At 50.8% G+C, this 115,343-nt stretch carries 88 protein-coding genes (2 of these 88 cut by a window edge); 79 read left to right on the forward strand and 9 right to left on the reverse strand.

Features of this window, described 5'->3' with window-relative positions:
- The 16 genes from DVH26_RS17130 to DVH26_RS17205 form a co-directional block, all read left to right on the forward strand.
- Positions 1-189: the 3' portion of an acetamidase/formamidase family protein gene (locus tag DVH26_RS17130; protein WP_239634979.1), read on the forward strand. It extends 717 nt beyond the left edge of the window; the window shows 189 of its 906 coding nt (coding positions 718-906); its start codon lies off the left edge, out of view; it ends in the stop codon at positions 187-189.
- Positions 190-423: 234 nt separating this feature from the next.
- Positions 424-2,682 (forward strand): helix-turn-helix transcriptional regulator, encoded by a 2,259-nt coding sequence (locus tag DVH26_RS17135; RefSeq protein WP_239634980.1) that lies wholly within the window; start codon positions 424-426, stop codon positions 2,680-2,682.
- A 155-nt stretch (positions 2,683-2,837) separates the two neighbouring features.
- On the forward strand, positions 2,838-3,809 hold the full coding sequence (locus tag DVH26_RS17140) for an ABC transporter permease (protein WP_481857595.1): 972 nt from the start codon (positions 2,838-2,840) through the stop codon (positions 3,807-3,809).
- Positions 3,810-3,837: 28 nt separating this feature from the next.
- Complete coding sequence (locus DVH26_RS17145; protein WP_239634981.1) at positions 3,838-4,716, forward strand: carbohydrate ABC transporter permease; 879 nt, start codon at positions 3,838-3,840, stop codon at positions 4,714-4,716.
- A gap of 58 nt (positions 4,717-4,774) precedes the next feature.
- Positions 4,775-6,280, forward strand: a complete 1,506-nt coding sequence (locus DVH26_RS17150) for an extracellular solute-binding protein (RefSeq protein WP_239634982.1) — start codon at positions 4,775-4,777, stop codon at positions 6,278-6,280.
- 100 nt (positions 6,281-6,380) lie between these two features.
- The gene (locus DVH26_RS17155) at positions 6,381-8,912 is read left to right on the forward strand and encodes a glycosyl hydrolase family 95 catalytic domain-containing protein (protein ID WP_239634983.1); all 2,532 of its coding nucleotides are present in this window, start codon (positions 6,381-6,383) and stop codon (positions 8,910-8,912) included.
- A 630-nt stretch (positions 8,913-9,542) separates the two neighbouring features.
- Complete coding sequence (locus DVH26_RS17160; protein ID WP_239634984.1) at positions 9,543-9,989, forward strand: DUF6843 domain-containing protein; 447 nt, start codon at positions 9,543-9,545, stop codon at positions 9,987-9,989.
- Between the two features lie 258 nt (positions 9,990-10,247).
- A complete protein-coding gene (locus DVH26_RS17165) occupies positions 10,248-10,409 on the forward strand; it encodes a hypothetical protein (protein ID WP_239634985.1) in 162 nt (53 codons plus the stop codon).
- Positions 10,410-10,526: 117 nt separating this feature from the next.
- On the forward strand, positions 10,527-11,792 hold the full coding sequence (locus tag DVH26_RS17170; RefSeq protein ID WP_239634986.1) for a glycoside hydrolase family 28 protein: 1,266 nt from the start codon (positions 10,527-10,529) through the stop codon (positions 11,790-11,792).
- Between the two features lie 80 nt (positions 11,793-11,872).
- Complete coding sequence (locus DVH26_RS17175; protein ID WP_239634987.1) at positions 11,873-12,034, forward strand: hypothetical protein; 162 nt, start codon at positions 11,873-11,875, stop codon at positions 12,032-12,034.
- Between the two features lie 268 nt (positions 12,035-12,302).
- On the forward strand, positions 12,303-13,043 hold the full coding sequence (locus DVH26_RS17180; protein WP_239634988.1) for a lamin tail domain-containing protein: 741 nt from the start codon (positions 12,303-12,305) through the stop codon (positions 13,041-13,043).
- A complete protein-coding gene (locus tag DVH26_RS17185) occupies positions 12,967-17,856 on the forward strand; it encodes a 5'-nucleotidase C-terminal domain-containing protein (protein ID WP_481857608.1) in 4,890 nt (1,629 codons plus the stop codon). Before DVH26_RS17180 ends, DVH26_RS17185 begins: the two co-directional genes overlap by 77 nt.
- A complete protein-coding gene (locus tag DVH26_RS17190) occupies positions 17,843-18,574 on the forward strand; it encodes an S-layer homology domain-containing protein (RefSeq protein ID WP_239634990.1) in 732 nt (243 codons plus the stop codon). The genes DVH26_RS17185 and DVH26_RS17190 overlap by 14 nt, the downstream gene beginning before the upstream one ends.
- A 322-nt stretch (positions 18,575-18,896) precedes the next feature.
- Positions 18,897-19,511 carry a ribonuclease FAU-1 family protein gene (locus DVH26_RS17195; RefSeq protein WP_239634991.1) on the forward strand — a complete coding sequence of 205 codons (615 nt, stop codon included), beginning with the start codon at positions 18,897-18,899 and terminating at the stop codon, positions 19,509-19,511.
- 92 nt (positions 19,512-19,603) lie between these two features.
- Entirely contained in the window at positions 19,604-20,707 is a 1,104-nt protein-coding gene (locus DVH26_RS17200) for an MBL fold metallo-hydrolase (protein ID WP_239634992.1), read from the forward strand.
- A gap of 233 nt (positions 20,708-20,940) precedes the next feature.
- Positions 20,941-22,725: a glycoside hydrolase family 36 protein gene (locus DVH26_RS17205; RefSeq protein WP_239634993.1), complete on the forward strand. Its 1,785-nt coding sequence runs from the start codon at positions 20,941-20,943 to the stop codon at positions 22,723-22,725.
- Positions 22,726-22,781: 56 nt separating this feature from the next.
- Here DVH26_RS17205 and DVH26_RS17210 read toward each other — a convergent pair whose 3' ends face one another.
- Positions 22,782-23,387: a TetR/AcrR family transcriptional regulator gene (locus DVH26_RS17210; RefSeq protein ID WP_239634994.1), complete on the reverse strand. Its 606-nt coding sequence runs from the start codon at positions 23,385-23,387 to the stop codon at positions 22,782-22,784.
- Positions 23,388-23,615: 228 nt separating this feature from the next.
- Between DVH26_RS17210 and DVH26_RS17215 the strand changes: the two genes are divergently transcribed.
- The 12 genes from DVH26_RS17215 to DVH26_RS17270 all read left to right on the forward strand — a co-directional run bounded on the left by DVH26_RS17215 (position 23,616) and on the right by DVH26_RS17270 (position 41,359).
- Entirely contained in the window at positions 23,616-24,374 is a 759-nt protein-coding gene (locus DVH26_RS17215; RefSeq protein ID WP_239634995.1) for an SDR family oxidoreductase, read from the forward strand.
- A gap of 276 nt (positions 24,375-24,650) precedes the next feature.
- Positions 24,651-25,610, forward strand: a complete 960-nt coding sequence (locus tag DVH26_RS17220) for an ABC transporter permease (protein ID WP_239634996.1) — start codon at positions 24,651-24,653, stop codon at positions 25,608-25,610.
- A 28-nt stretch (positions 25,611-25,638) separates the two neighbouring features.
- Positions 25,639-26,520 (forward strand): carbohydrate ABC transporter permease, encoded by an 882-nt coding sequence (locus DVH26_RS17225; RefSeq protein ID WP_239634997.1) that lies wholly within the window; start codon positions 25,639-25,641, stop codon positions 26,518-26,520.
- A gap of 59 nt (positions 26,521-26,579) precedes the next feature.
- Positions 26,580-28,100, forward strand: coding sequence for an extracellular solute-binding protein (locus DVH26_RS17230; RefSeq protein WP_239634998.1), 1,521 nt, complete (start codon positions 26,580-26,582; stop codon positions 28,098-28,100).
- Between the two features lie 162 nt (positions 28,101-28,262).
- Positions 28,263-30,536: a helix-turn-helix domain-containing protein gene (locus tag DVH26_RS17235; RefSeq protein ID WP_239634999.1), complete on the forward strand. Its 2,274-nt coding sequence runs from the start codon at positions 28,263-28,265 to the stop codon at positions 30,534-30,536.
- A 48-nt stretch (positions 30,537-30,584) separates the two neighbouring features.
- Positions 30,585-31,724 (forward strand): glycoside hydrolase family 88/105 protein, encoded by a 1,140-nt coding sequence (locus DVH26_RS17240; protein WP_239635000.1) that lies wholly within the window; start codon positions 30,585-30,587, stop codon positions 31,722-31,724.
- A gap of 99 nt (positions 31,725-31,823) precedes the next feature.
- The gene (garD, locus tag DVH26_RS17245) at positions 31,824-33,362 is read left to right on the forward strand and encodes a galactarate dehydratase (protein WP_239635001.1); all 1,539 of its coding nucleotides are present in this window, start codon (positions 31,824-31,826) and stop codon (positions 33,360-33,362) included.
- Positions 33,363-34,133: 771 nt separating this feature from the next.
- The gene (locus DVH26_RS17250) at positions 34,134-35,405 is read left to right on the forward strand and encodes an FAD-binding protein (RefSeq protein WP_239635002.1); all 1,272 of its coding nucleotides are present in this window, start codon (positions 34,134-34,136) and stop codon (positions 35,403-35,405) included.
- 202 nt (positions 35,406-35,607) lie between these two features.
- Complete coding sequence (locus tag DVH26_RS17255) at positions 35,608-37,392, forward strand: glycoside hydrolase family 36 protein (protein WP_239635003.1); 1,785 nt, start codon at positions 35,608-35,610, stop codon at positions 37,390-37,392.
- A gap of 510 nt (positions 37,393-37,902) precedes the next feature.
- Positions 37,903-39,477 (forward strand): type 2 periplasmic-binding domain-containing protein, encoded by a 1,575-nt coding sequence (locus DVH26_RS17260; protein ID WP_239635004.1) that lies wholly within the window; start codon positions 37,903-37,905, stop codon positions 39,475-39,477.
- 80 nt (positions 39,478-39,557) lie between these two features.
- Complete coding sequence (locus tag DVH26_RS17265) at positions 39,558-40,451, forward strand: ABC transporter permease (protein ID WP_239635403.1); 894 nt, start codon at positions 39,558-39,560, stop codon at positions 40,449-40,451.
- 17 nt (positions 40,452-40,468) lie between these two features.
- Positions 40,469-41,359, forward strand: coding sequence for a carbohydrate ABC transporter permease (locus DVH26_RS17270; RefSeq protein ID WP_239635005.1), 891 nt, complete (start codon positions 40,469-40,471; stop codon positions 41,357-41,359).
- Positions 41,360-41,429: 70 nt separating this feature from the next.
- Here DVH26_RS17270 and DVH26_RS17275 read toward each other — a convergent pair whose 3' ends face one another.
- Positions 41,430-42,818 carry an extracellular solute-binding protein gene (locus DVH26_RS17275; protein WP_239635006.1) on the reverse strand — a complete coding sequence of 463 codons (1,389 nt, stop codon included), beginning with the start codon at positions 42,816-42,818 and terminating at the stop codon, positions 41,430-41,432.
- Between the two features lie 131 nt (positions 42,819-42,949).
- Between DVH26_RS17275 and DVH26_RS17280 the strand changes: the two genes are divergently transcribed.
- The 15 genes from DVH26_RS17280 (at position 42,950) to DVH26_RS17350 (ending at position 65,547) form a co-directional block, all read left to right on the forward strand.
- Positions 42,950-44,683 (forward strand): polysaccharide deacetylase family protein, encoded by a 1,734-nt coding sequence (locus tag DVH26_RS17280; RefSeq protein WP_239635007.1) that lies wholly within the window; start codon positions 42,950-42,952, stop codon positions 44,681-44,683.
- A gap of 5 nt (positions 44,684-44,688) precedes the next feature.
- Complete coding sequence (locus tag DVH26_RS17285; RefSeq protein ID WP_239635008.1) at positions 44,689-45,882, forward strand: DegT/DnrJ/EryC1/StrS family aminotransferase; 1,194 nt, start codon at positions 44,689-44,691, stop codon at positions 45,880-45,882.
- Between the two features lie 71 nt (positions 45,883-45,953).
- Positions 45,954-47,189 carry a DegT/DnrJ/EryC1/StrS family aminotransferase gene (locus DVH26_RS17290; protein ID WP_239635009.1) on the forward strand — a complete coding sequence of 412 codons (1,236 nt, stop codon included), beginning with the start codon at positions 45,954-45,956 and terminating at the stop codon, positions 47,187-47,189.
- A 177-nt stretch (positions 47,190-47,366) separates the two neighbouring features.
- The gene (locus DVH26_RS17295) at positions 47,367-47,879 is read left to right on the forward strand and encodes a nucleoside deaminase (RefSeq protein ID WP_275590476.1); all 513 of its coding nucleotides are present in this window, start codon (positions 47,367-47,369) and stop codon (positions 47,877-47,879) included.
- 49 nt (positions 47,880-47,928) lie between these two features.
- Positions 47,929-48,261 carry a hypothetical protein gene (locus DVH26_RS17300; RefSeq protein ID WP_239635010.1) on the forward strand — a complete coding sequence of 111 codons (333 nt, stop codon included), beginning with the start codon at positions 47,929-47,931 and terminating at the stop codon, positions 48,259-48,261.
- A gap of 99 nt (positions 48,262-48,360) precedes the next feature.
- Entirely contained in the window at positions 48,361-49,836 is a 1,476-nt protein-coding gene (locus DVH26_RS17305; protein WP_239635011.1) for a protein adenylyltransferase SelO, read from the forward strand.
- A gap of 228 nt (positions 49,837-50,064) precedes the next feature.
- Complete coding sequence (gene metE, locus DVH26_RS17310) at positions 50,065-52,353, forward strand: 5-methyltetrahydropteroyltriglutamate--homocysteine S-methyltransferase (protein WP_275590484.1); 2,289 nt, start codon at positions 50,065-50,067, stop codon at positions 52,351-52,353.
- 613 nt (positions 52,354-52,966) lie between these two features.
- Complete coding sequence (locus DVH26_RS17315) at positions 52,967-54,715, forward strand: protein kinase domain-containing protein (RefSeq protein WP_239635013.1); 1,749 nt, start codon at positions 52,967-52,969, stop codon at positions 54,713-54,715.
- A gap of 230 nt (positions 54,716-54,945) precedes the next feature.
- Positions 54,946-57,813, forward strand: a complete 2,868-nt coding sequence (locus tag DVH26_RS17320) for a cyclic nucleotide-binding domain-containing protein (protein ID WP_239635014.1) — start codon at positions 54,946-54,948, stop codon at positions 57,811-57,813.
- The gene (locus DVH26_RS17325) at positions 57,810-58,667 is read left to right on the forward strand and encodes an HlyD family efflux transporter periplasmic adaptor subunit (protein WP_239635015.1); all 858 of its coding nucleotides are present in this window, start codon (positions 57,810-57,812) and stop codon (positions 58,665-58,667) included. The genes DVH26_RS17320 and DVH26_RS17325 overlap by 4 nt, the downstream gene beginning before the upstream one ends.
- Positions 58,668-58,689: 22 nt before the next feature.
- Complete coding sequence (locus DVH26_RS17330) at positions 58,690-60,900, forward strand: NHLP family bacteriocin export ABC transporter peptidase/permease/ATPase subunit (protein WP_239635016.1); 2,211 nt, start codon at positions 58,690-58,692, stop codon at positions 60,898-60,900.
- Positions 60,897-63,803: an NHLP bacteriocin export ABC transporter permease/ATPase subunit gene (locus DVH26_RS17335; RefSeq protein ID WP_239635017.1), complete on the forward strand. Its 2,907-nt coding sequence runs from the start codon at positions 60,897-60,899 to the stop codon at positions 63,801-63,803. Before DVH26_RS17330 ends, DVH26_RS17335 begins: the two co-directional genes overlap by 4 nt.
- Before the next feature lie 99 nt (positions 63,804-63,902).
- Positions 63,903-64,238 carry a nitrile hydratase subunit alpha gene (locus tag DVH26_RS17340; RefSeq protein ID WP_239635018.1) on the forward strand — a complete coding sequence of 112 codons (336 nt, stop codon included), beginning with the start codon at positions 63,903-63,905 and terminating at the stop codon, positions 64,236-64,238.
- Between the two features lie 32 nt (positions 64,239-64,270).
- Positions 64,271-64,600, forward strand: coding sequence for a hypothetical protein (locus tag DVH26_RS17345; protein WP_239635019.1), 330 nt, complete (start codon positions 64,271-64,273; stop codon positions 64,598-64,600).
- A gap of 65 nt (positions 64,601-64,665) precedes the next feature.
- Positions 64,666-65,547: a GNAT family N-acetyltransferase gene (locus tag DVH26_RS17350; protein ID WP_239635405.1), complete on the forward strand. Its 882-nt coding sequence runs from the start codon at positions 64,666-64,668 to the stop codon at positions 65,545-65,547.
- 209 nt (positions 65,548-65,756) lie between these two features.
- Here DVH26_RS17350 and DVH26_RS17355 read toward each other — a convergent pair whose 3' ends face one another.
- On the reverse strand, positions 65,757-66,968 hold the full coding sequence (locus tag DVH26_RS17355; protein ID WP_239635020.1) for an MFS transporter: 1,212 nt from the start codon (positions 66,966-66,968) through the stop codon (positions 65,757-65,759).
- Positions 66,969-67,067: 99 nt separating this feature from the next.
- On the opposite strand from DVH26_RS17355, the gene DVH26_RS17360 reads away from it, so the two are divergent.
- Positions 67,068-68,018, forward strand: coding sequence for a helix-turn-helix transcriptional regulator (locus tag DVH26_RS17360; protein WP_239635021.1), 951 nt, complete (start codon positions 67,068-67,070; stop codon positions 68,016-68,018).
- Positions 68,019-68,067: 49 nt separating this feature from the next.
- On the forward strand, positions 68,068-68,790 hold the full coding sequence (gene aac(2')-IIb / locus DVH26_RS17365; protein ID WP_239635022.1) for a kasugamycin N-acetyltransferase AAC(2')-IIb: 723 nt from the start codon (positions 68,068-68,070) through the stop codon (positions 68,788-68,790).
- A gap of 209 nt (positions 68,791-68,999) precedes the next feature.
- Here the strand turns inward: aac(2')-IIb and DVH26_RS17370 are convergent, their stop codons facing one another.
- Positions 69,000-70,103, reverse strand: coding sequence for a LacI family DNA-binding transcriptional regulator (locus tag DVH26_RS17370; protein ID WP_239635023.1), 1,104 nt, complete (start codon positions 70,101-70,103; stop codon positions 69,000-69,002).
- Positions 70,104-70,356: 253 nt separating this feature from the next.
- Between DVH26_RS17370 and DVH26_RS17375 the strand changes: the two genes are divergently transcribed.
- The 6 genes from DVH26_RS17375 (at position 70,357) to DVH26_RS17400 (ending at position 76,517) form a co-directional block, all read left to right on the forward strand.
- Positions 70,357-72,186 carry a 2-oxoacid:acceptor oxidoreductase subunit alpha gene (locus DVH26_RS17375; protein ID WP_239635024.1) on the forward strand — a complete coding sequence of 610 codons (1,830 nt, stop codon included), beginning with the start codon at positions 70,357-70,359 and terminating at the stop codon, positions 72,184-72,186.
- A 130-nt stretch (positions 72,187-72,316) separates the two neighbouring features.
- Positions 72,317-72,799 carry a DinB family protein gene (locus tag DVH26_RS17380; RefSeq protein ID WP_239635025.1) on the forward strand — a complete coding sequence of 161 codons (483 nt, stop codon included), beginning with the start codon at positions 72,317-72,319 and terminating at the stop codon, positions 72,797-72,799.
- Positions 72,800-72,833: 34 nt separating this feature from the next.
- On the forward strand, positions 72,834-73,529 hold the full coding sequence (locus tag DVH26_RS17385) for a hypothetical protein (RefSeq protein ID WP_239635026.1): 696 nt from the start codon (positions 72,834-72,836) through the stop codon (positions 73,527-73,529).
- 190 nt (positions 73,530-73,719) lie between these two features.
- A complete protein-coding gene (locus DVH26_RS17390) occupies positions 73,720-74,766 on the forward strand; it encodes an ABC transporter substrate-binding protein (RefSeq protein WP_239635027.1) in 1,047 nt (348 codons plus the stop codon).
- 72 nt (positions 74,767-74,838) lie between these two features.
- Positions 74,839-75,717, forward strand: coding sequence for an ABC transporter permease (locus tag DVH26_RS17395; protein WP_239635028.1), 879 nt, complete (start codon positions 74,839-74,841; stop codon positions 75,715-75,717).
- Between the two features lie 5 nt (positions 75,718-75,722).
- Positions 75,723-76,517 carry an ABC transporter ATP-binding protein gene (locus tag DVH26_RS17400; protein WP_239635029.1) on the forward strand — a complete coding sequence of 265 codons (795 nt, stop codon included), beginning with the start codon at positions 75,723-75,725 and terminating at the stop codon, positions 76,515-76,517.
- Between the two features lie 102 nt (positions 76,518-76,619).
- On the opposite strand, the gene DVH26_RS17405 is transcribed toward DVH26_RS17400, so the two are convergent.
- Entirely contained in the window at positions 76,620-77,483 is an 864-nt protein-coding gene (locus DVH26_RS17405; RefSeq protein ID WP_239635030.1) for a helix-turn-helix domain-containing protein, read from the reverse strand.
- A gap of 234 nt (positions 77,484-77,717) precedes the next feature.
- Between DVH26_RS17405 and DVH26_RS17410 the strand changes: the two genes are divergently transcribed.
- The 5 genes from DVH26_RS17410 to DVH26_RS17430 all read left to right on the forward strand — a co-directional run bounded on the left by DVH26_RS17410 (position 77,718) and on the right by DVH26_RS17430 (position 84,705).
- Positions 77,718-78,752 (forward strand): glycoside hydrolase family protein, encoded by a 1,035-nt coding sequence (locus DVH26_RS17410; RefSeq protein ID WP_239635031.1) that lies wholly within the window; start codon positions 77,718-77,720, stop codon positions 78,750-78,752.
- A 177-nt stretch (positions 78,753-78,929) separates the two neighbouring features.
- Positions 78,930-80,012 carry a VanZ family protein gene (locus tag DVH26_RS17415; RefSeq protein WP_239635032.1) on the forward strand — a complete coding sequence of 361 codons (1,083 nt, stop codon included), beginning with the start codon at positions 78,930-78,932 and terminating at the stop codon, positions 80,010-80,012.
- A gap of 432 nt (positions 80,013-80,444) precedes the next feature.
- Positions 80,445-82,007, forward strand: a complete 1,563-nt coding sequence (locus DVH26_RS17420; RefSeq protein WP_239635033.1) for a glycoside hydrolase family 43 protein — start codon at positions 80,445-80,447, stop codon at positions 82,005-82,007.
- Between the two features lie 23 nt (positions 82,008-82,030).
- A complete protein-coding gene (locus DVH26_RS17425; protein ID WP_239635034.1) occupies positions 82,031-83,164 on the forward strand; it encodes a hypothetical protein in 1,134 nt (377 codons plus the stop codon).
- 14 nt (positions 83,165-83,178) lie between these two features.
- The gene (locus tag DVH26_RS17430; RefSeq protein ID WP_239635035.1) at positions 83,179-84,705 is read left to right on the forward strand and encodes a glycoside hydrolase family 43 protein; all 1,527 of its coding nucleotides are present in this window, start codon (positions 83,179-83,181) and stop codon (positions 84,703-84,705) included.
- Positions 84,706-84,810: 105 nt separating this feature from the next.
- Here the strand turns inward: DVH26_RS17430 and DVH26_RS17435 are convergent, their stop codons facing one another.
- The gene (locus tag DVH26_RS17435) at positions 84,811-85,677 is read right to left on the reverse strand and encodes an AraC family transcriptional regulator (RefSeq protein ID WP_379451923.1); all 867 of its coding nucleotides are present in this window, start codon (positions 85,675-85,677) and stop codon (positions 84,811-84,813) included.
- Positions 85,678-85,846: 169 nt separating this feature from the next.
- On the opposite strand from DVH26_RS17435, the gene DVH26_RS17440 reads away from it, so the two are divergent.
- The 10 genes from DVH26_RS17440 (at position 85,847) to DVH26_RS17485 (ending at position 96,662) form a co-directional block, all read left to right on the forward strand.
- A complete protein-coding gene (locus DVH26_RS17440) occupies positions 85,847-86,617 on the forward strand; it encodes an NUDIX domain-containing protein (RefSeq protein WP_239635036.1) in 771 nt (256 codons plus the stop codon).
- 38 nt (positions 86,618-86,655) lie between these two features.
- Entirely contained in the window at positions 86,656-87,189 is a 534-nt protein-coding gene (locus tag DVH26_RS17445; protein WP_239635037.1) for a cysteine hydrolase family protein, read from the forward strand.
- Positions 87,190-87,259: 70 nt separating this feature from the next.
- Entirely contained in the window at positions 87,260-88,702 is a 1,443-nt protein-coding gene (locus tag DVH26_RS17450; protein ID WP_239635038.1) for a nicotinate phosphoribosyltransferase, read from the forward strand.
- A gap of 188 nt (positions 88,703-88,890) precedes the next feature.
- Positions 88,891-89,148 carry an HPr family phosphocarrier protein gene (locus tag DVH26_RS17455; RefSeq protein ID WP_239635039.1) on the forward strand — a complete coding sequence of 86 codons (258 nt, stop codon included), beginning with the start codon at positions 88,891-88,893 and terminating at the stop codon, positions 89,146-89,148.
- Between the two features lie 239 nt (positions 89,149-89,387).
- Positions 89,388-90,242, forward strand: coding sequence for an alpha/beta hydrolase (locus DVH26_RS17460; protein WP_239635040.1), 855 nt, complete (start codon positions 89,388-89,390; stop codon positions 90,240-90,242).
- 139 nt (positions 90,243-90,381) lie between these two features.
- Positions 90,382-90,975, forward strand: a complete 594-nt coding sequence (locus DVH26_RS17465) for a TetR/AcrR family transcriptional regulator (protein WP_239635041.1) — start codon at positions 90,382-90,384, stop codon at positions 90,973-90,975.
- Positions 90,976-91,008: 33 nt separating this feature from the next.
- Positions 91,009-91,455 (forward strand): DoxX family protein, encoded by a 447-nt coding sequence (locus DVH26_RS17470; RefSeq protein WP_239635042.1) that lies wholly within the window; start codon positions 91,009-91,011, stop codon positions 91,453-91,455.
- A gap of 192 nt (positions 91,456-91,647) precedes the next feature.
- Positions 91,648-92,874, forward strand: coding sequence for an MFS transporter (locus tag DVH26_RS17475; RefSeq protein WP_239635043.1), 1,227 nt, complete (start codon positions 91,648-91,650; stop codon positions 92,872-92,874).
- Between the two features lie 154 nt (positions 92,875-93,028).
- Entirely contained in the window at positions 93,029-94,246 is a 1,218-nt protein-coding gene (locus tag DVH26_RS17480; protein ID WP_239635044.1) for a metallophosphoesterase family protein, read from the forward strand.
- Between the two features lie 133 nt (positions 94,247-94,379).
- On the forward strand, positions 94,380-96,662 hold the full coding sequence (locus DVH26_RS17485) for an S-layer homology domain-containing protein (RefSeq protein WP_239635045.1): 2,283 nt from the start codon (positions 94,380-94,382) through the stop codon (positions 96,660-96,662).
- A gap of 349 nt (positions 96,663-97,011) precedes the next feature.
- Here DVH26_RS17485 and DVH26_RS17490 read toward each other — a convergent pair whose 3' ends face one another.
- Complete coding sequence (locus DVH26_RS17490; RefSeq protein WP_239635046.1) at positions 97,012-97,908, reverse strand: TetR/AcrR family transcriptional regulator; 897 nt, start codon at positions 97,906-97,908, stop codon at positions 97,012-97,014.
- A gap of 249 nt (positions 97,909-98,157) precedes the next feature.
- Here DVH26_RS17490 and DVH26_RS17495 point away from each other — a divergent pair, with 249 nt between their 5' ends.
- The 4 genes from DVH26_RS17495 (at position 98,158) to DVH26_RS17510 (ending at position 104,912) form a co-directional block, all read left to right on the forward strand.
- The gene (locus DVH26_RS17495; RefSeq protein WP_239635047.1) at positions 98,158-98,673 is read left to right on the forward strand and encodes a GbsR/MarR family transcriptional regulator; all 516 of its coding nucleotides are present in this window, start codon (positions 98,158-98,160) and stop codon (positions 98,671-98,673) included.
- Positions 98,674-98,763: 90 nt separating this feature from the next.
- Positions 98,764-101,877 (forward strand): efflux RND transporter permease subunit, encoded by a 3,114-nt coding sequence (locus DVH26_RS17500; RefSeq protein ID WP_239635048.1) that lies wholly within the window; start codon positions 98,764-98,766, stop codon positions 101,875-101,877.
- A gap of 29 nt (positions 101,878-101,906) precedes the next feature.
- Complete coding sequence (locus DVH26_RS17505) at positions 101,907-103,154, forward strand: efflux RND transporter periplasmic adaptor subunit (protein ID WP_239635049.1); 1,248 nt, start codon at positions 101,907-101,909, stop codon at positions 103,152-103,154.
- Positions 103,155-103,178: 24 nt separating this feature from the next.
- Entirely contained in the window at positions 103,179-104,912 is a 1,734-nt protein-coding gene (locus DVH26_RS17510; protein ID WP_239635050.1) for a hypothetical protein, read from the forward strand.
- Positions 104,913-105,006: 94 nt separating this feature from the next.
- Here the strand turns inward: DVH26_RS17510 and DVH26_RS17515 are convergent, their stop codons facing one another.
- Positions 105,007-105,174: a hypothetical protein gene (locus DVH26_RS17515; protein ID WP_239635051.1), complete on the reverse strand. Its 168-nt coding sequence runs from the start codon at positions 105,172-105,174 to the stop codon at positions 105,007-105,009.
- Positions 105,175-105,372: 198 nt separating this feature from the next.
- Between DVH26_RS17515 and DVH26_RS17520 the strand changes: the two genes are divergently transcribed.
- The 6 genes from DVH26_RS17520 (at position 105,373) to DVH26_RS17545 (ending at position 110,905) form a co-directional block, all read left to right on the forward strand.
- Entirely contained in the window at positions 105,373-106,146 is a 774-nt protein-coding gene (locus tag DVH26_RS17520; protein ID WP_239635052.1) for a glycosyltransferase family 2 protein, read from the forward strand.
- A complete protein-coding gene (locus DVH26_RS17525) occupies positions 106,143-106,505 on the forward strand; it encodes an EamA family transporter (RefSeq protein ID WP_239635053.1) in 363 nt (120 codons plus the stop codon). Before DVH26_RS17520 ends, DVH26_RS17525 begins: the two co-directional genes overlap by 4 nt.
- A gap of 20 nt (positions 106,506-106,525) precedes the next feature.
- Entirely contained in the window at positions 106,526-107,950 is a 1,425-nt protein-coding gene (locus DVH26_RS17530; protein WP_239635054.1) for an ArnT family glycosyltransferase, read from the forward strand.
- A gap of 155 nt (positions 107,951-108,105) precedes the next feature.
- Positions 108,106-108,750, forward strand: a complete 645-nt coding sequence (locus DVH26_RS17535; protein ID WP_239635055.1) for a GntR family transcriptional regulator — start codon at positions 108,106-108,108, stop codon at positions 108,748-108,750.
- A 272-nt stretch (positions 108,751-109,022) separates the two neighbouring features.
- Complete coding sequence (locus tag DVH26_RS17540) at positions 109,023-109,667, forward strand: GntR family transcriptional regulator (RefSeq protein WP_239635056.1); 645 nt, start codon at positions 109,023-109,025, stop codon at positions 109,665-109,667.
- Between the two features lie 65 nt (positions 109,668-109,732).
- Positions 109,733-110,905 carry a helix-turn-helix domain-containing protein gene (locus DVH26_RS17545; RefSeq protein WP_239635057.1) on the forward strand — a complete coding sequence of 391 codons (1,173 nt, stop codon included), beginning with the start codon at positions 109,733-109,735 and terminating at the stop codon, positions 110,903-110,905.
- A 136-nt stretch (positions 110,906-111,041) separates the two neighbouring features.
- Here DVH26_RS17545 and DVH26_RS17550 read toward each other — a convergent pair whose 3' ends face one another.
- The gene (locus tag DVH26_RS17550) at positions 111,042-111,944 is read right to left on the reverse strand and encodes an RraA family protein (RefSeq protein ID WP_239635058.1); all 903 of its coding nucleotides are present in this window, start codon (positions 111,942-111,944) and stop codon (positions 111,042-111,044) included.
- Between the two features lie 298 nt (positions 111,945-112,242).
- Here DVH26_RS17550 and DVH26_RS17555 point away from each other — a divergent pair, with 298 nt between their 5' ends.
- The 3 genes in view from DVH26_RS17555 to DVH26_RS17565 are tightly spaced (at most 33 nt apart) and all read left to right on the forward strand, a layout consistent with a single transcriptional unit that may run on beyond the window.
- Positions 112,243-113,211 carry a carbohydrate ABC transporter permease gene (locus DVH26_RS17555; RefSeq protein ID WP_239635059.1) on the forward strand — a complete coding sequence of 323 codons (969 nt, stop codon included), beginning with the start codon at positions 112,243-112,245 and terminating at the stop codon, positions 113,209-113,211.
- Positions 113,208-114,047 carry a carbohydrate ABC transporter permease gene (locus DVH26_RS17560; protein WP_239635060.1) on the forward strand — a complete coding sequence of 280 codons (840 nt, stop codon included), beginning with the start codon at positions 113,208-113,210 and terminating at the stop codon, positions 114,045-114,047. The genes DVH26_RS17555 and DVH26_RS17560 overlap by 4 nt, the downstream gene beginning before the upstream one ends.
- Positions 114,048-114,080: 33 nt before the next feature.
- Positions 114,081-115,343 carry the 5' portion of an ABC transporter substrate-binding protein gene (locus DVH26_RS17565; RefSeq protein ID WP_239635061.1) on the forward strand. It continues 48 nt past the right edge of the window, so 1,263 of the gene's 1,311 nt are visible here — the first part of the coding sequence; it begins with the start codon at positions 114,081-114,083; its stop codon lies beyond the right edge, outside the window.

The following is a 115,343-nucleotide window of genomic DNA, read 5'->3' on the forward strand; positions in this document are numbered from 1 at the left end:
CCGTTGGACCAGGCGCTTCAGCATGCAACGACAGAGATGCTCTCGCTGCTTCGCGACAATTACGGCTTAAGCGATACGGAAGCGAGTCTTCTCTTGGGCCAAGCGGTCGAGTATGAAGTGGCCAATGTGTTCAATCCGGCATACAGTGTCGTCTGTAAAATGCCGAAAGCAGTCTTGTCTATGCTGTAGTTCCGGGGCTGCAGCTCCAAGGCCGTATCCAGAAGCAGGATGCTTCGGACATTGGAGCTGGGGCAGTCTGGTTGCCGTCATTGATTGGGTTAAGATACACCATTGTCGATGACGGATATTCCCCAAACCGCTCTGCCTTAATAGTTAGGCAGCCTAACTTTTCCCGAATCTATAATTGGATGCGCTTACAATACGGTTCCGGATTCATCATTTTCACCAGACAGGAGAATGATCATGACGAAGAAGAGCTACTTCGTAAAATTATTGGCCTTCAACATTGCATTGGTCATCATTTCCGTATCCTTCCTCGGGTATATCGCTTATTGGAAAACATCCGGAGCGCTGAACGAGAAGATCCAAACCGTTAACACACAGCTGTTGACCCAAACGCAGCTCCAATTGGAAAATTCACTGCAGTCCATTGAAGCGGCTATCGTTCAATTATCTTTATCGCCGAGCTTCACCGCTATTTTGGAGGACGATTTAACCGGAATTAGCTACGATAATTATTTGAAGGTCAGGAGCATGGTGCTCGAGATCAGCTCCCTATACCTGCACGATTCCATTATTAATAACATCGAAGTCATTAACTTGGACAAGGGCTGGGTGCTTCGCAACGGCGGGGTTGTCGCACTGACCGAGGCGTATAACGGTGAAGAAATAGAGAGGCTGAGGCAATCCGTCACCGGCTCGACATGGACGAAGCTGAATGCCGATTATTTTCAATACATATTGAAGGTTCCTTTTCCGACATTTCAGCAATTCACAGGCATGATTCGAACGAAGGTGTCGAGCCACGATATCAATCAAGAGCTGATGGCCAGTAAAGAATTGGGGGAAATGACGCTGATCGACGCGAACGGCCAGATGATCCGCGGCTTGACTCAGTATAAGCTGGTACAAGCGGATGTCGACGCGTTGATTGACCAGATTCATTCAAGAATACAGCAATCCCCGCAGGGCACGTTCCTCACCAAGCTGGGGAAAACCGATTATTCGATCATTTACATGCAATCCGCCAAATACAAGTGGACCTATGTATCCATCGTATCCACTTTGGAGGCAAGGCGAGATTCCCGGTTTATCGGTATGTTTATTTTTGTTACCGGGTTTCTTGTGATTAGCGTGTTTTTTGTGTTTTCTTTATTCGGATCGAAAAGGCTGTATTCGCCGATTAAGCGGCTGTATCAGCTTGTGGCCTTGCATTCCAACGAGAAAACGGTGCAGCAAAGCAATGAGCTAGACTTCATGAACAGCAGGCTGCAGCTGTTTTTTCAAGATAGCCGCAAGCTGCAAGGGCAGCTCAGCATTCAGTCGCAGCAGCTGAACGATTTTTTTGCCTTCAAGCTGTTCCAAGGGGAGGTCAAGCAGCACGAGATCGATAAGAAATGGGGCCATCCCGCTCCATGGAGCCAGTTCGGCGTCCTGGTCATCCAAATCGATACGCTGGAAGGAACGGTGTATAAAGAGGCCGATAAAGATCTGCTGCTGTTTGCCGTGAAAAACATGGGGGCAGAGGTTGCCGACGAAGACTTGGTGCAGGAACCTGTTATTATTCATAATATGGCCGTCATTCTAATAGGAGTGAACCATCGCAGCGAAGAGGCGCTGCGCGAAGACATTTACTTGCTGTCGCGCTCCATTCAACAGGCGATCAAGCAATATTTGCGTCTGCAAATCAGCATCGGCATCAGTCTGCCCTTCACCAAATCGGTACATGCCGGGGATGCATTCCATGAAGCGGCGGATGCGCTCAAGTCGCGGATAACCTATGGGCGGGAGGCGATACTCTTCGCTGCTGAAGCCGATGCGGCCGAAACGGCGAAGGCGAAATACCCGACGCACCTCGTGAAGGAATTAACCGAAGCTGCCAAATTCGGCGACATGAACCAGTCCAGGCAATGCCTCCATGCTTTTATCATGGAAATTTTCTCGGGCCAGCACGATTACCGGAATGGCACGATGTTTATTTTTCTGCTGATTATCGATTTGATCAAAATCTCCCATCACTCCGAGGAAAGGTTCCTCAAGCTGCTGAAAGACAAGCCGATCTTTAACCAGCTGGATCAATTGCTGCAGACGTCCGCTCAAGAGACGGAAGAGTGGTTATACCGTCAGATTGTAGAGCCGATCATCGAAGAAATGATGACGCGCAGCGAGACACAGCAAAGAAATATTACGAAAATGCTCATTCAAATGATCCACGACGAGTACGATTCGGATCTGACACTGGAAGGCTGCGCATCCCGCCTGCATTACAACCCGAACTATTTGGGCCAAATGTTCAAGAGGGAGACGGGCAGCAGCTTCAGCGATTATTTATCCCACCACCGACTGACCATTTCCAAGAAGCTCCTCGTCGAAACCGATGACCTTGTGCAGGATATCGCGGAGAAGCTCCGGTTCAGCAACTCGCAAAATTTTATTCGTTCCTTTCGTAAGCTGGAAGGGATGACGCCCAAGCAATATAGGGAGCTTGCGGCCAAACGCTGATGGAGAGCCGATAATCCCTGCACGACTGTACTAAGGATTATCGATAGTTCAGCCGAAAATGGTGATCTTTAGAGTAGTGCGGAACGGATTATTTACTATCGGGGACCGGTCTTGGTATGTTACGGAAGGAGACCGGACAGAAGGGGGATACGAAAATGAATACGCTTGCAAAAGAGGCCCGGGAAAAGCCTGTTTCAGCGAGTGTAAGGACCAACGGGAAAATGGACCGATTCGTAAAAGAGCTGATCAGAGACCGCTGGCTTTACCTTATGCTGCTTCCGGGCGTGCTGTATTTTCTTGTTTTCCGCTATTTACCTATGTGGGGGCTAGTCATTGCGTTTCAAAATTACATGCCGTTCCTCGGGATTATGAAAAGCGAGTGGGTCGGCTTTTACCACTTCAAGTATTTATTTACTGGCCCAGATTTCTGGATGCTGCTTCGCAATACGGTTGTTTTGGCCGTGTACAACATTTTCTTCTTTTTCCCGCTGCCGATCATCGTGGCGCTTATGCTTAACGAGCTAAGACACGAGTGGTTTAAAAAAGTCGTCGTTTCGCTCATCTACGTTCCGCACTTTTTATCGTGGGTTATCGTCGTCTCTTTCTTTTATATTTTCTTCACGATTAAAGACGGCATTGTAAATGAGCTGATTCAAACGTTCGGCTTTGACAAAATCCATTTTCTTGACAGTGCGGCCTGGTTCCGGACGATGGTGACATTGGAAGTGATCTGGAAGGAAACCGGCTGGGGAACGATCATCTTTATGGCGGCGCTGGCCGGCGTCAATCCGCAATTGTACGAGGCGGCCAGGATGGACGGGGCGAACCGTCTGCAGCAGCTGTATCATATTACGCTGCCTTCGATTCGAAGCACCATCGTCATCCTGCTGATTTTGCGTTTGGGATCGTTCCTGGATACCGGGTTCGAGCAAATCTTCCTTATGCTGAATGCGCTGAACCGCGAGGTCGGCGAAGTATTCGACACGTATGTATACACCGTTGGGATTCAAGGCGGCCAGTTCAGCTTCAGTGCGGCGGTAGGCATGTTCAAATCGGTCGTCGGGCTGCTGCTCGTATTAATTACGAACCGGTTGGCGAAGAGGTTCGGCGAGGAAGGGATTTACTAACCGGAAACAGGGGAAAGGAGAGAAGGCAATGCATGCTCAACGTTCCTGGGGCGGACTGTTATTCGACGTCCTCAATTATGTCCTATTGTTCCTTATGGCTTTCGTTACGGTTATTCCGTTCCTGCTTAACGTGACCGGTTCGTTCGCGTCGCCGGCGGAGGCGCTGCAAAAAAACTTCATTCTCATTCCGGAGCAATTCTCGCTAGAAGCGTATCGCTATATATTCAGCACGAACATCATCCCGCGCTCGCTGCTAGTGACGATCTTTATTACGATCGCAGGTACGGCCCTCAATATCGTGCTCACTTCCTTGATGGCTTTCCCGCTGGCTGCGAAGCGCCTTCGCTTCCGACGTCCGGTTATGCTGATGGTCATCTTCTCCATGCTGTTCAGCGGCGGGATGATTCCGACCTACCTGGTGATCAAGAGTCTCGGGCTCTTGAATTCGTATGGTGCACTGTTATTTCCAAGTGCGATCAGCGCATTTTACTTGATTATATTGAAAAACTTTTTCATGCAGCTGCCGGATGAGCTGGAGGATTCGGCCCGGATCGACGGGTGCAACGACCTGCAAACGTTGTTTCGTATCGTCATTCCGTTATCGATGCCGGCTCTGGCGACGCTGACGCTCTTTTATGCTGTCGGCCATTGGAATACGTTCTTCAATGCGCTGCTGTATATTAACGACTCCGCCAAATTTCCTATTCAGGTGTGGCTGCGCACCATCGTCATTTTGTCGCAAACGGGGATCGGCGATTCGGCCAATTCCTTCGAAGGCGCGATCCCTCCGGGCAAGACGATTCAGATGAGCGTGATCGTCGTATCTACGCTTCCGATTCTGATTGTGTATCCTTTTCTGCAAAAGCATTTTGCCAAAGGCGTGCTGCTCGGGTCGGTTAAAGAATAGGTGTCAGCTCGTTAGAGAGCTCATCATACAGCTACAAATAAAATGGAGGGTTGATTTTATGAAAAGAGGCAGGTTGAACAAGTCGGCAGCATCGCTAGCATTGTTCACGGTTTTCATCTCAGCCTTGACGGCTTGCAGCAGTAATTCGCCGGCGCCAACAGCTACGAATCCAGCGGATTCCGGCCCGACGACCATTAAAATGATGAGCCAGTACGAGAGCGCGGAGCCGCCGACGGCGGATAATCCCGTGGTCAAGCATATCGAGCAGGTAACCAACACCAAATTGGACATTACGTGGGTCTTGAACTCCAACTACACGGATAAATTAAATGTGACGATGGCCTCGGGAGATTTGCCTCAAGCGATGCTTGTTGTCAATCCGCAGGATACGGTTATTGTCAGCGCCGCACAAAACGGATTTTTCTGGGACGTGGAGCCTTTCCTGAAAGACTATCCCAATCTGAGCAAGCTGGATAAGAATACGCTGAACAATACCCGGATCAACGGAAAAATATACGGGCTCTACCGCGGACGGTACCCGGAAAGAATCGTACTGTATTTCCGTAAGGACTGGCTCGATAATGTGGGCATCAAGGAGCCGCCAAAAACTGTGGACGAATACTATCAGGTGCTTAAGGCGTTTACGTATAACGATCCGGATAAGGACGGGAAGCAAAACACGTGGGGCATTACCGAGAACAAGGATCTTGGCACGTACACGTTCCCGCTTCTGTTCGGCGCTCCAAACGGCTGGGGCTATGCGAACAACCAGATGGTTCCCGATTTCATGACCAAAGAATATATGGATTATTTGAAATTTATGAAAAAGCTGTACGACGAGAAAATATTGAATCAGGATTTCGCCACAGTGCCTAGCGCGAATGTGTCGGACGACTGGAGCAAGGGGAAAATCGGCATTCGGGGCAATATTGCCGAGAATTACCGTGGCGACTCCTTCTCCTATCTGGGCAAAACGCTGCCTGGAGCCGATGTCCACATCATCCCGGCATTGGTCTCGACGACCGGACAGAAGCGCGTCCATACTAGCAGCGGCTACAACGGCATGTATATGTTCCCGAAATCCAGCGTGAAAACCGAAGCCGACCTGAGGAAGATTCTCAGCTTCTTTGACAAAATGGCGGACGACAAATTAATCAAAACCGTCATGCTCGGCGTCGATGGGGTTCATTACAAAGAGGAGAACGGCGTGACCAAAATTTTGGATGATACGAAATACAACAAAGAAGTGGTGCCCGTAGTCCATTTGGCTATGCGTCTGGATCTCATAAACAACGGCACGACGCTCGCGAAGGAAGCCGAGTCCGCATTGAAGGAAATCAAGCAGTATGGGGTTGCGGACGCCACCTTCGGACTCATCTTGAGCGATGACGGCAAGAAAAAGCTGTCGACCAACAAAAAAATAATCGATGACGCCAAAATCAAATTCATCATGGGCGTGATCGATGAAGCCGGCTACAACAAGGAGATCGACCGTTGGAAGCAGCTTGGCGGCAATGATGTCATTAAGGAATATACCGAGCTGTATAGCAAAAATAAAAAATAATCTTCTACATGCAGCATAGAAGTAGGGGCGGATCAGGACGAAGGTTCTGGTCCGCTCTTATGGAAAGCGATGGATAATATATATGGGAGCGTGATTCAGGATGGACTACAAAGAGCTTGTATCGCACGGAGATTTGCATTACAGCCACAATGTCAAACGAAGCGAAGGCGGCTTGCCAATCGGCAATGGCGTCATGGGAAGTCTGCTGTGGACATCGCCTTCCGCCGTCAAATTTCAGGTCAATCGGGTGGACGTATATGCTAACGACCGCTCCACGAACAGCTTCAATCAAAGACACATGGATTACGGCTACGCATGCGGCTTTGTGGATATCGATTTCGTCGATTATGGCGAGGATGTGTTCCAGGACGGCACGATCCGCCAGCACTTGAGCTTATATGATGCGCTTGCCACGATTCAGGGGAACGGTGTGAGGCTGGAGGCGTTTGCGTACGATTACAGCGATGTGTTCGCCATTAAGGTGGCGGATGAGAGAGACAAGCCGCAAGGAATTAACATTAAGCTGAAAATGCTTCGCCCGGCCGAGGTTCAGACGAAGAGCCATTTGGCCGTTTCCACACTTAGCATGAGGAACGGCATCATGCTGCTGAAGCAGGAATTCACAGAAGGCGATTATTACTGCTCGTCCGTTGTAGCGGTGGGCATCTCCGGACGTGATGGCGTCATCCGGATGAACGACGAGGCAGGCGGCCGCGAGCCGGTATGCGATTTCCGGGCAAGCAGGGTGCTGGGACAGCCGAATGAAACGGAAATGCGCTTGTGCGTCAGTCCGGCATCGGGAAGCTTTGAGATCCTGGTCGCCAGCGCAGCGACTTTTGATAGGAACGAGGACATTTCGGCTGCAGCGGTGAAACAGCTGGAAGCCGCACGTGCTGCAGGCTACGAGCAGATGCTGCAGGAACACAGGTCCTGGTGGAACGAGTTCTGGACCAAGTCTTACATTCGGTTAAGCAGCGAAGACGGCAGCGCCGAATTGGTGGAGAAGCATTATACCTATTATGTGTATCTGATGGCGTCGAACTCCCGCAGAGGAAACTATGCGCCGAATTTCGGCGGCATGCTGCTAAGTCCGCGCGGCGATCTCCGCCATTGGGGCGCTATGCAGTGGTGGAGCAACCTGAGGCTGTACTACAACGCGATTCTCGCGACGGGTCATTATGAGCTCATGCAGCCTTATTTCAGCATGTACTCGGGGATGTACGATTCCTGTGCCCGAGCAGCGGAGCAGCAGTGGGGGAGTAAGGGGATCTACATCCCGGAGACGGTATGGTTTAACGGAGTAGACGAGCTGCCTGAGGATATTGCAGCGGAGATGAGAGAGCTGTACCTGCTGCAAAAGCCTTGGGAGGAACGCTCGGAGAAGTTCAAACGATACGCCCACAAGAAGCACCCGCACGAAAGCCGCTGGAATTGGAAGGGGCATGAGCAGTGGATCGACGGTGAGCTGGTGTACACGGACAAGAGCTGGGGGCCCTTTGGTTCTACATCCCATATGTTCGGCAATATTGCGGGCATCGCTTATCATTATTGGAATTATTATGAATTCACTCGGGACGTGGAATGGCTGAGAGACCGGGCTTACCCGATGATCAAAGGGGCGGCGGAGTTTTTGCGCAATTATCCCTCAATGCGGAAGGACGACGACGGCAAGTACCATATGTACAACACCATCAGCGGGGAAAAATATATCGGCGGCAAAGATACGATCCAGGTGATGTCTTCGCTGTACGGGATTATGCCTGTGCTGCTCAAGGCAGCGGACCTTCTTGGCGAGGACGCCGATATGATCCCGGTATGGGAGGAGTTTTACCGCAATTTGGCTCCCATTCCGAAAAGCGATCATCCCGAAGCCGTATTCAAGACCGGGGAGAATGAGCCTGCGATCTGGGTTGGAGCTATCGGTAAGGTGCTGGACGAGAGAAGAGATTTTGCGACGGAGCCGATGCGGTATTTTCATCTGTGTTCCTTGGAGACGGCCTATGATCAACCGGACTGGTTTGAGACCGGGGCCGCAACCCTTGCTTTTCAGGAAACCCAGCTGGGAGGAGATTGGGGCAGGGCGGCGACGGAGATGTCGTCCGTTGCGTCCATGCTGGCGGGCATGGGCCATGCCGAAGGCTTTAAGCAAGCGGTGCTGGCACAGCTGGAGTGCATTAACGCAGACCGGGAATATTGCTATTATCAGGACACCGGGCGAATCAAGTTTTACGATAACCGGTTGACCGTCCGGGAAGGAGTCAATGCGATCAGCGCGCAGCGGTTGGGCAACGTAGCGAGCGGATTACAGTATGCCGTCTGTCAGAGCCAGCCTGGCGGTCCGGGCAAAGAGTCCGTCATCCACGTGTTCCCTGCGTGTCCGAAGGATTGGGACGCGGAATTCTCTCTCTGGTGCCAGGGCGGCTTCAGGGTGACATCGGCGATTCGTCAAGGGGTGATCGATTCGATCCGCATCGTGTCCACGCTTGGCGGCACTTGCAGATTCCGTAATCCATGGGGCGATACGGGAATCTCCGTAGTGCAAGAGGAGCGGGAGGCAATCACGCTTCAAGGCTCTATGCTTGCTTTTGAAACTAGTCCGGGTACCGTCTATACGATTACGAGAACACAATAGGGAATGCAATAATATCAGGTGATAACAAGATAATTTGACTAATGCCGCTGAAATTAGCGGCTTTTTGTTTTGGATAACGGAACATCTGGCTGGCGCCATGCGTCTAATGAAATGACAGAAATTTGCAAAAAAGTCGGGAGGTCTCATGATTTGCTCTACACATAAACAAACGGACTCCGTACGTCGATGTCCTAATTGTCGCCGATACTTATGCAGAAGCTGTATAGAAGTAGGGCATTGTAAAGAGTGCGGTTGGAATTTATCTGTTCCTACCAAGTCATCCTTGATGAAATATACATTGTTTTGGATGTCCTTAGTTACCGTATGGGTTGCATTAATAGGGTTCGGTTACGAATATCTGACACAGTATTGGTATAACGGACCGATTTATTTCTTAGCACTAACGGCTTCCATTCTGCCGGTTTATATTGTTCTCTATCGTTCATTCAAGCACTACATGGAAGCAGGCTGGTTAAACAAAATCCACATGATTTGGTTCTTTATTATGATTGCTTTTACAGTGGTGCTATTCAAGTGGGTTGTAATCCCGCTAAGTGATATCGATATTGATTGATACTCTACTAAACTCAATATTTACGATAAAAATGATTTGAAAAGGTGATACCTATTTTGTCAAAATATCTAAAGCTACTCCTATGGAGCTTCCTTGCGGTTTTCGTAATCATTACAGTTGGACTGATCGTTGTTGGGATCATGTCCGTCAATACGTCGGCCACTAATGATATTTATTTGATTCCCGAGGGATTCGAGGGAAAGATCCAGGTGACCTACAATGTGCAGGGAGCTCCTTTGCTTGCCAAAGAAGGAAAATATGATGTCATTCCTATTCGCAGCGATGGAACCTATGACACCTCCAAGCCGGATATGGAATATGGAACGGTTACCGATCAGTATTACTATGTTACCGCCGACGGGAGGAGAACGGCCATCGATACAAGCTGTGTTTATGTTGGGGGAAATGGTGCTACGGAATCAGGGGGAGTGACCATTAGGTATAATTACTTGAAAATAACGCGCACGAAGTGCGGGGAACATTTTCGTGCATGGGGAGAGTAGGCAGGATTGAATCTAACACGGACTATGAAAGGTAAGCATCTCCTGTTTCTTCTTATCCTTATACTAGCGGCTTCCGGGTGTTCCAGACAAAGTGAGGATACGGATATTACGAAGGTTATCGATTCGTTGTTCACGGCAATGCAAACAGAGAGTAAGCTGCCATTATTAGGATTGGCTGAAACCAATTCCCCTGCTTTTAAAGTGTTTTCGGAGGAAAATCTCTACATTGGCACATTAATTAATAGAGAAGTCAAGTCGATGCAAGTGAATCGGAATCATGCGGTAGTGAAGGTAAGCTTTCAATATAATGACGGGTTTCATTCTTTGGATAACGGCAATCGTGATCAGAACGAAGATATCATTGTCACATTGGATATGAAAAATAAGGAATGGAAGATTTCGAATATCCAAAAAGAATAGACGGGAAAAAGTTAAGACATGATGCCATAAACAATCGATATTAACACCTATATATTACGTGCAGGAATGATATAATTCGGGCAATTACAAGTTTCTAAGAGCGGGGGGTCATTCAAGTTGAACACGTTTAACGTAACAAGCTTTGGTGCGGCAGCAGACGGGCAAACGAACGATACGCTCGCGATTCAGGCGGCTATTGATGAAGCTGGACGGTCCGGAGGGGCCGTTCTTGTTCCTGCGGGAATTTATCGGATCGGAACGATTGTATTGCGAAGCGGGATACGGCTTCATCTGGATGCGGGTGCTGTGCTGGTTGGAAGCATCGATATTGCCGATTATCGTGACGATATCGGCTGCTTTATTGACGGCGTAGGACAAAAGAGAGGGATCAGCCTGATTTATGCAGAGGAAGCGGAACGGATTTCCATTACGGGGGAAGGGACTATAGACGGGCAAGGAGAGTACTTCCGCAAGGATCGCGGCTACACGGGAGTGAGGCCTTTTCTTGTTCGATTTGTCCGCTGTCAGGGGATCGAAATGCAAGGTGTCACGTTAAAAGATTCCGCTGCATGGGTTTCTCATTATCACGAATGCAGCGAGGTGGACATTACAGGTGTAACTATCCGCAGCCGGGTCAATTCCAATAATGACGGCATCGACATCGACAGCTGCTCCCATGTCCGTATTCACGATTGTGACATCGATACCGGGGACGATGCGATTGTGCTCAAAAGCACAACAGTGGCTTCCTGTGAATATATCGCCATTCGCCACTGTAAGCTCAGAAGCAACTGGGCAGGCATCAAGTTCGGAACGGAGTCGTTGGGCGGATTCCGCCATGTTACCGTTGCTGACTGCTACATTTATGATACTAACGGATGCGGTATCAAGCTGTTGACCGTGGATGGCGCCCATCTGGAGCATGTCGAGCTCAGCGATATAACCATGGAGCAGGTGAGCGGACCTATCTTTCTTCGTCTCGGGAGCCGACTGAGAACCTATATGGAAGGTCAGCAGAGTAAATCGGCGGGGGTGCTGCGCAATATCGTATTCCGGAACATCAAAGCCAACGTAAAGGAGCTGCCTGATCGAAAAAGCTCCGTGTGCATATCCGGTATCCCGGGCTACCCGGTAGAGAACATCGTCTTCGACAATGTCGACATTACCTTTCCCGGAGGGACGACGGAGGAGAACGATTATCACGCCATTCCGGAGCTGGAGACGGCTTATCCGGAATATTACATGTTCGGTACTGCTCCGGCGTACGGGATGTTTTTGCGGCATGTAAAGGGTATTACTCTTAAGCAGGTAACGCTTAAGACCATGCAGCCGGATCTTCGGCCGGAGATGGTCCTCGTAGATGTCACGGGAATGCAGCAATAGCTGCTGAATCCGCTTGATTCGCAGCACCATGAAGGAATATGATACAATCGGATCTAAAGAACGCTGTGGGGGATTGTAGCATGAGATCAGTCGATCAAATTAAACGAATGATAATACAACTGGAGCAAATGGCGCAAAGATTGGATTCCACCCGCGATGAACAGGAAATAAAAGAAATCAGGGGTAAAATTGAAATGCTGGAGTGGGTACTGGATGCACCGGCAGGTAAGTACCATGCCTGATGAATAAATCTATGAGGATTGTAAAGGAGCTAAGCAGGCGCAAGCCGCTTGGCTCCTTTTTTCGCGCTCCTCAAGGAGGGTTCATTATTTCATTCCCAATATATTCCTGTTAAACACAAATTTACAATTCTTTTATTTCTATCTTACATACCAGTTTACATTTGGATGCTAGTCTTTAAGAGGCTGTCCGTTACTTTTACTATAAGGGGGATTAGAAGGCTTTATCCGTACATACGACAGCAGAAAAAACGTGGGGAGGATTTCCAAAGTGCTATCAGGGAAATGGAACAAACTGAAGCGGTTGACTAATGTCTGTCTTGCTTCTGCGCTGGCTTTTGGCGGAATGCTTCCGCTAATTCCGGGTCCGACGGCTTATGCGGCGAATGCAAGCGATTTGTTCTTCTCGGAATATGTCGAGGGCTCGAGCAACAATAAGGCGGTTGAAATTTTTAACGGTACCGACCATGAGATTGACTTATCCAATTATACGGTTGAGCTGTATTCCAATGGTGCCTCAACGGCGACCAACACGTTTAACTTTACTGCCGGAACGGCGATAGCCAGTGGAGATGTATTCGTCATAGTTAACAGCTCCTCAGGCGCAGCGCTGAAAGCCAAGAAGAATGCAGAGAGCAGTGTAACGAATTTCAACGGCGACGACACACTCCTTCTCAAGAAGAACGGCGTCGTTATTGATACCATTGGCCAATTAGGCTTTGACCCTGGGACCAAGTGGGCGGATTCAGGGGTTGAGACTGTAGATAAGACATTGGTTCGGAAAAGCTCTGTCGTTACCGGAGATAACCAACCTGAAGATAGTTTTAATCCTTCTTTGGAATGGGTCGCGTTCCCGATAGATACCTTTAGTAACCTTGGCACTCATACTATGGATGGCTTTACAGCTCCAGCGGTAGCCGGCGTAACGGCGAACCCTGCGGCAGGAGCGGGTTCCGGCGGGCACAGAGGTCTCACTTCAGACGGCAACCGTTGGCGCCAGCGTTTATTATAGCATCTATGACGGGAACGGGACCGCGCTTATCCAAAATGTTAAATATTCGACGCCAATCCCCATTACGGTGAGTACAACCATTAAAGCATATGCGCAGAAAAATTCTTTGATCAGTGCGATCAGCGAATTTGCTTATACGATTGCAGCCAAAACGGATATTGCTGCCGTTCGTTCGATGACTGTCGGCTCTAATGCATTATTTGACTGGATCGTCACGTACAAAGAGCTGAGCGGCGGCAAATACAATCTGTATGTCCAGGATTCCGGTGCCGGAATTGTCGTCCGCGTCACTACCACTTCAGCGAACATCGGCGACAAAATCAGCGTATCCGGTAGTCTGGCGGATTACTTCGGTCTTGCCCAAGTGGAAGCTGCCGACAGCGGTGTGCAAGTGGTGCAAATGAATGCCGGTGCGCCTGCTCCGCTCACGATCGACTCCAGAGGCTTCGCCGAGGCAAATGAAGGAAAGCTTGTAAAAGTTCAAAACATTACGTTGGGCACAAGCGCCGGTTTTAGCGAATATGTAGTGGATGATGCTTTCGGCTCCTTAATGATCAAGTCCGATTGGGTTGAACCCGGCAAGCACTATGATCAAATCGTCGGAGTATTAACCTACTCCTTCAACAGCTTCAAGCTGGTTACCCGTTCGTACTCAGATATCGTCGAGTCCAGCTTCTCAGTTACACCAAGCGTACAGCCGGGTATTGTAGCGGCGGGAACTGCCGTATATTTGTCTACCCCTACCACGGGGGCGAAAGTCTATTACACGATCGACGGTACGACGCCGACCGCTTCCAGTACCGAGTTCCAGCAAAGTACACCTATTCTCATCAATGCGGATACCATGGTGAAAGCGATCGTTGTTAACGGCTCGGAAGTGAGCCCTGTACAGACGTTTGATTACGTTATACAAAAAACGTACAGCGGCAAAAAAATCAATGAGATCCAGGGTGCCGCCCATCAATCTCCATGGAAGGGCCACTTGGTAACAGGCGTTCGAGGTGTTGTAACTCATACTGAATCCGTGAACGGCACGAAACGGTTCTATATGCAAGCGACGGAGTCCGATCAAGATCAAGACGCCAGTACATCTGAAGCTATTGTAGTTATTTCTTCTACTAGCGTTGCCGTAGGCGATGATGTATCGGTGGACGGCATGGTATCCGAAATCAAGGAAGATGGTTATGCCGATGCAAAGGATTTGACGACAACGGCGCTCATGAATGCAACGGTGACGAAAGTCGGTACGCAAACCGTTCCGGTGCCGATTGTAATCGGTGTGGACCGGATTCAGCCGTTGAGCATTATTGATAACGATGGCATGCAACTGTTTGATCCGGCGGAAGACGCTCTTGATTTCTATGAGAGCTTGGAGTCGATGCGAGTCCAATTGAATCAACCGACTGTGGTCGGACCGTATGACTACGAAATTCCTGTTGTGGTCGGGGAGCCTTCGAGTGATATGACTCCTAACGGCGGTGTCATTTTGACGGGACAGGATTTGAATCCGGAGCGCATCTTGATCAAGAAGAAGTTGATTGTAAAAACCGGAGACAAATTTAACGGAAATGTTATTGGGGTACTCGGCTATGATTTCAGCAACTATAAAGTGCTGCCGACCGGAACCCTGCCAGAGATTACTAAGAGCAGTATTGCTCAAGAAACGTCTTTTATCGATTTTAAAGAGAACGAGCTGACGATCGCCGGCTTTAACATCGAGAATTTTTGGAATAACCCGGCTCAAACAGCCAAGAAAAACAACATTGCCGAAGCCATTGTCTCGAAGCTGAAAACACCGGATATTATCGGTCTGATTGAAGTTCAAGATAACAACGGCGATGAAGAAACGAACAGCAGCAGCGGCAACAATGGCGTTACCGATGCGAACGAATCGTACGAAGCGTTGATTCAGGCTATCGCTGCCAAAGGCGGACCTGCCTATGCATTCACGGATATCGCTCCGGAAAACAATAAAGACGGAGGCTCTCCGGGAGGCAATATTCGCGTAGGGTACTTGTACAACCCGGCCCGCGTCTCGCTTGTACCGAAAGCAAGCGGGAAAGGCGATGCGACAACGGCTGTCAGTTATGGAGCGGACGGACTATCCTACAATCAAGGCCGTATCGATCCGACCAACTCGGCGTTCGTGAGCTCCCGCAAGCCGTTGGCTGCTGAGTTCGATTTCCAAGGCGAACGTGTCGTTGTCATTAACAACCATTTTAACTCCAAGGGTGGAGACCTGGCTCCTTATGGAGCCGTACAGCCATTGCCCGCCACGCTGGGCAGCGAGGTGCAGCGTCACCAGATTGCAACCGTGGTGAACGGCTTTGTAAAAAGCGTCATGCAGCAAAACCCTAATGCTAACGTGGTCATGCTTGGCGACTTAAACGACTTTCAGTTCTCTAAGACACTCGAGATAGTAAAAGGCAGCGAATTGACCAATATGGTAGACAGCTTGCCGGTAAATGAAAGATACTCGTACGTGTACCAGGGCAACTCGCAAACGCTTGACCACATCCTTGTGAATAAAAGGCTCACAGATTATGCCAAGCTCGATATCGTTCACATGAATGCGGATTTCGATACGGCTCAGGGACGAGTAAGCGACCACGATCCGCTGCTTCTCCAGGTACATCTTGCAAGCAAGCCGGAGCCTACAGAAAACATCAAATTGCAATTGCTTAGCGTTAACGACTTGCACGGCAAAATTAACGACAAGTATTCAGAGAAATCGCTGAACGAAGATTTGGATGGAGACGGCATCATATCGGCAACCACCTTCGTAGGCGGTATGGATTACATGGCGGGAGCCATGAAGCAGCGCGAAGCTGCCAATCCGAACACATTCGTCATTCATGGCGGTGATATGGTTGGAGGAAGCCCGCCGATCTCTGCCTTGTTCCAAGACGAGCCGACCGTAGAAATTATGGAAGCGATGGGCTTCGACGTTGGCGTACCTGGGAACCACGAGTTCGACGAGGGTACCCGGGAAATGCTCCGACTCCTAAACGGTAGAACCCACCCGAAAGGAACGGCGGGGTACGACGGGCAAAACTTCCCGCTGACAGTGGCTAATGTGGTTTACAAAAGCAACGGACAGCATGTGCTGCCGCCTTATATTATTAAGGAAGTCGAAGGCGTAAAAGTCGGTTTTGTCGGCGTTATTACGGAAGAAACACCTTCTATCGTTATTCCTGCCGGCATTCAGGATATCGAGTTTACGAATGCGGCTGACGCGGTTAACGATGCAGTTACAGAACTGAAGCAGCAAGGCGTGAAGTCGATTATCGTGCTGGCTCACGTTCCTGCTGTGGATGCCGGAGACAGTGCAACGGGAGATGCAGCTGAGCTGGCCAAGGCGGTTGACGACGAAGTGGACGTTATTTTCGCAGGTCACAATCATCTGCGCGTTAATGGCGAAGTAGACGGTAAGCTGATCGTTCAAGCTTGGGAGTACAGCAAAGCGTTCGCTGATGTTGATCTGGAGATCAACCGTACAACCGGGGATATCGTATCGAAGAAAGCTGAAGTTGTAAATAATTTACAGTTAAAAGCAGATCCGACTGTAAAAGGCATCATCGAGAAGTACAATACGCTTGCCGCTCCATTTCTGAATCGTGTTATTGGAAATTCCCAGGTTACGATGAGTAAAGACTACCCGGGCATGGGTATTGGGGTCAATGGTGACAAAGCTCTCGGCAACATGATCGCGGATGGAATGAAGGCCGAGATGAATGCTGATTTTGCCCTTATGAACGGAGGCGGTGTCCGTGAGAATCTGGATGCCGGCGAGATCACTTGGGGCGAGCTGTTCAGCATCCAGCCGTTTAACAACGTGCTTGTGAAAGTGGAAGTAACAGGCGCCGACTTGGAGGCGATCCTTAACGCTCAATTGGGCTCGGGCTCGAACTACGGACCTGATTTCCATGTTTCCGGGTTCAAGTACACTTGGTACAGAGATGCTAACAACAACCGTAAGGTGGTAGATATGCTGTTGCCGGACGGATCGAAAGTCGACAAAGCGAAGACGTATACGGTTGTAGTCAACAACTACATGCAGACGTCGACGAACCCGAAAAACATTGAAATCAGCAAGCGCGGCAAAAATCCGGTTACGGGTCCGGAGGATCTTGAAGCAACCGTGAACTTTGTACGCAGCTTTACAACGCCGTTGAACTATGTAGAGGAAGGACGTATTAAAGAAGTAGCGGAGCCGGTTGTTGTTGAATATCGCAACGACAGGGGGGGCAGCTCGGGGGCAGTAGTAACACCGCCGCTTCCGGAGAATCCAGCTGGCTTTACCATAGACCCTGCCGACCTGAAAACCGAAACTACGGAAGATGGAAGAGTCATCACTAAGCTGGCTATCAAAGCGGAGTCTTTGGTTCAGGCACTTAAAGAAGCCGCCGGCAGTGAAGCGGGCAAGAAGCTCGTCATTTCCCTTCTTGACGTTAAGGACGGAGCACAGGTCGACTTCCCTGCCAATGCCATCATCGAGGGAGTGGCAGCATCCCAAGATTTGATCATCGAAATCAAGACGAATGAGCACTCTTACGAATTGCCGATTCGCGTAATTCAAGCCGAAGCGTTGGCTGCTGAGCTTGGAGTCGGAGCCGCCGATGTTACCATCAGCGTTACGATTGAGAAATTGGCGGAAGCAGAAGCGCAAAAAGTGAAGGAAGCCGCTTCGAAGTCTGGCCTGACGCTGCTGGCGGATGCCGTCAGCTTCAAGATTACTGCGGCATCGAACGGAAAAACGATCGAAGTGAATAACTTTGGGACAACTTACGTAACCAACCGTGACAGTCCATGATTCGGCAGGCGGCCAAGCAACAGCTGTCGTATACGACCCGGCGACCGGCCTACTGACCTTCGTTCCTGCTTTGTTTGAACAAGCTGACGGAAAGACGATCGCTGCAATTAAACGCAGCTCGAACAGTATTTATACGGTTGTAAAGCTTGAAAAAGCGTTCGCAGACTTGAAGGGCCACTGGTCCCAAAAGGATGTTGAGCTGCTGGCCTCCAAGCTGGTGGTGAACGGGCAGACTGAAACGCAGTTTGCTCCGGACAGCGATATTACCCGTGCGGAATTTGCAGCGCTTCTCGTGCGCGCACTCGGCTTGAAGGAAGACCGTTCGGCCGCAGCGGCCGTACGTGATTCGGACGGCACAGAATGGTTCTCCGGCGTCTTGGGCGCAGCCGTAAAAGCGGGCTTAATGGCGGGCTTTGAGGACGGCACCTTCCGTCCGAATGCCAAAATTACACGCGAGCAAATGGCTCTGATGATTAGCAGAGCGATGACGGCAGCAGGCAAAGGCGGAGGCATCGAGAAGCTGAATGCGGCCGCCAAATTCGCTGACGGCAGTCAGATCAGCGATTGGGCGATGGACGCTGTCGCAAGAAACGCGGCTGTGGGCATCATCGAGGGCAACTCGATGAACAAGTTCGAGCCTGCGTCATTTGCTACAAGAGCGGAATCGGCTGTAATGCTGAAGCGATTGCTGCAGTATGTGGAGTTCATTAATAAGTAATGGTTGAAGGTTGCCGGTAACAGGGAATGCTCTCTTAGGTTGAAAGGTTCATTATGAACCTTCAGGGAGAGCGGTTCCTGGCCGGCGGCCTTTTTTTACCACAATAGAATTTATAAGATTCCGAGATCATCGGATGTAAAAATTCTATTTGGCGATAAAAACAACCTCTTAACGCGGTCGCTCCTCTGTGAAAGGACGTTGATAGACGTTTTTCTCATTGTAAGGATGAATATAACAAATAGACACCAGAAATAACAAAAATAGACTATTAAGTGAAATCATTGTTCGATATGATGGTCGTATCAAGATGGGAGGGATAACCATGGAGCAATCTCGTTTTCATCCTGGCGATCACACTATACTGCGGCGTGTATGGAAGGACCAAATTTATCGAGTGACTACTACTACGGTCGTAGAGGATACACCTGAGTTAATTGCGCTTTATTGGGGAATAGACTATCCTATCAAATCAACCAGAAATCCTCTCAAAGTATCGTCGGAGCCATTACCGGAGCTTCGGGATGGCACATGGGGGAATTCAGAAGTGCTGATGCTGATCCCTGCGAACGCTGCTTATGCCATTTATGCTTTTAGGGATAGCGCCGCCCATTTCAGCTGGTACATTAATCTTCAAGAGCCCTTGCGCAGAACCAAGGTTGGATTCGATACGACGGACTATTTGCTGGACATCACCCTGGATAAGGAACGATCGGAGTGGAAGTGGAAGGATGAAGCCGATTTTAATAACTCGGTTGCTGCCGGAATCATTTCTCCTGATAAAGCACAGGCCATTCGTTCTGAAGGAGTTCGGGCCCTCCAATGGGTGCAAGAAGGGCCGGCAGCTTTTTTTGATGCTTGGGAGAACTGGCGGCCTACAGCAGATTGGAAGATTCCTAGTATTCCTGCGGGCTGGGACCAATTGCACCAAACCTTGTAAGGAGGTCAAATTACGATCCTCTTCATTTTTTGTGATAGAATAAGACAGAGCAATCATTTACTACCTACAAGAAATGAGGATTTGAAATCATCATGGGCTATTTATTTCTACTAGCAGCAGTCGTTGTATTGGTAATCCTCGTTCTGAAGTATTATCCTCCGTTAGGTGCACAGGCAAAAGGGGACGCTCGGAGTGCGATTGACGGATCCGACAATTATGTGGGAGGCAAGTTCATCTATCCGCTGCCCACTCCGATGGAGATGAGCTTCAAAGAGATGTCGAAGATCATGACTGAAATGATCAAGGGCGGCTCGAACCGGAAACCGTTGAATGGAATACCAATGGACCGTTGGGAGCCTCAGCAGCTTCTGGAATCCAGCAGTCAAGCGCGGCTCGTATGGTTCGGACATTCGGCGTTATTCCTCCAAGTGAATGGCTTGAACCTGCTGCTGGACCCGATGCTGGGCCCGTCTCCGTCACCTGTTCCCATGGTCGGAGGCAAGCGGTATGGCGGGGAGCTTCCGATAAGCATCGACGATTTGCCGCCCATCGACGCGGTAATCTTGTCGCATGATCATTATGATCATCTGGACTATGGGACCATCAAGAAGCTGAAGAATAAAGTACGCAGGTTTTTTGTCCCGCTGGGTGTTGAAGCACATCTCGAGCGGTGGGGAGTAGACAGGGAGCGCATTACTTCTGCCGATTGGTGGGATGAATTTGACTTCGAGGGCTTGAAGCTGGCTTGTACACCGGCACGGCATTTCTCCGGACGCAGTATGACCGATCGATATCAGACACTATGGTGTTCTTGGGTTATCGACAGCGGCGGTACGAAACTGTATTTTAGCGGAGACAGCGGTTATGGTGACCATTTCAAGCAAATCGGGAACAAGTACGGACCGTTCGATGTGACGCTGATGGAGTGCGGGCAGTATGATAAGCGATGGCCATTGATTCATATGATGCCGGAGGAGACGGTTCAAGCGCATAGGGAAATTGGCGGAAAGGTGATGATTCCTATTCATTGGGGAGCGTTCACGCTAGCCCTTCACGACTGGACCGATCCTGTAGAACGAGTGCTTCGTGCAGCCGAACAGCATAATGTGGTTGTAGCAACTCCGCGCATCGGACAAGCGGTCATGCTTGGAACGTCTGAAATTCCTGCTGCGGCGTGGTGGAGACACCATGTTTAGTGATGCGGATAACGCATGGTGAAAAACAGGATTATCGCTTGAAAATCGCAATATTCCATATGAATCGCAAAAACCTGCTCTTTTTTTGAGACAGGTTTTTGTTTTTTTGAACAGCGGCTTAAAAAGAGAAGACATGATGCCATATTTTATAGATCTCAGCACCTGTATATTTTGGGGGTGAATGCTATAATTCGGTCAGCTACATATAGCCGCTATAGTATAGGAGGACTTGTATGCTGACATTGGACGCACTAAAGAAACTCGATCATGCAGTGAGACTTGCCGATTGTACGACCGCCTCTGAGCAAGAGGTGTTCGTTGAGAAAGCATGGGACGACAATGTGGTAAAATCGACGGTAACCAACCGCTCCGGACGGCCGCTCAGAATCAAAGAGGTCGTGCTGTTCTCCGGGGAAACCTCGTATTCTCCGGACACTCCATTCTACGGAGAAGGCTATCAAATGCTGACGCAGTATAGCGGGACGCTCTCTGAGCCATATCATATCGGTGCCTACGGGACGGATTGGGATTTCTTCCGGCTGCCGAGAACAAAGTTTCACGAGAACGTCTGGTCCGTGTACAACCTTCTCTTGCTGTCGCCTGAAAATCAGGGTCACCAGCTGCTGGCATTTACTTCCTGCCACCGGTTTTCCGGTGAAATTCGCTTCCGCGGCTCTTACATCGAAGTTATCATGGACACCGAGGATTTGACGCTGGAGCCCGGTGCATCGTGGGATTTGGAATCATTCGTGTTCTCCTCCGGCCCGGATCATAACGAGCTGCTTCTGGACCTGGCGGGCCACTTGAACCGTAACCATCCACGGAAGCTGTATCCGGAAATTCCGACGGGCTGGTGCTCCTATTATTGTCTGCGGCCGATGACGGCGGAAGGCTTTTATGAAAATGCCCGTGCAATGAAAGAGCGGATTCCCGAGCTGAAGCGGATTCAGATCGACGGCGGCTATGCGGCCTATAACGGAGACTTCTTAATCCCGAGACCGGGTCTCGGAGCGGATGTGAAAACGATCAGCGACGGCATTCGTGCGAACGGGATGGAAGCTGCCGGTTATTTGTCTCCCTTTATCGTTCAGCCTGAATCGAACCTGCGGAAGGAGCATCCGGAGTGGCTGGTGAAGGATGAAGAGGGAAATCCGTATAACGGGATCGGCCAGAAAAAGAAAACCCCGGACAAGCAGTGGTATATGCTCGATACGACGCATCCGGGAGCGGTGAATTATTTGCGGACCGTGGTCCGAACGATGCATGACGAATGGGGCTGGCGCTACTTCAAAATGGACTTCCTGCAATACGGAGCGCTGCCGGGAATCCGTTACGATAAGAACGCTACTCGTATCGAAGCGTTCCGCCGCGGAATCCAGGCCATCGCCGACGAGGTCGGGCACGACAGCTTCTTGCTTGGCTGCAACGCGCCGTTCTGGCCTTTGCTTGGACTTGTCCACGGCAATCGGATTACGAACGATATCGCACGGGACTGGAAACACGTCGGTGGTAACGCAAGGGAGCAGTTCCCGCGTAACTGGCAGAACGATACGTTATGGTACAACGATCCTGATGTTGTCGTGCTTGAGAGAGTGACCTTCAAAACCCGGAATATCAGCGGCGAGCTGGTTGACAAGCCGTCTATCATTACCGACCAGGAGTTTGAATTCCATAAAGCGGTCATTCTGGCTTCCGGCGGCATGATCATCAGCGGCGACTTGATCCCCAAGATGTCGGAGAAGAACATCAACGTCTTGAAAAAGCTGCTGCCTCCGACCGGGAAAGCGGCGTCCTTCGACGACACCGGCTATACGATCGGGAGGATTGATCTGGGAGATAAGCAGGTCGTCTGCGTATTCAACTTTGACGAGGAGCCGAAGGATTTCGAATTTGCGATTCCGGGAAGCCACCGTCTTTACGATTTCTGGACGGACGAGGAGTTCGGAGAGGTGACAGATAAGGTCCATGTGCCGAACCTTGACGGCCATTGCGCGAAGGTGCTGTACTATTTTGTTTAGAGTGAGAAAAGCCACATTGCGTGGCTTTTTTTATTTGCAGCACCGGTTACAGCGCATCAGCCGTCGGAGCCTTTCATAACCGTTTTTGCAACGGTCGGACGCCAATTGATGATTTTGACCAGCTGCTCCTGCATATAGGACGTGGAGTGCTGAAAGCCGCTTTCAACCCAGTAAAAGACTAGCCCGAGCAGGGCATGGATCGAATAGATGGCATGAAGCTCCCGGTCAATCTCATGCTCCGGGTATACGAGCTCTTCTTGCGTAATGTGCTTCAAAGCAATAAACATTTTTTCTCTCAGCTGGGGAAGCACCTCGCTTTTGGCCAATACGGTATAGATGGAAGCATGCTGGTAAAAGTGCTCAAAGATCATGACGGAGCTGGCAGGCAAATCTTGAATGCTAAACATCTCGACCTGCTGATATGGAGCGCGAAACGACTGAAGAAGCTGGTCGATCAGCTCCGCAAAAATATCGTCCAGTAGTGCTTCCTTATTGTCATAGTTGGAATAAAACGTACCGCGATTGTAATCCGCAAGCTCGACAATTTCCGTAATGGAAATAGCGGCTAGAGGCTTTTGTGACATCAGTGTCAGCATGGCTTCTCTCAGAGCTTTTCTGCTGCGTATGATACGTCGGTCGAGTTTATTGTTTGTTTCAGACATTATCATTCATTCCTTTAACAAGTTTAAAAGATTATCGAACAAACGGCGTCGTTTTGTACGGTAACATACAATGGACAATTTTTTGCTGATTGAAACCCCGCTGCTTCTTTTATTATACTTGATGTAACAGATGTTCTTTATTCAACATTTGTTGAATTTTATAAAATAATTTTGTTGTATGCAATCCAGAATGGTATCCCATAATAAGAAAAAATGGAGGAACTTCGCATGAGATTATCAGGAAAAGTTGCTGTCATTACGGGTGCTGCTTCAGGTATGGGGAAAGCAATTGCAGAGCTTTTTGCAGCAGAGGGAGCCCATGTGGTGGTTTCGGATTTGCGGATGGAGACCGCACAACCGGTCGTATCCGGCATTGAAGCTAATGGTGGTAAAGCCATCGCGGTTGCGGCGAACGTAGCTAAAGAAGAAGATGTCCAGCAATTAATCGATAAGACGGTCGAAGCTTTCGGAACCGTAGATATATTGGTCAATAACGCCGGAATTATGGACAACTTTGTTCCTGCGGCAGATTTGACGGACGAGCTGTGGGATAGAGTCATTGCCATTAATACTACCGGTCCTATGAGAACGACACGGAAAGTGCTGCCGATTTTCATCGATAAGAAAAGCGGCGTAATCGTAAACATCGCTTCCGCGGGAGGATTGAACGGTTCGCGTGCAGGCGCTGCGTATACGGCTTCTAAGCATGCGGTAGTTGGTTTTACCAAAAACGTCGGATTCCAATATGCAAACCTGGGTATCCGCTGTAATGCCATCGCGCCGGGAGGCGTCAATACGAATATTAGCACGTCGATCAATGCGCCCAATTCTTTTGGCATGGAAAGAGCGATGGCGGGGATGCAATTGAATCCTCGTGCCGGGGATCCGGAGGAAATAGCCAAGGTTGCGCTGTTCCTGGCTTCGGACGAGGCAAGCTTTGTTAACGGAACCGTAGTAACGGCCGATGCAGGCTGGACAGCATATTAAAATAAATACAGATAGAATGAAACGTCAGTCTAATGGGACTGGCGTTTTTTTGCGTGCACAATGTCTGAGATCACCCAAGTTGTATCAGTACGATGCAGCTGCAAAAGATGATAATTCCAGCGTGGCTGCGCTTGAAATCCCGCGCCGTTGCAGGCTTTTCACCTGGAAAACAAATGGTTTGATCGATACTATTGCCTGTCGCAACGGCGGCGTCTAAGATGTGAGTGTGAAGGCCGCACAAGCACAAGCAAAACCACTTTGTCAGGAGGAAAGCGGATGAAGGAGCAATATGAGGCCCGGCTGCACGTGACGGATAGATTCAGCTTGAAACGATCCTTGGTTTTCCGGGATCTGATCAGAGACCGATGGTTGTATCTCATCTTATTTCCGGGAATCCTCTATTTTATCATTTTTAAGTATGTCCCTATGTGGGGACTGGTAATGGCTTTCCAGGATTACAAGCCGCATTTGGGCTTTGCCGGGAGTCCTTGGGTAGGATTAAAGCATTTCGAGCGTTTTTTCTCCGAGCCGCAATTTTGGATGCTGTTTCGGAACACGATCATTCTTGCGGTTTACAATTTAGTCTTTTTCTTTCCGCTTCCGATCGTGCTCGCATTAATGCTCAATGAAGTACGTAAGGAAGCGTTCAAACGGTTTGCCCAAACGTTGCTATATTTGCCCCATTTCGTTTCCTGGGTGGTGGCGGTTGGGATCTTTTATATTTTATTTACAACCGAAGGCGGGATTGTGAATGAAATGATCGCGAGGCTGGGCATGGAAAAAATTCCGTTCCTGCTGAGCGAGGATTGGTTCCGGACGATGATCATAAGCCAATCGATCTGGAAAGAAGCCGGCTGGGGAACGATCATATTTTTGGCAGCGCTTTCCGGAGTGGATCTCCAGCTCTATGAAGCGTCACGGATGGACGGTGCGGGAAGATGGCGCCAGCTGTGGCATATTACTCTTCCGGCTATACGAAGCACCATTGTCATCTTGTTTATTTTGCGCCTCGGAAGCTTCCTCGACACGGGCTTCGAGCATATATTCCTCATGCTGAACTCGATGAACCGCGAGGTAGGGGAAGTGTTCGACACCTATGTCTACCTGAAGGGCTTGACGCAAGCACAGTACAGCTACAGCGCTGCGGTAGGCATGTTTAAGTCGCTGGTAGGACTGGTGCTAGTACTCGGGGCCAACTGGCTGGCCAAAAAATTCGGTGAAGAAGGCGTATATTAACCAAATTAACCACGGGAGGCGGGACGTTATGCCACAGGAAGACCGCAGCTGGGGCAACCGGCTGTTCCATACCATCAATTATTCGCTGCTGACGCTCATCTCAGTGATCACAATCATTCCATTTATTTACATCGTCATGGTCTCCTTCGCCACACCCGAGGAGGTGGTGAAAGGCGGACTGCTCTTGTTCCCGTCCCAGTTTACGTTGGGTGCATACAAGTATATTTTTTCTACCGATACGATGCTGCGGAGCATACTCATCTCGATCTACGTTACTGCGCTCGGCACGTTCGTTAACCTGATCATGACTTCATTCACGGCTTATCCGTTAGCGCGAACGAATTTACGCGGACGCCGTACCCTCATGCTGATGATTTTGATAACGATGCTGTTCAGCGGCGGCCTGATTCCGACTTATTTCGTCGTCAAAGCGTTCGGCCTGATCAACACGTACTGGTCGTTAATGATTCCGACGGCAATCAGTGCTTTTAACCTGATCGTCCTGAAAAATTTCTTTCAGCAAATTCCAGACGGCTTGGAGGATTCCGCGAAAATCGACGGCTGCAACGATCTGGGGATTTTGTTCCGCATTATCCTGCCTCTCTCGATGCCGGCGATGGCGACATTCGGACTTTTTTACGCCGTAAGCCATTGGAACACCTTTTTCAACGCGGTCATGTACATTAACGACGCCGAGAAATTTCCTGTACAGGTCGTGCTCAGGCAAATCGTCCTGCTGTCTCAGGACCAAATCGGCGATACGACGACACAACAGGATCCGACGGATTACTTGCCGCAAACGATTCGCATGGCATCTATTGTAGTCGCGACGATCCCGATTGTGATGGTGTATCCGTTTTTGCAAAAGCATTTCGCCAAAGGCGTACTGTTAGGTTCGGTAAAAGGATGAGCTAACATGTCCATCTTTTTATATAATGATTATGACAAGCTATCCAGGAGGGGTTTAAGATGACAAAGAGACGCTTTATCGCTATGGCTTGTTCACTCGCAATGACGGCAGGCGCGCTGGCGGGCTGTGCCGAGGACAAAGCACCACAGCAGGGAGAAGCCGGCAAAGCGGATTCGACGCCGCTCAAGGTGACCATTGCTACGCCGCAGATCGGCGAAGCGCCCAAGAAGGACAATGAGATTGAGCTTGCGATCGAGAAATATACGAATGCCCAAATCGATATTCAATGGATTCCGGCGGCCGCTTTTGAGGATAAGAAGAACATCATGATCGCTTCCAGCGAAATGCCCAAAGCATTCAAGCTGACCTATAATGCCACTACGCTTAACGCGATTCAATCCGGATTGTTCTGGGAGATCGGACCGTTATTGAAGGATTACAAAAATTTATCCGCGGTCAACGCTCTTCACTATGATAATATCAAGGTAGACGGCAAGCTGTACGGACTGCCGCTGTATCGGGATATCGGCCGTGCCGGCATCGTTTACCGGAAAGACTGGTTCGATGAGCTGGGACTCAAGCCGCCGGTAACGCTCGACGATTGGTACAACGTTTTGAAAGCGGTCGCAGAAAAGGACCCGGATAAAAACGGCCAGGCCGATACCTACGGCATGTTTTTGGAGAAATCCTACAATGATGCGGCGGCCAGCAGCTCCTTCTTGACACGGCTTGCCGTGTCGCAGGGAGCGCCGAATAAGTGGGGAATCGAGAATGGAAAGCTTATTCCCGAGTTTATGTCCAAGCCTTATTTCGATAGCATGAAGCTGCTTAGGAGGCTGTATCAGGAGAAGCTGATCAATCAGGATTTCTCGGTTGTTCAGGCGGCGGACGCCGACAATAAGTGGAATGCGGGGAAGGTGGGCATCCGGATCAATACCGTTGCTTCCGCAGCCGCCACTTCGTTCGAGAACGTATCCAAGTCCGCGCCGAATGCGGTAGTCGACGTTGTGCAGTATATGGGGGCTTCGGGCAATCGCGTGCCGGCTGAGCCCGGCAATAACGGCTTCTTCGTTTTCCCGAAATCGAGCGTCAAGAACGAAGCGGAATTAAAGCAGCTCCTTGCTTTCTTCGATAAGCTGCTGGAGCCCGAAATGTCGACGCTGTTGACGAGAGGCGTGGAAGGAAAGCATTTTACGAAAACGGACGACGGCAAAGCCCAGTTCAAGGACCTGTCCTTGTTTAACCTCGAAGTGAAGCCTTATCGCGACAGCTTGCCTTCCTTTGAGGTAACAGGAACCGGGCTTCCGCTTAAACTAAACGAGCTGCAGGATAAGGGCTGGAAGGTCGTTGCCGACAATTTGAAAAACACCGTGCCGAATATTGCGTTAACGCTTACCTCCAAGACCTACTCAGAAAAAGGCGGAGAGCTTGACACATTAATCCGCGACGCTCAAACGAAGTATATCATGGGCAAAATCGACGATGCCGGCTGGCAGGCGGAAGTGGATAAGTGGAAGAAGGCCGGCGGCGACAAGGTGATTGAAGAGCTTACGGCAGAGCACGCGAAGCAGAAGAAATAACGCTTTCCTGCAAGACTTGGAGACGAGCGTCGGAGTCGCGCGCAGAGGGGATCAGGCTGCTGAGGTGTATACCCGGCGGCTTTTCCTTACGATGACATAGAAAGTTTTCTGGTATAATGGTTATCGTCGAAGCCTTGCATGTACAGAGAGGAGAGGTTTCCGGTGCCGAAATATTTAGTTCGCTTGTCTTTGTTCACCCTGCTGCTCGGCGCGCTGCCGGTTGCATCCATCGGAGTCATCTCCTACTATATCGCCTCCAAGGATATCGAGAAAAAGGTGAACGAAGGAAATGGGCAAATTTTGCTGCAAAATCAGATGCGCATGGAGCAGGCGCTGAAGAACGTCGAGATGGGAGCCGTACAGTACGTCAACTCCTCGCTTGTAAGCGATTACTTGGACGATGCCCTGACCAATGACGATTTTCAAACGATCGCCAATCTGTCCAAAGGCTTGTACAACCTTCATTCCATCTGGGGGGTGGCGGATGCGCATCTCATCAATATGGAGCATGGATGGATGATCAGCAATCTGGGCTTCACTTCTATGGAGGACTTCACCGATCAGAATGCGCTTAAAGATTATGCACGTCAATCGAAAAATTTATTTTGGCTGGCCGAAGGCTCGGATAGCCGGCCTGACGATACAACGGAGCCAACGGCGAGCCGCGGCATGATCAGGCTTGTCGTCAAGCTGCCGATGGTTGCTTCGACAAGTATTCCCAAAGCGCTGCTTATCATCGATATGTCGCATAATGCGCTGGAAAGCGATTTGGCGCCGAACAATCAATGGGGAAGCCTCTTCGTACTAAACCGTGACGGGGAGCCGTTCCTGACAAGTCCCGGAACAGGGCGGCAGCACGAACGCATTTTGCAGCATATGCCTAAGGGGGATAACGCTGAGGGCTATTTTGAGGAAGAGCAGAAGGCTGTCAATTATCTTGTATCCGCCAACTACGGCTGGTCCTTTGTGTCCGTCGTATCGATCGGTGAAATCACGAAGGAATCGAAAAAAATTGCCATCATTACGGCCAATGTGTGCCTTATTATCATCGTTATTATTGCCGGTACCGCTTTCTACGGTACACGAAGGATGTATAAGCCGATACGCCGGCTGTTCAGCATTATGGAGCAGTTCGGGGGCGAGACGCCAAGCCTGAAGAAGAAGGATGAGTTCGCCTTCATCGAGGATCGCTTTCAAGCCTTGTTCAGCACGCGCAAGCAGATGCAGCAGCAGCTGATAGCTCAGAGAGTGCAGGTAAAGGAGCACTTGCTGCTTAAGCTCTTTATGGGGCAGGTTAGCGAGAGCGAATTTAGATTCAAAATGGAAACATACGGCTTTGCGGAGCGGGGCAAATCTCTGGGAGTGCTTGCTTTGCAGATCGATTCGCTGGAGGGGACCCGCTACTCGGAAAGCGATAAGGAGCTGCTGCTGTTCGCCATCAACAACATCGTCGCAGAGCTGCTTCCCGACGGGTGCATCATTGGCACGTTACTGCTCGACCAGTCGCAGGTATCTCTGCTGACAGCGGATGCGGATGAACCTGCGGAGATGAGCGCTTACTTTTACGAGATGGCGGAGCGGATCAAGCATAAGCTTCACGAGCTACTGCAGCTCAAGGTGAGCATCGGGATCAGCCGCCCGTTCCACCGTTATACGGATGCGATGGATGCCTATTCGGAAGCGCTGGAAGCATTGAAACGCCGCATCAGCCTCGGCCACGAGCTTGTGCTGAGCTATGGGGATATCGAATCGAACCCCGGTACGGCTCAGCCCTCCGCATCATGGGATCATATGGAGGACTATATGATCAATGCGCTCAAGAGCGGCGATTCGGCAGCGGTATATGATTATTATAACAACTACGTGTCTTCCCTTTTGGAGAAGGGAGTCATGTTTAACGATTTTCAAATGCAGATGATTCAGCTGATTACGAAAATATACCGGCTTGTCCATCAGCAAGGGGGAACGCTCGACGGCTTGATCGGTTCGATGTCGGTCGTCAACCGGTTTATGAAGCTGCATACCGTGGAGGAAATTAATTCCTGGTTCAAAACCGTGCTGCTGCCGCCGACGATCGCTTTTTTGCAAGGACGCATCGATACGCAATATATCAATATCGCCCATCAAATGGTCGAGATGATACATGAACAGTACGACCGGGACATTACTTTGGAGTCCTGTGCGCAGCAGCTGAAGTTTCATCCGGTTTATTTAAGCCGGGTGTTCAAGAAGGAGATCGGCGTCACGTTTATCGACTATTTGACCAATCACCGGATGAGCATGGCGAAGCTCTGGCTGAAGGACAGCCAAATGAAAATTACCGAAATCGCCGAACGGCTCAACTACAACAGCTCGACCGGCTTTATCCGAACGTTCCGCAAGGCGGCCGGCATGACGCCGGGTCAATACCGCGAGCTTCATTCGAAAATGAATTGAGAAATCCCGTGAATCGCGGCATGAGTTCATAGTGGGAGGTGTTTCCTGGTGTCATATGAATTAGTAGGCAAATTGAAAAAGCAATACAGGTCGGAATCAACATGGTATTCGCACCGGTGGCATTATATCGAGGGCTGTATATTGAAGGCTTACATGGACAGCTACGAGCATTTCGGAGAGGAAGACGATTATAGATTCGTAAAGACGTTTATCGACGGACTGTACAACTCGGATGGGGAAATAAGTGATATAAAGCCCGACACCTACAATATAGATCAAATACGGATGGCTACGCTGCTGTTTCCGTTGTATGAGCGTGAAAGGGACCCCAAATATAAGCAGGTTCTGGACTTGCTCTACCGCCAACTGGATACTTACCCCAGAACGCAGAGCGGCTCCTTCTGGCACAAGCAAAATTATCCGTACCAGGTTTGGCTGGACGGACTGTACATGGGGCAGCCGTTTTACGTCAATTACTTGAAGACCTTTGCGGAGCACAAAACATACTCCGATTCGTTGCAGCAATTCGCCAACGCACGCCGTTTTATCTATAACGAGCAAAAGCAGTTGTACCACCATGCATTCGACGAAAGCAGGCAGATGTTCTGGTGCGACAAAGTAACCGGCCATTCACCCAATGTATGGGGACGAGCCGTAGGATGGTTCGCCATGGCGCTTGTGGATGTGCTGGAGCTGCTGGAAAGAGAACTGGCGGATACGCAGCCGATGAAGCGAATCTTAGAGGAGCTGGTCGAGAATATGCTTCCTTACCAGCAGCCAGGGGGGATGTGGTTTCAAGTTGTCGATCGGACGGAGCATCCGGACAATTATTTGGAATCGAGCGGCACATTGATGATGGCTTACGCGATGATGAAGGGAGTTCGTTTGGGTTATTTGCCGCAGGAGTATCTCGTCTATGGACGACGAGCCTACGAAGAAACGATATCGACCTATCTAAGGGAAGAAGAGGGCATGGTGCTGCTGGGAGGCATTTGCCGAAGCGCAGGTCTCGGCAAGAAGCCGGAAAACGGGCAAATGAGGGACGGCAGTCTGGAATATTATATTTATCAGGAGCAGGTAGTGGATAATAACGGGCATGGCGTGGCGCCTTTATTAATGTGCCATAATGAAATGAACCTGCTTTCGCGGAAGGGCAATGCCGTAGAATCGTTGTCCAGAGGACAATAGAGTGTCATGTTTGCTAGTGAGGAAACGTTATTCATTCATAGGGGATTCGATTCAGCGGAAAATAAAATGCCATAGCATTCATGGATGGAGGAGCTTGTGATGTCGATTCAGGCGCAAAACCATAATGAGAAACCGCTTTATATTAGAATAAGCGAACAAGATAATGTCGCCATCGTTGTCAATGCAGGAGGACTGCCGAAAGGATCCGTTTTCGAATGCGGTCTTGAGCTGAAGGAGTATATCCCGCAAGGCCATAAGGTTGCCTTAACGGATTTGCAGCAAGAGGAGCCGATTGTTCGTTACGGTGAGGTTATTGGGTATGCGATGAGTCCAATTTCCAAGGGAAGCTGGATCGAGGAGTCCTTGGTCCGTCTTCCTACGCCTCCAAGGCTCGAGGAGCTGCAGGTCGCCAATCGGGTACCGGAACCGCTGCCGCCGCTGGAAGGGTATACTTTCGAAGGCTATCTGAACAAAGACGGCAGTGTCGGCACGAAAAACATTCTCGGCATCACGACCAGCGTGCAATGCGTCGTCGGTGTTCTTGAGCATGCGGTCAAGCTGATTAAGGAGAAGCTGCTGCCCAAATACCCTAATGTTGAAGACGTTGTCGCGTTAACCCATAACTACGGGTGCGGCGTTGCCATTCAAGCTCCGGATGCCGTCATCCCGATTCGCACGATTCAAAATATTGCCGTCAATCCGAATTTCGGCGGGGAAATATTGGTCGTCGGGCTCGGCTGCGAGAAGCTTGTCCCGGACCGGCTCATTCCGGACGGGGATACGTCCAAGCTCGTCACGCTGCAGGATCATTACGGCTTCAGCAGCATGATCGAGTCGATCCTGAATCAAGCGGAAGAGCGGCTTGCCGCATTAAACCTCAGGAAGCGCGTCACCTGTCCTGCCTCCGCCCTGGTGGTCGGGCTGCAATGCGGCGGGAGCGACGCTTTCTCGGGAGTTACCGCGAATCCGGCTGTCGGATACGCCGCTGATTTGCTCGTGCGGGCCGGCGCAACGGTCATGTTCTCGGAGGTGACGGAGGTGCGGGATGCCGTTCACCTGTTGACGCCGCGGGCTGTAGACGAGTCCGTGGGCCAAGCGCTAATTCGCGAGATGGCGTGGTACGACCGCTACCTGCAGCAGGGGCAAGCGGACCGCAGCGCCAATCCAACGCCCGGCAATAAAAAGGGCGGACTGGCAAACATCGTGGAAAAATCCCTCGGCTCGATCGTAAAGTCCGGCTCGAGTCCCATCTCCGGCGTCTTGTCGCCGGGCGAAAAAGCAACGCAAAAAGGGCTGCTTTTTGCAGCGACGCCTGCCAGCGATTTTGTGTGCGGTACCCTCCAGCTGGCTGCGGGCGTGAATATGCAGGTGTTTACAACCGGCCGCGGAACCCCTTACGGGCTAGCGGTGGTGCCTGTCATCAAAGTGTCCACTCGCAGCGCTTTGATGGAGCAGTGGCACGATTTGATCGACATCAACGCGGGAACTATCGCTACAGGAGAGGCGACGATCGAGGAGGTCGGCTGGGACATTTTCCGCATGATTCTGGATGTAGCAAGCGGGAAAAAGCAGACGTGGGCGGACCGTTGGGGCTTACACAACGACTTATGCCTGTTTAACCCGGCTCCGGTAACATAAGTTGAGAGCTTTAGGGTGGAAAAGCTTGAGAAATCTGTATTCGGCGATAAAAGCCTCCTTGCTTATAAAGTGAGTTCTGCCAAAGTAAAAAGTTTAAGGCCATTCCTCTGAGGAAGGTTCTCGATAGAGGATGGCTGATGGCGGGAGGAGTTGTGTATAAGCTGACATGGACTTGGAGAAGGTCTATCGGACAGAGAATCCGCTATTCTTTGGAAATAGGCTGCTTTTGCAGTACGATCGGACACAGAATCCGTTATTTGCTCATTTTTCAGGCGAAAACAGTGTATTTTGGCTCAATAAAGGATCTGCTGTCCGATCACTCTCAGAATAGTTCCATTTTTGGTAAAATAACGGAACTACGGTCCGCAAGCAATTCAACTTTTCTCTACAAAGGGGCTGCCCTTGTTGGGGCACTCTGGGAACTAAAAAAATAGGATGGGTACCCATGTGCTCTTCCAGAGGCCGCTGTTGTTCCCGGGAAGCTCTGGATATTATCGCTTTATTGCGGTAATTTTTCGGCAACAAATTCGGTCGCTGTAGAGTTTCCGCAGGAAAACAAGCATCGTAAGCAGAGATACCCCAACTAGCCCTTAAGATTTGGGTTACCCGGGGTTTCTTGACAACATGGACCTCGATAGAGGTTTTTTCTTTTTTACATTCTATGAAGTTTCCATACTCTGCTCACTTTATTCATAGACCGGGAGGATAGCGGAGCATTTTCACGAATAGTCTATATGTGGATTTTTTTGCGAAACTAGAAGGAGCGTGACGATGGACTTGGAAACTATGAAAAACTGGGCAGGCAACTACAGCTACAGCGCCGCGGAGCTTCTCGTTCCCGAGAGTGTGGAGCAGGTACAAGAAGAGGTTGCCCGAAGCAGTCGCGTGAAGACGTTGGGCACTCGTCACTCATTCAATGGAATCGCCGATACGGACGGAAGCCATATCTCTCTTCAAAAGATGAATCGAGTGGTTGCCTTAGATCGAGCTCACAATAGAGTTACAGTGGAAGCGGGGATCCGCTATGGAGAGCTGTGCCATTATCTGCATGATAATGGTTATGCGCTGCACAATTTGGCGTCATTGCCGCACATTACGATTGCAGGCGCATGCGCATCGGCCACCCACGGTTCCGGGGACAAGAACGGGAGCCTGTCAACGGCGGTCCATTCCATGGAGATCGTCAAGGCGAATGGAGACGTGGTTGAATTGTCGCGCGAACGGCAAGGAGACGTTTTCGACGGAACGGTCGTTGGGCTTGGCGGATTAGGCGTCGTTACGAAGCTGACACTGAATGTGATTCCGGCGTTTCAAATGAGTCAGACGGTATACGAGGGCTTGCCTCTGGCACAGCTTGAAGATCATTTTGACGATATTTTTGGAAGTGCCTACAGCGTCAGCCTGTTTACGGATTGGAAAACAGATACGTTCAACCAATTGTGGAGGAAGAGTGTAGTAACAGATCTTGATTCCGATCAGACGGAGCCGGAGTTTTTCGGCGCCAAACGCGCTGCGGCGAATCTCCATCCGGTGCCGGGCTATACAGCGGAAAATTGCAGCGAGCAAATGGGCATACCGGGGCCATGGTACGAGCGGATGGCTCATTTTCGCATGGATTTCACCCCAAGCGCCGGTGAGGAGCTGCAAAGCGAATATTTCGTATCGCGACAAGATGCTTATGCTGCCTTGGGGGCCATTAGCAGGTTGAAGGAGCAGATTGCACCGCTTCTTTATGTATCCGAGGTACGTACGATAGCAGGAGATCAGCATTGGATGAGTCCTTGTTATAAGCAGGATTCGGTCGCTTTCCATTTTACATGGAAACAGCATGGGGAAGACGTGCAGCGCTTGCTGCCACTTATTGAAGAGCAGCTGGCGCCTTTCCAAGCCCGCCCTCACTGGAGTAAATTGTTTGCCATGACGCCTGCCCGCTTGCGGTCGCTTTATGAGAAGCTCCCCGAGTTTCAACAGCTGCTTCTTCAGTACGACCCGAACGGAAAATTCCGCAATGCATTCTTGAACACCTATTTGTTGGATAGATAAGGAAAAACCTGAGTATAGGACAAAAAGTCATTAATTATCATTATTTTCTAAGCCCCCGTTTATCGATATCATTAGGGTCAGGCAGGACGATGCAATGAGGTAAACGGGGGACAATGGACAGCATTGTTCCCGATCGTATTGAAATCGCTATCAAAGATAGCGGAATGGTTACATTCTAAATACCGGGGAGGATACAAATCAAATGCTGACATTAGACGAACTAAAAAAACTCGATCAAGCCGTTAGACTTGCCGATTGTACGACGGCTTCCGAGCATGACGCAGCGATTGAGAAAACATGGACTGGCAACGTACTGCAAACAAGAGTAACCAACCGCTCCGGCCGGCCGCTTAAAATCAAAGAGGTCGTGCTGTTTTCCGGGGAAACGCCGTATTCTCCGGACACTCCATTCTACGGAGAGGGCTATCAAATGCTGACGCAGTATGGCGGGACACTGTCATCACCATATCATATCGGTGCTTATGGAACCGACTGGGACTTCTTCAGGCTACCCAGAACGAAGTTTCACGAGAACGTCTGGTCCGTGTACAACCTCCTGCTGCTGTCGCCAGAGAATCAAGGTCACCAATTACTGGGCTTTACGTCCTGCCATAGGTTCTCCGGCGAGCTTCGTTTCCGGGGCTCTTATCTGGAAGTGATTATGGACACAGAGGATTTGACACTGGAGCCCGGCGCTTCGTGGGAATTGGAGCAATTCATATTCTCCGCTGGTCCTGATCATAATCAGCTTCTTACGGAGCTGGCAGAACACCTGAACCGCAATCATCCGCGAAAGCTGTATCCGGAAATTCCGACGGGCTGGTGCTCCTATTATTGTCTGCGGCCGATGACGGCGGAAGGCTTTTATGAAAATGCCCGCGCCATGAAAGAGCGGATTCCGGAGCTGAAGCGGATTCAAATCGACGGAGGCTATGCTGCGGCAGACGGCGACTTCTTGATACCAAGACCGGGTCTCGGGGCCGATGTCAAAACAATCAGCGACGGTATACGAGCTAACGGGATGGAAGCGGCCGGTTATATTTCTCCATTTATCGTTGACCCGTTCGCCAAGCTGCTGGAAGAGCATCCGGACTGGCTGATCCAGGATGAAGAGGGGAAGCCATTTAACGGAATCGGCCAGAAGAAAAGAACGCCGGACAGGCAGTGGTACATGCTGGATACGACACATCCGGAAGCGCTGAACTACTTGCGTAATGCTGTCCGAACGATGCATGACGAATGGGGCTGGCGCTACTTTAAAATGGACTTCCTGCAATACGGAGCGCTGCCGGGAATCCGTTACGATAAGAATGCTACCCGCATCGAAGCGTTCCGCCGCGGAATCCAAGCTATCGCCGATGAGGTGGGGCATGACAGCTTCTTGCTTGGCTGCAACGCGCCGTTCTGGCCATTGCTTGGACTCGTCCACGGCAACCGGATTACTAACGATATCGCCCGCGATTGGAAGCATGTTGGCGGTAACGCAAGGGAGCAGTTCCCGCGCAACTGGCAGAACGATACGTTATGGTACAATGACCCGGACGTGATCGTGCTTGAGAGAGTGACCTTCAAGACGAGAAACATCAGCGGCGAGCTGGTTGACAAGCCGTCACTCATCACCGACCAGGAGTTTGAATTTCATAAAGCGGTCATTCTGGCTTCCGGCGGCATGATCATCAGCGGCGATTTGATCCCCAAGATGTCGGAGAAGAACATCAACGTCTTGAAAAAGCTGCTGCCTCCGATTGGGAAGGCGGCGTCCTTCGACGACACCGGCTATACGATCGGGAGGATTGACCTGGGAGATAAGCAGGTCGTCTGCGTATTCAACTTTGACGAGGAGCCAAAGGATTTCGAATTTGCGATTTCGGGAAGTCACCGTCTCTACGATTTCTGGACGGACGAGGAGCTCGGGGAGTTTTCGAGTAAGGTGCAAATTCCGAGCCTGGAAGGCCATTGCGCGAAGGTGCTGTACTATAACGTCTAGCTATTTCTCACAGACAGAAATCGGCCGGACCGAGCCTTACGGCGCTGGGGAACGTTGAGTCTTCTAATGGATTAAGTGTGTGCTGGACATATTACCGAAAGAAGCTGCGAAGCCGCGTGAATCGCGGCTTTTTTCTATAGCATTAGGCAGATTCATGTTAATTAATATAACATGTGGATACAAAAGTTTAACTTCATGTAAGGTTACCTCTTGACGACCTGCCCAAGAAGAAGGTACACTACAAGCAAGATACAAGTACGATACAACTGCAAAGAGAGGAGGCAGCATTGAGGGAAACGCGCATCGAAGAAACACTTGACAAGGGAAAACGTTTTCATTACGATAATAATAACCATACAGGTATCGTACAACTATGCTTGATTTGTCCATCCACTTAACAACCTTGGTGCAGATCCTAAGCCTGCCATCTCCGTACACCCTCACATCACGGTACAGGATCCTACTTCCCGTTTGAATTGGTTACCATCCAAAAGATAAGGGAGGCAAACTATGAAGTACCGTCCATTGGTTCTTGCCGCTTTGATGACATCCGCTGCCATTAGCGGATGTACCCAGTCGCCCGAGCCCTCTTCCGTTTCGACTGGCACCGATACTCCGAGCAAATACAAGGATAAGCTGGATCTCAAGCTGTTCCTTGCCGTTGCGGGCGGGGCGAACGACGCCAATCTGCCGCAGGGAGATAAAGACTTCGTCAAGAAAGCGATCGAGCAGAAGTTCAATGTGAGCTTGAACGTGCAGTTCATGCCGATCGGAGCCGATCGGACCAACAAAACGAACCTGCTTGTAGCATCCGGTGATGTCCCCGATTTGTTCATCAGCACCGGAACCGATTCGCAGAAATACATTCTTGATAATGTCGTCGCAGACATGACCCCTTTTATCAATCCCCAGACCATGCCGAACTATTTCAAGTGGGTTAGTGAGGTGGAGCTTAAGCGCTATGCTGTCGAGAACACCTTTAAGCGCGCCCCGATCCCGTTTGCCCGCAACGTGTACCGTTCCTACTATATCCGCAAAGACTGGCTCGATAAGCTGAACCTCAAAGTACCGGCGAATTACGATGAAATGATGAATGCGATGAGGGCTTTTACCAACAACGATCCTGATGGAAACTCGAAAAAGGATACGTTCGGCTTCTCGACCGTAGGGAACGGTAATACCGTTTCGACCGACTTCCCGCAATATTTGAAGCACGGGCTGGTCGGCGCCTTCATGGTGGAGAACAATAAGCTGACCGACGTTTCTACCGATCTGCGGATGGAGGGCGTGCTTAACGATATTAAAGCGATGATCAAGGAGGGAATCGTCGATCCGGACTGGTTCCTATCCAAAGGAACTGCTTATCTGGACAAAGCGGCTCAGGGCAAAGTAGGGGTCATTGCTTCAGGTGAGCGTACGGTCGCTTTTGACAGCAATCCGACTTCGCTGCAGAACAAGACCAAGGCGCTGTTCCCGAACGCCCGCTGGGTGCCGTTTCATCCCTATGCCTCGGCCGGAGTATGGACGGAGAACCTTCCGAATGATGCCTTCCTATTCTCGAAAGCTACGGCGGAGAAAAGTCCCGAGAAGATCAAACGGATCGTCGATATCGTAGATTGGCTTTGCGGTGAAGAAGGCTTCCTGCTTACGCATTATGGAGTGGAGGGCAAGCATTACACCAAGAACGGCAAGCAAGTAACGCTAAAGCCGGAAGCGATCGATAAGGAAATCGTGACGCAAGGGAATTTTCTTGCGATATACGGCTCTCTCGTAGCGGCGGAGCCCGAGGTGCTGGGTCTCGAGGTCATCGATCCGCGGATGACGGATAACGACCGGGCAATTTTGAAAACGATCAAGGGATACAAGCTGCTGCCTTCCATCGGAACGAACGTTGCACCGCCTCAAGGGTTCAATCTTGCCGATTTCCGCACCAAAATGCGCGAATATCACGTGAAAATTTTGTTTGATGAGCAGGATGCCTCCAACTGGCCGAAATACCGTGAAGAATTAATGACGAAGTATCGAGGCGGGGATATGCTGAAAACCTACGAAGACCAGATGAGAGCGGCCGGCGTCATCAAGTAAACCGCACCGACCTCAGTCCGGACCCCATGGCAGGTCAGCTGGATCAAGTCGAATCAAGGAGCCGATGAAATGTGACATGGATGTTAAAAAGCTGGAAATACCGCTGGTTCTATCTGATGATGGTACCCGGACTGCTGTACTATCTCATCTTTCATTATGTTCCGATGGGCGGTCTGTTGATCGCCTTCCAGGATTATAACTTATCCCAAGGCATCTTCGGCAGCGAATGGGTTGGTCTGAGCAATTTCCGGGAGGTGTTCTCTTCGCCGGAGTTTCCGAAGCTGATCCGCAACACGCTCCTCATTTCCTTTTATAGAATTGTGTTCAACATGCTGCCGGATTTGATTTTTGCCCTGCTGCTTAACGAAATTCGTGTTCGCTGGTTTAAGAGAGTGATCCAGACGGTTACTTACGGACCTTATTTTCTATCATGGATTATCGTCTATGGCCTGGTGTTCGCTTTTCTTGCCCCGGAGTCCGGGATCGTCAACTATTTCATCAGGGAAGCCGGCGGAGAGAGCGTGAACTTTCTCGCCAATAACGACTATTTCCGTTCCATCATCGTGCTGACCGACATTTGGAAAAATACGGGATACGGAGCCATCATCTACTTGGCCGCTCTTGCTACGATTAATCAGGAGTTGTACGAAGCGGCCGTCGTCGACGGTGCGGGACGGTGGAAGCAGCTGTGGCACGTGACGCTGCCGGGAATCCGGGATGTATTCATCCTGCTCTTGATCCTTCGGATCGGTCACATCATGGATGCGGGCTTTGACCAAATCTATATTTTCCTGAATTCGCGGGTATACGAGACGGGCGACATCATTGATACTTGGGTGTTCCGGCGGGGGCTGGAGCAGCTGGAATTCAGTGTGGCGGCGGCTACCGGCATTTTTAAATCACTCGTCGGACTCATCTTGGTCATAGGCGCTAATAAGCTGGCCAAACGGTTGGGCGGATCCGGAATCTGGTAGAAGGGAGGAGAAAGCTTATGTCTATCCAGGTGAGTAAAACGCCGTCCGATCGTATAGCGGACATCGCCATTTATTGCCTTCTGGCTTTCTTCGGGCTGCTGACCCTGTTCCCGATCTACTACGTGTTTATCATGTCTCTTACTCCCATGGCGGAGGTTGTCCGCAACGGAGGCTTCGTGCTGTGGCCGGAGACGTTCACGATGGAGGCGTACAAGGTTATTTTCTCCAGTCCGGTCGTGCCGCAGGCGCTAAAGATTACCGTTATTATTACTTTGCTCGGAACCTTCCTGAATTTGGCGGTGACCATGCTGCTGGCCTATCCGCTGTCCAAGAAGTATATCCCGGGAAGATCCGTCATCTTAATGCTCATCGTCTTCACCATGCTGTTTTCGGGAGGCTTGATCCCGCTTTACATCGTCGTTAAATCGCTGGGGCTGCTCGACACGATCTGGTCATTAGTAATTCCGGGGCTTGTCTCCACGTTCAACCTGCTGATTATGAAAACGTACTTTGAAAACTTGCCCCAAGAGGTAGAGGAGGCGGCCTGTGTCGACGGCTGCGGGGAGCTTCAGACGCTGCTGCGGATCATTCTTCCCTTGTCAATGCCTATTATCGCGACAATGGGGCTGTTTTACGGTGTAACGCATTGGAACGCTTATTTCAGCGGAATCATGTACTTGTCGGACAGGACACTGTATCCGATCCAGGTCGTATTGAGGAATATGATCCAATCGCCTGCGATCTCCCAAGAGCTTCAGGTGATGAACCCTATCGTGATGCAGACACTTCCGCCCGAGACGATCAAGATGGCTACGGTCACCGTAGCGATACTCCCTGTTCTCTTGATCTATCCTTTCGTGCAAAAATACTTCATCAAAGGGATGCTGATAGGGGCCATCAAGGGGTGAGCGGCAATAAGGTAGCTTTACCAGCCGGGTTACGAAAAAAAGAAGCCCGTCAGAGCTTCTACAGGGCTTCTCAATGATTGGTTATTTTGCTGCAAATTTTTTGCGCGAATGAGGCGGCCGACTCCAGCCCGCACCAGAACATATCCATTTCCCGCTCGATTTCGTACAGCAGCTCGAGGTCGTCCACCAGCTCGTGGGTGAAATAGCTGCTGTCCATCCCTTCTCCGGTCACTCCGAGAGCTTGAAGATCCTCATGAGATCGGAGGGCTTCATTCACGGAGGGAAGAACGGAAAGGAAGGAGCTGTTGCGGCAAAAAGCGGACTGAGTCTCGGCATCCAGCGCGACACGGATAAACTGGGCGGCAAGCGCAGGATCTTGGCACGTATCGGGGATCACGAGCGCATTCGCTATCAGCATGGTGGAAGTGCCCGTTCCGAATGGCATTGGGGCGATCTTGGGCTCGAACGGCAGACCGGTACGTTCCCAGTACGTCATTTCCAAAGTTGTTGTAAGCACCATGCCGGTCCGTTCCAAATGAAACGCCTCGGAGTTCAACGCGCTGCGGCTGGCTAAGGTGGCGACCCGATATCGAAACAAAATATCGTGCAGGAAGTTCAAGGTGTTCAACAACGTGTCGGTCTGAAGCTGCTCTGCCCGGAAATGCACTCCGTTGCGCAGGGCGACAGCCGGCCATCGGCTCAACGCAGTCGGGATGGAGAACCCGCTGGTATCGTTAATGCCGTCGCCGTCGGTATCACGGGTAAGCCGCTTGGCGGCCGTAATGAATTCATCCTTCGTCCATGCGGCATGAGGCTGATCTGCACCGAACCTTTCGAACATTCGCGGATTGTATGTCAAATACACCGGCGAGAACGTAAGCGGAGCGGCCAACACCGTATTCTGAATGCTGAATGACCGCAGCAGCTTCGGATATACAGCCGCAAGCGCGTCCGATACCAAAGGCTCCAACGGCAGGAAGGAGCCTGTCAGCTCCTGAATCAGCTCATAGCCGTGCTTATCCGGCACGAACAGAAGATCCGGCTGAAAGCCGAGCTCCCGGCTCGTTTCAAACAGATCGCGAAACGATGGGCCGGGGAGATTGAGAATTTTGACCTCGACGTGAGGAAACTTGGCTTGGAACTGCTTTTGAATCGTCGGCAGGGCGTAATCGGCGAAATAGGACGGAGTAAAGGCGAGAATGCGCAGCGTATCGGTTCCGCCCTTTGGAATGGAGAGCTGATGGGGCACGATGGTCCCTTGGCCGACGCGCTTCTCAATAAGGCCTTCATCCAACAGCTGGTCCAATGCTTTACGAACCGACGAGCGGCTGAGACCGTAATGGCGGGTCAGCTCGTTCTCGGACAGCAGGTATTGGCCGGGCCGGATGTAGCCGGACAAAATTTGTTCGCGCAGCATGTTCGCAAGCTTCATATAGCGGAATTCATTTTCTCTTTTCATTGGTTCGCATCCGTTTCGTATAAGATCATAATTTCCCTTATAGCAGTCAGTTACGGTTAAGCATAGCTGGTTTTCTTTTACAGTGCAAGTACCATACACGTATTCAAATCATGGGATAATTGCAGAAAGGAATGATGAATTTGAGAGTCGCGCGCATCGGCCTGCTGCTTGATCTGCAAGCCGCAGAAAAACGCTGGCGTTATGGGTATAACATCTACTCCTTGTATTTGGAGGAGATTTTGGCTCATGCAGGAATCCGTGTGGAACGGGTATCCAATGCCAGAGACATACAGACTTCCCGATATGACATGGTTATTGATGTACTCGGTGATCATACCAAGGAGCAGCAAAATGGTTTGTGGGAGTACATGGAGCGCGGGGGACGGCTCGTATCCTACGGGAGAGGTCATGTGTGGGCCGAGCGGCTCGGTTTCGTCCGGCAGTCTACGATCCGGTGCGGTTATGCACATTGGAGAGAAGGGGAGCTACCGGTTCCGGGTATCTATAGGCTGCGTTTTGTTGAGGCATCCCCTTGGTCGTTAAGCTCATCTGTAGAAAAACCGAATGGAAGCCTCACGGAAAAAGGAAACATGACGATCTTGACTCCCGGAGGTTCTTCTGGCGGCACTGTGCTGCAAAGCATACAGGTAGGTAACGGGTATCTGGAGCGTTGGGCTGTAGATATTCCTCAGACGATCGTTCGCATGCAGCAGGGGATGGATCCGGTTCTGGAAGACGGGGTTCCGGCACCTGACGGCTCTGCGGTTCTCAACGAAGGGATTTTGAAAGCAGACGACGCGATAGCTCTGGATTGGGAGTTCGACCGGAAAGCGACGGACACCGGTGCTCTGTACTTTGCTGAGCCTCAAGCGGATTTGTGGCGGAGCGTATTGATCAGCCATTTGATTTCCATCGCACAGGAGTGCGGAGTTGTCCTGCCTTTCGTCGGCTTATGGCCGGAAGGAACGAAGCAGGTGGCGCTTATTTCTCATGACAGCGACGTCAACCAGGATGAGCACGCACTGTCCACGCTCAAGCTCCTGCAGGAAACGGGTATCCGTTCTACGTGGTGCATGATCGAGCCTGGATACAGCCCGCACATTTACGATCAGGTGAAAGCGGCAGGCCATGAGCTTGCGTTTCATTATAATGCGCTTGATGAACAAGGGGGCCGTTGGTACGGTGACGAATTCGACCGGCAATTGGAATGGTTGAAGCGGGCGGCTAATTTGACCTCCGTCACGTCCAACAAGAACCATTACACCCGTTTTGAGGGCTGGGGAGAGCTATTCCTCTGGTGCGAAAAAAATCAGATCGCGGTCGATCAGACGCGCGGTCCTAGCAAGCGGGGCAATGTCGGATTTCTGTTCGGAACGTGTCATCCTTACTATCCGATGGCCTGGGCTGATGAACGCAATCGGCTATATGACGTGCTGGAAGTCGGATTTCTGACGCAGGATATGGATTTGGCGGCATGGTCGGACAGCTCGGTTATCGTTCCTTTTCTCGAAGGTGTAATGAGGGTGGAGGGGGTAGCGCATTTTCTATTCCACCAGATTCATATCCATAACCGGGAGGCGGTGCGGGATGCCTTCCGCAAGCTGGTTCGCGAAGCACGCAGCCGGCAGTTCGAATTCTGGACCTGCGCGGAGATTAATGAATGGACACGGAAAAGAAGGCAGGCTGTAATCAAAGGGCTGGACGACCAGGGCGGACCGATCGTCGAAAATGCTCAGGCAGGAACCGTTGTCTGGATTCCGGTGGATGCAGTGAGGGAGTCGAACCATTCGGAAGCGTTGGAAGTGCAGTACGGAGTAACTTGCCGTAAGTATGTCGTTCAAGAGACAACCAATAACGTGAGGTGATGGTCATGGAAAAATTAGCGGTTCTCGGAGGAACGCCGGTACGGACAAAGCCTTTCCCGAGCTGGCCGATCTATGGGGAAGCCGAGGAGCGCCTTCTTCTGGAGGTGCTTCACTCCGGAAAGTGGGGAGGAACCGGGCGCGTTAAGCTCGAGGCTCTGGAGACGGAGTTCGCCAAGCTGCAGGATGCACAGTACGCTATTACGACGGCCAACGGGACCATCGCGATCACGTTGGCGTTGAAGGCGGCAGGAGTGCAGCCCGGGGATGAGATCATCCTGCCGCCGTATACGTTCATTGCGTCCGCAACGAGCGTGCTGCTGTTCGGTGCGATTCCCGTGTTTGTGGATGTGGAAGCGGATACGCTGCTTCTGAATCCGGAACGGATCGAAGCGGCGATCACGCCGCGCACGAAGGCGATCATGGCGGTTCATATCGCCGGATGCCCGGCGGATATGGACCGGATCAACACCATTGCAACCAAGCACGGCTTGGCTGTAATTGAAGATTCGGCCCAGGCGGTGGGGGCGAAATGGAACGGAGTCGGCGTCGGTGCACTCGGAACGGCGGGAACGTTCAGCTTCCAGTCCAGCAAAAATATAAACAGCGGCGAAGGCGGCATGATTGTGACGAATGACCGGGACGTTGCCGACATGGCCTGGTCCATAACCAATGTAGGCCGCGTGAGGGCAGGAGCCTGGTATCAGCATGAGCATATCGGCTGGAATTTCCGCATGACCGAGTTCCAGGCAGCTGTACTGCTGGGGCAAATGACCAGGCTTCAGGAGCAGATTCAGCATAGAGAGCGCAACGGCCTATTGCTGGAAAACCTTCTGGGCCAGATCGATGGGATTGCAACGATGAGGCGCGATCCTCGGGTAACCGTACATGCGCGCCACTTGTTCATGTTCCGTGTGACAACGGATGTGGCGAGCTCCGTCGGCAAAGAGGAGATCATCCGCCGTCTGCAGGCGGAAGGCATACCGGTAGCCGCCGGATACGTTCCGCTGCATCGTAATGCGGCCGTGCTAAGTGAGATTCGCAAGCTGACAGGGGCCGAGCCCAGCTACGAATGCCCAGTGTGCGAGCAAGCATGCGCCAATGAGGTGCTATGGCTTCATCAGAACGTGCTCCTCGCCGAGGAGGACGACATGCGGGATATCGCAATGGCTGTGAATAAGGTAATGGCTAACCTTAGCTGAGGCAAACAAACTGGGATGAGAACTGGATAGGCACCCGGTTCAACCATATCTTCAGAAGGAGTGTAACGAGGATGCAAACCGAACAGCTGGCCATTCATGGCGGCAGCAAAGTCAAGTCGACACCGTTTGGAACAGGCAAACGATTCGGTCCGGAGGAAGCAGCGGAGCTGGCGGAAGCCCTGGACCAGAACACGCTGTTTTATCATTTTGGCGGCAAGGTCAAGCAGTTCCTTAGCGATTTTAACGACATGTACGGCGTGCCCTGCAGTGTGGCTGCATCTTCGGGAACGGCTGCGATCCACATAGCGCTTGGAACTGCAGGCATCTCGGTAGGAGACGAGGTCATAACGAGCCCAATTACGGATCAGGGGACGGTCATCGGCATTTTGTATCAAAATGCTATTCCTGTGTTCGCCGACCTTGATCCGCAAACGTACAACATGGACCCGCGTTCTATAGAAGAACGGATTACGGAACGGACGAAAGCGATTGTCGTTGTCCATTTGGCCGGCAATCCCGCAGACATGGATCCGATTATGGAGATCGCCCGCAAGCATCGGCTTAAAGTGATCGAAGATTGTGCGCAGAGCTACTTGACCCGGTACAAAGGGCTCCTCGTCGGCACCATCGGTGATTACGGCTGCTTCAGCACTAACGATTTCAAGCATATTTCCACCGGAGACGGCGGCATCGTAACCGTTAATTCCGGCGAGGAGGCGGATTATCATGCTGCACATGCGTTCGCGGATAAAAACTACCAGCGATTCGGCAATACCGTGCAGCGCGATCTGCATTACGTTGCGCCGAACTACCGGATGACCGAGCTTCAAGGAGCGGTAGGCGTAGCTCAGCTGAAAAAGCTCGGCGGCATTTGCGAGACGCGGCGCCGCCACGGCGATCGGCTAACCGCCGGCATCCGTACGCTGCCGGGTATTCAGGCTCATTATGTAGAGCCGGACAACGAATGCACGTATTGGTTTTATATGCTTCGACTTAAGCTCGACGAGCTGTCCTGCACACGAACGGAATTTTGTAAATCACTGGAGGCGGAAGGGATTCCTAACATGGAAGGGTATATTCCGGATGTCGTCTATATGCAGCCGCTTTTTCAGAATCGGACGGCGTATCCGAGCTCCCATTTTCCATTCTCGCTAACCGGCATTACGTATGAACGGGGCTTGTGCCCCAATGCCGAACAGATTTTGGCGACGGCGGTACGGCTGCCTACCAATGAATTTTATACTGAGACGGATATCGGCGATATGATCGAAGGGATTCGCAAGGTCGCCGCTTTCTATGCGAAATAATTGGGTGGTTTCAGAATTAAATTAGCAGTGGCGATTCGTCGTCAGCTGCTTTTTTTATGTTCTCTGAGTGATTGCGTCGAGAGTCCGCTTAGCTTCAGGAAGAAGTAACAAGGGATTTTTTCCACGTTTGTGGAAGTAATATACAAATAGATTTGTGCAAAAGGAGGAGGGCGATGAATGAGGGATGATAGAAAGTACTTGCTCGAGGCCTTTATGGAAGCTGAAAAATCAAAAGTGGAAGGAACCTACCCTATCGGAGCTGTAATCGTTGATTCTGATGGGATTATTGTTAGCCGAGGACGGAATCGGGTGTTTTCAGAATCAGATACTACAGCGCATGCCGAGGTTGATGCCATAAGAAACGCCGGACCCGCCATGCTGGATATAGACAATTTGAAGTTTCTGAAGAAGGGCTTCACATTATACACTACATGCGAGCCATGTCCGATGTGTACTTGCACGATTTTGCTATCTTTTAGTATAGCCAGGGTGGTCTGGGCGGCGAACGATCCGGAAATGGGAGCGATGAGGAAGTTTAAGGCAGGTCCCCACTTTCAAGAACGTTTCGATAAAATCTCATATGAAGCCGCGCCTTACAGGGATTTGGAGCTTCGCCAAAGGGAGATGCTGTCTGATTGGTACGGTCAACGCGGATATTCCAATTCCCATTGGCAAAACAGCAGTAATTGAGAGGTCAATCAGAGCATCCAGATGCAATAATGATGAGGCCAGATACAAAATGGAGAAGCTTAAATGGAAGCAAGTTCACGATTTTATGGAAAAGTTCCATACCTTCCTTGAATACGATAGCCGGCATCGAATCGTTATTCGTTCTTCGGACGAGTTGCTGACGTATTTTGTATTTGATGAAGAAAATATCATATTGGCTTACGGTGATGTGGAGAGCTATAAGGAAATCCTGAGAGGATTAGGATTTGAAGAGCAAGATCATCCAATAATTCTTCCTGATCCACATATGCATATGTATCATGAGCAATTGGATAGAGACGAGGATAAGCTTTTAAGCTTTTTCCCCTGGTCCAAAAGTAAGCTGCTGGAAATAGATCGTTGACTACATAATCAGAGCCAAAAGCATTTCGAAAGTGTATAATACATTGGAAGAAGTAAACAATAACGTGACTATTTTTTGTTTGGCCAGAAAGGAGTTACCATGACGGAACATCATGAAATCATAGAGGCAGGATGGAATTTCGACAACAGCTATGCTCGTCTGCCGGAAGCGCTGTTCACCCGTCTCGATCCGACTCCGGTAAGATTGCCGAAGCTGAGCCGGTTTAATGAAGCATTGGCGGCAACCCTCGGATTGGATGCGCAAGCATTGCAAAGCAAAGAGGGCGTCGCCGTACTTGCGGGCAACAGGGTTCCCGAAGGCGCATCGCCACTCGCTCAAGCCTATGCAGGACATCAATACGGCTATTTCACCATGCTCGGGGACGGCCGCGCTTTGTTACTGGGCGAGCATATCACCCCTTCAGGAGACAGGGTGGATATTCAGCTTAAGGGCTCGGGACCAACCCCCTATTCCCGACGGGGCGATGGCCGGGCGGCACTCGGACCGATGCTTCGTGAATACATCATCAGCGAAGCCATGCATGCACTCGGGATTCCAACTACTCGCAGTCTGGCCGTTGTAACGACAGGAGAGCCTGTATTCCGTGAGACCGAGCTGCAAGGCGCAATTCTGACCCGGGTGGCTGCCAGTCATATCCGTGTCGGGACCTTTCAGTTTGCCGCCAGTGCCGGTAATGGCGAAGAGCTTCGGGCATTGGCGGATTACACGTTGCAAAGGCATTTCCCGGATGCCGATACAGGAGAAAACCGCTATCTTGCCCTGCTCCGTGAAGTGTCTAAGCGTCAGGCCGAGCTCATTGCCAAGTGGCAGCTTGTAGGCTTTGTTCACGGGGTCATGAACACGGACAACATGGCTCTTAGCGGTGAAACTATCGACTATGGACCATGTGCCTTTATAGATGCTTATGACCCAGCTACGGTATTCAGCTCCATTGACTCTCAGGGTCGTTATGCCTTTGGCAATCAGCCTAGCATTGCTGCGTGGAATCTTGCCAGATTGGCGGAAGCCCTGCTGCCGCTGCTGCATTCCGACGAGGATCAGGCTATTCAGCTTGCCGAGGCGGAGCTTTCACATTTTGCAGAGCTGTTTCAGCGTCATTGGCTCTCCGGAATGAGGGCGAAGCTGGGGCTCTTAAACGAGGAGCCGGATGATGAAGCCTTGATTGAAGATCTGCTGAATATGATGCAGAAGCATCGTGCCGACTATACCAATACATTCCGGGCGTTAACGTTCGATAAGCTTGAGGAGACAGGGATGTCCGGCAGTCCGGAATTTATCGAGTGGCATAAGAAGTGGCAGGCGAGACGGGGCAGGCAGCAGGAGTCCGAAGCTGCTTCACATCAGCTGATGAAAAGCAGTAATCCTGCAGTCATTCCACGGAATCACCGGGTGGAAGAGGCGCTGGACGCCGCGGTGGATGAGGGAGATTACAGCGTGATGGAGAGACTTCTTGATGCGCTATCGAGCCCCTATGAGCACTCCGGCAAACAAGCCGAATACTGCTCGCTGCCAGACCCGTCGTCACGGCGTTACCGGACTTACTGCGGAACCTGATGCAGCTATATGGGTATTAAAAGAGCGACTTTGGTTGCTCTTTTTTTCCTCCAGATAGATGATTTTGAAGCATCAGACTCCAAAATATACCAGAAAGAAGGCTTCCGCACGGGCATCTTCGAGTCTTTATAGCCGCAGGCTATGACTAGATATATTGTAAAGGAATTACACTGCATTCACCGAGCTGTGCTACATTTTGGGTAACAAATTGTAGAGGAGCTATGCATGATGGTGAAAAGCAGTGTATTGGGATATCCGCGGATCGGGGCCGACCGGGAATGGAAGAAAGCTATTGAAGCGTTCTGGTCAGGAAAGCTTGATGAAGAGGCGCTTCATAGTCAATTGCAGCAAATCCGTTTGAATCATTTGCGCAAGCAGAAGGAGAAGGGGATCGATCTTATCCCGGTCAATGATTTTAGTTACTATGATCATATCTTGGATACAGCCGCTATGTTCGGCATCATTCCGCAACGGTTTGCTTACGAAGGCGGCGCCGTTCCTTTGTCTGTCTACTACGGCATGGCACGGGGAACGAAGGATGCTGCGGCGAGTGAAATGACCAAATGGTTCAACACCAATTATCATTATATCGTGCCTGAATTGGGCGGAACTGCGCCGGTGCTTACCGAGAACAAGCCGCTTACTGCCTACCGGGAAGCCAAGCAACACCTCGGTATAGAAGGAAAGCCGGTCATTGTCGGACCTTTGACCTTCCTGAAGCTGTCCAAGGGATACGACAAATCGGAAACCGATGCCTGGCTCGACCGCCTGCTTCCCTTATATGTTCAAGTTCTTCAGGAGCTTGCTGCAGAAGGTGTGCAATGGGTTCAGATTGACGAACCGATTATTGTAACCAAATTAAGCGACGATGACATACAGCGCTTGAATACGATTTACAGTAAGTTTGCATCGGCTGTGCCTAATCTGAACATTATGCTGCAAACCTATTTCGAATCGGTTGAGCGGTACAGCGACATCGTTTCGCTTCCGGTTCAAGGCATCGGTCTTGATTTCGTCCATGGACTGTCCGGTAATCTGAAATCGTTACAAGCACAAGGGTTTCCGGCTGATAAAATATTAGGAGCGGGTGTTATTGACGGACGCGGCATTTGGAAGGCGTCGCTGCGCGAAAAGCTCCCGCTCTTGGACGAGCTGGCCGAGATTGTCTCGACAGACCGCCTTATCGTGCAATCGTCGTGCAGCTTGCTTCATGTTCCGGTAACGACTGAACGTGAGACCAAGCTCTCGTCCGTTTTGAAGAATGCACTTGCCTTTGCAGAGGAAAAGCTTGACGAGATCGTTCTGTTAACAAAAGCAATGGCATCGGGCAGTGCGGAGGTTGAAACGGAGCTGGAGAGAAGCGAACATGCGGTGCAAGCTCTCCAGCAATCGGAGGAGCGCAACAGGAGAGAAGTACAGGAAGCCGTAGCTTCTATTAGCGTTCAGCAACCGAATCGCTCCCGTCCTTTCACCGAGCGTTATGCCGCACAACAAGCGAAATGGCAGCTGCCGCTGTTTCCGACTACGACCATCGGAAGCTTCCCGCAATCGGCGGAAGTACGTAAAGCCCGCCAATTATGGCGCAAGGGTGAATGGAGCAACGAGCAGTACAGCGAATTCATTCATGAGCAGATCGATATTTGGATCCGGCATCAGGAAGAGATCGGTCTGGATGTACTCGTGCACGGGGAATTTGAGCGGACGGACATGGTTGAATTTTTCGGCGAGAAGCTCGCGGGCTTTGCATTTACACAAAACGGATGGGTGCAGTCGTATGGCTCCCGCTGCGTGAAGCCTCCGGTTATTTTTGGCGATGTGGCATTCACCGGGGACTTGACGGTTGAAGAAACCAAGTATGCGCAGTCCAAGACTAACCGTCCTGTGAAAGGAATGCTGACGGGACCGATTACGATCATGAACTGGTCATTCGTCCGTGAGGATATTCCGCGCGAGCAAATCGCCTACCAGTTAGCTTACGCTCTGAGACAAGAAGTAGAGGCGCTGGAGAAAGCGGGCATCGGCATGATACAGGTCGACGAGCCGGCGGTTCGCGAAGGGCTTCCGCTGAAAGAAGAGGAACAAGACGGTTATCTTGCTTGGGCCGTCAAAGCCTTCCGTGTTGCTACGTGCACAGTGCAGGAGACGACACAGATTCATACGCATATGTGCTATTGCGAATTTCACGATATGATTGATTCGATCGAAGCGATGGATGCCGATGTCATTTCCATCGAGACCTCCCGAAGCCACGGCGAGCTGATTCATAGCTTCGAAGCCAACACGTATAGGCTGGGTATCGGTCTCGGCGTGTACGATATTCACAGTCCGCGTGTTCCGAGCGTGGAGGAAATGACAGGTATGATCGAGCGAGCCTTGCGTGTGCTGGATCCCAAGCTGTTCTGGATCAATCCGGACTGCGGTCTGAAAACCCGCGGACTCGAAGAAACGATTGCTTCCTTGCGCAACATGGTTGAAGCGACCAAGAATGCCCGCGAGAAGCATACCGCAGCCGTTTAAGATAAAGCAACATGAGCCGGCGCTTTTACGCCGGCTTTTTTCGTTCATCGACAGAAAACGATAAAAAGTGAATATTTTACAAATCTTGGGGTACCCTGTACGAGCAGGCCAAAGTCATGACCAGAACCGTAGATGGAGTCAATTACCGGGGGATTCAGCTCCTTCCACAGCAGCTTGATCTGACTAAGTCAGCTGTCGCTGTCACCTCTTGATCCTCCGGGATTAAACAGCGGTCTCCGCCAAGATGCGATCAATCTTGTAAACGAAGCGTTCACCGATATGCTTTTTGCGTACGGCCGAGAGAAAATCCATCAAATATTCGACGATAAGGCCAAAAAGAAATAAATGAGGTGTGAAAATCCGCGTAGTAGATCGCGGATTTTTTTTGTCCCGCGAGTCCGGAAATCAATGAACACTACGAACGCCGCTCCTATTGAACTGATATGAAGTAAGCCGGAGGTCTCAGTCATTTTTTTGTTCAGGCTCCAGCTGCATTTATTGAGTCAATAGATATAAGTTATTCTCGTAAAACGGACAATTCAAAGCTTGTTTTATGGTAAAATAAATCGAAATACCTATCTATTATTTTTCCCTTCGCGAAAAGGAGTTTGTTATGCTCAAAGCCGCCGGTTACGACATCCAGCAGATCATATATGAAGATCCCGCCATTACCGTATGCCATGCATTGTCAATGGAAGACCGCCGTGACGTACTTTTGAAGATGGTGAAAGAGGGTCCGAGAGCCATTGTAGAAAATGCCAAGGTTATCAATGAATATGAAGTGGCGGGCAGTCTCGATTTTCCCGGTATTTTAAAGCCCTTAGCACTCATTAGGGACGGCAACCGATTAATTATGGCCAGTGAATGGCTTTACGGATTGACTCTGAAGCATTTGGCTCTGTCCAAACCGCTTAATGTGCCTGACTTCCTTCAAATTGCTATAGATATCACCCATGTATTAGAAAAGCTGCATAAAGAAAACATTATCCACATGAACATACGGCCGGAAACGATTGTCGTTGTACCCTCGACATTGCAGGTTTGCCTCACAGGATTCGGCCATTCCATATATATAATAGAAGAAAAGCGCCAGACGAAGAGCATTCCGCTCATTGAGGGGAGTCCGCCTTATATGGCACCGGAAAGAAGCGGGCAGCTGGACGGATCGATCGAGCCTGGAACGGACCTATATTCCCTGGGCATAACGCTGTACGAGGTGCTTGCCGGCAAGCTTCCTTTCGCAGCGAAGGATCCGTTGGAGTGGGCGCACGCCCATGTAGCCAGAGCTCCCATGCCGTTCGACAGCATTTCAAGCACAATTCCCCTAATAATTCAACAAATTATCTTTAAGCTGCTGGAAAAATCGGTAGTTAGCCGGTATCGGAGCGCCGCTGGGCTAAGGAAGGATTTGGAGGAGTGCCTGACACAGTACAAGCAGAAGGGACGAATCGATCCTTTCGAGCTGGGACAAGGTGAACATCCTTCGCCGTCTAACAAGCTCACTTCTTTGTCTGCCAACGATGGGATGTCACTGGGATCGCAGGGCATGGATGAAGGTGTAGAGGAATCGACAGGGAGCTATGCGCAGGTTTTGGAAATGGAAGCACTCATTAGAGCGTCGCAGGCATTTGCGGAAGAGAAAGATTCGTTCAAGCTGATGTCGCGAATTATGCTCATTATCATGAAAGTGTCAGGTGCTCACAAGGGCGCTTTGGTCAAATGCGCAGGAGATGAGTGGCATACGGTGCTGATGTCCGATCTGGACAAAAGCTCATCACTTTGGGCAGGCTCGACCCCGCTGGACGAATGCGGAGATTTAAGTCCGGCTGTCGTACGCAATGTGGCGATAAATCGGGGGCCTGTCATATTGAACGATGCCAAAGATGATCTCTCTTACGCAAATGACGCCTACTTGAAGATGCATCGCCCTAAATCGGTTTTGGGCTTGCCCGTTTCGATCCAAGGGGACCTGCAGGGCGTGCTGTATTTGGAAAATCATTACACAAGCGGCGTTTTCTCGACAGACCGGTTATCGCTGCTGCAAATGCTGGCATCGCAGTTGGGCTATGTACATACATTGACAGGATACTTTGAACCTTCCGGCAAGAAGGCTGACGCCGCGCCAGAGAGCACACCTTCGTTGACCAACCGGGAAATCGACGTTTTACAATGCTTGTCCATAGGCCTGTCGAACAAAGAAATTGCAGACCGCTTGATCATGTCGCCGGGCACGGTCAAAGTCCATGTCCGGAACGTCTTCGATAAGCTGGGGGTTAATAACAGGGTAAAAGCCGTTGCTATGGCGGTCAAGCTGAACTTGTTGAACCATAGCGATAGCGCTGCAAAAAGCGGAACCCGATAGCTCGAGCAATTCGAGCGCAGCCAAGAGTACCATCCGTCAACACGATGCTGAAGCTCTCCTATATACCCCAAATGGGGTATGTACATGACATGCTGCAAGCTTATAATTAGAAGCATAAGCAAGGACGAGATAGGATAACGAAAGAGCCGGAAAGTGCGCTTGACACGATTCGGCTTTTTCATTTGCCCGGCATCAAGCGGATGAGGTTCTTGGAAGGAGACATCGTTTCTTTGAATAAGCTGACATTTCTGGAGATTCCGCTATTTGAAGGTTTGGACAGAGTACATAAGGTCGCTCTGCTGCAGGAATTTACCCAGCTTAGCTACCGCAAAGGGGATTTGCTGTTCGAGGAAGGCGAGTTCGGGGATTCCCTGTATATCATTATGCAAGGCCAAGCGAGAATTTATCTAGGTTCCGGAGCCAAAGAAACGACTCTGGCCATTTTGGGTGAAAAGGAATATTTCGGCGAGATGGCGCTGCTGACGGGAGATCCGCGCTCGGCTTCGGCCATGGCGGAAACCGACCTGGTAGTGCTCAAGCTGATCAAGGAATCCTTCGATCGGATTCTGTACGAGCATAACGCGCTTGCCGTTCAATTTGCCGGTATTCTGGCCAAACGGCTTGCACGAGTAAATCGTCAAGCGAGCACGGATAACAAACAGGACGATAAGGCGCCGTCGGCATCTGCGAAGCCCGAAGGAACGCAAACGTCTGCAGCTGCAGCGTACAACGAAGTAAAGCAAAGCGAGCAGCGGGAAGAGGTCTATGCTGATGCGGAGCGATTGCGTTCGCCGCTGTCCCGGGCACTGGGCTTGGCTGCTTCTCTAGGTTCCGGGCTGCTGCTGTATTATGCAATGCTGGCGGGGGGCATATCGAATACGATCTGTGCTCTCGCTGCTATCGGGCTCACCGGATTGGCGCTAACGGCTTTACAAGCGGCATCGCTTCCGATCGTGGCGGTCCTTATGGCTGCAGCCGCTATCTCACTGCCAGGTGTGAATTTCGCTGCGGGTATGGCACCATCGTTAGCCTCTACGCTCATCACTGCATTGGCTCTTACGCTGTCCGCGCATGCCGTCTATCGAACCGGTGTCGTGCAGCGTCTGCTGCTTGGGATTTGTCTGCGCATCCAGGGCAAAGGAGTCCGGGCCGGATGGATAATCGGAGTCATGTCCGCTTTATCGGCAGTGCTGCTGCCGTCTTCCAAGCTGCGCAGCGATGCGTTCGCATTGCTTCAGCTGCAATCACATCCAAGGCGCCGTTCGGACGCTTTATCGATTATTTTCATTCAATCCTCCAGCTTATGCTGGTTTGCCTTGGCGATCGTTCCAGGGGCTGTAGGCGGATTGGCGCAATGGCTGCTGGCCGCGCTTCCTCTGGCCGCAGTAATGCTCCTATACAATATCGTGCTATCGCTTCGACAGAGGGATAGTGAGCTTTTAGTAACGGATCCTTCTATCTTGGAAGCTCAGCTGTTAGTTATTGGCAGAAGGTCGGCCAAGGAAACCGCGGCACTGATCATTATGCTCGGCGGCAGCTTCGCGATGGGGATAGCGCCTTGGCTCGGCGTAAGCCTCGTATTGGTTAGCTTGTTCATGCTGTTAGCGCTGACCGCTTGCGGGCTGCTGAACAAGACGACTGCCGGAGAGGTGAGATACGAACCGTTTGTCGTTTTTGCCCTGCTGGCAGCGATGGCCGGAATGTATGAGGGAGCCGGTTTGCTGCAACTGACCGCCGATTGGGTGACCCGGCAGCTTCATCTGTCGGCTGCAGGCTCGCTATTGCTGCTGTTTGCCATAGTCATGCTGCTAAAACGGTACATCCCTCCGATGGCGGCAATATTCGCAGGAATGGTCAGTATCGGAGCGGGTGCCATGGAGGCGGGAGCGAGTCCTATTCAAGCGGCCGTCGTGGCTGTACTGGCATCGCAGTTGCCGGTGGACCGGTTGTTCAATAAAGAGTCTTGGAACCAGACTTTGCGGCATAGAATGATTCCCGCTTGCCTGGCCGTTCTGCTCGCTATTCCTGTCTGGCAATCGAAGGCGGTAGGGGCAGATAGGCCTGTAGCATCCTCCGTTCCGGCGATGAGCTCGGACATCGGCGCCGTACTTGAAGTGCCTTTTGCGGTGGCGCTTCCAAGAGATACAGCCGTAGCAGCCTCTATCCAACGAGGCGTTGAACTCGCTTTGAAGGATATCCAGCTCCAGCGGAGCACGGATTCTGCTTCATCGGTAATACTGAAGCCGGAATACCAGGGCGACGGAAAAGCCGGGCCGGCGGAAAGGCAAACAGCCCCCGTTATCGGCATTGCCTTATCACAGCCGGAAGCTTCGTTCAGCCAAGCATTGCCGACCTTCCTGCTGGACGGAACCGAGGTGTCCGGCAATCGATCGGTTGCGTTGGGAACGGCACCGGAAGTGTATGCCAAAGAGGTGGCGGAGCTGCTTCATCGGCAAGGCTACACCAAGGCTGTCATTTACTATGAGGACAGCAATCCGGGTAAGCAGTTCGCAGCAGCTCTGGAGAAAGCAGCCGAGCATAAGGGGAGCATCATCGTGGACCGGATGACTCGCGTTCCCGCGCGATCGGGCCTCATTGCCGCAAGCAGCAGATGGAAGCTGCTGGGGACGGAAGCTGTAGTCGTCTATGACAGCAGCGGGGAGGCTGCATCGGAAATCGGAGCTGCGTTGGAAGCAGCAGGGGCGGGGTATCCGATGATTGCAGGTCCATCCACTCCGGAGACCGATTCTGCAGCATCGTATAAAGGAGAAATGTACGGATTTACCGACTTTGACACCACTACGAATAGAGCACCGGCTGCGGCATTCATAGAACGGTATCGCAATGCTTACGGGGCTGCGCCGAACCGTCTGTCCGCCGCCGCTTATGACGCCGTCCGTCTGATAGCTTTAACAGCCCAAAAGGCTGCAGCGATGGAGCCCGAGCCGATACTGGATGCCCTCAAAGAGCTCGGCTCTTGGGACGGAGCCGTCCGAAGCTATCAGTTTAAAGGCTTGAACGAGACGGAAGCCGGAAAACAAGTGTACATAGTTCCATTAACGCCGAAAACGGGACGAATGGAGGGGGCGAAGCAATGAATCCGAATATTTTCCGTCAATCGTCCCTGGAGAAAATGTCTTCGCCGGAGAAATTGGATGTGCTAATGACCATCGCCCGTCCCAGACATTGGATCGCCTTATTGTCATTGTTAGGATTGCTTGTTGCATTTTTCATATGGGCGGTGACGGGGACAATCACGGTGAAGCTGAACGGAAACGGGGTGTTCCAGCTGCAGGACGGATTTACGACTATCGTTCATACTGCTTCGGGTCAAGTCACGGATATTGCTCTGAAACCCGGCGATACCGTACGTCGCGGGGATACGGTCGCGAGAATCTTCGATCCGTCGTGGCAGGATGCCGATGCTTCTCCGGACCGGGCACAGCAAATGCTCCTGAAATCCAGAGTGGTGAGCATGCAGAGCGGTCAAATACTCAAAGTTCACGTACAGCCAGGTCAATGGATTCAAGCCGGGCAGCCTCTGTTCACCATGGAAGCGGAGGGTCCGGAAGACAAGCACGAGGCTATCGTCTACGTTCCTGTGGATCAAAGCAAGAGCTTGAAGCCCGGCATACCGGCCAGGGTATGGCCGAACGGAGATTACGCGAATGCGAATGGAGCCGCTATCGGCGAAGTTGCGTCCGTATCGCAGGTGCCTGCGGGACTGGACGATATGGAACGCACTATCGGAAACCGCGAGCTGGCGGCAGCATCCATGCAGTCCGGTCCAATGGTCGAGGTCAGGGTCCTTTTGCAAAAGGATCCGTCTCATCCGACCGGACTCCGCTGGACTGCACAGCGTGCAGAGCCGGGGCTGACCGTGAAGACGGGAATGCTGTGCTCCGTTCAATTTATAGTAGGGAAAACGCATCCGATCGAATGGATTTTCTGATCGCGCAATGAGGTGTAGTCCAATGAAGGCATCGTTATTATCCAAGCTGCGCGGAGGAAACCGTGCTTCCACGCCAACGGTTTTACAGATGGAAGCGGTCGAGTGCGGAGCGGTTTCGCTCGCGATTGTACTTGCTTACTACGGGCGCCATGTTCCTATTGAGACGCTCCGGTATGATTGCGGGGTATCAAGAGACGGCAGCAAAGCAAGCAATGTATTAAAAGCCGCCCGCAAGTACGGAATGGAAGCCAAAGGCTATAAGAAGGAGCCCGAAAGCCTCAAGCTGCTCAAGCCTCCGTTTATAGTACATTGGAACTTCAACCATTTTCTCGTGGTGGAGGGCTTTTCCGGCAGCAAAGTATTCTTGAACGACCCTGCACACGGTCCGTATACGGTAAGCTATGAGGAATTCGAGAGCTCCTATACGGGAGTCGTACTGACGATGACGCCGGGTGAGAGCTTCGTCCGGGAAGGGCGCAGATTCTCGGTCATCTCGTCGCTGCTGCAGCGGCTGCAAGGGTATCATTGGGAAATGGTCTATTTGATTGCTGCAGGTATCGCCTTGGCCGGCACGGGGGTGCTTGTTCCGCTATTCCTGAAGCTTTTCGTTGACCGGATGATGCTGGCCGGCCGGATGGAATGGATGGGCGCTCTTCTTGTGGGCATGCTCGTTACCGTCATCTTCCGATTGGTGCTGACCTCGCTTAGGCAATATACACTGCTCAGGCTGGAGACGAAATTTTCCCTCAGCATGTCGGGTACTTTCGTCTGGCACATTCTCCGGCTGCCTGTCGGTTTTTTTGCCCAGCGGTTTGTAGGAGAAATTGCCGGCAGGGCGCAAGCGAATGACCGCATCGCGCAATTTGTTACGGAGAAGCTAGCCGGTACCGTTATCGACATGCTGCTTGCGGGCTTTTATTTGACCTTTATGCTGCTCTACGATTATCGTCTCGCCATGGCCGCCTTGCTGGTCGCCGGACTAAACGTAGCTTATTTGCTGTACGTATCGCGCAAGCAGACGGACCGCAACCAGAAGCTGCAGCTGGATCAGGGAAAGCTATGGGGTGCTTCCATCGCCGGACTTATCAATATGGAATCGCTGAAGGCGAGCGGCAGGGAGTCGGATTTTTTCGCGCGCTGGGCGGGATATCAGGCGAATCTGACGCGAGCGGAGCAGATGCTGGGCGTATCCAACCAGTATTTATCGGCCATTCCGGTGCTGCTGGAGCATCTGAATCATATTGTTATTCTCGTTATTGGCGGCTTACTTGTCTTGAACGGCTCGTTCACTGTCGGGATGCTGCTCGCCTTTCTCGGCTTTACCGACGGGTTCCTCACGCCGGTGAACAGTTTGGTTGCAATGGGCGGAGAGCTCCAAGAGATGCGCGGACACTTATCCCGGCTTGACGATGTGCTGAAGCATCCTGCCGATGCTATACACACCACCGAATCCGGCGTTACGAAGGGGATTATTCGTGAGGATTTGCCGCCGAAGCTGTCCGGGGCTCTGGCTATTCGGGATGTGACGTTTGGCTATAGTCCTCTTGATCCTCCGCTTATCGAGCAAGTTGCTATGGAGGTTTCTCCCGGTACAACGATTGCTATAGTCGGAGGATCGGGCAGCGGCAAATCCACGCTGTCGAAGCTCATATCGGGGTTGTACGAGCCGTGGAGCGGTGTCGTGGAATTCGACGGATGTTTGCGATCCGAGCTTCCGCGCCATGTTCTGGTCAACTCCGTATCACTCGTCGATCAAGATATTCGGCTGTTTGAAGGAACGGTTCGCGACAACCTTACGCTGTGGGACCAGACAATTACGGATGCTGTTGTCGTTCAAGCGGCCAAGGACAGCTGCATTCATGAGATCATCGCCGCCAGATCCGGCGGATACGACCATCCGGTGGAAGAGGGCGGCCGGAATTTCAGCGGCGGCCAGGCGCAGCGTCTGGAAATTGCCAGAGCGCTCGCTCAACAGCCGTCCATCCTCATATTGGATGAAGCGACCAGTGCCCTGGATCCCGAGGCAGAGGCGGCCATCTATGCCAATATTCGCAGGAGAGGCTGTACCTGCATTATCATTGCCCACCGGCTCAGTGCGATCCGCGACTGCGACCGCATTGTGGTGCTGGATCAAGGGAAGGTCGTCCAGACAGGGACGCACGAGGAACTGATCCAATGCAACGGATATTACCGTGAGCTGTTCAACGCATCGGAGAGGAGTGAGGCTTCATGAGACCAGGTTGGACAATGGATGCGGAAGGACGACGGCATTACAGGACCAAAACCTCCATGATCCTGCAACAGAACTTGTCGCTCATGATGCACTATGTTGAACAGGGCGCGGTCGAGCTGTATACCGTGAACCTTGCCCAAGGCGCCATAGCGGGTACGAAATCGTATGTTCTTACGGTAGGACCTGGACAAATCTGGTTCGATCTGCCGCAAACGGACGCGGGCGATTTCGGTTGGATTGCCGAGGTGATGCCGGATACGGTGCTTGCCAGCAGCACAAGCCTATTCGAACCATTCGCCGGGGACGGTGCGGTTGCTGACAAGGTTAAGGGGCTAAGGGGTGCGGCGGAGCTGATAGGTGAGTGGCTGGTGAATGTAACCTCGGCTGCGGTTGCCGATATGCCTCCTCTGTTAGCCCAGCAAGTCGAGCCTGGAACGGAGATCGTCGTCTGGGAATCGGCGGTGTTCACCTCGGAAGCCGGGCTGGTTTGGGTCCGAGCCGATGGAGGAGCGCTCGGTTTATGGCAGGATATAGACTTGCCGGCGGTGCCGCCCGGTGTCTACGTCCCGCTGACGCGTTCCGTATGGGCGGCTGCTCCCAAAGGAAGCCGTCTACTGACGGCGGACACGCTGACTTTATTGCAGCAGGGTCAATTGATTGACTCGCTGAACCTGTTCCACCGGCTTCTTGCCAACAAGCAACTTCATCGGCAGTATCGTGCAAAGCGGGAAGAGCAGGCCAGAATGGCGAAGCGGCTGGAGCAAGACAGGCTCAGCATGGAGGAAGCGGTCAGCCGATTCTCCGCGGTTGCCGATAAGAGGGGCATCCTAGCGCTGGAGCACCATACGGATCACCGCGATCCGCTGCTTTTTTGCGCGCGATCGGTATGCGAATACATCGGCATCGAGCTGATAACGCCGAAGCGCTGGGAGCCGGGCCGCAAGGCGGAGGAGCTGTTCCGCGAGGCCGGCATCCGCTGCCGAAAGGTTGCGCTCCGTTCGGACTGGTGGCGCGAAGATAACGGGCCGCTGCTCGGCTTTCACTTGGACGGGCGGCCTGCAGCGCTGCTTCCGGCAGGAGAAAATGCATACGAGCTCCATAGCGTTGCCGGGGAGAAGGCAGTCATGGTAACGGACCGTCTCGCAGCCCAATTGCGACCGTTCGCCTACGAGCTGTACCGCCCGCTGCCTTACCGCTCCCTGCTGCCCAAGGATATAGCCCGGTTTCTTCTTACCCCGCGCGCGAAGAAGGAGATGGTATGGGGGCTTGCATCCGGTCTTGCCGTAGGTTTGCTCGGTATGTGCCTGCCGGCCGCAACCGGTATTATCATTGATAAAATCATTCCTGCGGCAGAGCCCGGCCAGCTGTTTCAGGTCATGGCGCTTCTCATGAGCATCGCGTTCGCCTCCTTCGGCTTCCGGGTCACGCAGTCGATGGCATGGCTGAGACTGCTTGGGACGTGGGGGGCTTCGCTTCACAGCGCGACCTGGGACAGGCTGCTGAACATGCCTGTAGGCTTCTTCCGCCAATATAATGCAGGGGATTTAGCCAGCCGTATCGGAGGCGTTAGCGCCATATTTCAGCTTATTTCCGGCTGGCTCGTTTCCGGAATGTCGGTTGCCCTTTTTTCCGTGCTGCAGTTCGGCTTGCTGTTCTGGTATGAACCTCGGCTGGCATGGCTTGCGATTGTACTGACCGCTGTCTATGCGGCCATCTTCGCGGTGCTAAGCATCCAGCTGGCAAAGCATACGAGACAAAAGGCGGAGCAGGAAGGCCGGGTCGGGGGAATGCTTGTGCAGCTTCTTGCCAATATTCCCAAGCTGCGTGTGGCTGCGGCGGAACAGCGCGCCTTCAACCGCTGGAGCAGCGCGTTCAGCGCACAGCGAGCGCATGTATACCGGCTTCGGGAAACCGGGAACCGGCTGGCAGTCCTCAACAGCGCATATCCGCTTGTATCCAGTCTGCTGTTGTTCTGGATTATATCGGCTTCAGATATCCGGATGAATCCGGGAACGTTCGCCGCTTTTCACGCTGCATATGCAACGTTGATCGGCTCGGTCATCGCTTTTTGCGCATCATCCATTCCGCTGTTTGAGCTGAAGCCGTTTTATGAACGGATCAAGCCCTTGATGAAAGAACTGCCGGAGACGGAAGCGAGACGGGATGATCCCGGCGATTTGAAAGGGGCGATTGAGCTGAGCGAGGTCACGTTCCGCTATGATAGGAATGGACCGGCGATACTCGATCATGTGTCTTTAAGGATTCGTCCGGGTGAATATGTGGCTGTAGTCGGCGCTTCCGGCAGCGGCAAATCCACTTTGCTGCGACTCATCATCGGCTTTGAAAAGCCCGAGCAGGGAGCGGTATATTTCGACGGCAAAGATTTGAGCGGGCTGGAGCTTCGTTCCGTGCGCAGACAATGCGGCGTGGTGCTGCAGAACGGCCGTCTATGGGCCGGCGATATCGCCCAAAACATTATCGGCCAAAGCAGCGAATATACGGTCGACGACGCCTGGAATGCAGCGCAGCTGGTGGGGATGGACGAGGAGATCGGACGGCTTCCGATGGGGATGCACACCGTGCTCTCAGAGGGCGGGGGAAGCTTGTCCGGTGGGCAGCGACAGCGGATTCTGATCGCCCGCTCCATTGTCCATAAGCCGAGGATCGTGCTTCTGGATGAAGCGACGAGCGCGTTAGACCAGAAATCGCAAGAAAAGATAACTGCGATGCTGCGAGGAATGAGCAGCACGAGAATTGTCATCGCCCACAGGCTCAGCACCATCATCCACGCCGATCGGATCATTGTGATGGATAAAGGGAAGATCGTCCAGCAGGGCAGCTACGAGGAGCTGCTTCAGCAGGAGGGGCTGTTCGCTCGGCTCGCTGCACGTCAAGTTGTCTAATGACGTCAAAAGATACCCCGAATGGGGTACGGATTTTTGTCGAAATTCCCCCTATAATGAGGTCATAGCCGTTGAATGAGATGAAGGAGGCAGGACTTAATGAGTTGGACTTTTGAAAAAGCAACTGAGCAATTTGAGCTTTTCAAGCAGCGTGCTGCGGCAGACGCTACATTCCGGGCGTTGGCGTTGGCCAATCCTAAGAAAGCGATCGAGGAGCTGGGCGGGCTCGAATTGCCGGAGGGGATCGAAATCGTCATTACGGAAGACGCGAACGGAGAGCTTCAGGCGAAGGCGCTGCTCACCGACCCGGCTTCCAACGCAGAGCGAGAGTTGGATGAAGCGGAGCTGGAGCAAGTTGCAGGCGGTACAACCTTTGCCAGCTTCATTCAGTACGACTCGACAGTCAAGACAGGGTTTCCGCCGAAAAGAAGATAAATCATTTACACCCATTTATGGAGGGATAACGAATGAGCTGGACATTGGAGAAAGCTAACGAGCAATTTGGGGTTTTTAAGCAGCGGGCATCGGAGGATGCTCAATTTCGGGCTTTGGCTCTGGCCGATCCGAAGCGGGCGGTACAGGAGTTGACGGGCTTGGAATTGCCGGAAGGCGTTGAAATCGAGATTTCTGAGGGTGAGAATGGCGAACTCCAAGCCAAGACGCTGATCAACGCACCTTCATCCGACGCAGAGCGTGAGCTCGATGAATCGGAATTGGAGCAAGTCGCAGGAGGTACTTCTTTCTCTGCGTTTATCCTTTATGGTCCTCCATACCCTGAGAAAACAAAGAAAAGATAATGCTGAAAGCGGAGCCGAGATGATCGTTTCGGCTTCTTTTTTTTGAGGAGAGGGGGCGCTTGACAGTGCTTGAAATTAATGCTTTATCGCCTGAAACTGCTGAAGCCTATCGGCAATTTACGTATCGCTCCTACAAGGATTGGTTGGTCAAGCCGGAAGCTGGAAGTGACTCGGGCGAGCGGAACATAGCGCTTGGGGCCAGCTTTATGGGCCAGCCTGTCGGTCTTCTCCTCGTTCATCCGCCTACTAAAGACGAGCTCGCTAGAGTGCTGTCCATCTTCGTGGGCGGGAGTTTCCGCAATCTCGGCATCGGTGCAGCTCTGATGAAGGAGCTCAGGGCGTCTATTGAGCGAAATCGTTGGAAGCAGGCGTGCATCGAGTATTATGCGTTAAACAATTACAAGGCGCTGGAGAGGGTGCTGGCCAAATCCGATTGGCAGCTGCCCGAAGTATACAGCCGCTACTACCGATGCGACATCTCTGTTGGCCGAGACAGCCGATGGATTCAAAGATTCAAGCTGCCTGCACGCTGCCGGGTCATTCCGTGGAATGAGCTGCAGCGGGACGAATTGATGGCCATGAATTCACTTCAGGAAAAGGACTTCGATGCTTACTTCGCACCGCTTCACGCTGAAAGCACCATCGATTGCAGCTGCAGTCTGGTGCTGAAGATAGACGATGAAATCGTCGGATGGTCGATCGTTGACAGGGAGCTGAAGGATACGCTGCTGTATCGGGCCTTATATATTCGCGAGTCTTATCGCGATCAAGGGTTAGGTCTGGCCTTAGCAGCGCAAACCGCACAGAGGGTGAGCAGATCCGATGCTACTTATCTCGTTATCCAGATCTTGTCGAGAAACGAGCGAATGCGGAAGGTGGCGGACAGACTCCTTATGCCGATGCAGCCTGTCGTCACAGAATACAAGCGGGCGGTTCTTGACCTATAGCTGGGGCGTTAAGCAGAAGCGAGCTCTTGCTCAGCCGTACTTATGCTGAATTTCATGTGAATTCACCACTAACTAAAAAAACGCGCCGAGGCGCGTTTTTTTCATTTTGAAGCAAAAAGCAATCCTCACATTAACTGGATTATGACGAAAGAAACAAAATGCTTCAATTCTACATTGGCTGGACTCCATGCTTAATCCGAAACATGACTTTAAGCGGCAGGTTCGGTTTTGGACTCAGCTTGGTTCGAAGAGGGAGATAGCGCCCCGCTGGTGATAAATACAAGCAGCGAGCATGCCAGGCAGACTCCCGTAAAAATCCCCACGGCAGAATAGCCGGAGAAAGCCGCATACAGCATGCCTGCCGCCCAAGCCCCGCACGTCGTCGCCGCGTTCATGGTAGATGTAGCCAGACTTGAGATCGTGCCCCGAATGGTTGGGTTTAAGCTATTCAAGAGACCGACCATTAGCGGGAACAAGATGCCGAGAATGGTGAAAATGAGAAAGTAAACGCCCTTGACTAAAAATACCGATGATGCATAAGGAAGGGCAATATAAGCCGCAATGATTAGGAGCATCCCCGCCGTCATCGTCCGAATCTGGTTTAGCGCTTTTATCACATATGGACTGAGCAGACTTCCGAGAAAATTACCAAGCCCCAGGAAAATGATCACATAGCCGGTCTCATCGATCGAAAGCGTGAAACGGTCCGACATCCATTTTCCAAGAAAAGCGAACGCCGCGCTGCTCCCTAAATGTACAAAAAAGTAAGCGAGGAAGGTGCCTCTAGCTTTGCCGCTTGTCATCAGAGGGGCGTACCTTTTGAATATGGAAGGCTTAGCCCCTTGCCGCTCCTGCTGCGGCTGCTGCAGCCTTTGCGGTTTCATGCTGGGCACAATGAGCAAGACGGTACCCGCCAGCAGCAGCGAAAAGATGCCGATAGTCCAGAAGGGAAGGGACCAGCTGCCTGCAGCAAGCAAGCTTCCGATCGGCACGCCGAGCGCTTGAGAGATGGCGAGCCCTGCGTAGGCTACGCCCAGCGCTTTGCTGATTTTGGCGGGAGGGAACAGCGTCGGAATGGCGGCCCATACTTGCGGTGCGGTAAAAGCAGCGCTGACCCCCGCCAAAAACCGGAAGAGGCACATCGTCCAGAAATCGACGGCGAAGCCGCACAAGAAGGTGGAAACGGCGAAGCAGGTCAGTCCGTAGAGCAGTACCTTTTTACGATCCAGTCCATCGGATAAGGGACCGGCGATCAACGCGAACACAGCTGAGCCCAAGGTGTAGGCTCCCATCATCCATCCCGCCATCTCGGTAGGGACGGCGAAGCTTTGCTGCAATGTCGGGATCAGCGGGGAAATCAAAAACGTGTCCGTACCGATTACGAACATAATCAGAAAAAACAAAACGATCCATTTGTTCATTGTATTCACCATTTTCTTTTAAAATTTGATCTTGACCTCATTGTAGTAGATAATAGTGACAACAGTTGTCATAAATATAAAAATAATGGAGTCTTAGGCATGTCCAAATCAAAGCGTCTGCTGGAACTGATGATGACGGTAAACCGGAAACGGAAATTTACGGTGAAGGAGCTTGCGCAGGAGTTTGGCGTATCTACAAGAACGATGCTTAGAGACCTGCAGGAATTAAGCGAGCTGGGCGTCCCGCTATATTCGGAGGTAGGTCCTCATGGCGGTTACCAGGTATTGAAGGAACGAATACTGCCGCCTATCGCCTTTTCCGAAGAAGAGGCGGCTGCGATGTTTTTTGCCGTCTATGCACTACGGCATTATTCGTCGCTGCCTTTTGAATCCGAATCCGCATCTGCATTAGATAAGTTTTATTTGCATATGTCTGGGGATGTAAGAGATCGTATTGATCAGATGAAAAACCGCGTGGATTTTGTAACGCCGACCCGACAGCAGGAATCCCCCTATCTGTCCATTCTTCTTGAGGCGGCCGTTCAACAGAAGGTGCTGCGCATCGAATACGGGTCGCAAGGGGAGGAGGCGTGCCGGAGCATCCAGCCGATCGGAATTTACGCCAACAACGGCTTGTGGTTTTGCCCGGCGTACTGCTTTCTTCGCCAAGGATTTCGTATTTTTCGCTGCGATCGCATGCATTCGGTGGCCAATGATACGTCAGGTATGAAGCCGTTGGATTTGCGGGACGTACATCTGGGGAACCGGGAGTCGTTCTTCCAGACGGAGAAGGAGTCGGCGTCCGAGCTTTACGTAGAACTGAGCCGTCATGGCGTTCAAATGTGCGAGGCGGCATTATGGCTCGGAGCTCTGCTGAATATCCGGGAGGACGGAACCGGCTGGCTGGAGGGCCCCATTCCTCGGAATGATCTTGCCTTTTACGCCCGGTTCTTCATAGGTTTGGGTGTTGAGGCGACAGTAGAGCGCCCCCCGGAGCTGATCGGATTCATGAAAACGCTGTTCAAGGAAATCATGTCCAAATACGAATAAGCTAAGATAAGTATATGAACCGTTACTTTAACATTGGAGGAATAAAAGCATGAATACGAATAAGAAAGAGCTTATCCCAACAGCCCGGCAGCTGATGGAGCTTCATGTGAACGCGCTGTTCACGCACGACCAAAGCATGAGGCTTCGCGCGATTAACGAGCCATGGCCCGGAGAGGCCGAGGCTCCTCGCTTTTTCTTGGGGCGGACGACAGAAGGGACGGCTTTATGCCGATTTCGGCACGATGTTCCGGAGCAGCTCGTCGAGCAGCTGGAAGGTTTATGCTCTGACGAACGGATAGCGGCGGATATCGAGGCTAAACCAAAGCATTTAGAGGACTATATGAACCTGCTTCAAGGGGAGCGATTCACCATGGGACCGTGCTTTCTAATTCCTGCCTATGCTGAGCCGACAATGCAGGTGGTAGGTCTCACCAGGGAGACTATTGCGGATTATGTGCTCGGCGATTTGCAATGGCTTGAAGAGGAGATCGACTACGTGCAGCCTTGTGTGGCGCTTGTTCTCGATGGAGCGGTCGTTTCGGTATGCCGCAGCGTCCGCATCACATCCGAGGCACACGAAGCAGGGCTGGAGACCGTGGAGCGGTTTCGCGGTAACGGATATGCCCAAGAAGTTGTCGCCGGATGGGCAATGGCAGTACGGCAAGCGGGCTGCCTCCCGTTATACAGCACTTCTTGGGATAATCATGCATCCCGAAGCGTGGCCGGTAAATTAGCGTTATCCTTCTATGGAAGCAATTTTACCATTTATTAACCTTGCAGACGAAAAGGATGTTGATGGAACCCTTCCCCTTTTTCTGGATCGCGATCTCTCTGTCACTCCCTCTTTTTGGGGGTATTTTTTCATGGAAAATAGTGGTGTATTGTATTATCTGTGTTGATGCAAAAATAAAGAAAAACACATGTAATGATGATTATTTTGATTATTGTATTATTAGATGAAGTGATACTAGAAATAGTAATTCAACTGTATTGTTTTATCGAGGACCCCATATGTAAAGTGGACTGGCACACATGGCCTATGACTCCATGATGCTGACCGCCGCGAATCATCCCCATCAATTGTTTGGCGGCTGTTCGGCCCATCTCGTAGAAAGGCTGATTGATGCCGGTTACATCGCAGCGAAGCCGGTAGTTTAAGTTGGCTGTATCATAACTAACGAGAGAAATATGCTGCGGGATACGGTAGCCGAGCTTTTCCAGACAGATCATGACCGCCTCGGCTGTCTGATCATTGGCGCAAAACACAGCGGAGCATTGCAGCTGTTTCAGCTTTTGTTCGAAAAAAGGGCAGTGTGCTTCGAAGCCTTGTTTAAAATCTTCGATTTGCATCGGAATGAACACGTCCAACTCGGAAGGGGCTTCGAGACCCGTATCGATATGCGCTTGCTTGAATCCAAGCCACCTCTCGTTCAGCGTGGGCAAATGGGAGTTGCGGACGAACATGATGCTGCGGTGTCCGTGGTCCAACAGAAGACGTGTCAGCTTATAGGCGCCGATCTGGTTATCGCTGGTTACATAGGGCACGTCCATATCGTAAGCGTATCGGTCCAGGAGCACGGTATGGATGCCGTTGTCGGATAAGAGCCGGAGCAGCCGGGCGTTGGCATGCTGCTGGCCGCTTTCCAAAATAGGGCACATGATCAGACCGTCCACCCGTTTGGCGATAAGCCCCTTGATCGTCGTTTCCAGCTTCTCGAAGCTTCCATCATCGCTCGACGACAACAGGCTGCAGCCGTATTGATGCACTTCGTCGTCCATTCCTCTTAGGGCGCTTGCCCAAACGGGATTCTCAATACCGACTACAGTAGCGGCAATAAGCCCCGATCGTTCGGGATTGGACATGCCGGCGGCAATGAATTCCCCTGCATAAGTACCTCTGCGGCTGTCGCGAGACAGCAAGCCTTCTTCCACCAGTTCCTTGATGGCTTTTTCGACGGTATTGACACTGGAGCTATAATATGCGGCAAAGTCACGGCTGGATGGAAGCTTCACGCCGTGCCCCCAAGTACCGCTCAACACGCGGCTTCGAATATCCGCTTTAATTCTTTCATAGGCGTATGTCATGTTTGTTTCAACCTTTCTATGGAAGGATGTAGCACTATTGTATCTAATTGAATGTACATATATTGTATCATCTGTGTCAGTTGTTTTGTTAGTGAAAATAAAACGGTCACAGCGATGCTGATAATAGAATGATTTTTATTGATTTCATGCCGATAAGAGATTAGTTTGATCGAAAAGCGGTTCTGTTCAGCTGAGATCTCTCTCCATAAAATGGAAATGAAACGAGGCTTGAATGAAAAGGGGAGACGATGGGATGAGAGAGCAGCTGTCATGGAAAGTGGGAGGCCAGCAAGGGGAAGGGATGGAGAGCACGGATAAAGTTTTTTCGCGGGCATTGTCACGGCTCGGATATTACTTGTACAGCTATAGGCATGTCTCATCTCGTATACTTGGGGGCCATGCGAATAACAAAATCCGCATCAGCACCAAGCCGCTGCGGTCCACAGCGGATGATCTGGACATTCTGGTCGCTCTTGACCAGGAAACGATTGACCGGAATGCGCAGGAGCTCCATGCCGGGGGCATTGTCATTGCGGACGAGAAGTGGGGTCCTGTGCTTCCCGACGGCATCTCGGCACGACTGCTCCCCATTCCAATGACCGCTATCGCGGTACAGGCCGGATCGGCATTGTTCAAAAACATGGCTGCATCGGGAGCCTCATGGGCGCTCCTAGGATTGCCGATGGAGCTTTTTTTCGAGGCTATCGAACGGCAGTTTGCTCACAAAGGGGAAGCGGTAGTGCTCAAAAACAAGCAGGCCGCACAAGCTGGGGCCGACTATGCATTGAGGCTGGCCGGAGGCTCGCTTCCCGAGCTGCAGCTGGCTCCCGCTGACGGTAAACCGAAGCTTTTTATGATCGGAAATGAAGCCGTCGGACTTGGAGCGATCGCAGCAGGCTGCCGGTTCATGGCGGCTTATCCCATAACACCGGCAACGGAAATTATGGAGTATATGATCAAGCAGGTGCCAAGTTTCGGCGGAACCGTGATTCAAACGGAGGATGAAATTGCCGCTATTACGATGGCGATAGGGGCGAATTACGGCGGCGTGCGAGCATTTACCGCTTCGGCGGGACCGGGCCTCTCTTTGATGCTGGAAGGAATCGGTCTGTCGGGCATGACGGAAACGCCAGTAGTCATTTTCGACACGCAGCGCGGTGGTCCGAGCACCGGGCTACCGACGAAGCAAGAGCAATCCGACGTTATGGCGGCGATTCACGGGACTCATGGGGAAATTCCGCTAATTGTCCTCGCGCCAAGCACCGTCGAGGAGTGCTTTTACGATACGGTGGAAGCGTTCAACCTCGCTGAACGGTACCAATGTCCGGTTATCGTATTGACGGATCTGCAGCTGGCGATGGGTAAGCAATGTGCAGACAGATTGGATTTCAGCCGCATATCCATAGACCGGGGAAAATTGCTTTCCGATGGGGACAGGCGGCCCCTAGGAGCAGCGGATGCGGAAGCGAACTCAGGTGAATCGTTTCGCAGGTATGAGCTTACCGCTGACGGCATCTCCTCCCGGATACTGCCAGGCACCAAATCAGGTATTCATCATGTGACCGGGGTCGAACACGATCCGTTCGGGAGAGCATTGGAAAGCGCGGATAACCGCAAGCGAATGATGGATAAACGGATGCGGAAGCTGAAGGATTTTACTATAACGCATCCAATTGATTCGGATGGAGGTTACGAGGATCCGGAGGTGCTCCTTATCGGCATGGGCTCGACGAGAGGGGTTATGGACGAGGCGAGAGGACGGATGGAGGCATTAGGCATAAAGACGAAGCGTATCGTCGTTCGTCAGCTGCATCCTTTTCCGGTGGACGCGTTAGCTGTTTCCATCTCGCAAACATCCCGGGTACTCGTAGTGGAGCATAATGCGACGGGACAATTAGCTTCGCTGATCCGTCTTCACTACGGAATAGGAATCGGAAGCGACGACAGGCTCCATTCCATAGTAAAATATGATGGAACGGTATTTATGCCGGCGGAACTGACAGCAGCCTGTGTCGGCATCTATAACGAAGGTAGACGGGATGAGCTCAACGACCGAAGGAAGCAGGGGAGGCATAAACGATGAAAGCGACCGAGATGTTGTAGTTTCCATATGTATGCAATTCATGTAAAATATACGTAACAGCAAGAGAGAGACCCGTTCTCTCTCTTTTCTTTTAATCGATATCTCCTACATAGGAAGGAAGGGAATCCATATGAATGCTGCGGTAGAGTTTTATGAGTTCCATATTTGGTCGTATAAGACCTTGCTCGAGCATTTGGAGAAGCTGCCTGAAACCGTATTGATTGCGGAATTTGCGGAAGGGTTTCGGAGTATCGGAGACGTGCTGCTGCACGTTTATAACGGAGAGCATTTTTGGCGGTCGGTTCTAAGTGCGAAATTTCCGTATTCCAGCTTGGATGGCAATATGTCGATTTACGAATGGAAGGTGCTGTATGCTTCACTGCATCAAACGACGCGCGAAATAGTGCTGGATTCATCGGATCCGGCACAGCCGATTCAATTTAGCAGCCGCAAGGGCAGAGAGATGAGCAATACGATACAGGAAATTGTGCAGACGGTAGTCAATCATGGAACCTACCACCGCGGCAACATAGCTACGATGCTTAGACAGCTAGGACATAAAAGCGTCTCGAGCGATTACGCGTTTTACCTGAACGATTTGCGCAGTAACTAGCACGCCAATACCTACAAAGCTTAGAGGAACGGAAATGACAATAAAGCGAATCATCGCAAGCTTGATCTATGCCGTATTAGCCGCAATCTATTTATATGGATATAAACTGTTGAACCTGATTATCGACGAATTCGATTCTTCGTTCAGTATGATAAGTGTTACCGGTATTCTTCTGCCTTTCGGGCTGGCGGTGGTGGTGATGGTCATCGTCAGCTCCTGCTTTCGAAGCGTGCGGATGAAAAGTGCTTTCATAGGACTCAGTCTGCTGCTTTTTTTGACTCCCGTTCTATATAGTGTGAGCAAGCTGACCGCGAATGAAAGACAAGCAGTGAACCCACTCCGGCAGGCGGAGCTTGCGAAACGGTTCAAGGAGGCATTGCGCGGCGGAACCGACGGAGCTCCGATCTCCATGGCTTCTGTAGCGCCTTTTGACTGGGATCGGTTGATTGTTTTCGGCCCCTACGTATCTCCATCCGAGGTTAATGGCAAGCTGGGCTATACTTGGACGCGAAGCTCTTTTTTGAACAGCAACGAGACGGACTACACCATTTTATTTGTGAACAACGGTAAAGTAGTGCAGTCCTTGTATTTTGCGGGCAGCGTAGATCCTGCGATTCTGGGGACATTTTGGCCGAATGATGTCATGCTCGCCGTTGATAACCAGCAAGGAACCTTCAGGCTGCCTCATTTGAAGAAATATAAGGAAGAGAAGGAATCCGATCCAGGATGAACGGGTAAAAAGAAATGAAATGGATTCATTATGCAAATAATAGGAAAAGACGGTATTTCATATGTGCTGCGATTTGATCGAAAGTAAATAAATGTAAAAAGGTGCTTTATCATTGACGGGGTCGGCCAACCGTAATAATATAGCATTAGCGCTTTAAAGCTTTTTCACTATACACAGGAGGGGTCAATTTATGAAATCAGCAAAAATTTTATCGCTGCTCGTTGCCGTACCTTTGATTTTCGCGGCCGGCTGTGGATCGAAAGGTACTGGAACCGCATCCAATAGCGGTGGTGCTGCCGGTACACCGGATAAGAAAGTCGTTAAGATCGGAATTTCCCAAATCGTGGAGCACCCGTCTTTGAACGCAACGCGGGAAGGATTTCTTGCGGCATTGAAAGATGGGGGCTTCGTAGATAAAGATAATTTGCAGGTCGATTATCAAAATGCGCAAGGCGACTCTACGACAAATTTAACCATTGCTCAAAAATTTGCATCGGATAAGAAGGATTTGGTGCTGGCGATTGCAACTCCGTCCGCTCAAGCGGTAGTGCAAAATGTGAAGGATACGCCGGTATTGTTCGCGGCTATTACGGATCCTGTCGGCGCGAAGCTGGTTAAATCGTTGGACAAGCCGGGCGGCAACGTTTCCGGTGCTGCCGATACGAACCCTGAATCGATCACCAAGCTGATGGACTTTATCGCTTCCGATTTTCCGAAAGTGAAGAACGTCGGGGTTGTTATTAACGAAGGCGAGCCTAACGCGGTTGTCATGCTGAAAACAGCTGAAGCGGCACTGGCCAAGCACAATATTAAAGTGGTGAAGGCAGCGGTTGCCAACAGCTCCGAAGTGAAGCAGGCTGCCGAGTCTCTGGTTGGACGCGTGGACGCATTCTATACAACTTTGGACAACACGGTAATCAGCGCAGTAGAATCTATCATTAAAGTTGCCAATGATAAGAAGATTCCTTTCTTCTCCGCAGACCGCGACACTGTAGAAAAAGGCGCTATCGCGACTTACGGCTTCAAATATTACGATCACGGCTATCAAGCCGGCAAAATGGCTGTTGAGATTTTGAAAAACGGTGCGAAGCCAGCCGACATGAAGGTTACATTCCCTGATAAGCTGGACCTGATCATCAACCAAAATTCAGCTAAGCAGCAAGGGGTCGAAATTACAGACTCCATGAAGAGCAAAATGCAAGACAAAAACAACTTGTTGAACGCTGCTGCGAAATAATATTAGGAAATTTGGAGTGACCTTCGCTTAATTGGGAAGGTCGCTCTTCATTCTTTTTTGGAGGCTGCATACATGGACGCTTTTTGGAGTTCCGTGGAACTCGGTTTAATTTACGCCATTATGGCGCTCGGTGTGTACATTACATTCCGGATATTGGACTTCCCCGATTTGACGGTTGACGGAAGCTTCACGACGGGCGGAGCCATCGCATCCGTCATGATCGCAGGCGGTTCGTCGCCGCTGCTTGCAACCTTGTTCGCTTTTGTAGGCGGAATTATTGCAGGGGCTTGCACAGGATTGCTGCATACGAAGGCCAAAATCAACTCGCTGCTCGCAGGGATATTGATGATGATCGCCTTATATTCGATCAATCTCCGCATCATGGGCAAATCCAATATCCCGCTGCTCGGTGAAACGACGCTGATGACGGATATTAATGTGCTCTATGTCATGCCGTTCGTCATTATTATCGTGAAGCTGCTTCTCGATTGGTTCCTGCACACGGATATGGGCTTGTCGCTTCGCGCCACGGGTGACAACCAGCGGATGATTCGCAGCTTCGGCGTCAACACGGACAATACGATCATTACCGGCGTCAGCTTATCGAACGGTCTGGTTGCACTGTCCGGAGCGCTCGTCGCACAATATTCGGCGTTTGCCGAAATTACGATGGGTGTAGGGATGATCGTTATCGGGCTTGCTTCCGTTATTATCGGCGAAGCGTTGTTCGGAGCCCGTACCGTGATCTGGGCCACCTTCTCGGTCGTTCTCGGCGCGATCCTATACCGGTTGATCGTTGCGCTGGCGCTGCGTGTGGGCCTGGAGGCGACAGATATGAAGCTTATGACGGCATTAATCGTTATTGTCGCGTTGGCATTACCGATGATCCGTAAGAAATTCAAGCAAAAGGCATTGATTCGGAAACGAGCCAGCCAACTGGGAGGAGAGTAACGATCATGCTGCAGCTGCAAAAGGTAGCAAAGCTGTTTAACCCGGGAACCCCGGATGAAAAAGTGGCGTTGTCCGGCATTAACCTGCAACTGAAGGAAGGCGACTTCGTCACCGTGATCGGAAGTAACGGAGCCGGGAAATCGACATTGATGAATATCATTTCCGGTGTCATGATTCCCGACGCGGGAACGGTGCATATCGAAGGCAAAGAGGTGCAATTCGTTCCGGAGCACAAGCGGAGCCAGTGGATCGGCCGTGTGTTCCAGGATCCTATGGCCGGTACGGCGCCGACGATGACCATTCAGGAAAATATGGCGATAGCTTATGCCCGCAACAAAACCCGCGGCTTGGGCTTCGGTGTGAACTCCAAGAAGCGGGTGCTGTTCGCCGAGCAGCTGAGCCGTCTTGGCTTGAATCTGGAGAGCCGCATGAACGCGAAGGTCGGCTTGCTGTCTGGCGGGGAGCGGCAGGCGCTAAGCCTTCTGATGGCTACGTTTACGGAGCCGCGCATCCTGCTGCTGGACGAGCATACCGCTGCGCTGGACCCGTCCCGTGCGGAGCTGATCACCCGATTGACACAGCAAATCGTTCAAGAAATGAATTTAACCACGCTGATGGTTACACATAATATGGAGCAAGCTATTCGCCTCGGCAACCGGCTGATCATGATGGATAAAGGGAGAATTATTCTCGATGTGCCGGAAGAAGAGAAGAAGACGTTAACGGTCGAACGGCTGCTGCGGGAATTCGAACGCATCCGCGGCGAGAAATTTGTGGACGACCGGGTTGTATTGGGTTAACACGCATGTTAGTCATATTGAAAAGCGCATGATCCTGTTGGACAGGACATGCGTTTTTTTTGTCTGGCTCTGAGACGGCGCCGCTTGATGCATCAATGAATGCTAACGCAAATAGCCAGAACGGTATTTGGCAGGCGATATTCCGGTATGCTGACGAAACACGCGCAAGAAATAGTTGTAATCGGTAAAGCCGACCTTGGTGACGATTTCTTTTAACGGCAGATCGGAGTGATGCAGCAGCTCTTTGGCCTGTTCCATCTTGATCCGGTTGGCATACTGCAGCGGCGTCATTCCGGTATGCTTCTTCAAGCATTTGGACAAGTAATCGATATGGAAATTAAATCGTCTGGATAAGTCATCAAGCCGAAACGGCCGGTCTGAGGTCGCATACAAATAGTTGATGATTTGCTCGCTCAGCTTTTGGCCGGGTGAAAACACACGAGCCCGCAGCTGCTTCTGGAGAAGTGCAAAAAACTGGCACAGAAGCGTCTGCAGCGGCAGCTGATTTTCGACGGAAAAGCGGTTGTTCAGCTGAAGCATCTGATCGAGCAAAGGGAACACCTCCGACGTCTCAATCGCACCGGACTTTGGAATGTACATGGTTTGTTTGCTGGGCTCTAAATCTCTGTAAGTCGGTGAAGGCGATACCGCCGTCCATTGGATTTCGTCCGCAGTTACGGTGCGAAGCGGGAGGAAGTGCTTGAAATGCACGTAATACAGCTCGGTACCTTCTTTGCTTCCTTGATGTCCCCAGTGGCGGCGATGGGGCTCGAGCACGAGAATATCGTTTGCTTTCAGCTCATACTCCTTCTCCTGCTCGGTCATATAATAGGCGCCTTGTTTTACAATCAGCAGATCGTATAATGAGAAGCTTCGTTCGTAATGGTGGGTGCCTGTTGGCGGCTTGGTCAGGCCGATCGTCATAAATTGCGGCAGCGGCGGTATTTGCAGTTCTAAACAGTCCATAGCGGTCCTCGCTGAGATATTTTGAAAGCGTATAATTTTACGTATTCCTGCTTATTGTACCTTTGGGAATCCTGAAAAATCAAGGAATGCAGCAATAATAAAATACTGATATTGTGCTTAAAGCTATCGGAATTCTCTCTAGTACTGCCTTTCAGCATATGATTTAATGGGGAAGAGTACTAGTCTCATAGCTATTTATAATCATCGATAATAGAAGAGAAGGAGAGAATAGGAATGTCTCTTGCAGGTTTGAATTTGCATCAAAAGCTGAAGCCGGCGCCATTGAACGGCGGTTTTCGTATGGAAGGATACTGGGTGTGGTGCGGGTCCGTAGTCAAAGGAGAGGACGGCCGCTTTCATATGTTCGCTTCCCGCTGGCGCCAATCGCTGCCCATGCATCCGGGCTGGATTATGGCTTCGGAAGTAGTGCGTGCGGTATCGGATACGCCGGAAGGTCCATACGAGTTCCAAGAGGTTGTGCTTCCTGCCAGAGGAGCACAGTTCTGGGACGGACGCAGCACGCATAACCCGCATATTACGAAATGCGGAGACACCTATTTGTTATATTACATGGGCTCGACGCATCCGCTTCCTGAGCCTGCTGAAGGAGAACAGGTCGGTCTCGACGATCCGAGATGTATCGTTGGCCGTGCGAACAAGCGTGTCGGGCTTGCAACGTCGAAGAGCGTATTCGGGCCTTGGGAACGTTCGGATTCGCCGCTGCTGCCAACGCGCCCGGGCAAATTCGACAGCTTCCTGACTTCGAATCCGGCTCCGTGCGTTAGTCCGGACGGCTCTGCACTGCTAGTGTACAAAGCAAGAAGATACGAAGGCAATGTACATGGCAAAATGACTATCGGCGTGGCTCATGCAGAACATTTTACAGGTCCTTATGTACGCAGCTCGGATGATCCGTTGTTCTCGCCGGAGCAATTTCATATCGAAGATCCGTTCATTTGGAAAACGGACGAAGGCTATGAATTGATCGCCAAAGATATGGAAGGCAACATCGGCGGGGAGAAGCACGGCGGAGTTCACGCCTTCTCCAGAGACGGTAAGGAGTGGGCGTTCAGTGAAGCGCCGAAGGCTTATTCCAGGACCATTACATGGGAAGACGGCACGGTTCAGACTATGGGGAGTCTCGAGCGCCCGTTTCTGCTGTTCCAGGACGGCAAGCCGACGCACTTGTTCTGTGCGGTAGCGAACGGTCCCGGAGGCTTTCAAAAAGCTACGCAAACTTGGAATATGTGTATTCCGATTGGCGAATAACCTGCAAGCGGCTGACTTTGTCGGCCGCTTTTTTATTTATTGCATTATAGTCCTAATGATCTGCAAGACTTAGGTCGGGGAGAGGGCCAGCCTAGGGACGGTTCAATCATCAGGATGATCGGAGTAAACTTAGGGAAGCTTACAACTGAGCGAATCTATCGATGACAGGTGCTTCCAATGATTGAATCCTACTTATTTCCCATACGCTATGCGCTTCTGACGTTTCCTATTGCCGCACTGCTGTTTACGCTTCCGTTCCTTATTATCCAGTACCGGATGTACGGTTATGTGAACAAGTTTCGGGGCTTTGTCGTATATTCCGCGCTGCTTTATTTGATTACCGCATATTATCTCGTTATTTTGCCGCTTCCCGATACTACTCATACGTGCACGGCATCCGGGAATACGTTTACGCAGTGGATTCCGTTTCAATTCGTCCAAGATTTTTGGAGAGAAACGGCGCTAGATATCCATAATCCATCCACTTATGCCGTCCTGTTCAAGGAAAGGGCTGTGCTGCAGGTATTGTTTAACGTCTTGCTGCTTGTCCCGCTCGGAATGTTCCTCAGGTATTATTTCCGCTTTTCCTTCCTGTGGACAACCGCGGCTGCGTTCGGATTATCGCTGTTTTTCGAGTGGACGCAGTATACGGGGCTTTATGGATTTTACGACTGCCCGTACCGTTTGTTCGATATCGACGATCTGATGCTGAATACGATCGGGGGTATGCTTGGGTATGCGCTTATGAAGCTGTTCTCCAAGGTATTGCCGAGCATGGACCAGCTGGACGATAAAGTCGATTTGTCATTGATCCGGGTAGGCTATGTGCGCCGGTTTATCGCTTTTCAGATCGATTGGGTCACATTGATTCCATTCGCTGTCTTCCTGTACTTTTTCGGGAATCCGATTTACTTTGCCGCGCTGGTGGTTGCCTATTTTATTATTTTGCCTTATATGACGAACGGGTTTACGCTGGGCAAGTATATCGTGCGAATCCGGCTGGCGGGACGGGGAGACCGGATCCGGTTAACCGAATTGATCGTCCGCTACGGGCTGCTGTATTTCCTGCTGGGCGGAATTCATGCGCTGGGATTGTATGCGGCTGTACAGCTTCACTCCGTCATCCTGGGCTGGATGATCTTAGTCCCTTTGTTGGCTGTGGACATCCTATTCACAGGACATCTGGCATACCGGCTGTATAACCGGGAAAAGGGGCTGTTCTACGAAACGAAAAGCGGCACGCGGCATATTGTATCGTGACGTAAGAAGCGTTCGGACTCTCTCCGGATGCTTCCGGGTGTCGAGAAAGACTAATCTTCGAAATTTGTTTATTAGCAAGGCGGGAGTATGCCTCGGAAGAGTTTACGTCCGCCTTTGAAACCTGTGAGAATACCGCTAATTCTATTCAAAATCACAGGTTTCAATAGCGGCTGGAGGGGCATACCCCACTGGCGTATACAAACAAATTCGTGTCTCGTGGCATTCACAACCATCTCAAGCATTCGGAATCTCTCCGGATGCTTTTTTTTTGTTCACATAAGACCGGTAGAAGCTATGACAAGAAAATGAAATAATAAGGCGCAGAAAGCATTGATCCGTATAGAATCTTGAATTTGCTTGAACTACAATGGGAGCATGTCAGCTTGACAAGCATGCTGATGATTATTTGCGCTATAAAGGAGACAGCTTCAGATGAACACGTTCCGTAACCCGATATTGCCCGGATTTTATCCGGATCCATCCATTTGCCGAGTAGGGGAGGACTACTACTTAGTTACCTCCTCATTTGAATATTTCCCGGGCGTCCCTATTTTCCACAGCAAAGATTTAGTGAACTGGCGGCAGCTCGGGCATGTGCTGGATCGTCCCTCGCAGCTTGATCTCGACGGCACCCCAACATCCAAAGGAATATACGCCGCCACGATCCGGCATCACCGTGGAACGTTTTACATGATTACGACGTTCGTCGTAAGCGCTACCGGCGCGCGGAGAAATTTTTATGTTACCGCCAAGGATCCTGCAGGACCGTGGTCTGATCCGGTCTGGCTTCCGGATGCACCGGGGATCGATCCTTCCTTGTTTTTCGATGACGACGGCAAAGCCTATGTCATGGCCAATCGGCAGCCCCCGGCAGGCCAGCAGTATCCGAAGCATATGGAAATTTGGCTGCAAGAGCTGGATGTTGAGAACGGCAAACTGGTTGGAGATAAATTCAGTCTGTGGGACGGCGCATTGAAGCAAATTCATGCGCAGGAAGGCCCGCATTTATATAAAATCAACGGCATGTATTACTTGATCATTGCCGAGGGCGGCACAGGCTTCACCCATTCGGTGACGATAGCCCGAAGCGAGACGATCACCGGCCCGTATGAAAATTGCAAGATGAATCCGATTCTTACCCATCGCCATTTGGGAAGAAGCTATCCGGTCGTCAATGTCGGTCATGCCGATATCGTCGATACTCCGAACGGGGAGTGGTGGATGGTATGCCTTGCTTCGCGACCATATGGGGGGGACTATCGCAATTTGGGCAGGGAGACGTTCCTGGTGCCGTTCGAATGGGAAAAAGGCTGGCCCGTCGTCAATCCCGGTAAAGGAATCGTGGAGCTGGAAATGCGCCGTCCCGAGCTTCCGGAGAAGCGGTGGGCATCGGTTCCGGCCTGCGATCATTTCGACTCGGCGGAGCTCGGAATGCAGTGGAATTTCATCCGCACTCCGAGAGGCGAGTTCTGGTCCTTGTCCGAGCGCCCGGGCCATTTGAGGCTGAAGCTGAAGCCGGAGCGAATAACGGACAGTGTGAATCCGAGCTTCGTAGGACGCCGTCAGCAGCATATGGATTTTGCCGCCAGAACGGTAATGGAATTTACCCCAAGCAGCAAAGGTGAAACTGCAGGATTGGTCCTTCTGCAAAATCCCGATTATCAATACCGGATGGAGTATGGCTGGAGCGAGGAAGGATCGAAGCTCAGCCTCATTCAGCGAAAAGCAGGAGAAGAAGCCGTGCTGGCCTCTCTGCCGATGACGGCATCGAAACTGTATTTGAAGGTGGAGGCTATCGGACAAGCCTACAGCTTCTATTATGCTACGGAGGCGGAGCAGTGGCTGCCATTGGTGGAGAGTGCGGACGGAACGCTTCTGAGCTCAGATGTTGCGGGTGGCTTTATCGGTGCTTATATGGGGATGTATGCCAGCAGCCAAGGGGAGCACAGCAGCCATGCGGCGGATTTTGACTGGTTCGAATATGTCCCGCTTTGAAACTAATCGAGGGGTGAATGGATATGACGGCGATACAACAGGAAATCGAACAGCAATTAGCTGAAATGGACGAATTGTTTTCGGGATTTTACGGTTGGCTGGCGGGTCAGTACGACCCGGTCTCCGGGGGATTCTACTACGCGAGAAGCTCCTTCGATATGGAGAACTTTATCCCCGATATCGAATCGACCGCACAGGCATTAACCATTCTGCAGCGATCGGGCTTGCTGGAGCAGCTTCCTCCTGCGGTGAAGAGCAAGCTGGCACTCTTTTTCCAAAACAAGCAGGATCCGGCGTCCGGTTATTTTTATGATGAAAACGAAAATATGCGTAAGGACGAAGTCATGGTGATGAGAGCTCTCGGCTACAGCACCGGCTCGCTTCGCAAGATGGATTCGCAGCCGCTATACGCCCTGCCTCACAACAATCATTTGCGTCCGGATTATTTGAGGTCGCCGGAATCGTACGTGGAATGGCTGAAAGCGGTGGATCTGAGCAACAGCTGGCGGGGCTGCGACTTTATGGGAACTCCAAACCATCATATCGCCAAATTCGAAGAGAAGGAGCGGCAGGCGTTCGTCGAAGCCGGTGCCCGTTATTTTGCTTCTATCCAGGATACGCAGACCGGACTATGGGGCGAAGGCAACCGGTACATCCGCATTTCCGGTACGTTTAAGCTGAATGCTTTTTACTCTACGTTCGGCGTGCCGGTTCCGCATGTGGATCGTATCTATGAAACGATTAAGCAAACCTTGAGGGAGGACGAAGCAAGCGATATGTGCTGGATTCGCAACCCGATCGATCTGCTCGGTACCTTCCGTCATGAGCTGCACATTTCACCACAGGATTTGGCCGAAATATTGAGCATAACGGTCAGCAATATGCGGAAGCTTCTGCGTGCGGACGGAGGATTTTCAAGAGAAATTCACCAGTCGCCGCCGGCTCCTAATGTGGCACAGGTGAAAGAGGGAACCGTCTACTCTTACATGCCGGTCCCGGTTCCCATCGGTCTAGGTAAGGTTGAGGGGGATATGAACGCCGGGACGCAATCGCTGCTGATTCGTGAATACAGCTGCAAGCTGGCGGGTCTGGAGCATCGGCCGTTAACTGCGTATACAGGGACTTTTCTGAATCAAATTCAACAGCGGATAAAGTGAGGAGAGGAAGACCTATGACCAACAGAACGTACTCCAATCCGATCCGGCCCGGATTTCATCCCGATCCATCCATAGTGAGAGTCAATGATGACTATTACATGGTGAATTCGACGTTTCAATTTTTTCCGGCCATCATCATCTCGCATTCGCGGGATCTCGTGAACTGGGAAATAATCGGCCATGCGATTAATGATTCCAGTTATATTAAGCTTACGGACTTGCCGGATTCCTACGGAATATGGGCTCCGGATATTTCTTACCATAACGGCGCGTTTTATATATTCGCCACGCTTCGTCTGCATGGATCGGGACGTCAAAATATTATGATGACCTCCAAAAGACCGGAGGGGCCCTACTCTAAGCCGGTGGTCATCAATGAGGAGGGGCTGGATCCTTCCCTTTTCGTCGATAATGACGGAACAGCCTATATGGTGTTCGGCGGGGGCGGGGCAAGGCTGCAGCGACTGAACGAGGACATGACCGCTGCCGTCGGTGATCCGCTGCTTCTATGGCCGGGTACCGGCAAAGCGTCGCCGGAGGGGCCTCATCTGTTGAAGAAGGACGGCTATTACTACATCATTCTGGCCGAAGGCGGCACCGAGTACGGTCATTGTGTTTCCGTGGCACGTTCCAAGTCGCTTACCGGCCCCTATGAAGCTTGCCCCGGCAATCCTGTGCTGACGCAATCCGACCCGACAGCGGCGATACAGAGGGCCGGTCACGGCAAGCCGGTGCAAACGCAGCATGGGGATTGGTGGATCGTTTACTTGGCTGGACGGCCGATCGGCGGGAGTTATTGCGTGCTCGGAAGGGAAACGTGCCTTGATCCGGTTCAGTGGACTGAAGACGGCTGGTTTCGGGTGAATGACGGCAAGGGGCCGAGTATGGTTCAACAGGCGCCAGAGCTGGAGGAAACGCTGTTTCCTTCTATCGACACCGATGACTTCAATGGCGAACGGCTGCCGCTTCATTGGCAGTTTGCCAGAAATCCTGACGACAGCTTATGGTCGCTAACTGAGAGGCCGGGCCATTTGCGGCTATGGACGGGAGATGCAGATATCGATTCGATAGATTCGCGCAATGTTATTGTCCGGCGAGAACGGCATCACCGGTACATGGCTAGCTTGAAAATGGAGTTTCAGCCGGAAAGGAACGGCGAACAGGCCGGTCTTGTGTGCTACTACGATACCCGGTGCTTTGTGAAGCTGTGTCTGCTGTACGATGACGGCTTGAAGATCCGGCTGGTCGAAAGAAGAGCATCCATAAGCAGGTGTTTGCAGGAAAAAGCCGTTCCTGCTGGGGCCGGCAAGGAGCTGTACTTCAAGGTGCTGGTAAACCGTGAGAACCGAAGCTTCTATTACAGCCGCGATAATCGGGTATGGGAGTACGTGGGGACGATAGAGGACGCTCAGTTCTTGAGCGATGAGGGGACGCAGGAGAAAAAGGCGTTCACCGGTACGATGGTTGGCATCTATGCGACCAGCTCCGGGACGGGGAGCAGGGCTGCTGCCGATTTCGATTGGTTTCACTATGAGTGCTGATCCGCAATACACCATAAGCCGAACCAGGCGATCGACGCCAGGGCTCGGCTTTTTTCTATGGGATGATGAGACCGGGAAAACCATAATCCCTGCCATTGAATGCTTTTACAAGCTGCTGCCCGGCTGTTTATTTTGCTTGCGGTATCGAAGCGGGGTCATGCCGGTCACTTTCTTGAACGTCGTGTTGAAATGCGCAACGTGCTCGAACCCTGTTTTCTCGGCGATAATCAGCACCTTCTCGTTCGTCTCCCTGAGCAGGCGCTGGGCGTCCTTCACACGGATCAACTGCAAATATTCGCGGAAATGAAACCCCGTTACTTTCTTGAACACTCTGCTCAAGTACGAGGTGCTTATGTAAAATTGTTTGGCAATCTGCTCCAGCGTTACGTTCTCGTGAAAGTGTCCGTTCAAATAGGTGGCAATTTCGGAAATTTTCTGATGCATCGGATGGGCGTATTGCAGCGGCTCCTGCCGGCTGCTTGTGCTCTCCCGGTATATTTTGATCAGAAGCTGCCGCATTACCGACTTGACGTAATCAACGTAGCCTTCCTGCTGCTGCTCGCACTCGGCAAGCATGTCCCTCATCATTTGCTCAATGATCGTCTGGTCCTTGATGGAAAAGCGGAGCAGGCGGGAGCCTTGAACAAACGGCAGAAAGGGCGAGCCGCCGGGAGAGCCTTCAATCGGTGCGAACGTCTCGGAGAAGTTGACCAGAATCCGCTCGAACTCCTGCACGTCGGTGCTTGTCGTCCGGTGAACGTCGTAAGGGTTTACAAGAATCATATCGCCTCGGCGCGCGGTAAAAATATTACCGTTAATGAAGTACGTGCGCTCTCCCTGGAGCAAATAATAAATCTCGTAAAACGGATGAAAATGCGGTGTCGACATCGTCGAGAAGCCTTTGCGATACATGTATTGGATCGAGAAAGAGTCATTCTCGATGAAATATTTAGGGCCGAAAATATCTGACAATCGAGCTTCCTCCTCAAGCATGAGCTTATTTCATATTACCACATAACGATTTTATAGGTTCAGGGAATTTTCTTGCCCGGATGAGGAAAAAGATGCTTGACAAACAAAATTAACATGTCATAATGATAATATCAAAACGACAATATTGATAGCTCGGCAGGTGAACCCCATGTCTTCCCAAGAGAACGAATCCAGCTACAACCCGCGTAAATACCGAACGCCCGATGGCGCGCCTGCGGATATCGTCATTTTTACCATTACGGCTCAAACGAAGCAAGGCATTAAGAAATCGCTGCCCGTGCGTGAACTGCAAGTCCTGTTAATCCAACGCAAGCAATGGCCGTTCGCAGGACAATGGGCACTTCCGGGAGGCTTTTCCCAGGAGACGGAAACGATCTATGAAAGCGCGAGACGCGAGCTGTCCGAGGAAACCGGCGTGGACGATGTCCATATCGAGTACCTTAATGTGTACAGCACACCGGGTCGCGATCCCCGCGGCTGGATCATTTCTCACGCATTTTTCGCGCTCGTGAACGAAACGTATTTGGAGAAACGCCATGCAAGCGACGATGCCGCGGATGTCAGGCTATTTTCCGTCCAGGAGGCGCTCGAAATGGAGCTGGCATTCGATCATCGGATCATCCTGCAGGACGCGCTGATGAAAGTCCGGGAGAAGATGCTGACTACGACGATCGCCAAGGAGTTTCTGCCGAAGCGGTTCACGATGAGCGAGCTGTATCAGGTCATTCAGACGGTAGTTCCCGATTTCGAGGAGAAAAACTTCATTCGCAAAATCACATCGACCCAAAGCAGGAAAGGAATTATCGAGGAAGTCAAGGACGCTGACGGCAAGCCTTTGATGTCGAATAAATATTCGCAGCGCGCCGCACAGCTGTACTGCTTTACCGATTACGTACCGAAGCTGTCCATTTACAGCTGAGTTGATCCCTATTCCCATTGAAAAGAGGATGGTTCGATATGAAAGCTCTTGTTGTGATTGATTATACGGTAGATTTTGTTACCGGCAAGCTGCCTTGCGGCCAGCCTGCCATCGATATCGAGGACCGGATAGCCGAATTGACCGACAGCTTCGTCCGAGACGGGGATTATGTCGTCATGGCCGTCGATTTGCACGACGAATCGGATCCGTATCATCCCGAACAGCGGTTGTTTCCGCCGCACAATATCAGGGGAACGGAAGGAAGAGAGCTGTACGGCAAGCTCAAAGGCGTGTATGAAGCGAACAAGAACAAGATCTATTGGATGGATAAAACGAGGTACAGCGCGTTTTGCGGGACCGATCTGGAGCAGCAGCTTCGCGCGCGGCGCATTGACGAGATCCATCTGGTCGGCGTATGCACCGACATATGCGTGCTGCATACGGCGGTGGATGCCTATAATAAAGGGTTTTCGATCGTCGTCCATCAAGATGCGGTCGCTAGCTTCAATGAAGCCGGACATACGTGGGCTCTAAATCATTTTGAGCATACGCTCGGCGCCGCATTGCGGTAATGGTTTTAGATGTGCCGGATCAAGGCAACAATGTACAATAATAAGGAATTGGCAGATGGAGAGGATCAGCATGACGTACGATAATTTGACGCTTCATACGGATAAATATCAGATCAACATGATGTATGCGCATTGGGTTCACGGAACACTTGACCGTAAGGCGGTATTCGAGATCTTTTTCCGCAAGCTTCCGTTCGGCAACGGCTATGCGGTGTTCGCCGGCTTGCAGCGCATCGTGGATTATATTAAAAGCATCCGGTTTGACGAGGAAGTTCTGGCATACTTGCGGGAACAGGAGGAGCATTATGACCCGGCGTTCCTGGAGCTGCTCGCGAAGTTCCGTTTCAGCGGTACGCTGTACAGTGTGGAAGAGGGGACGATCGTGTTTCCCGATGAACCGTTGATCCGTGTTGAATCGACGATTTTTGAAGCGCAGCTGTTGGAGACGGCGCTGCTCAATTTTATGAATTTCCAGACATTGATCGCTACCAAAGCCTCGAGAATTCGCCAGGTGGCGCCGGATGACGTGTTGATGGAGTTCGGCACGAGAAGAGCCCAGGAGGCGGATGCTGCCATCTGGGGAGCCAGAGCGGCTTATATCGCCGGGTTCGACGCCACCTCGAACATGAGAGCGGGGATGCTGTTCGGCATTCCGAGCAAAGGAACGCATGCTCACGCTTGGGTGCAGGCGAACGATTCGGAGGAGGAAGCGTTCGAGCGGTATGCGGCGGCGCTGCCCGATCAGGTGACGCTGCTCGTCGATACTTATGACACGCTGCGCAGCGGCGTGCCTCACGCCATCAAGGTTGCCAAGGAGCTGGAGCGACAAGGCAAGAAAATGGCGGCGATCCGCCTCGACAGCGGCGATTTGGCGTATTTGTCCAAGACGGCGAGAACGATGCTGGACGACGCGGGTTTGCCTTATGTGGCCATCGTAGCGTCGAACGATCTGGATGAGAACATTATGTTCAACCTGAAGGCGCAGGGCGCGCAGATTGACAGCTGGGGTGTCGGCACACAGCTCATTACCGCGGCGGATCAGCCGGCGCTGGGTGGCGTCTATAAGCTGGTAGCCCGTGAAAAGGATGGGGAGCTCGAGCCCGTCATCAAAATTTCAGGCAATCCGGAGAAAGTATCGACTCCCGGTAAAAAAGAAGTGTACCGGATTATTAACCGGGATACCGGCAAGGCTATCGCCGACTATGTGGCGTTGTTTGACGAGACGGATGTTCAGCGTGGTGAGAAGCTGAAGCTGTTTGATAAAGTGCATCCTTACATTTACAAGTATGTCGAGAATTATGAGGTGCAGCGTCTCTTGACTCCCATCTTCGAGAACGGAGTGCAAGTATACGAGCTGCCGGAGCTGGAGCAGATTCGGGCGCACCATAAAAAGCAGCTAATTCAGTTTTGGCCGGAATATTTGCGCAAGCTGAATCCCGCCATCTTCCCGGTGAACTTAAGCCCCAGAGCATATCAGCTGAAGATGGATCTTATCCACGAGCATACCCTATGACCCACAGCGGGCCGAAGTACCAGGAAGCCGCCAAGCGCCTGGTATTTCGGGCTTTTTGCTGTTTGATAGAAATAAAAAATAAATGTGTTGATAACGCTTACTAATACGCTAGTTTTATAGTATAATGACATCAAATTCGTCGTGCGGGGAGCAGATGGATTCGATTATAAGTGAGGATCGGAGGAATCATGATGAGGGTGCACGAAATTACTATTGCTACCGATTTTCAGCCGGAATATTTGCAGTTAATCGTCCAAAAGGCCAGCCATTTCAGCTCGGATATCAGAATTAAGTTTGAGAAAGAAAACATACAGCTGGATGCCAAGAGCATTCTCGGTATGATGCTTCTTCCGATTCGTCAAGGTACGATCATTACGATTCAAACGAAAGGCAGCGATGAAGAAGAAGCTATTGAAGCGATGAGCAGCTTGCTGGAAAAGCATTGACGCTTCGCGCTTTAAGAGAGAATAGAGTTTACAAGTGCGGGACCGCCGGGATCAGATGGTGCGGTCTTTTTTGTTTAATCGGATCATCCCATGCATTGCTGGGGGTTCTGTTGTTTTTTCAGGTTTTATTGCTTGTTAACCTAAAAAAAACACAAGTCGACCTTAAGTTTCTCAATTCCATTGTCGCTACAAATGACTACAATTAGTTAAAAATGTGGATACGCAAAGGAGAAATGCCGATGAGCTGCATGGTGACCGAGTGCTTTGATTGCGTTCGCTTTACGGTTGCAAGAGGCGTTCCTTACCTTGGTACGGACAGAAAAGAGCAGATGGACGTTTATATGCCGGCTTGTGCGGATCAATCTCTATTGCCCTGCGTTATCGTAGTCCCGGGTGAAGGCTGGGCTGCGGGAAGACGAGGGTGGGACCGGGAAGCCCGCATCGCCAACAAGCTGCTTGCACACGGTTACATTGTCATGGTTGCAGATATCGCCGCAGTTCACTACAGCGGCGAAGTATGGAATGAAGAGCTTACGATTCCCGGCTGGCCGACGAATTTATTTGATCTGAAGGCGGCCGTCCAATACGCTCGAAAGCATGCTCCTGAATATGGCATCAACCCGGGCAAAATCGGCGTCATTGCCGGCTCGACGGAAGGTCATGTTGCTTTGCTATCCGCGCTGACCGCCAATTATGACGGGCATCCTCACGATGCAGCCGACGCTTCTGTTGAACATGGCTTCGGTGTTCGGTGCATCATGAATTTGTACGGTATTCCCGACTTGCTCTCGTGGGGGGAGGGTTTCACGGGGGTTCCTTACCCGTACAGCGGAGAGAAAGGGGAGCAGTCAGTTGAGAATCATGCACTTGAATCCATTGCGGCTGGGATCCCTGCGATGTTCATTGTTCATGGTCAAGCCAACGAGACGAATTCGATCACCTTATCGGCATCCTTTGCCGACCAGCTGCAGCACATCGCCGAAGTGCAGCAATATGTATCTGTTGACGACGTGGAGAAAGCGGGGACGAAGGCATCATCGGCGTTCGATTTGAGGCCTGTTATGGTCGATTTCCTGGCAGCGCATTTAAAATAACAGATCATTAGACAGACAGGCATAGGGCTCCTATGTTTTTTTGTTTGCCCATTTACAAACCGCTAGTCGGTTTGTTATAATGAGAAAAAAGTCCAACTTTGACAAATGAACTCATTCGAACCATTGGAGGAGCTACCCTATGAAACGTGAATTGAAACGTCAACAGACGCAGCAGCTTCTATTGAATACAACCATCGAGCTGATTCGGGAGAAAGGATGTGAGAAAACGACGTTCAGCGATATTATGGAACGTTCGGGATTGTCCAAAGGAGCGATATTTCATTATGTGAAAAGCAAGGAAGAGCTGCTGGCAATGGTATTGCAGCAAAGTCTGGAGGAAACCAACAGCCGGTTTTACCAAGGAGTGGCCGATGCAAACCAGGAGTTTGCCGGACCGATGAGCGGGATCAGCCAAAATTTGCCCACATTAGAGGATTCGCAAAATGTTACGAATCAAGTGTTTATGTATTTGCTTGGGAAGAGCGATGAGTCTGCCGTTAAGGAAATTACCAAGTTTTACGAGCATGTTCTGCAGGTTTCCAGGCAGTGGATTGAAGAAGGGCAGAAGCACGGAGTTATCCCGCAGACAGTCGATGCCGGCAAAACAGCCGATTTGTTCGTCCTTATCTCGATGGGCCTGAGGGTAAGGGGATTCATTCAAACGGACTCGGCCGCATTTCGAGCCGAGGATTTTACGGAATTGATCACTCGTCTGCTTCAACCAAGAAGCTAGTATTTCTAAATCGATAGAGGAGGATGGAGAGAGATGGCGCCTTTCGTTGTGCTGGTAGGAACGTTTCTTTTGTTTCGGGTTGCCGGGTTGGCGGGGCTCGATTATTTCGACAGCTGGATCCATTGTTTGCGGGCCGCTGTTGGGTGCATGCTCCTGATAACGGCATCCGCTCACTGGGGGAGGCTTCGTCCCGATTTGATCCGCATGGTTCCGGCGAGTCTTCCTCGTCCGGATTGGATCGTAACTGTGACCGGAATACTGGAGATCGCGGGAGCCGCCGCCATCGTCATTCCGGCTGCATCACAGGCTGCATCGGTCTTGCTGATCATTATGCTGTTAGCCATGTTTCCGGCGAACATCAGGGCGGCGAAGCAGAAGCTTCCGCTCGGCGGCAGACCGGCTACGCCGCTTGGTTTTCGGACCTTTTTGCAAGTCGTCTTCATAAGCGCAATCTGGATTGCAGGCAACGTTATTGTGTAGTATCCTTTGAAACCCACCCGCCGATGGCGGGATTTTTTTTGCACCAATAGGGGCAATCGCTTTCCATTTTCTTTACAAAAATATATAAGAAATGGTGTTGACTTGCTCTCAAGCCGTGCTATAATCGCTGAATACACTAATTTCGGATAGGTAACTTACCTTCCAGAAGAATCATTTACAGAGAGAGGAAGGATGAACGTGGCGAAAACAGCTGTCACGACAGCACCCATACCATCAACCGTTTTTCCGATTTTATTCGCAATCAGCATCGTACATTTATTGAACGATTCGATGCAGTCGACGATATCGGCGTTGTTTCCGATCTTGAAGGACTCCTTGCACCTAACCTATACCCAGATCGGTCTCATTGCGTTCGCCATGAACATTACCGCATCGTTCCTGCAGCCTGTTATCGGGATGTATGCGGATGTAAAGCCAAGGCCTTACATACTGCCGATAGGGGTCTGCTTCACTTTGGTAGGTATCGTCACCTTAGCGGTCGCACCGAATTTTATCGTCATTTTATTGTCCGTAATCGCGATGGGCGTAGGCTCGGCCGTCTTCCATCCGGAATCGTCCCGTGTCGCTTACTTGGCAGCAGGAGGAAAGCGGGGGCTGGCACAGTCGATATTCCAGGTTGGAGGCAACATCGGCAGCTCGCTAGGTCCCATTATGACGGCGGTCATCTTCGTTCCGTTAGGGCAATTCGGGGTCATCTGGTTTACCTTTGCAGCCGTAGCGGCTATCGTTATTCAATATTATGTAGCGAATTGGTACAGCCGTCAGCCGGTTCAACCTCGTAAAGCCCGAAATACAGCCGGATTGGAAGCGGGCGTTAAAGGCTTGTCCCGGAATCAAGTTATAGCGGCCATTGTCATTCTAGTATTTCTTGTCTTTTCGAAGCATGTCTATATATCGAGTATCACGAGCTTTTATTCATTCTACTTGATCAATGATTATGGAATTACCGTGGAGCACGCTCAGCTGTTTTTATTCGCCTTTCTCGTAGCATCAGCGGCAGGGACGTTCTTCGGAGGGCCATTGGCCGACAGGTACGGCAGAAGAAACATCATCTGGCTGTCCATCCTTGGAACGGCGCCCTTCTCGATTTTGCTCCCATACTCCAATCTGTTCTGGTCCGGAGTCATGTGCGTATGCGCCGGTTTCGTCCTATCGTCGGCGTTCTCGATTATTGTCGTGTACGCGCAAGAGCTGTTACCAGGCAAAGTCGGTCTCGTATCCGGCCTGTTCTTCGGTCTTGCCTTCGGCTTAGGGGGACTCGGTTCTGCCGTGCTGGGGTGGATTGCCGACGCAACGAGCATTGCCTTCATTATGAAAATGTGTGCGTATTTGCCTTTGCTTGGCATCTTGGCCATAATGCTGCCCAAGGATGAAGAAGTTCGTGGATATACAGTTTAAAAGGAAAAACATAAGGAGCCTATTCCTTATGTTTTTTTCATGTTGATTTACATAACCTTTAGACCGGGGTTACATTCACTTTACATTGTTTCGTTACATTGAAGAGGGGAGGGGCTTTTCCCAATAATTACATGAGTGGAGGTAATTATGTACTATGAGTCACGATGAAGCAAATAAGAGTGTGAGCAGGAGGGAATTTATAAAGATCGGCGGAGCGGGGGCGATCGCTCTAACACTTGGCTCTGCGGTGATGCCCGTCGAATGGTTGGGCGGTGGAGAGGCGCATGCCGCACCCAACGATAATACGAAGCTGCAATTCAACCAAGAAGGAAAGTTCAAGATCGTCCAATTCAACGACACTCAGGATGACGAAAATATCGATCGTCGCACGGTGGAGCTGATGGAGAAGGTTCTTGATTCGGAAAAGCCGGATTTGGTAGTGCTGAACGGGGATAATATCACCGGAGGCTGCGATACCGCTGAAGAAATGAAGCAAGCGATGAACAATGTCGTCCAGCCTATGGAGCAGCGTGGAATCCAATGGGCCGTAACGTTCGGAAATCATGACGAAGATTCAACTCCTAAGGGTGGCCTCAACGAAGAGGAAATGCTGAAATTTTATATGGCGTACAAGCATAACGTGAACGAACCTGGGGAACGGGGTATTACCGGGACAGGGAACAGCAACTTGCTGATCCGTTCTTCCAAAGGCTCGAAGCCGGCCTTCAATGTATGGCTGCTGGACAGCGGAAGGTATGCGCCGGAGACGATTGCCAATCAAAATTTCGAGGGGTATCCGACTTGGGACTGGATCCGGTTAGATCAAGTGAAGTGGTATTATGAAACGTCCAAAAAGCTGGAGGAGAAGAACGGCCGCAAAGTGCCTTCGCTCATGTTCATCCATATTCCTCTATGGGAGCACCGTTTTATGTGGTATGCCAGCGTAGACGGCAGGTCCGAGGCAGACCATGCAAGAGCGGTAGCCAAACACCAGATTGTGGGCGAACGGAACGAAGACGAATGTCCCGGTCCGATTAACAGCGGCATGTTCTCGGCCATTTTGGCGCGAGGCGACGTCAAAGGCGTCTTCTGCGGGCATGATCATGTCAATACATACCATGGCAACTACTACGGCGTGCTGCTTGGTTATGCAGGAAGCGCAGGATTTGGCACGTACGGGTTGCCAGGCGCTGACCGCAACCGGCTTCGCGGTGCCAGGGTATTCCAGCTTGATGAGAACACGGACAATGTCCTAGTCGATACGCATATGGTGTTTGCCAAAGATTTCGGCATTGATCTTACCGCTAACGATCAAAGCACGGCCCCTGAGCCGATTCCGGCAAACAAGAAGCAGGAAAAGATCGTGAAGTAAATTCCCTGGCATGGAATGACGATTCACTGCATACGTTAGCAAACAGAAGCAATAGAAATACCTTTACCTGTGATATGGTGAAGGTATTTTTATTGTACCTATGTAAGGGGAAGTGTAAGAGAGGAGATCCGTTATGCTAACCAATCGGAGTACTCTGATAAAGCAGGTAGGAGCTGCGATGATTTCGTGTATCGTCGGGCTTTCTGTCATTCCTGCATCCAACTCGGCCGGTGCTGTTCCGCAGCTCACGATTCCTGATATGAACTATTTTCCGCGTATTCGAACCGATCTGCTGATAAATTCTATTACAAATAAAGGAAATGTCAGTCTGGTTTGGAGCGCACCTTACCCAGAGCTGATCAGTCCCTTAGGAGCTCCAGCCGTAGGATCGGACGGTACGGTTTATTTGGGGTTAAATTATTTTATTTATGTAGGGTTCCAAGGCGTTCTTTCTGCCAGCACGCAAGATGGGAAGAAGAAATGGGACTACTCTCCCCCCAGTCCTTTGCTAAGTCCGCCGACCGTTGGGCCTGACGGCACGATATACATCGGAGCGGGCAGCTCCAAATACAATGAGGGGGATTTCATCGCCATACATCCGGACGGTACGCCAAAATGGTCGGTATCCTTGGGACCAGTTAGTTCCAAGCCCGTATTCGGGACGGACGGAACCGTGTATGCAGCAGCAAACGATGGTATGCTGTATGCGCTGGATCCTGCAGACGGTACCAAGAAATGGTTTTCGAAAGTAGGACATACCACCACAGCCTACATGTCGATAGGTCAAGACGGAACGATCTATGCGGGTAATGAAAGCGATACATTCTATGCCATCAAGCCGAATGGCAGCATCAAATGGACCTTTAAAGCCGGGGGAATGGTTAACACGGTACCGGTTATCGGTACGGACGGCACGATCTATATCGGGGCGGGGGACGGCAAGCTGTATGCGCTAAACTCCAATGGCTCGAAGCAATGGGAATACGGCTTGAAAGGAATCCCTACCTCACCCGTGATTGGAAATGACGGAACAACGGTCTATTTCGGAGCAGCGGATTCGACCGTATATGCACTTCATTCCAATGGCACATTGAAATGGAAAACGGGCTTTGGCAAAGCAATAACACAAGTCGTCAAGGGCACGAACGGCACGCTCCATTTCCTTACAGCCGACGGCATGGTTCAAGCATTAAATCCGGATGACGGCAGTCTGCAGTGGAGATACGTTCTCGACACACCGGATGGAATTAACGTTCCGGCCGTCAGTGAGGATGGAAGCGTCTATGCAATCGGAATGAAGAAAACGCAATTAACTTTATACGCCTTGCGGGTAAAAGTCAGTGACATCGCTCTGAATGTACCCAAGCTGACGTTACAGGTCGGAAAAAGTGATGCCTTGTCGGTTTCGTTGTCTCCTGAAAATGCGCCTAACCGAAAAGTAACGTGGAGCAGCAGCAAGAGCGGAGTTGCTTCCGTGGACAGTGAAGGCAAGGTGACCGGCATTTCCGCCGGAACGGCGATTATCACGGCCATATCGGATGACAGCGGGCTCTCTGTGTCATGCGAGGTCACGGTATCAACTACTCCTGACACGATCGAGGTAGAGAGCATTAACATGGATCGTGCCGAACTGACTGTAAAAGAGGGCGGAGTCGGCAAGCTTACGGCAACTGTGCTTCCGGTAAATGCATCGAACCAGAAGATGGCTTGGCGCAGCAGCGATCCCGCTGTTGCCCGGGTCAATGAATCAGGCCAGGTCACGGGGATGACTCCGGGTACCGCCATGGTTACCGCTGCAGCGGAAGATGGAGGGTTCACCGCTTCAAGCAAGGTCACGGTACAGCCGGATACGGAGAAGCCTGAAACGAAAGCATTTACCGATATCGAGGGACATTGGGCGAAAGGGGAAATAGCAAGAGCTTTTGAGCTCCAAATCGTGAACGGCTACCCCGACTTTACTTTCCGTCCGGACGGAAATGTGACCCGAGCTGAATTCGTGGTTATGCTAATGAATGCGTTAAAGCCCGGGGTACAAGGCTCGGAGCTGGTATTCCAGGATAACGATAGCATCCAGCCATGGGCCGAGCGATCGATTTCCCAAGCGGTTCAGCTTGGCATTGTGAACGGCTACTCGGACGGCACGTTCCGTCCTGATGCGAATATCACTCACGCCGAAATGGCTACTATGGTATTTAAAGCTTCAGGAATGCCGCTGCCTGCAGATCCGAGCACAGATTACTCGGATGATGCCGATATTCCCGAGTGGGCAAGGGGCGCGGTATCCGCTGCCGAGAAGAACGGAATTATCGTTGTGGGAGGAAGAAGCACCGGAGCTTTTGCCCCGCAACAGCTTTCCATTCGCGCTGAGGCGGCGGTATGGATCGTCAAGATGATGGACATTAGGAACAAAAAATAACCATAAGCATTTCCATATGCGGGCAAGGTTCATGTCGGAAAGACAGGAGCCTGCCTTATTTTTTTGGGAAAAAACAATTTAAACGGAATAATCCCATGTATACTGGATTCATAGTGGTATCATTCAAAGGAGCATTCCTTAAGGAGCCGTGGATTTTACCAATATTTGTGCATCGGCCAGAGGATCGTATTTTATGGAACGGATGCGGCACTTCCTTCGTAAACAAATAAATGAGTTAGCTCTTCCCCGGCAAGGCCGGCAGGTTTAGCGGAGAAATGAATTTCAAGAAGCCTGGACAAATAAAAAAGATGACATGAAGTCATCTTTGCAAGAACCATTTCAAATCAGTCTAATCGGCTTTGGCTGCGACCGCCTTCAAAGCGAACAGCTTCTCAAGCTGCTCGCGAAGCTGCTTATGCCCTTTTCCCAAGGTAAGCAGGTAGCTGTTCATGCCTTGAACGATAACCTCGTTCGGCTTATCTTTCTTCCATTCCTCCACGAGCGCTTTGAGCGATTGGAGCATCGTTTCGGCAGCGCTCTTGTCCTGGATATGTCCGCGGATCCATTGGGTAAGCTGCTCAGCGCAGGCTTGCCAGTCCGGCTCTTTAATGCAATGGCAGTGAAGCTTAAGCGCATCGATATCCGGCATGATAGGGGCAGGGCGTTTGGAGAGGATACCCTGGACTAGATCGTCCAAACGATCCAAGATAAATTCCGTTAGCTGGGGGATATCCATAGGAACGTTATAGCCGAAATAGTAAAACATGTATTCCTTCATTAAGCTGTGCAGCATGATCGCACAGTCGCAGGAGTAAGGCTCAATTTCAGGTCCGTACACTTCGACGACCCGTTTCTGGATCCACTCCAGAACCTGGGCCCCTAGATCGAGGAGAAGCTCCTTGACGGCTGCATTCTGAATGAACGCCGCACCATTCACCTGCTGCATGGATAAAAATTCCTTGTTTCCAACGACGAAGTCGAATTGCAGGAGGATGGCCTTGTGCAACCGTTTGCGCGGGGTGGCAGCGGTATCCGACAACGCCTGGTCAAAACCGGCCCGGATCAAGTCGAAATAATAGTTGTAGATCGAGATTAACAGCTCTTCTTTGGAATGAAAGTGCAAGTAGAAGGAGCCTTTCGCTACGCCGGCAAGACTGACTATATCCTGAATCGAGGTCGTATGGTAGTCTCGTTCTGCGAACAGCTTGATAGCCGCCTGCACAATTTGCAATTTTTTATCTTTCATTGGCTCACTTCCCGATTCATAGTCATACACAGATTGTATACGCGAAGGTATGTTTAGTCAAGATATGACTGACTGGTCATAATATGATTTTTCACCGTTTTATATTAAAAAATTTACTTGTAATTCACGGTTTTATTCGATATATTTACTAAGTGGAATGACTGGTCAGTTTGTAAGGGTCAATCCAAATTTATCAAGATCGTTAGCAACATTCGTAACGTTAACAACGTAGTACATAAGGAGATTGCTATGAATCATTTGCCTCCGCAAACCTACTCTGACATCATGCAGCTTGTCAGCAATCACATGTCGCTTAATTTGGAGCACGAGGGCTATAGCCCGCTGGTCGGGAAAATTTTCACACTGCTGCTGTTCGCTACGGAACCGCTAAGCATTCAGGAAATGGCTGAAAGGCTGGGGGTCACGAAGGCGGCGATCAGTGTACATATCCGCGCGATGGAGCGGAACGATCTGTGCAGCAAGCGTCCTACTAGCAGCGACAGGAAAAACTACTATACGCTATCCGACGGCTACAACATGGCCTGGATCCGGTCATTTCAAGATAAATTGAAGCAGTCTCACGAAGTGGTCCAGACGGCTCTCGAGGCTTCAGGCTCGTTGACGGATATGACCGCGGTCGAGAGGGATTCTCTGAAGCAGTTCAGACAAAGATGCAAGGAAATTTCTGAAATACAGCAATTGATGATGGCGAGTCTTCGACAGCTGCATCAAGATTGGCAAGAAGCAAGAATGCGCCTGCGATAAAGGGTTATTTGTAAACTTCGTAAGGGAGTGATTAATGCATCATGAGGATGGGAAGGACGAAGTGATTAAAGAAAGTGGAGGAGTAGAGAGATGAACAAGTTAACCCATTTTTCCCTGAAAAACGCAGCTGCGATTATTATCATCAGCGTCCTGTTGTTCCTGGCGGGAACCTACGCATCCTCGACGCTGAAGCAGGAGAGCATGCCGGACATTTCGCTGCCGGTCGTGTTTGTAAGCACGGTCTATTCTGCGCCGCCGAAAGACGTAATGGAGGACGTGACGAAGAAGCTGGAGAAGCGGATCGTCGGTATAGAAGGATTGAAGAAAATCAATTCCACCTCCAATGACGGATTTTCGGCAATAACCGTCGAGCTCGTTAACGGAAGAAGTCCGGATGACGCCAAGAAAGATATAGAGGCCGCCATTCAGGACGTCATCCTGCCGAAAGGGGCATCGAAGCCTAAAGTTTCGAAGTTCGGCAGCAATGAATTCCCGGTCTTTTTCGCTGCACTTAACGGCGACAACGGAATGAACCAGGAAGAACTGAACCGCATTTATAAAGACGTCATTGAACCGACGTTAAGCGCAATGAAAGGGATCGACCATGTCGATTCCGTAGGTCAGCAGGAAGCTACGCTGAAGCTGAAGCTGGACATTAATGCAATTACCAATTACGGCTTGACGCCATCGCAAGTTTCCCAGAGCATCCAGGCGGCACTGTTGACCAGTCCTGCAGGTATGGCGGATTTCAACGGGAATACGCAGATGGTTCGAATCCAGAGCGATTTGAATACGATCTACAATCTTGAGAATATGAGGCTTTCGACTCCGCAAGGAGAGACGGTGCTTCTGAAGCAGCTTTCCAAAATCGAAGCGATCTCCGATTCCAAATTTGTGACCCGGTTGAACGGCAATCCGGCGATCGGTCTTACGCTTTACAAAAGTAAAGATGCCAATACGGTAGAATTCGCTAATGAAGTGAAGCGGTTGATGGCCGGGTGGGAGCAGGAATTCCCGAACCTCAAGTTCACGACGGTCTACAACTCCGCTAACGATGTTGAGAAATCGATCCACGGGATGTTGAAGGAAGGGATCTCCGGTGCCATCCTTGCATCCATCATGATTTTGCTCTTTTTAAGAAATGTTCGTATGACGATTATCGTTTTGGTCTCCATCCCATTATCTATTTTAACAACGTTGGCCATTATGGCGCCGTTGGACATCACCTTGAACATTATGACCCTCGGCGGACTCACGATAGCGGTCGGACGCGTCGTGGACGACAGTATCGTTGTTATCGAGAATATTTACAGCGAGCTGCAGCGCGCCCAAGAGCGCAATGAATCGGTTATCAAGATGGCAACGGCGAGAGTGGCTTCGGCTATCACCTCGTCTACGATTACTACAGCAGGCGTATTTTTGCCTATCGCGTTTGTAGGCGGCATTTTGGGCGATATCTTCAGACCGTTTGCCATTACCCTGGTTGTAGCGTTGATGACTTCCCTGGTCGTTGCGTTGACGGTTATTCCGATGCTTGCTAAGCTTATGGTATTGAAAAGCGACAAAATCAAATACCATGACGAAGATCATGTCGGCAAATTTGCAATGAAATATAGATCGGTATTGAACTGGTCTCTTGATAATCCAAAGAAAACAGTGCTTATTTCCTTCCTGGTTTTCGTAGTTTCTTTGGCAGGTACGGTTCCTTTCCTGCCGGCGGCCTTCATGCCTGAGAGCGCGACGGATAAGCAAGTGCAGTTTACGGTGAAGCTTCCTCGGGAAACATCGTTTGAATCGTTGGATTTGAAGATGAAAGAAATTGAAGCTATGCTGAAAGAGTCGAAAGATTCTGCCGGCCAGCCTACCTTTGATTACTATGAGACGATGGTCGGTTACGATCAAATGGATACAAGCGGTGAGCGCGTAGCTTATAAAGCCATGATTATGGGTGCCGTCTCACAAAACACCGATGCCAAGCAAGCGGCGAAAGACTTTACGGACAAAATTTTGTACTTGGTTCCGAAAGGTTCTGAAGTAGAAGGAACTTTGCTGACAGCATCCATGGGAGGCACGGGCGAGGACTTTTCCTACCTGCTGAAGGGGGATGACCTCAATCAGTTAATGGCCAGTGCGGAGCTGATCAAAGCCAAGATGAAGGAGTTCCCTGAGCTTGAGGAAATCGAGGACAACTTGAACGAGAAGAAGATGCAGGTTGAAGTGACGGTCGACCAGAACAAAGCGCGCTTATACGGCTTGTCTTCCGCACAAATTCTCGATACGGTTCGCGTCTGGCTCGGCAAGGAGGACTTCGGCGATCTGAAGTTCGACAACGTTACATTCAAGACGCAGCTCATGCTGGCTGACGATTACAAGAACTCGGTGGATAAAATCGGATTGTTCCAAATCAAAACGCCGACCGGATCTACAGTGAACTTGAATGAAGTGGCAAAAATTCGTCAGGTTGACGCACCGGCGTCCATCTCCCGCGAAATGCAGGAGCAATTCGTTAAAATTACCGCCAAAATTGACAGCAAGGATAAAGGCGGCGTGAGCGCCAGAGTTACAGCAGCACTGGGTGAAGTCGACCTCCCGAGCGGAGTCAGAACCGCGGCTCAAGGGGTCAGCGACGATATTCAGGAAAGCTTCGGGCAGATGGCTGTAGCGATGGTAGCCGCCATATGTCTGGTATATTTGGTCATGGTTATTGCGTTCGGCAATGCCAGTGCTCCATTCGTTATTCTGTTCTCCCTTCCGCTTGCGGCCATCGGCGGTTTCCTAGGCCTCTTCATAGCGGGAGAATCGATTAACATTACTTCCTTGATCGGATTTCTGATGCTGATCGGTGTCGTTGTAACCAACGCCATCGTGTTGATCGACCGTGTGCAGCAGCTTCGCGAAGAAGGGGTTTCCGTAAGGGAATCGCTCGTCAAGGCAGGGATGACCCGTTTGCGCCCGATCATTATGACAGCCGGAGCGACGGTGTTCTCCTTGCTCCCATTGGGACTTGGGTTATCCGATGGATCGCTTATTTCCAAGGGGCTGGCCGTAGTTGTTATCGGCGGCTTGACCACATCGACCGTTCTTACCTTGGTTGTCGTGCCTGTAGTTTATGAAATTATCGAAGGCATGAAGGAAAGAATAGGCCGGATGTTCTCGAAAAAGAAGAAAGTAAATAAAAACAATGCTGCAACGCTTCAGCAATAAGAAAGACAAGGGAAAAGGAGAATCGTCCAATGAACCTGACATTTAAAAGCTCAATCCAAAAGCATTCAAAAACAATGGGAGTGCTGCTGCTTAGTGCAGCCCTGTTCACAGGGTGCTCTCCGCAGCCTGCGGCTCCGACCGCGGCCGAACCGCAAATCAAGACGGTTAAAGTAGAGAAGATAGAGAAAAGAAAAATCGCCGAGCCTCTCGAGCAAGTAGCCGATGTCGTCTCGTCCTTGCAAATCGATGTCATATCCAAAGCATCAGGCGATATTCAGGAGATATTGAAAAAGCGCGGAGATGCGGTCGTTAAAGGTGATGTGATCTTGCGTCTGGATCCGACGGATGTGCTCCTTAACAAGGAGAGAGCCCAAATCACGATTTCCGGTACGCAAGCGCAGCTGGTGAAAGCCCGTGAAGATTTGGCCAACTCGAAGCAGGATTTGCAGGTCGGCATAGCCAAACTCGAATCGTCGTTGAAGGATACGGAGAAGAACTACAACAAAATGCGCAACGACTATGATTTAGGCCTTGTGACCAAAATTCAGCTGGAGCAAATGGAAACGCAAGTGAACAATTTGCGTATGGATTTGGAAAGCAACCGCAATAAGCTGAAGACGCTGGATTCGACCAATTCCCTCGCACAGCTGGAGCAAGGACTCCAATCGGCCAACTTGTCGGTGCGTGAAGCGGACCGTACGCTGGAGAACATGGAAGTGAAGGCTACGGCGAACGGCATCATGACGGATTTGCCGGTCGAGGCGGGTATGACGATTCAAGCCGGCTTCAAGGCTGCACAAATTCAACAGCTTGATCCGATCAAGGTCAAAGCCGAGCTGACGGAAAGCTCCGCAGCGCTGGTTCGCGGCAAGCAGGAGCTCACGTTCTACATTCCGGGCTCTACAGAGAAGCTTAAGGGCAAAGTGAATTACTTGGCCGACGTTATGAGTGCTCAATCGAAGTCGTATTCCCTGGAGCTGGAAGCTCCTAACGCGGACGGCAAGCTTAGACCGGGAATGAAGGCGCAGGTGCTTCTGACCGAGGATCAGGATCAAGTAGTAGTTGCTATTCCTACCTTGAGTGTAGTCAGAGAAGGCGGGGAAACCTTCGTATTCGTGATGGCAGGCGATCAGGTGGAGAAGCGCAAGGTAGAGCTTGGCCGTCTGAGCGATACGCATCAAGAGGTTCTATCGGGGCTTAAGGAAGGCGAGCCATTGATCGTTTCCGGTCAGCATCAATTGAAGGACAAGGAAAAAGTACAGCTTGCGGCGCAATAATATTTGATCTAAGGAGGAGAAACAATGAACAACAAGATGAAGAAGACAGCAGCAGTCCTGGTCGTATCCGCAGCGTTGATGAGTACAGGGTATTCGGCTTTCGCGGACGAAGCAGCACCGGTCGCACCGGTTGCTTCCGAAGCGATAGCCGTGCATAAATTAACCGACAATTTGGACGTGGAAGTAAAAAGCATTTTGAACGAGCATGTTCCTGAAGGCACCCGGATTGGGGTTGTCATTCGGATGAAAAACAATAGCACCGGCATCGTACGCGTTCCGGAATACGAGCTTCGCGTCAAAACGTCTGACGGCACCGAGTATACGCTCCAGCCGAGCGCATCGAATATTAAAGCCGTTCAATCGAAGGCCAATTCGGAGCTGAGCTACATGGCTGTGATTGACCGCACAGACGATGTGCAGCTGGCGGAAGTGAACTGGACGGACGTGGATTATTACGTCTATCCGAAGAAAGAAACCCCAATCCTTAATATCCCGGTTGCCGGTCTTGGCTGGCAGGGAAGCGATATGCCGATTACGGATGCCGCTTCGGTGAAAAAGTGGTCGGATTCGTTCACAATTCCGTCCCTGACTTCGCCGATCCAGTACACGCCGGTGAATATCGACAAGCAATCGACGGACAAAGGCACCGTGTATGTCGTACAATTGCTTGCATATAACCCTACGGACAAGCGCGAAACGATTCCGGAATTCTCGCTCGACGGGAAGACGGCGGCGAAAGTATTCACAGGCAAGCGGGTAGAAGAGGGAGCATTGGTGCTGGATAGCAAGGAAGAGAAATATATTCACTTTGCGATTCCAACCGATCAAGATACGGAGCTTACGAGTCTGAATCTGCTGACGAAGGAATCCTTCGCTCAAGCGGGCGCTAGCGCAGCAGCTCCAGGTGAGGTCATTCAATATCAGGTGGGCCGATTGAACATTTTGCTTCCGGTCAACGGCGGCACAACAGCTCTTGCACCGTATACGTTGGGTGAAGCGATGACCTTCGATACGCGCAGCGATTTGATTCATCCAAGCCTGCAAGTATCCTTGGTGGAATTGCATACCTACGATAACGAAGAGGAAGGCAACAAAATCGTAACCGCCAAATTCAAACTTAACAATTCAAGCGACAAGCCTATTTCGATTCCTGAGTTCCAAGCCGACCTTCTGAATCCTGAAGGTTATGAGTACAGCGGTCAACGCCAAACGATTACCAATACGCCGATTTTGCCGAATTCCGGTATTGTAGTGAATTATTCCTTTAATATCCCGTTGTCCGAAGCAGGACAAGGGCTCGGCTTGAAAATCGTCGACGCCAAAACCGCAGCTCCTTATAAACAAACGATCGCATCGTACCGGGTAGATGTGCAAAAACAAGAAGAGAATACGAAGTTCAGCGTCTATCCGTTCAAATTTGATGTTTCCCATTGGGATGTCTCTTACTTGTTCAGCATCCAAACTCTGGAGTACTCGTACAAAGGGAAGTTCATCATGGACATTGAGAGAGAACCGAGCATTCAAGTGGATCAAAACTTCTCCAAGCTGCAATTCGAATTGTATGATGCTTCCGGCCGATTGGTCGGCACAAGCACAGGTTCCTTCATTGGAGCTAACCGTCTTGTAACCGGAGAGAACAACTTTACGTTCAAAGGCACGTCCCAACAATTCGATTCGCCGTTGACTCTCAAAGTGTTTGAAGTCTTCACTACAGCGGGCGGAGAAGCGAAACGTCTTGTAACCGAATATACAAAATAATCCAATTTTATAGCGCAATACAAACAGAAAGGCCGCGGGGATGTCCGCGGCTTTTTTGTATTGTGCATACAGATGCAATTATAGGCTCGTCCGTTTACTTTTCGTACAAACGGATGGGCCTTTCTATTTCGGCATAATTTTCCTCAATATCTCGGGTTATCGATTCCAGCATATATAGCGCTTCTTTCCGCTTGCTCTCGTCCCCGATAGCTTGAAGCAGCGACTCCAAATAATCCAATCTCGTTTTGGTTACGAACCTCATATACATGACCTCATTATTGGTGGGATGGTTATATCATTCGCAATGAAACGAAGGATTCAGGCCGGAGGTGCAGAACCCGTCAGCCGCGTAACGTGTCCGGACAATCATGAAATGCGGACTAGGAGAATAAACTTGGAGATAGGGTGCGAACATCGGGAATAATCAAGGATCCAATCCGGATTGAAAGAGAGGTGCCAGATGGAGCGCAATGTTATTATTGGACTCCCCGCCTATAACGAGGGAAGTGTGCTGCCCATTTTGCTATTGAAGCTGGAATCGCTTAGATCTAAGCTGGATGACCCTATGCATATCCTTGTCATCAATGACGGAAGCACGGATGATACGTTGGCCATTCTCAGAGAATACGGTGCTTGTTGTGTCGACTTGAAGTCGATTACGCATCCGACGAACCGAGGCTTAGGGGAAGCGATGAACACGATGTTCCGATATGTCGTGAATCATTATGATAAAGAGGACTTACTGATTACGCTGGACGCTGACAATACGCACAGCCCTGCGATCATCCCCGATCTGGTGAAGAAGCTTATTCATGAACAGCTCGATATGGTCATTGCTTCCAGGTTCACGGCAGGAGGCAAGGAGCTCGGGCTTGCCATGCACCGCAAGCTGTTCAGCCGCGGAGCGAAGCTGTTTTTCAAGCTGTTTTTCCCTATCGACAACGTGAATGATTATTCGTGCGGCTTCCGGTGCTACCGGGTCGGATTTTTGAGCAAAGCGATGAGCTCTTACGACGGCCCTTTCATTACGAGTGCGGGGTTCGAGTGCATGGCGGAGATTATGGCCCGTTTTAGCAAAATGGGAGTGAAAGCAGGCGAGTATCCTTTAATATTGGAATACCATCTCAAAGAAAGCAAGAGCAAAATGAAAATCTGGAAAACGATTATTGGCTACTTCATGCTGTTGAAAAAAGTGAAGTTCGATAAAAAGTGGAACAAAGAGCACGCGGTATGAAAACGTTAGTATGGATTATGGTTTCCGTAGTTCTCGGCTCATTGGGACAGGTTGTACTGAAGCTCGGCTCGAACAAGCTGGGGGATGTCGGTCTAAGCTTACAAACTCTCCCTGAAGATATGCTCAGACTTCTCAAGACTCCGGAAATTGTCGTCGGTCTGGTGTTATTCGGAACAAGCTTTCTATTATGGATTAAAGTGCTCACCCAAACGGAACTAAGCTATGCGTATCCCATGGTGAGCTTAGGTTATGTGAACGTGGTGCTTCTGTCGTACTTTTTGCTGCAGGAGACGTTTACGTGGAACAAGCTCATCGGAACGGCCATTATTATCATCGGAATTCTGGTTATTAACAAGTAGTGACAGGAGGAAGCCGCGGCTTGGACAGGAAACCCAAATACGGATGGCTTGTAACTCTCCTTGTATTCATGTTCATTGCAGCCCTGCGCATCCCTTATATAACGAACTCGCCTTACGAATACGATTCGTGGAGACAGTCGGATACCGAGTCCATTGCTTTGAATTTTATCGGGCATCGCTTCCATATTTTGTACCCGCAGCTGAATTACGACGGCCCGCTCCCTAATTATGTACAGCTGGAGTTTCAAATCACGACATGGATCATCGCGATCCTGTATCAACTTTTCGGTCAGCATTATGCATTGGCAAGAGCGGTTCCCATCCTCTTTTTTATCGGCTCCGCGTATTTTCTGTATCGGATTGCGAAGAGCTATTTCTCGCCGTCCATAGGCTGGCTAGCGGTGCTTATTTACGGAATGCTGCCGGTCAGCATTCTGTATTCAAGAGCCATCATGCCGGAGTCGGCGGCGCTTTTCTTCATGCTCGGAGCCTTCTATTGGTTCTCCGAATGGAGGGATAGCCGCAAGCGATGGCTGCTGATCATGGCGGGACTGTTCACGGCGCTGGCGATCTCGCAAAAGATCCCTACCATATTCGTGGGCATCCCGATGCTGTGGATGGCTGCCGCAGCTTACCGCTGGCGCATGTTCGCCAAGTGGGAGCTGTGGTTGTTCGCCGTCATAGCTCTGCTGCCGCCGTTCCTGTATTTTGGCTGGTTGAGCACGATTGCCGAATTTCCGTTCGTCAGCGGAATTGCGTCTAAACACATATTGCCGAATTTGCTGACGAGCATAACAACGGACGCGGCGCAGCGTTTTTTTGTCGAGCAGCTGCCCGAAACCTTCACCTGGTATGGAGTCGCCATGTTCGTAGGCGGATTGCTGATGTTGCACTGGAAGCGGCAATATCCTATCGGCATATGGGCAATTGCCATGATCATCGAGCTCGTAACGATTGTCGCTACGATCCGCTTCAACTACTACTTAATCTTCACCGGACCTCTCGTAGCGCTGCTCGGGGCTAAGCTGCTCCATACGTTAGACCAATGGATATTCGGAAGACTGGTGTCGGTCGCATGGTTTCTCCTGTTAGCCTATCACAGCTCCATGATTGTAGCGCCTATTCTTGATAATCAGCTGAATCTGGTGCTGCAGCAAGCCGAAGTGGTACAAAAGCTGACGAAACCTGACGATTTGATCGTTGTCGGCACCGACGATCCGTCATTATTGAATGCCAGTCACCGGAGGGGCTGGAGGGTGGGCAATACGATGCCCGGCGATCCGGTAGCGGAATTACAATATTTCGTGAACCATGGCGCAGCCTACTTTGTTCCGCTGCAGGGAACGATTTATGGTGATGACGGGACGCTCCATCAATATTTGCTAGCGAACTATCCTTTACTGGAGGCCAAAAACGGTCTATCGATCTATAAGCTGAGCAAATAATCGCTTGGCCGGCCGTACCAGCTGAAGCCGTTATACTGCGGCGTCAGCTTTTTAGGATATGCCGCTTGACGAACATGCCGTTTACTCTTTAAGATAAACTCACCATCGATTGAACGGTGGACTACATCATCCGATGGGAGGATCAGGCCTCTTTAATGGATACGGTCAATTATGCCATTTCGGCAACCTCGTTAAGCGAGCAAGTGTATTTATCCTTGAAAAAGCAAATATTGAAAGGAAGTCTCGCTCCCGGACACCGGTTGATCGTCCTAGAGCTTGCCAAGCAATATGAAGTAAGTCAAGCTCCCGTGAGGGAGGCGCTGGAACGGCTGAAGCAGGAAGGGCTTATCGTGGGAAAGGCCAATAAGGGATCGGTCGTCTCCGAAATAACCCAGGACGAAATCCGTGATATTTATGAGCTGCGGCAGCTGATCGAAGGCTATGCTTTGCGGCAAACGATGCTGGCTTTGAATGAGAGCGATATCGACTATTTGCAGCAAATCTTGAACGAGATGAGAACCGCAGTGGACAATAACGACGCCTACTTATTGGTCGAGCTGGATATGAAATTCCACGGGCATTTCTACAAAAGAAGCGGTAACGCGCTCTTCCTGCAAATATGGGACGGGATCAAGACGAAAATTATGCGATTTATTTCAGTAACGAACCAGGATCATTCCGGGTACAGTATTCCGGATTCCCACGCTGAGCTGCTGGGCATTATCAAGTCGGGGAACATCGATGAAGCGGAAGAGAAGCTGATTCGCGGCTTGGATTTTTATAAGCAATATACGAGCTGAATAGGCTAGGGACAAGACAAGGATCATTTGCGATGAGCCTTGTCTTTTTCTTTTGGAAATGAAGTGACGGGACTGTTACCGTAAAAGAAAGTCATTTCACCAAATTTGCCGTATTCGAATATCAGCTTCGACAAATTCTCTTGTTTTTTGCTATTTCCAAATGAAGGGAGGAGCATTATAATGTGATTAATAGATAATCGATTATCGATAATCTATTCTAAGAAGGCTGCAAATCTTATTATCGATAATCGATAAAAAGGAAGTGATGGATATTGCCTAGCGATTCAATCCCTTTGCTTTCTCATTCGATAAGCACTCAAGTGTACACCAGGCTCAAGAGAGAGATTCTGGAAGGGGGGTTATCTCCTGGCGAGCGATTAATTGTAACGGACATTGCCGGCCGGTTCCAAATCAGTCAAGCTCCTGTCAGAGAGGCTCTGGAAAGATTGAAGCAGGAAGGGCTCATTATCGGCAAGGCTAACAAAGGGTCGGTAGTTTCCAATATTACAAGAGACGAAATCAACGACATTTATATTTTACGAGAGATTCTGGAAGGCTTTGCCGTCCGACAAACGATGCCGATGCTTAACGACAGCAACTTTCAGTATTTGGAGGAAGTGGTCTCACGAATGAATGAGGCTATTGAAACGGAGGATCTCATGGGAACCGTGGAGATCGATCTGGAGTTTCACGGATTTTTTTACAAGCAATGCGGGAACCACGCTATTCTGGAAGCATGGGAGCGGATGAGCACCAAGGTGATGCGCTTTATGGCCATATCGAATCAGCGCCATTCCTCCGACAAGCTGGTTGAAGCTCACAACGCATTGATCGATTCGTTAAGAAACGGAGATATAGACGCGGCTGAGTCATTGTTTCTCGAGCATATCAAGCATGCGCACGCTGGCTTATTATAAGATTCATGGAAACTGCGGGACCATTCGGATGCACCTTACGGGTGTCCTAAAAGGGGAAATGGATTTTGCTGAACAAAGAGCGGTTGTTCGATGAAGACGAGATGTTAGAGTTGATGAGAGAGCGTTTTTTAAGCAGCCTGGTGTCCAGGGAGAATTATTACAAGCAGCGCTTCAAAGAAATATGCTTCTACTTGAAGCTGAATCCTTATTTTAATTTCCCTGCTCTTGCGCTGCTCGAGCCTGCCAGGTCCAGCGGCGAGGAATGGGAGAAGCGGAAGGCTTTGAAAGAAATTCGCGATTACTTGCAGCGATACGAGCATGGTGCCGGCAGCATCGTTATTTTTACAGATAGCGAGGAACGGCTCGGATTGTTATTTTCATGGGTGTCGCGTGAACTGATAGAATCCATCAACAGCAAGCTGAACGGCGTGATGCCCCATCCGGTGCATATTGGCGTCGGCAGACCTTGCTCGAACCTGGCGGACGTGCATTTGTCATACCGCCAAGCTCTGGCGGCTTTGCAGGACAAGTTTTATAAAAGCGACGGAGAAGTGGTTTATTATAATGAGCTGATCCGATACCAGCCGGTTGGCAAATATCCTGTTGAGAAGGAAAAGGAATTGCTGGAGTTTCTGAAGCATGCGCCGTCTAGCGGGGAGATCGAGTGTGCGGTCGAACGGTTTTATACGCATATATTGCAATATGGACCTGTTGACAGCAAATCAATCTATGAGCTGACGATCCGACTTTTATTGGGGTTGGAGAAAAGAATCCTTACCGATTTGGAAAACGTAAACGTTTACAAACCGTGCGAAAGCACGGCCGTTGTGCAGATGAAATCGATGCGGCAGATTAAAGCCTATGTGACGGAGCAGCTCTCGGCATTACGGGAGGTACTGCTGCAGAACGAAGGGGAGAGCCACCGCAATATCATTAAAAAGACGATTCAATATATGGAGCAGGAATGCCAGAACGCAACATTGTACAGCGTCGCACAAAAGGTCTATATGACCCCGACGTATTTAAGCTCGCTGTTCAAAATGAACACAGGGAAGACGTTCATCGATCAGCTGACGGAAATTCGGATTACGAAAGCGAAAGAGATGCTTAAATGCACACATCTGAAAAATTATGAGGTAGCCGAAAAGGTAGGCTATAAGGATTCGCGGTATTTCAGCCAAATTTTCAAAAAGAAGGTTGGTCTGTCGCCAAGCGAATATAGAGATTCAGCACAGTAATGCTGAACTAATGAGGAGGCTGTCATTGCCATGCAGATGTCGATGGAAGCCTCTTTTTATGATGAAAAAAAGGGACTGCTTTTCAGGATTCGAGGAGCAAGCTGTTCCCCGGCATGAAAAGCGTCCCTGCGGCCATTTACAAACGTACGTCGTTGGATCCGTTCGCATCGATTTTGCGGGCTTCTTCCAGCTCTCTATCCCACGTTAAATGACGGTACTGCGCTGCATCGTCCGATTGGTTGAACCAGTTCAGGAAATCCGACCACAGAGCTACCGTCCACGACGAATCGATCTGCGCGGTGGTATAAACTCCTTCCTTCAAACGAACGAAGCCGAACACATCCCGAACCTGAGATTTCTCCGCCTGCACAACGGTCAGCTCCGCCAAATGCGGCGGGATGAAGATGACGCCGGAAGGAGTACCGAGAACGATATCTCCCGGCAAGCACACGGCACGTCCGATTCGTGTCGGGGCGTTCATGCTGATCATCGTGCAATCCCCGATCGCAGTAGGATCGCTTCCGCGGAAATAGACATTGATATTTTCAATCTGCACAACCTGCTGATTATCCCGTATACCGCCCCAAATTACGGCGCCGCCTCGTTTCGTGCGGGTAGAAATCGCCGTCGACAGATTCCCGCCTACATAGGTGCCCTGGTATATTTTGTCGTACATATCAACGACCACAACGTCGTCTTCACCGAGCGAATCGATTACCCATTGATTGAAAAAGCCTTTTCGGCCTTCCTGTTCATGACCATAGGTAAGGAGCGTCTCGTGCAAATCCGGCCGTCTGGGCATCATGACGGCGGTAACCGCGCGTCCAACCATGGTTTTCTCAGGATGAATGATTTTGAAATCGCCTTCAAACTGATTCGTATATCCCCGGTTCCACAGAGGGCCCCATGCCTCTTCCAGCGTAATTTTTCTCATGCGGCGAAGAACATCGTCCGATACTTTCGGCCGGCCGTTCGGGAATCGCTCCCCTGTCCATAACGGGGTTAATTGAACGATATCTTCCGGATTATCGAATTTCATGCTAAGCACCTCACTCTTTCCGATGGGTATAGGATTGATTTCCTATGTCTATTGTTAAGGACATTGCCCGGTTTGTCGATGCGACGAATTTAAGATATTTTCAGCAAATTCGTAATATTTTCACACCTCGAAAGAAGGTGGAAGTATGCTTCCGGCATGTGCGACTCGGTTCTGAAAAAAATCAAACAAATTCATAAATTCCTCTCCTGTGCAATTGAAAGCGCTTTTGTTACTTTTATAAGCACAGGTGATTACACACCATGTTCATGCAAGATAATGAAAGGAGGTCTGGCAGTTCATGGCGGATCCGATATCTATTGCAAATAAGAACGAGACATCGATTACAAGTCAGCAGCTTTCCTCGAAGAGAATCAAGAACGCTTCCGAAACCAATCTCGCAGGGTATCTGTTTATTTCGCCTTGGTTAGCTGGTTTTCTGCTGCTCACGGCATGGCCGATTGCCCAATCGCTCTACTTATCGTTTACGGAATATTCCTTGCTGGATGAGCCTGTCTGGATCGGAGCGGACAATTATGCCAACATCTTTATGAAGGATCAGCTATTCCGCAAATCGTTAGCCGTTACGTTCACCTTCGTGTTATTCTCGGTGCCGATCAAGCTGTTCTGTTCCCTAATGGTCGCGATTGTTTTAAAACAGAGCATCAGAGGAATGAGTATTTACCGGACTGCGATCTATTTTCCGTCGCTAATTGGGGGCAGCATCGCCGTATCGGTGCTGTGGAGAAACATGTTCGGCCTGGACGGCTACATCAATCAGGTGTTGAGCTGGTTTGGCATTCAAGGAGTAGGGTGGATCACGAACCCTAACACATCGCTAGGTACGCTGATTTTATTGAGTGCATGGCAGTTCGGCTCCACTATGGTTATTTTCTTGGCAGGGTTAAAGCAAATTCCTCAAGAGCTGTACGAATCTGCATCTGTCGACGGAGCAGGCAAGGTGAAGCAATTTTTCCGTATTACGCTGCCAATGCTGTCCCCGGTAATGTTTTTCAATCTTGTGCTTGGGATTATAGGCTCCTTCCAAATGTTCACCTCCGCTTTTGTCATTACGAAGGGCGGTCCTGTCAATTCAACCTATGTGTATGCGCTGTTCTTATTTGAAAAAGCGTTCAAGCATTACCAGATGGGCTACGCGTCCGCCTTGGCGTGGATCCTGCTCGCTATCATCGGCGTCCTGACGGCGATCAATTTCTTTGCTTCCCGGTACTGGGTATTCTACGAATCGGAAGGGGGGAAGGCCAAATGAATACGTCCCGCCTGCGCGTAGCTTCTATAAGCAAGCACGTTATGCTGTCCGCCATATCGCTCCTCATGATGTATCCGGTCATCTGGTGGGTGGGAGCGTCCTTGAAGAAAAACGAGGAAATGAGGCTGCCGAGCATTTGGCCCGAAACACCCATCTGGGACAATTATATCAAGGGCTGGAGCTTTTCGTCCGAGTACACCTTCACCCATTTTTTTGCCAATACGCTGATGATGGAGTTCTGGAGTGTAATCGGCGCCGTATTGAGCAGCTCCGTCGTAGCTTACGGCTTTGCCCGGCTTCAGTTCAAATTCCGTTCCCTGCTGTTCACAATCCTTCTAATGACGATGATGCTGCCGGGTCAGGTGACGATGGTACCGCAATACATTCTGTATAACAAATTCGGCTTGGTAGACAGCTACATCCCATTAATCTTGCCACACTTCTTCGGTGGGGGAGCCTTCTTCATCTTCCTGCTGGTACAATTCATCCGGGGAATACCAAGAGAGCTAGACGAAGCGGCCAAGATGGACGGAGCCTCCGTATACGGCATCTTTATCCGGATTATTTTTCCGCTGCTTAAGCCTTCATTGATTACTGTAGCCATCTTCACGTTCATTTGGAGCTGGGACGACTTCTTCGGGCAAATGCTCTATTTAAGCTCCATTGATAAATACACCGTCGGGTTAGCGCTCCGGATGTTCGTCGATCAGTTTGAAATTCAATGGGGGCAGCTGCTTGCGATGTCACTGCTGTCCATCGTTCCTTCCGTCATCGTATTTTTCCTCGCGCAAAAGCATTTCGTGGAAGGGATAGCGACAACAGGCCTAAAAGGCTGAATCAACTTTCCATTTGAAAGGGGAGTAACAGGTATGAACGGTCGAAGAAAGCTCTTTAAAGCAGGTTCTGTGTCTATGGTATCTCTAATCGCATTGCTGGTCCTGGCAGGGTGTAACGGAAGCGGAGCGAAGCCAACGGATACCAATCCGAACGGACAGACAAGCTTAAGCATCATGTGGTGGGGTGCCGACGCGCGACACCAGGCTACCTTGAAGGCGCTCGATATTTACTCGCAGCAGCATACCAATGTGAAGTTTAAGCCGGAATATTTGGCATGGGAAGGGTATTGGAGCAAGCTGACGACCTTGGCGGCTTCGAAGACGATGACGGACGTATTGCAAATGGACGGAGCTTACATTCAAGATTACGCGGGCAGAGGGACGCTGGAGGACTTGTCCGATATTGACTTGAAAGGGGTCGTCGATCCGAAAATTGTTGACTATTTAAAAATCAACGGCAAGCTGTACGGGATCCCGTTAAGCCATAACGGTCAAGGCTTTGCCTATAACAAAGCGGAGCTGGAGGCTGCAGGAATCCCTCTCCCAGCCAAGGACTGGACGTGGGACGACTATTTCAAGTTCGCCAAAGACGCCAGGGCGAAGCTGCCCAAAAATAAATACGGGATAGCCGATTCCTCATCCGACTGGACCTTCTATCAGTATTATCAAATTGCCCAAGGCAAAGGACCGATGCTGACCGACGGGAAAACGTTCCAGCTCGACAAGGACGTCTGGTTTCGGTATCAGAACTTGTATAAAGATTTACGCAAGGATGGCATAGTACCGCCAATCGAAGTTTCGAAAGCCTTTGTAGAAAATGATCCGAAGGCCGATCCGATGGCTTCCGGCACGGTCATGACGAGAGGTGCGACGGTCGGCTCAGTCAGCGTGCTCGAGCAGTTAATGCCCGGAAAAGTAGGCGTGGCTTCGTATCCGATAGGGCCTACGGGAGGCGGATGGGCGCAGTCGACTATTTTCCTCAGCGTCAGCGCCAATTCCAAAAACAAGCAGGCGGCCAAGGAGTTCGTCAAATGGTTCATTACCGACAAGGAGGCTGGCAAAACGCTCGGGCTTACTCGCGGCATTCCGATAAGCGAATCGATCTACAAAGAGCTCGAGCCGACATTGGAGAAGAAGGATGTACTCGCCAAGGAGCTGTTGGACAAATCGCTGCCGAAGGCGCTTCCGTTCTATCCTGCTCCCACGGGCTGGTCGGAATGGGTTCAGGCTTACCAGGCGGAGATGGATGCCGTTGTGTACGGCCAGCAATCGCTGGAGGATGCTTTCAAGAAAATC

The organism is Paenibacillus sp. H1-7, from assembly GCF_022354825.1.
Classification (GTDB): Bacteria; Bacillota; Bacilli; order Paenibacillales; family NBRC-103111; genus Paenibacillus_S.

Bases quoted from the DNA above. Each gene is read 5' to 3' on its own strand.
- DVH26_RS17135 (WP_239634980.1), top strand. From the start codon at position 424: ATGACGAAGAAGAGCTACTTCGTAAAATTATTGGCCTTCAACATTGCA.
- DVH26_RS17140 (WP_481857595.1), top strand. From the start codon at position 2,838: ATGAATACGCTTGCAAAAGAGGCCCGGGAAAAGCCTGTTTCAGCGAGT.
- DVH26_RS17145 (WP_239634981.1), top strand. From the start codon at position 3,838: ATGCATGCTCAACGTTCCTGGGGCGGACTGTTATTCGACGTCCTCAAT.
- DVH26_RS17150 (WP_239634982.1), top strand. From the start codon at position 4,775: ATGAAAAGAGGCAGGTTGAACAAGTCGGCAGCATCGCTAGCATTGTTC.
- DVH26_RS17155 (WP_239634983.1), top strand. From the start codon at position 6,381: ATGGACTACAAAGAGCTTGTATCGCACGGAGATTTGCATTACAGCCAC.
- DVH26_RS17165 (WP_239634985.1), top strand. From the start codon at position 10,248: ATGCAAGTGAATCGGAATCATGCGGTAGTGAAGGTAAGCTTTCAATAT.
- DVH26_RS17175 (WP_239634987.1), top strand. From the start codon at position 11,873: ATGAGATCAGTCGATCAAATTAAACGAATGATAATACAACTGGAGCAA.
- DVH26_RS17195 (WP_239634991.1), top strand. From the start codon at position 18,897: ATGGAGCAATCTCGTTTTCATCCTGGCGATCACACTATACTGCGGCGT.
- DVH26_RS17200 (WP_239634992.1), top strand. From the start codon at position 19,604: ATGGGCTATTTATTTCTACTAGCAGCAGTCGTTGTATTGGTAATCCTC.
- DVH26_RS17205 (WP_239634993.1), top strand. From the start codon at position 20,941: ATGCTGACATTGGACGCACTAAAGAAACTCGATCATGCAGTGAGACTT.
- DVH26_RS17210 (WP_239634994.1), bottom strand. From the start codon at position 23,387: ATGTCTGAAACAAACAATAAACTCGACCGACGTATCATACGCAGCAGA.
- DVH26_RS17215 (WP_239634995.1), top strand. From the start codon at position 23,616: ATGAGATTATCAGGAAAAGTTGCTGTCATTACGGGTGCTGCTTCAGGT.
- DVH26_RS17220 (WP_239634996.1), top strand. From the start codon at position 24,651: ATGAAGGAGCAATATGAGGCCCGGCTGCACGTGACGGATAGATTCAGC.
- DVH26_RS17225 (WP_239634997.1), top strand. From the start codon at position 25,639: ATGCCACAGGAAGACCGCAGCTGGGGCAACCGGCTGTTCCATACCATC.
- DVH26_RS17230 (WP_239634998.1), top strand. From the start codon at position 26,580: ATGACAAAGAGACGCTTTATCGCTATGGCTTGTTCACTCGCAATGACG.
- garD (WP_239635001.1), top strand. From the start codon at position 31,824: ATGTCGATTCAGGCGCAAAACCATAATGAGAAACCGCTTTATATTAGA.
- DVH26_RS17250 (WP_239635002.1), top strand. From the start codon at position 34,134: ATGGACTTGGAAACTATGAAAAACTGGGCAGGCAACTACAGCTACAGC.
- DVH26_RS17255 (WP_239635003.1), top strand. From the start codon at position 35,608: ATGCTGACATTAGACGAACTAAAAAAACTCGATCAAGCCGTTAGACTT.
- DVH26_RS17260 (WP_239635004.1), top strand. From the start codon at position 37,903: ATGAAGTACCGTCCATTGGTTCTTGCCGCTTTGATGACATCCGCTGCC.
- DVH26_RS17265 (WP_239635403.1), top strand. From the start codon at position 39,558: ATGTTAAAAAGCTGGAAATACCGCTGGTTCTATCTGATGATGGTACCC.
- DVH26_RS17270 (WP_239635005.1), top strand. From the start codon at position 40,469: ATGTCTATCCAGGTGAGTAAAACGCCGTCCGATCGTATAGCGGACATC.
- DVH26_RS17275 (WP_239635006.1), bottom strand. From the start codon at position 42,818: ATGAAAAGAGAAAATGAATTCCGCTATATGAAGCTTGCGAACATGCTG.
- DVH26_RS17280 (WP_239635007.1), top strand. From the start codon at position 42,950: ATGATGAATTTGAGAGTCGCGCGCATCGGCCTGCTGCTTGATCTGCAA.
- DVH26_RS17285 (WP_239635008.1), top strand. From the start codon at position 44,689: ATGGAAAAATTAGCGGTTCTCGGAGGAACGCCGGTACGGACAAAGCCT.
- DVH26_RS17290 (WP_239635009.1), top strand. From the start codon at position 45,954: ATGCAAACCGAACAGCTGGCCATTCATGGCGGCAGCAAAGTCAAGTCG.
- DVH26_RS17295 (WP_275590476.1), top strand. From the start codon at position 47,367: ATGAGGGATGATAGAAAGTACTTGCTCGAGGCCTTTATGGAAGCTGAA.
- DVH26_RS17300 (WP_239635010.1), top strand. From the start codon at position 47,929: ATGGAGAAGCTTAAATGGAAGCAAGTTCACGATTTTATGGAAAAGTTC.
- DVH26_RS17305 (WP_239635011.1), top strand. From the start codon at position 48,361: ATGACGGAACATCATGAAATCATAGAGGCAGGATGGAATTTCGACAAC.
- metE (WP_275590484.1), top strand. From the start codon at position 50,065: ATGGTGAAAAGCAGTGTATTGGGATATCCGCGGATCGGGGCCGACCGG.
- DVH26_RS17315 (WP_239635013.1), top strand. From the start codon at position 52,967: ATGCTCAAAGCCGCCGGTTACGACATCCAGCAGATCATATATGAAGAT.
- DVH26_RS17325 (WP_239635015.1), top strand. From the start codon at position 57,810: ATGAATCCGAATATTTTCCGTCAATCGTCCCTGGAGAAAATGTCTTCG.
- DVH26_RS17330 (WP_239635016.1), top strand. From the start codon at position 58,690: ATGAAGGCATCGTTATTATCCAAGCTGCGCGGAGGAAACCGTGCTTCC.
- DVH26_RS17335 (WP_239635017.1), top strand. From the start codon at position 60,897: ATGAGACCAGGTTGGACAATGGATGCGGAAGGACGACGGCATTACAGG.
- DVH26_RS17340 (WP_239635018.1), top strand. From the start codon at position 63,903: ATGAGTTGGACTTTTGAAAAAGCAACTGAGCAATTTGAGCTTTTCAAG.
- DVH26_RS17345 (WP_239635019.1), top strand. From the start codon at position 64,271: ATGAGCTGGACATTGGAGAAAGCTAACGAGCAATTTGGGGTTTTTAAG.
- DVH26_RS17355 (WP_239635020.1), bottom strand. From the start codon at position 66,968: ATGAACAAATGGATCGTTTTGTTTTTTCTGATTATGTTCGTAATCGGT.
- DVH26_RS17360 (WP_239635021.1), top strand. From the start codon at position 67,068: ATGTCCAAATCAAAGCGTCTGCTGGAACTGATGATGACGGTAAACCGG.
- DVH26_RS17370 (WP_239635023.1), bottom strand. From the start codon at position 70,103: ATGACATACGCCTATGAAAGAATTAAAGCGGATATTCGAAGCCGCGTG.
- DVH26_RS17375 (WP_239635024.1), top strand. From the start codon at position 70,357: ATGAGAGAGCAGCTGTCATGGAAAGTGGGAGGCCAGCAAGGGGAAGGG.
- DVH26_RS17380 (WP_239635025.1), top strand. From the start codon at position 72,317: ATGAATGCTGCGGTAGAGTTTTATGAGTTCCATATTTGGTCGTATAAG.
- DVH26_RS17385 (WP_239635026.1), top strand. From the start codon at position 72,834: ATGACAATAAAGCGAATCATCGCAAGCTTGATCTATGCCGTATTAGCC.
- DVH26_RS17390 (WP_239635027.1), top strand. From the start codon at position 73,720: ATGAAATCAGCAAAAATTTTATCGCTGCTCGTTGCCGTACCTTTGATT.
- DVH26_RS17395 (WP_239635028.1), top strand. From the start codon at position 74,839: ATGGACGCTTTTTGGAGTTCCGTGGAACTCGGTTTAATTTACGCCATT.
- DVH26_RS17400 (WP_239635029.1), top strand. From the start codon at position 75,723: ATGCTGCAGCTGCAAAAGGTAGCAAAGCTGTTTAACCCGGGAACCCCG.
- DVH26_RS17405 (WP_239635030.1), bottom strand. From the start codon at position 77,483: ATGGACTGTTTAGAACTGCAAATACCGCCGCTGCCGCAATTTATGACG.
- DVH26_RS17410 (WP_239635031.1), top strand. From the start codon at position 77,718: ATGTCTCTTGCAGGTTTGAATTTGCATCAAAAGCTGAAGCCGGCGCCA.
- DVH26_RS17415 (WP_239635032.1), top strand. From the start codon at position 78,930: ATGATTGAATCCTACTTATTTCCCATACGCTATGCGCTTCTGACGTTT.
- DVH26_RS17420 (WP_239635033.1), top strand. From the start codon at position 80,445: ATGAACACGTTCCGTAACCCGATATTGCCCGGATTTTATCCGGATCCA.
- DVH26_RS17425 (WP_239635034.1), top strand. From the start codon at position 82,031: ATGACGGCGATACAACAGGAAATCGAACAGCAATTAGCTGAAATGGAC.
- DVH26_RS17430 (WP_239635035.1), top strand. From the start codon at position 83,179: ATGACCAACAGAACGTACTCCAATCCGATCCGGCCCGGATTTCATCCC.
- DVH26_RS17440 (WP_239635036.1), top strand. From the start codon at position 85,847: ATGTCTTCCCAAGAGAACGAATCCAGCTACAACCCGCGTAAATACCGA.
- DVH26_RS17445 (WP_239635037.1), top strand. From the start codon at position 86,656: ATGAAAGCTCTTGTTGTGATTGATTATACGGTAGATTTTGTTACCGGC.
- DVH26_RS17450 (WP_239635038.1), top strand. From the start codon at position 87,260: ATGACGTACGATAATTTGACGCTTCATACGGATAAATATCAGATCAAC.
- DVH26_RS17455 (WP_239635039.1), top strand. From the start codon at position 88,891: ATGATGAGGGTGCACGAAATTACTATTGCTACCGATTTTCAGCCGGAA.
- DVH26_RS17460 (WP_239635040.1), top strand. From the start codon at position 89,388: ATGAGCTGCATGGTGACCGAGTGCTTTGATTGCGTTCGCTTTACGGTT.
- DVH26_RS17465 (WP_239635041.1), top strand. From the start codon at position 90,382: ATGAAACGTGAATTGAAACGTCAACAGACGCAGCAGCTTCTATTGAAT.
- DVH26_RS17470 (WP_239635042.1), top strand. From the start codon at position 91,009: ATGGCGCCTTTCGTTGTGCTGGTAGGAACGTTTCTTTTGTTTCGGGTT.
- DVH26_RS17475 (WP_239635043.1), top strand. From the start codon at position 91,648: ATGAACGTGGCGAAAACAGCTGTCACGACAGCACCCATACCATCAACC.
- DVH26_RS17480 (WP_239635044.1), top strand. From the start codon at position 93,029: ATGAGTCACGATGAAGCAAATAAGAGTGTGAGCAGGAGGGAATTTATA.
- DVH26_RS17485 (WP_239635045.1), top strand. From the start codon at position 94,380: ATGCTAACCAATCGGAGTACTCTGATAAAGCAGGTAGGAGCTGCGATG.
- DVH26_RS17490 (WP_239635046.1), bottom strand. From the start codon at position 97,908: ATGAAAGATAAAAAATTGCAAATTGTGCAGGCGGCTATCAAGCTGTTC.
- DVH26_RS17495 (WP_239635047.1), top strand. From the start codon at position 98,158: ATGAATCATTTGCCTCCGCAAACCTACTCTGACATCATGCAGCTTGTC.
- DVH26_RS17500 (WP_239635048.1), top strand. From the start codon at position 98,764: ATGAACAAGTTAACCCATTTTTCCCTGAAAAACGCAGCTGCGATTATT.
- DVH26_RS17505 (WP_239635049.1), top strand. From the start codon at position 101,907: ATGAACCTGACATTTAAAAGCTCAATCCAAAAGCATTCAAAAACAATG.
- DVH26_RS17510 (WP_239635050.1), top strand. From the start codon at position 103,179: ATGAACAACAAGATGAAGAAGACAGCAGCAGTCCTGGTCGTATCCGCA.
- DVH26_RS17515 (WP_239635051.1), bottom strand. From the start codon at position 105,174: ATGAGGTTCGTAACCAAAACGAGATTGGATTATTTGGAGTCGCTGCTT.
- DVH26_RS17520 (WP_239635052.1), top strand. From the start codon at position 105,373: ATGGAGCGCAATGTTATTATTGGACTCCCCGCCTATAACGAGGGAAGT.
- DVH26_RS17525 (WP_239635053.1), top strand. From the start codon at position 106,143: ATGAAAACGTTAGTATGGATTATGGTTTCCGTAGTTCTCGGCTCATTG.
- DVH26_RS17535 (WP_239635055.1), top strand. From the start codon at position 108,106: ATGGATACGGTCAATTATGCCATTTCGGCAACCTCGTTAAGCGAGCAA.
- DVH26_RS17550 (WP_239635058.1), bottom strand. From the start codon at position 111,944: ATGAAATTCGATAATCCGGAAGATATCGTTCAATTAACCCCGTTATGG.
- DVH26_RS17555 (WP_239635059.1), top strand. From the start codon at position 112,243: ATGGCGGATCCGATATCTATTGCAAATAAGAACGAGACATCGATTACA.
- DVH26_RS17560 (WP_239635060.1), top strand. From the start codon at position 113,208: ATGAATACGTCCCGCCTGCGCGTAGCTTCTATAAGCAAGCACGTTATG.